General features: G+C 71.6%; 110 protein-coding genes and 1 tRNA gene (2 of these 111 running past the window's edge). 48 read left to right on the top strand and 63 right to left on the bottom strand.

Annotated features, from left to right (window positions below; genetic code table 11):
* The 3 genes in view from FK530_RS02115 to FK530_RS25735 are tightly spaced (at most 59 nt apart) and all read left to right on the top strand, a layout consistent with a single transcriptional unit that may run on beyond the window.
* A protein-coding gene (locus tag FK530_RS02115; protein ID WP_146485320.1) for an SDR family oxidoreductase crosses the window boundary here: on the top strand, positions 1-583 show its 3' portion. Its footprint begins 197 nt before the window's first position; only the last 583 of its 780 coding nucleotides appear in the window; the start codon falls outside the window, past its left edge; it ends in the stop codon at positions 581-583.
* Positions 576-1,745, top strand: coding sequence for a sulfotransferase family protein (locus FK530_RS02110; RefSeq protein ID WP_146485319.1), 1,170 nt, complete (start codon positions 576-578; stop codon positions 1,743-1,745). The genes FK530_RS02115 and FK530_RS02110 overlap by 8 nt, the downstream gene beginning before the upstream one ends.
* A gap of 59 nt (positions 1,746-1,804) precedes the next feature.
* On the top strand, positions 1,805-1,978 hold the full coding sequence (locus tag FK530_RS25735) for a hypothetical protein (RefSeq protein ID WP_158645007.1): 174 nt from the start codon (positions 1,805-1,807) through the stop codon (positions 1,976-1,978).
* A 38-nt stretch (positions 1,979-2,016) separates the two neighbouring features.
* Here FK530_RS25735 and FK530_RS02105 read toward each other — a convergent pair whose 3' ends face one another.
* Positions 2,017-3,357: a cation:dicarboxylate symporter family transporter gene (locus FK530_RS02105; RefSeq protein WP_316250478.1), complete on the bottom strand. Its 1,341-nt coding sequence runs from the start codon at positions 3,355-3,357 to the stop codon at positions 2,017-2,019.
* 98 nt (positions 3,358-3,455) lie between these two features.
* Between FK530_RS02105 and FK530_RS02100 the strand changes: the two genes are divergently transcribed.
* On the top strand, positions 3,456-5,009 hold the full coding sequence (locus FK530_RS02100; protein ID WP_231706459.1) for a sensor histidine kinase: 1,554 nt from the start codon (positions 3,456-3,458) through the stop codon (positions 5,007-5,009).
* A complete protein-coding gene (locus FK530_RS02095) occupies positions 5,006-5,692 on the top strand; it encodes a response regulator (RefSeq protein WP_146485316.1) in 687 nt (228 codons plus the stop codon). The genes FK530_RS02100 and FK530_RS02095 overlap by 4 nt, the downstream gene beginning before the upstream one ends.
* Here the strand turns inward: FK530_RS02095 and FK530_RS02090 are convergent, their stop codons facing one another.
* From FK530_RS02090 to FK530_RS02060, 7 genes are all read right to left on the bottom strand, one after another.
* Entirely contained in the window at positions 5,693-7,234 is a 1,542-nt protein-coding gene (locus tag FK530_RS02090) for an ABC transporter substrate-binding protein (protein WP_146485315.1), read from the bottom strand.
* Positions 7,231-8,784, bottom strand: a complete 1,554-nt coding sequence (locus FK530_RS02085; RefSeq protein ID WP_146485314.1) for an ATP-binding cassette domain-containing protein — start codon at positions 8,782-8,784, stop codon at positions 7,231-7,233. Before FK530_RS02085 ends, FK530_RS02090 begins: the two co-directional genes overlap by 4 nt.
* Positions 8,781-9,572, bottom strand: a complete 792-nt coding sequence (locus tag FK530_RS02080) for an ABC transporter permease (protein WP_146485313.1) — start codon at positions 9,570-9,572, stop codon at positions 8,781-8,783. The genes FK530_RS02085 and FK530_RS02080 overlap by 4 nt, the downstream gene beginning before the upstream one ends.
* Positions 9,569-10,507, bottom strand: coding sequence for an ABC transporter permease (locus FK530_RS02075; protein WP_231706458.1), 939 nt, complete (start codon positions 10,505-10,507; stop codon positions 9,569-9,571). Before FK530_RS02075 ends, FK530_RS02080 begins: the two co-directional genes overlap by 4 nt.
* Before the next feature lie 90 nt (positions 10,508-10,597).
* Positions 10,598-12,472, bottom strand: a complete 1,875-nt coding sequence (locus tag FK530_RS02070; RefSeq protein ID WP_146485312.1) for an SDR family oxidoreductase — start codon at positions 12,470-12,472, stop codon at positions 10,598-10,600.
* A gap of 80 nt (positions 12,473-12,552) precedes the next feature.
* Positions 12,553-13,590: a proline racemase family protein gene (locus FK530_RS02065; protein WP_231706457.1), complete on the bottom strand. Its 1,038-nt coding sequence runs from the start codon at positions 13,588-13,590 to the stop codon at positions 12,553-12,555.
* Entirely contained in the window at positions 13,577-14,671 is a 1,095-nt protein-coding gene (locus tag FK530_RS02060; protein ID WP_146485311.1) for an alcohol dehydrogenase family protein, read from the bottom strand. The genes FK530_RS02065 and FK530_RS02060 overlap by 14 nt, the downstream gene beginning before the upstream one ends.
* Before the next feature lie 206 nt (positions 14,672-14,877).
* Here FK530_RS02060 and dinB point away from each other — a divergent pair, with 206 nt between their 5' ends.
* Positions 14,878-16,089 carry a DNA polymerase IV gene (gene dinB, locus FK530_RS02055; protein ID WP_146485310.1) on the top strand — a complete coding sequence of 404 codons (1,212 nt, stop codon included), beginning with the start codon at positions 14,878-14,880 and terminating at the stop codon, positions 16,087-16,089.
* A gap of 3 nt (positions 16,090-16,092) precedes the next feature.
* Here dinB and FK530_RS02050 read toward each other — a convergent pair whose 3' ends face one another.
* Positions 16,093-17,565 (bottom strand): amino acid permease, encoded by a 1,473-nt coding sequence (locus FK530_RS02050; RefSeq protein ID WP_146485309.1) that lies wholly within the window; start codon positions 17,563-17,565, stop codon positions 16,093-16,095.
* Between the two features lie 189 nt (positions 17,566-17,754).
* Between FK530_RS02050 and FK530_RS02045 the strand changes: the two genes are divergently transcribed.
* The 3 genes from FK530_RS02045 to FK530_RS02035 are packed head-to-tail and all read left to right on the top strand — an operon-like array spanning position 17,755 to position 21,041.
* The gene (locus FK530_RS02045) at positions 17,755-19,218 is read left to right on the top strand and encodes an MFS transporter (RefSeq protein ID WP_146485308.1); all 1,464 of its coding nucleotides are present in this window, start codon (positions 17,755-17,757) and stop codon (positions 19,216-19,218) included.
* Positions 19,219-19,227: 9 nt separating this feature from the next.
* On the top strand, positions 19,228-19,998 hold the full coding sequence (locus tag FK530_RS02040) for an SDR family oxidoreductase (RefSeq protein ID WP_146485307.1): 771 nt from the start codon (positions 19,228-19,230) through the stop codon (positions 19,996-19,998).
* A gap of 11 nt (positions 19,999-20,009) precedes the next feature.
* A complete protein-coding gene (locus FK530_RS02035; RefSeq protein WP_231706456.1) occupies positions 20,010-21,041 on the top strand; it encodes a zinc-binding dehydrogenase in 1,032 nt (343 codons plus the stop codon).
* Here the strand turns inward: FK530_RS02035 and FK530_RS02030 are convergent, their stop codons facing one another.
* The 3 genes from FK530_RS02030 to purS are packed head-to-tail and all read right to left on the bottom strand — an operon-like array spanning position 21,042 to position 23,226.
* Positions 21,042-22,316, bottom strand: coding sequence for a M18 family aminopeptidase (locus FK530_RS02030; protein WP_146485305.1), 1,275 nt, complete (start codon positions 22,314-22,316; stop codon positions 21,042-21,044). It abuts the gene before it with no gap.
* Positions 22,316-22,990, bottom strand: coding sequence for a phosphoribosylformylglycinamidine synthase subunit PurQ (gene purQ / locus FK530_RS02025; protein WP_146485304.1), 675 nt, complete (start codon positions 22,988-22,990; stop codon positions 22,316-22,318). Before purQ ends, FK530_RS02030 begins: the two co-directional genes overlap by 1 nt.
* Positions 22,987-23,226 carry a phosphoribosylformylglycinamidine synthase subunit PurS gene (gene purS / locus FK530_RS02020; protein ID WP_146485303.1) on the bottom strand — a complete coding sequence of 80 codons (240 nt, stop codon included), beginning with the start codon at positions 23,224-23,226 and terminating at the stop codon, positions 22,987-22,989. The genes purQ and purS overlap by 4 nt, the downstream gene beginning before the upstream one ends.
* 81 nt (positions 23,227-23,307) lie before the next feature.
* On the opposite strand from purS, the gene FK530_RS02015 reads away from it, so the two are divergent.
* Entirely contained in the window at positions 23,308-23,952 is a 645-nt protein-coding gene (locus FK530_RS02015) for an MBL fold metallo-hydrolase (protein ID WP_146485302.1), read from the top strand.
* Between the two features lie 28 nt (positions 23,953-23,980).
* Here the strand turns inward: FK530_RS02015 and FK530_RS02010 are convergent, their stop codons facing one another.
* Together FK530_RS02010 and FK530_RS02005 are read right to left on the bottom strand one after the other, a co-directional pair.
* The gene (locus tag FK530_RS02010; protein WP_146485301.1) at positions 23,981-24,679 is read right to left on the bottom strand and encodes a DUF2334 domain-containing protein; all 699 of its coding nucleotides are present in this window, start codon (positions 24,677-24,679) and stop codon (positions 23,981-23,983) included.
* Between the two features lie 101 nt (positions 24,680-24,780).
* Positions 24,781-25,272, bottom strand: a complete 492-nt coding sequence (locus FK530_RS02005; protein WP_146485300.1) for a glutathione peroxidase — start codon at positions 25,270-25,272, stop codon at positions 24,781-24,783.
* An 81-nt stretch (positions 25,273-25,353) separates the two neighbouring features.
* Here FK530_RS02005 and FK530_RS02000 point away from each other — a divergent pair, with 81 nt between their 5' ends.
* Together FK530_RS02000 and FK530_RS01995 are read left to right on the top strand one after the other, a co-directional pair.
* Entirely contained in the window at positions 25,354-25,848 is a 495-nt protein-coding gene (locus FK530_RS02000) for a MarR family winged helix-turn-helix transcriptional regulator (RefSeq protein ID WP_146485299.1), read from the top strand.
* Entirely contained in the window at positions 25,845-27,452 is a 1,608-nt protein-coding gene (locus FK530_RS01995; protein ID WP_146485298.1) for a DHA2 family efflux MFS transporter permease subunit, read from the top strand. Before FK530_RS02000 ends, FK530_RS01995 begins: the two co-directional genes overlap by 4 nt.
* Positions 27,453-27,571: 119 nt before the next feature.
* On the opposite strand, the gene FK530_RS01990 is transcribed toward FK530_RS01995, so the two are convergent.
* Both FK530_RS01990 and FK530_RS01985 read right to left on the bottom strand, forming a co-directional pair.
* Positions 27,572-29,662 (bottom strand): S9 family peptidase, encoded by a 2,091-nt coding sequence (locus tag FK530_RS01990; RefSeq protein ID WP_146485297.1) that lies wholly within the window; start codon positions 29,660-29,662, stop codon positions 27,572-27,574.
* Complete coding sequence (locus FK530_RS01985) at positions 29,659-30,549, bottom strand: phosphoribosylaminoimidazolesuccinocarboxamide synthase (RefSeq protein WP_146485296.1); 891 nt, start codon at positions 30,547-30,549, stop codon at positions 29,659-29,661. Before FK530_RS01985 ends, FK530_RS01990 begins: the two co-directional genes overlap by 4 nt.
* A 245-nt stretch (positions 30,550-30,794) precedes the next feature.
* Here FK530_RS01985 and FK530_RS01980 point away from each other — a divergent pair, with 245 nt between their 5' ends.
* Positions 30,795-31,601, top strand: a complete 807-nt coding sequence (locus tag FK530_RS01980; protein WP_158645005.1) for a DUF559 domain-containing protein — start codon at positions 30,795-30,797, stop codon at positions 31,599-31,601.
* A gap of 57 nt (positions 31,602-31,658) precedes the next feature.
* On the opposite strand, the gene purB is transcribed toward FK530_RS01980, so the two are convergent.
* The 3 genes from purB to purD form a co-directional block, all read right to left on the bottom strand.
* Positions 31,659-33,086 carry an adenylosuccinate lyase gene (gene purB / locus FK530_RS01975; RefSeq protein WP_146485294.1) on the bottom strand — a complete coding sequence of 476 codons (1,428 nt, stop codon included), beginning with the start codon at positions 33,084-33,086 and terminating at the stop codon, positions 31,659-31,661.
* Positions 33,087-33,141: 55 nt separating this feature from the next.
* Positions 33,142-33,744 (bottom strand): TetR/AcrR family transcriptional regulator, encoded by a 603-nt coding sequence (locus tag FK530_RS01970; protein ID WP_146485293.1) that lies wholly within the window; start codon positions 33,742-33,744, stop codon positions 33,142-33,144.
* Between the two features lie 88 nt (positions 33,745-33,832).
* Complete coding sequence (gene purD / locus FK530_RS01965) at positions 33,833-35,071, bottom strand: phosphoribosylamine--glycine ligase (RefSeq protein WP_191834085.1); 1,239 nt, start codon at positions 35,069-35,071, stop codon at positions 33,833-33,835.
* A 93-nt stretch (positions 35,072-35,164) separates the two neighbouring features.
* Between purD and FK530_RS01960 the strand changes: the two genes are divergently transcribed.
* The 3 genes from FK530_RS01960 to FK530_RS01950 are packed head-to-tail and all read left to right on the top strand — an operon-like array spanning position 35,165 to position 37,051.
* Entirely contained in the window at positions 35,165-36,166 is a 1,002-nt protein-coding gene (locus tag FK530_RS01960) for a serine hydrolase (protein ID WP_231706455.1), read from the top strand.
* Positions 36,167-36,175: 9 nt separating this feature from the next.
* A complete protein-coding gene (locus tag FK530_RS01955; protein WP_146485291.1) occupies positions 36,176-36,640 on the top strand; it encodes an ArsR/SmtB family transcription factor in 465 nt (154 codons plus the stop codon).
* A gap of 9 nt (positions 36,641-36,649) precedes the next feature.
* Positions 36,650-37,051: an HIT family protein gene (locus FK530_RS01950; protein WP_146485290.1), complete on the top strand. Its 402-nt coding sequence runs from the start codon at positions 36,650-36,652 to the stop codon at positions 37,049-37,051.
* A 1-nt stretch (position 37,052) separates the two neighbouring features.
* Here FK530_RS01950 and FK530_RS01945 read toward each other — a convergent pair whose 3' ends face one another.
* The 4 genes from FK530_RS01945 to FK530_RS01930 form a co-directional block, all read right to left on the bottom strand.
* Complete coding sequence (locus FK530_RS01945; RefSeq protein WP_146485289.1) at positions 37,053-38,447, bottom strand: sensor histidine kinase; 1,395 nt, start codon at positions 38,445-38,447, stop codon at positions 37,053-37,055.
* Positions 38,448-38,453: 6 nt separating this feature from the next.
* Complete coding sequence (locus FK530_RS01940) at positions 38,454-39,137, bottom strand: response regulator transcription factor (RefSeq protein ID WP_166443248.1); 684 nt, start codon at positions 39,135-39,137, stop codon at positions 38,454-38,456.
* A 106-nt stretch (positions 39,138-39,243) separates the two neighbouring features.
* On the bottom strand, positions 39,244-39,570 hold the full coding sequence (locus FK530_RS01935) for a GNAT family N-acetyltransferase (protein WP_191834081.1): 327 nt from the start codon (positions 39,568-39,570) through the stop codon (positions 39,244-39,246).
* The gene (locus FK530_RS01930; RefSeq protein WP_146485286.1) at positions 39,567-40,571 is read right to left on the bottom strand and encodes a pirin family protein; all 1,005 of its coding nucleotides are present in this window, start codon (positions 40,569-40,571) and stop codon (positions 39,567-39,569) included. The genes FK530_RS01935 and FK530_RS01930 overlap by 4 nt, the downstream gene beginning before the upstream one ends.
* A gap of 18 nt (positions 40,572-40,589) precedes the next feature.
* Between FK530_RS01930 and FK530_RS01925 the strand changes: the two genes are divergently transcribed.
* Complete coding sequence (locus FK530_RS01925) at positions 40,590-41,054, top strand: carboxymuconolactone decarboxylase family protein (protein WP_146485285.1); 465 nt, start codon at positions 40,590-40,592, stop codon at positions 41,052-41,054.
* Positions 41,055-41,058: 4 nt separating this feature from the next.
* Here FK530_RS01925 and FK530_RS01920 read toward each other — a convergent pair whose 3' ends face one another.
* A complete protein-coding gene (locus tag FK530_RS01920; protein ID WP_146485284.1) occupies positions 41,059-41,607 on the bottom strand; it encodes a type 1 glutamine amidotransferase domain-containing protein in 549 nt (182 codons plus the stop codon).
* A 102-nt stretch (positions 41,608-41,709) separates the two neighbouring features.
* Entirely contained in the window at positions 41,710-42,075 is a 366-nt protein-coding gene (locus FK530_RS01915) for a hypothetical protein (RefSeq protein ID WP_146485283.1), read from the bottom strand.
* Between the two features lie 165 nt (positions 42,076-42,240).
* On the opposite strand from FK530_RS01915, the gene FK530_RS01910 reads away from it, so the two are divergent.
* Entirely contained in the window at positions 42,241-43,080 is an 840-nt protein-coding gene (locus FK530_RS01910; RefSeq protein WP_146485282.1) for an alpha/beta fold hydrolase, read from the top strand.
* On the opposite strand, the gene FK530_RS01905 is transcribed toward FK530_RS01910, so the two are convergent.
* Together FK530_RS01905 and FK530_RS01900 are read right to left on the bottom strand one after the other, a co-directional pair.
* Complete coding sequence (locus FK530_RS01905; RefSeq protein WP_146485281.1) at positions 43,081-43,569, bottom strand: GNAT family N-acetyltransferase; 489 nt, start codon at positions 43,567-43,569, stop codon at positions 43,081-43,083.
* Between the two features lie 9 nt (positions 43,570-43,578).
* A complete protein-coding gene (locus FK530_RS01900; protein ID WP_146485280.1) occupies positions 43,579-43,989 on the bottom strand; it encodes a VOC family protein in 411 nt (136 codons plus the stop codon).
* A 167-nt stretch (positions 43,990-44,156) separates the two neighbouring features.
* Here FK530_RS01900 and FK530_RS01895 point away from each other — a divergent pair, with 167 nt between their 5' ends.
* Positions 44,157-45,416: an SLC13 family permease gene (locus tag FK530_RS01895; protein ID WP_146485279.1), complete on the top strand. Its 1,260-nt coding sequence runs from the start codon at positions 44,157-44,159 to the stop codon at positions 45,414-45,416.
* A gap of 4 nt (positions 45,417-45,420) precedes the next feature.
* Here FK530_RS01895 and FK530_RS01890 read toward each other — a convergent pair whose 3' ends face one another.
* Positions 45,421-46,299 (bottom strand): crotonase/enoyl-CoA hydratase family protein, encoded by an 879-nt coding sequence (locus tag FK530_RS01890; RefSeq protein ID WP_146485278.1) that lies wholly within the window; start codon positions 46,297-46,299, stop codon positions 45,421-45,423.
* Positions 46,300-46,341: 42 nt separating this feature from the next.
* Between FK530_RS01890 and FK530_RS01885 the strand changes: the two genes are divergently transcribed.
* The 6 genes from FK530_RS01885 to otsB all read left to right on the top strand — a co-directional run bounded on the left by FK530_RS01885 (position 46,342) and on the right by otsB (position 50,646).
* A tRNA-Thr gene (locus FK530_RS01885) sits at positions 46,342-46,416 on the top strand.
* A 14-nt stretch (positions 46,417-46,430) separates the two neighbouring features.
* The gene (locus FK530_RS25730; protein WP_158645004.1) at positions 46,431-46,598 is read left to right on the top strand and encodes a hypothetical protein; all 168 of its coding nucleotides are present in this window, start codon (positions 46,431-46,433) and stop codon (positions 46,596-46,598) included.
* A 190-nt stretch (positions 46,599-46,788) separates the two neighbouring features.
* On the top strand, positions 46,789-48,216 hold the full coding sequence (locus FK530_RS01880; RefSeq protein ID WP_146485277.1) for a threonine/serine exporter family protein: 1,428 nt from the start codon (positions 46,789-46,791) through the stop codon (positions 48,214-48,216).
* A 54-nt stretch (positions 48,217-48,270) separates the two neighbouring features.
* Positions 48,271-48,432 carry a hypothetical protein gene (locus tag FK530_RS26245; protein ID WP_166443239.1) on the top strand — a complete coding sequence of 54 codons (162 nt, stop codon included), beginning with the start codon at positions 48,271-48,273 and terminating at the stop codon, positions 48,430-48,432.
* Between the two features lie 7 nt (positions 48,433-48,439).
* Positions 48,440-49,885, top strand: a complete 1,446-nt coding sequence (locus FK530_RS01875; protein WP_146485276.1) for an alpha,alpha-trehalose-phosphate synthase (UDP-forming) — start codon at positions 48,440-48,442, stop codon at positions 49,883-49,885.
* The gene (gene otsB / locus FK530_RS01870; protein WP_146485275.1) at positions 49,882-50,646 is read left to right on the top strand and encodes a trehalose-phosphatase; all 765 of its coding nucleotides are present in this window, start codon (positions 49,882-49,884) and stop codon (positions 50,644-50,646) included. The genes FK530_RS01875 and otsB overlap by 4 nt, the downstream gene beginning before the upstream one ends.
* 114 nt (positions 50,647-50,760) lie before the next feature.
* Here otsB and FK530_RS01865 read toward each other — a convergent pair whose 3' ends face one another.
* Genes FK530_RS01865 through FK530_RS01855 form a run of 3 tightly spaced genes read right to left on the bottom strand, consistent with a single transcriptional unit; the run spans position 50,761 to position 53,841 of the window.
* The gene (locus tag FK530_RS01865; protein WP_146485274.1) at positions 50,761-51,606 is read right to left on the bottom strand and encodes a transglutaminase-like domain-containing protein; all 846 of its coding nucleotides are present in this window, start codon (positions 51,604-51,606) and stop codon (positions 50,761-50,763) included.
* On the bottom strand, positions 51,573-52,748 hold the full coding sequence (locus FK530_RS01860; RefSeq protein ID WP_146485623.1) for a L,D-transpeptidase: 1,176 nt from the start codon (positions 52,746-52,748) through the stop codon (positions 51,573-51,575). The genes FK530_RS01865 and FK530_RS01860 overlap by 34 nt, the downstream gene beginning before the upstream one ends.
* 19 nt (positions 52,749-52,767) lie before the next feature.
* A complete protein-coding gene (locus tag FK530_RS01855) occupies positions 52,768-53,841 on the bottom strand; it encodes a UDP-N-acetylmuramate dehydrogenase (RefSeq protein WP_146485273.1) in 1,074 nt (357 codons plus the stop codon).
* Positions 53,842-53,865: 24 nt separating this feature from the next.
* Here FK530_RS01855 and FK530_RS01850 point away from each other — a divergent pair, with 24 nt between their 5' ends.
* From FK530_RS01850 to FK530_RS01825, 6 genes are all read left to right on the top strand, one after another.
* Positions 53,866-54,393, top strand: coding sequence for a DUF2505 domain-containing protein (locus FK530_RS01850; RefSeq protein WP_146485272.1), 528 nt, complete (start codon positions 53,866-53,868; stop codon positions 54,391-54,393).
* A gap of 19 nt (positions 54,394-54,412) precedes the next feature.
* Positions 54,413-54,919 (top strand): DUF2505 domain-containing protein, encoded by a 507-nt coding sequence (locus FK530_RS01845; RefSeq protein WP_146485271.1) that lies wholly within the window; start codon positions 54,413-54,415, stop codon positions 54,917-54,919.
* Between the two features lie 3 nt (positions 54,920-54,922).
* Entirely contained in the window at positions 54,923-55,711 is a 789-nt protein-coding gene (locus FK530_RS01840) for a class I SAM-dependent methyltransferase (protein WP_146485270.1), read from the top strand.
* Positions 55,712-55,837: 126 nt separating this feature from the next.
* Positions 55,838-56,644 (top strand): carbon-nitrogen hydrolase family protein, encoded by an 807-nt coding sequence (locus FK530_RS01835; RefSeq protein ID WP_146485622.1) that lies wholly within the window; start codon positions 55,838-55,840, stop codon positions 56,642-56,644.
* Positions 56,645-56,661: 17 nt separating this feature from the next.
* Positions 56,662-57,747, top strand: coding sequence for an LmeA family phospholipid-binding protein (locus FK530_RS01830; protein ID WP_158645003.1), 1,086 nt, complete (start codon positions 56,662-56,664; stop codon positions 57,745-57,747).
* Between the two features lies 1 nt (position 57,748).
* Positions 57,749-59,038 carry a cytochrome P450 gene (locus FK530_RS01825; RefSeq protein ID WP_146485268.1) on the top strand — a complete coding sequence of 430 codons (1,290 nt, stop codon included), beginning with the start codon at positions 57,749-57,751 and terminating at the stop codon, positions 59,036-59,038.
* 28 nt (positions 59,039-59,066) lie between these two features.
* Here the strand turns inward: FK530_RS01825 and deoC are convergent, their stop codons facing one another.
* Positions 59,067-59,783: a deoxyribose-phosphate aldolase gene (gene deoC, locus FK530_RS01820; RefSeq protein WP_146485267.1), complete on the bottom strand. Its 717-nt coding sequence runs from the start codon at positions 59,781-59,783 to the stop codon at positions 59,067-59,069.
* 7 nt (positions 59,784-59,790) lie between these two features.
* Here deoC and purU point away from each other — a divergent pair, with 7 nt between their 5' ends.
* Positions 59,791-60,666, top strand: a complete 876-nt coding sequence (gene purU / locus FK530_RS01815) for a formyltetrahydrofolate deformylase (protein WP_146485266.1) — start codon at positions 59,791-59,793, stop codon at positions 60,664-60,666.
* Positions 60,667-60,690: 24 nt separating this feature from the next.
* Here the strand turns inward: purU and FK530_RS01810 are convergent, their stop codons facing one another.
* The 5 genes from FK530_RS01810 to FK530_RS01790 form a co-directional block, all read right to left on the bottom strand.
* Complete coding sequence (locus FK530_RS01810) at positions 60,691-61,743, bottom strand: alpha/beta fold hydrolase (RefSeq protein WP_146485265.1); 1,053 nt, start codon at positions 61,741-61,743, stop codon at positions 60,691-60,693.
* Between the two features lie 24 nt (positions 61,744-61,767).
* Positions 61,768-62,067 (bottom strand): DUF2516 family protein, encoded by a 300-nt coding sequence (locus tag FK530_RS01805; RefSeq protein ID WP_146485264.1) that lies wholly within the window; start codon positions 62,065-62,067, stop codon positions 61,768-61,770.
* Between the two features lie 74 nt (positions 62,068-62,141).
* Positions 62,142-62,771 (bottom strand): heparin-binding hemagglutinin, encoded by a 630-nt coding sequence (locus tag FK530_RS01800; protein ID WP_146485263.1) that lies wholly within the window; start codon positions 62,769-62,771, stop codon positions 62,142-62,144.
* A complete protein-coding gene (locus FK530_RS01795; protein WP_068522853.1) occupies positions 62,768-63,148 on the bottom strand; it encodes a helix-turn-helix domain-containing protein in 381 nt (126 codons plus the stop codon). The genes FK530_RS01800 and FK530_RS01795 overlap by 4 nt, the downstream gene beginning before the upstream one ends.
* An 85-nt stretch (positions 63,149-63,233) precedes the next feature.
* Complete coding sequence (locus FK530_RS01790) at positions 63,234-64,457, bottom strand: DUF445 domain-containing protein (protein ID WP_146485621.1); 1,224 nt, start codon at positions 64,455-64,457, stop codon at positions 63,234-63,236.
* Positions 64,458-64,624: 167 nt separating this feature from the next.
* Between FK530_RS01790 and FK530_RS01785 the strand changes: the two genes are divergently transcribed.
* Positions 64,625-65,479, top strand: a complete 855-nt coding sequence (locus FK530_RS01785; RefSeq protein ID WP_146485262.1) for a polyphosphate kinase 2 family protein — start codon at positions 64,625-64,627, stop codon at positions 65,477-65,479.
* Positions 65,480-65,530: 51 nt separating this feature from the next.
* On the opposite strand, the gene FK530_RS01780 is transcribed toward FK530_RS01785, so the two are convergent.
* Entirely contained in the window at positions 65,531-66,760 is a 1,230-nt protein-coding gene (locus FK530_RS01780; protein WP_146485261.1) for a low temperature requirement protein A, read from the bottom strand.
* 99 nt (positions 66,761-66,859) lie between these two features.
* Positions 66,860-67,609 carry an SDR family oxidoreductase gene (locus FK530_RS01775; RefSeq protein ID WP_146485260.1) on the bottom strand — a complete coding sequence of 250 codons (750 nt, stop codon included), beginning with the start codon at positions 67,607-67,609 and terminating at the stop codon, positions 66,860-66,862.
* Positions 67,610-67,732: 123 nt separating this feature from the next.
* On the opposite strand from FK530_RS01775, the gene FK530_RS01770 reads away from it, so the two are divergent.
* Positions 67,733-68,617 carry a LysR family transcriptional regulator gene (locus tag FK530_RS01770; protein ID WP_146485259.1) on the top strand — a complete coding sequence of 295 codons (885 nt, stop codon included), beginning with the start codon at positions 67,733-67,735 and terminating at the stop codon, positions 68,615-68,617.
* 7 nt (positions 68,618-68,624) lie between these two features.
* Here the strand turns inward: FK530_RS01770 and FK530_RS01765 are convergent, their stop codons facing one another.
* From FK530_RS01765 to aceA, 4 genes are all read right to left on the bottom strand, one after another.
* Positions 68,625-69,377 (bottom strand): class I SAM-dependent methyltransferase, encoded by a 753-nt coding sequence (locus FK530_RS01765; protein ID WP_146485258.1) that lies wholly within the window; start codon positions 69,375-69,377, stop codon positions 68,625-68,627.
* Positions 69,378-69,395: 18 nt separating this feature from the next.
* Entirely contained in the window at positions 69,396-70,340 is a 945-nt protein-coding gene (locus FK530_RS01760) for an NAD(P)/FAD-dependent oxidoreductase (protein ID WP_146485257.1), read from the bottom strand.
* 73 nt (positions 70,341-70,413) lie between these two features.
* The gene (locus FK530_RS01755; protein WP_146485256.1) at positions 70,414-71,283 is read right to left on the bottom strand and encodes a 3-hydroxybutyryl-CoA dehydrogenase; all 870 of its coding nucleotides are present in this window, start codon (positions 71,281-71,283) and stop codon (positions 70,414-70,416) included.
* Between the two features lie 86 nt (positions 71,284-71,369).
* The gene (gene aceA, locus FK530_RS01750; protein WP_146434360.1) at positions 71,370-72,662 is read right to left on the bottom strand and encodes an isocitrate lyase; all 1,293 of its coding nucleotides are present in this window, start codon (positions 72,660-72,662) and stop codon (positions 71,370-71,372) included.
* 402 nt (positions 72,663-73,064) lie between these two features.
* Here aceA and ramB point away from each other — a divergent pair, with 402 nt between their 5' ends.
* From ramB to FK530_RS01735, 3 genes are read left to right on the top strand one after another with little or no spacing between them, the layout of a single operon-like run.
* On the top strand, positions 73,065-74,465 hold the full coding sequence (ramB, locus tag FK530_RS01745; RefSeq protein ID WP_146485255.1) for an acetate metabolism transcriptional regulator RamB: 1,401 nt from the start codon (positions 73,065-73,067) through the stop codon (positions 74,463-74,465).
* A gap of 52 nt (positions 74,466-74,517) precedes the next feature.
* A complete protein-coding gene (locus FK530_RS01740) occupies positions 74,518-75,042 on the top strand; it encodes a carboxymuconolactone decarboxylase family protein (protein ID WP_146485254.1) in 525 nt (174 codons plus the stop codon).
* 2 nt (positions 75,043-75,044) lie between these two features.
* Positions 75,045-75,395: a VOC family protein gene (locus FK530_RS01735; RefSeq protein ID WP_146485253.1), complete on the top strand. Its 351-nt coding sequence runs from the start codon at positions 75,045-75,047 to the stop codon at positions 75,393-75,395.
* Positions 75,396-75,489: 94 nt separating this feature from the next.
* On the opposite strand, the gene thpD is transcribed toward FK530_RS01735, so the two are convergent.
* The 3 genes from thpD to lpdA form a co-directional block, all read right to left on the bottom strand.
* Complete coding sequence (thpD, locus tag FK530_RS01730) at positions 75,490-76,362, bottom strand: ectoine hydroxylase (RefSeq protein ID WP_146485252.1); 873 nt, start codon at positions 76,360-76,362, stop codon at positions 75,490-75,492.
* 160 nt (positions 76,363-76,522) lie between these two features.
* Positions 76,523-77,287 (bottom strand): DUF4253 domain-containing protein, encoded by a 765-nt coding sequence (locus tag FK530_RS01725; RefSeq protein WP_146485251.1) that lies wholly within the window; start codon positions 77,285-77,287, stop codon positions 76,523-76,525.
* Between the two features lie 76 nt (positions 77,288-77,363).
* Positions 77,364-78,746 carry a dihydrolipoyl dehydrogenase gene (lpdA, locus tag FK530_RS01720; protein WP_146485250.1) on the bottom strand — a complete coding sequence of 461 codons (1,383 nt, stop codon included), beginning with the start codon at positions 78,744-78,746 and terminating at the stop codon, positions 77,364-77,366.
* Between lpdA and FK530_RS01715 the strand changes: the two genes are divergently transcribed.
* Genes FK530_RS01715 through FK530_RS01705 form a run of 3 tightly spaced genes read left to right on the top strand, consistent with a single transcriptional unit; the run spans position 78,735 to position 81,710 of the window.
* A complete protein-coding gene (locus tag FK530_RS01715; RefSeq protein ID WP_410468443.1) occupies positions 78,735-80,831 on the top strand; it encodes a prolyl oligopeptidase family serine peptidase in 2,097 nt (698 codons plus the stop codon). The genes lpdA and FK530_RS01715 overlap by 12 nt on opposite strands.
* Positions 80,831-81,385 carry a hypothetical protein gene (locus FK530_RS01710; RefSeq protein ID WP_146485248.1) on the top strand — a complete coding sequence of 185 codons (555 nt, stop codon included), beginning with the start codon at positions 80,831-80,833 and terminating at the stop codon, positions 81,383-81,385. Before FK530_RS01715 ends, FK530_RS01710 begins: the two co-directional genes overlap by 1 nt.
* A 10-nt stretch (positions 81,386-81,395) precedes the next feature.
* Entirely contained in the window at positions 81,396-81,710 is a 315-nt protein-coding gene (locus FK530_RS01705) for a thiamine-binding protein (protein ID WP_146485247.1), read from the top strand.
* Between the two features lie 31 nt (positions 81,711-81,741).
* On the opposite strand, the gene FK530_RS01700 is transcribed toward FK530_RS01705, so the two are convergent.
* Both FK530_RS01700 and FK530_RS01695 read right to left on the bottom strand, forming a co-directional pair.
* On the bottom strand, positions 81,742-82,179 hold the full coding sequence (locus tag FK530_RS01700) for a DoxX family protein (RefSeq protein ID WP_146485246.1): 438 nt from the start codon (positions 82,177-82,179) through the stop codon (positions 81,742-81,744).
* A 53-nt stretch (positions 82,180-82,232) separates the two neighbouring features.
* The gene (locus FK530_RS01695; protein ID WP_146485245.1) at positions 82,233-83,594 is read right to left on the bottom strand and encodes an MFS transporter; all 1,362 of its coding nucleotides are present in this window, start codon (positions 83,592-83,594) and stop codon (positions 82,233-82,235) included.
* 180 nt (positions 83,595-83,774) lie between these two features.
* Between FK530_RS01695 and FK530_RS01690 the strand changes: the two genes are divergently transcribed.
* Both FK530_RS01690 and FK530_RS01685 read left to right on the top strand, forming a co-directional pair.
* Positions 83,775-84,617, top strand: coding sequence for a helix-turn-helix transcriptional regulator (locus tag FK530_RS01690; protein WP_158645002.1), 843 nt, complete (start codon positions 83,775-83,777; stop codon positions 84,615-84,617).
* 28 nt (positions 84,618-84,645) lie between these two features.
* Complete coding sequence (locus FK530_RS01685; protein WP_166443238.1) at positions 84,646-85,338, top strand: L,D-transpeptidase family protein; 693 nt, start codon at positions 84,646-84,648, stop codon at positions 85,336-85,338.
* A 146-nt stretch (positions 85,339-85,484) separates the two neighbouring features.
* On the opposite strand, the gene FK530_RS01680 is transcribed toward FK530_RS01685, so the two are convergent.
* From FK530_RS01680 to ppk2, 3 genes are read right to left on the bottom strand one after another with little or no spacing between them, the layout of a single operon-like run.
* Complete coding sequence (locus tag FK530_RS01680) at positions 85,485-86,324, bottom strand: alpha/beta fold hydrolase (RefSeq protein ID WP_146485243.1); 840 nt, start codon at positions 86,322-86,324, stop codon at positions 85,485-85,487.
* Positions 86,321-87,187, bottom strand: a complete 867-nt coding sequence (locus FK530_RS01675; protein WP_146485242.1) for a hypothetical protein — start codon at positions 87,185-87,187, stop codon at positions 86,321-86,323. The genes FK530_RS01680 and FK530_RS01675 overlap by 4 nt, the downstream gene beginning before the upstream one ends.
* A gap of 52 nt (positions 87,188-87,239) precedes the next feature.
* Positions 87,240-88,178 (bottom strand): polyphosphate kinase 2, encoded by a 939-nt coding sequence (ppk2, locus tag FK530_RS01670; RefSeq protein WP_146485619.1) that lies wholly within the window; start codon positions 88,176-88,178, stop codon positions 87,240-87,242.
* Between the two features lie 121 nt (positions 88,179-88,299).
* Here ppk2 and FK530_RS01665 point away from each other — a divergent pair, with 121 nt between their 5' ends.
* Positions 88,300-88,950, top strand: coding sequence for a TetR/AcrR family transcriptional regulator (locus FK530_RS01665; RefSeq protein ID WP_146485241.1), 651 nt, complete (start codon positions 88,300-88,302; stop codon positions 88,948-88,950).
* A 27-nt stretch (positions 88,951-88,977) separates the two neighbouring features.
* Here the strand turns inward: FK530_RS01665 and FK530_RS01660 are convergent, their stop codons facing one another.
* Genes FK530_RS01660 through FK530_RS01620 form a run of 9 tightly spaced genes read right to left on the bottom strand, consistent with a single transcriptional unit; the run spans position 88,978 to position 99,294 of the window.
* On the bottom strand, positions 88,978-89,469 hold the full coding sequence (locus FK530_RS01660) for a GNAT family N-acetyltransferase (RefSeq protein ID WP_146485240.1): 492 nt from the start codon (positions 89,467-89,469) through the stop codon (positions 88,978-88,980).
* Entirely contained in the window at positions 89,451-91,244 is a 1,794-nt protein-coding gene (locus tag FK530_RS01655; RefSeq protein WP_146485239.1) for an ABC transporter ATP-binding protein, read from the bottom strand. Before FK530_RS01655 ends, FK530_RS01660 begins: the two co-directional genes overlap by 19 nt.
* Positions 91,241-92,950 (bottom strand): ABC transporter transmembrane domain-containing protein, encoded by a 1,710-nt coding sequence (locus FK530_RS01650; protein ID WP_231706453.1) that lies wholly within the window; start codon positions 92,948-92,950, stop codon positions 91,241-91,243. The genes FK530_RS01655 and FK530_RS01650 overlap by 4 nt, the downstream gene beginning before the upstream one ends.
* A 2-nt stretch (positions 92,951-92,952) precedes the next feature.
* Positions 92,953-94,032 carry an isochorismate synthase gene (locus FK530_RS01645; protein WP_146485238.1) on the bottom strand — a complete coding sequence of 360 codons (1,080 nt, stop codon included), beginning with the start codon at positions 94,030-94,032 and terminating at the stop codon, positions 92,953-92,955.
* On the bottom strand, positions 94,029-94,652 hold the full coding sequence (locus FK530_RS01640) for an isochorismatase family protein (RefSeq protein WP_146485237.1): 624 nt from the start codon (positions 94,650-94,652) through the stop codon (positions 94,029-94,031). The genes FK530_RS01645 and FK530_RS01640 overlap by 4 nt, the downstream gene beginning before the upstream one ends.
* Positions 94,649-96,304, bottom strand: coding sequence for a (2,3-dihydroxybenzoyl)adenylate synthase (locus FK530_RS01635; RefSeq protein ID WP_146485236.1), 1,656 nt, complete (start codon positions 96,302-96,304; stop codon positions 94,649-94,651). The genes FK530_RS01640 and FK530_RS01635 overlap by 4 nt, the downstream gene beginning before the upstream one ends.
* Positions 96,301-97,050, bottom strand: coding sequence for an SDR family oxidoreductase (locus FK530_RS01630; RefSeq protein ID WP_146485235.1), 750 nt, complete (start codon positions 97,048-97,050; stop codon positions 96,301-96,303). Before FK530_RS01630 ends, FK530_RS01635 begins: the two co-directional genes overlap by 4 nt.
* 16 nt (positions 97,051-97,066) lie before the next feature.
* The gene (locus FK530_RS01625; RefSeq protein ID WP_146485617.1) at positions 97,067-98,002 is read right to left on the bottom strand and encodes a methionyl-tRNA formyltransferase; all 936 of its coding nucleotides are present in this window, start codon (positions 98,000-98,002) and stop codon (positions 97,067-97,069) included.
* Positions 98,002-99,294, bottom strand: a complete 1,293-nt coding sequence (locus FK530_RS01620) for a lysine N(6)-hydroxylase/L-ornithine N(5)-oxygenase family protein (protein ID WP_146485234.1) — start codon at positions 99,292-99,294, stop codon at positions 98,002-98,004. The genes FK530_RS01625 and FK530_RS01620 overlap by 1 nt, the downstream gene beginning before the upstream one ends.
* Before the next feature lie 117 nt (positions 99,295-99,411).
* Here FK530_RS01620 and FK530_RS01615 point away from each other — a divergent pair, with 117 nt between their 5' ends.
* Positions 99,412-100,443 carry an iron-siderophore ABC transporter substrate-binding protein gene (locus FK530_RS01615; protein WP_231706452.1) on the top strand — a complete coding sequence of 344 codons (1,032 nt, stop codon included), beginning with the start codon at positions 99,412-99,414 and terminating at the stop codon, positions 100,441-100,443.
* A 46-nt stretch (positions 100,444-100,489) separates the two neighbouring features.
* Here FK530_RS01615 and FK530_RS01610 read toward each other — a convergent pair whose 3' ends face one another.
* Both FK530_RS01610 and FK530_RS01605 read right to left on the bottom strand, forming a co-directional pair.
* On the bottom strand, positions 100,490-101,386 hold the full coding sequence (locus tag FK530_RS01610; RefSeq protein WP_146485233.1) for a siderophore-interacting protein: 897 nt from the start codon (positions 101,384-101,386) through the stop codon (positions 100,490-100,492).
* On the bottom strand, positions 101,383-102,009 hold the full coding sequence (locus tag FK530_RS01605; protein ID WP_146485232.1) for a GNAT family N-acetyltransferase: 627 nt from the start codon (positions 102,007-102,009) through the stop codon (positions 101,383-101,385). Before FK530_RS01605 ends, FK530_RS01610 begins: the two co-directional genes overlap by 4 nt.
* Before the next feature lie 77 nt (positions 102,010-102,086).
* On the opposite strand from FK530_RS01605, the gene FK530_RS01600 reads away from it, so the two are divergent.
* The 3 genes from FK530_RS01600 to FK530_RS01590 are packed head-to-tail and all read left to right on the top strand — an operon-like array spanning position 102,087 to position 111,151.
* Entirely contained in the window at positions 102,087-102,323 is a 237-nt protein-coding gene (locus FK530_RS01600) for a phosphopantetheine-binding protein (protein ID WP_146485231.1), read from the top strand.
* On the top strand, positions 102,320-102,520 hold the full coding sequence (locus FK530_RS01595) for an MbtH family protein (RefSeq protein WP_146485230.1): 201 nt from the start codon (positions 102,320-102,322) through the stop codon (positions 102,518-102,520). The genes FK530_RS01600 and FK530_RS01595 overlap by 4 nt, the downstream gene beginning before the upstream one ends.
* Before the next feature lie 27 nt (positions 102,521-102,547).
* The gene (locus tag FK530_RS01590; protein ID WP_146485229.1) at positions 102,548-111,151 is read left to right on the top strand and encodes a non-ribosomal peptide synthetase; all 8,604 of its coding nucleotides are present in this window, start codon (positions 102,548-102,550) and stop codon (positions 111,149-111,151) included.
* 109 nt (positions 111,152-111,260) lie between these two features.
* Here the strand turns inward: FK530_RS01590 and FK530_RS01585 are convergent, their stop codons facing one another.
* Entirely contained in the window at positions 111,261-112,250 is a 990-nt protein-coding gene (locus FK530_RS01585) for a Fe2+-enterobactin ABC transporter substrate-binding protein (RefSeq protein WP_146485228.1), read from the bottom strand.
* Between the two features lie 124 nt (positions 112,251-112,374).
* On the opposite strand from FK530_RS01585, the gene FK530_RS01580 reads away from it, so the two are divergent.
* Positions 112,375-112,503, top strand: the start of a protein-coding gene (locus FK530_RS01580; protein ID WP_146485227.1) for a hypothetical protein. 1,155 nt of this gene lie beyond the right edge of the window; only the first 129 of its 1,284 coding nucleotides appear in the window; it begins with the start codon at positions 112,375-112,377; its stop codon lies beyond the right edge, outside the window.

Raw genomic sequence — 112,503 nt, 5'->3', positions numbered from 1 at the left:
GTCGCTCGCCTCGCTGGCGACACAGGTGCAGGAGCGATTCGGCCGGGTCGACGCGGTGATCAACAACGCCTTCACCTACCCGTCGATGCAGCGCTTGGCGAAGACCGACCCCGCCCACATCCTGCAGAGCGTCGACCTCATGGCCCTCGGCGCCCTGCGCACCGTGCTCGCCTTCCGCGAGGCGCTCGCGGCCGCGGACGGTGGCGGCGCCGTGGTCAACGTGAACTCGATGGTGATCCGCCACTCCGACCTGCGGTACGGCGGCTACAAGGCCGGTAAGACCGCGCAGCTCGCGCTGGCGCAATCACTCGCCACCGAGCTCGGACCGGAGGGTATCCGGATCAATTCCGTGGTGCCGGGCTGGATCTGGGGCGACACGCTCAAGGCCTACTTCGAGTACCGCGCGAGCACCAAGGGCGTCACGGTCGAGGAGGACTACGCCGATGCGGCGAAGAACTCGGACCTGCGGCGCCTGCCCACCGAGGACGAGGTGGCCTCGGCCGTCCTCTTCCTCGCCTCCCCCCGCGCGTCCGGCATCACCGGCCAGACGCTCGACGTCAACTGCGGAGAGTTCCATGTCTGAACGCGACACGGTCGCCGGCACCCGGGTCGGAACAGCCGACGACCTCCACGAATCGGCCATGCGGCGCACCGGCCTCAGCGACTTCGGCGACCCGTCGGACGGGTACCGCGAGGCCCTGCAGGTCCTGCTCGACTCCTACCGAGAGGAGGCGGCGCTCACCGAGCTCGGCTCGAAGCTCTCGCGCGTCTTCCTCCGCGGCGCCCTCTCGGCCCGGCTCATCAGCGAGGCCGCGTTCGCGGCGAACCCGGCCCACGCCGAGACCGCAATCGAGCGGCCGATGTTCGTCACGGGACTCCCCCGGTCCGGCACGACGGCGCTGCACCGCCTGCTCGACGCCGATCCCGGCAACCAGGGCCTGCAGATGTGGCTGGCGGAGGTCCCGCAGCCGCGGCCGCCCCGCGAGACCTGGGACGCGAACCCCGTCTACAAACTGCTCGATGAGCAGTACGCGCAGCACCACACCGAGCACCCGGAATTCATGGGGCTGCACTACATGTCGGCCTCCGAGGTGGAGGAGTGCTGGCAGCTGCTGCGCCAGTCCGTGCACTCGGTCTCGTACGAGTGCCTCGCGCACGTCCCGTCGTACGCCGCGTGGCTCGCCGAGCAGGACTGGACGCCCGCGTACCGCCGGCACAAGCGGAACCTGCAGCTGATCGGCATGAACGATCCCGGCAAACGCTGGGTGCTCAAGAACCCGAGCCACCTCTTCGCGCTCGACGCGGTACTCGAGGTGTACCCGGACGCACTGATCGTGCAGTGCCACCGCCCGGCGGAGACGATCATCGCCTCCGTGTGCTCGCTCGCGCAGCACGCCACGCAGGGCTGGTCGACGGCCTTCACCGGCGCGACGATCGGCGCGGACCAGCTGGACACGTGGTCGCGCGGCCTGGCCGCCTTCGACGAGGCCCGTGCCCGGCACACCGCCGCGGGCCGCGGCGCGCAGTTCGTGGACGTGGACTACCGGGACCTGGTGGCCGATCCGCTCGGCACCGTCGGAACGATCTACGACTCCTTCGGCCTGGAGCTGACCGACGATGCGCGGCGGTCGATGTCGGCGATGCACGACACCAGTCGCTCGGGAGCCCGGCGCCCCAACCACACCTACTCCCTCGAGGACTACGGACTGACGGAGGAATCCGTTCGCGCCGCGTTCGCCCGCTGACCGACGAGAGCTCCTACCCCGGGGCACGGCGCACCGAGGAGGGCTCCGGACCGCGGTCGATGCTCTACCGGCTCGGCCCGTCGGTGACGCGCTCGCCGGCGGTGGACGCGAGCGTCGCCCAGCAGTCCGGACAGTGGCTCGTCACGATCCAGTTCGACGACGCCGACACCCGGGCGGGCGGCTGCACCGAACAGCAGGCGCGCGACCTCGCACAGCAGCTGAAGCCGTCCTGACCGCGGACGGTCGGGACGGCTTCGGCTGCGGCAGAAGGTCAGTGCGCGGCGACCGACTTCGCGTCGGCGGGCTCCTCGGCGGCGTGGTCGTCGACCATCGTCGCCTCGTCGAACGGGTCCTGCTTGTCCAGCACGCGCTGCGTCTGCGCCAGGTCGACCGTCGAGGTCCACTTGCCGATGAGCAGCGTGGCGATCGCGTTGCCCGAGAAGTTGGTGAGCGCGCGGGCCTCGGACATGAACCGGTCGATGCCGACGATCACGCTGACGCCGCCGAGCAGCTCGGGGCGGTGGCTCTGCAGGCCGCCGGCCAGCGTCGCGAGGCCGGCGCCCGTGACGCCCGCGGCGCCCTTGGAGGCGATCATCATGAACAGCAGCAGGGAGAACTGCTCGGCGTAGCTGAGCGGCGAGCCCATGGCGTCGGCGATGAACAGCGAGGCCATGGTCAGGTAGATGGCGGTGCCGTCGAGGTTGAAGGAGTAGCCGGTGGGCACCACGATGCCGACCGTCGTCTTCTCCACGCCCGCGTGCTCCATCTTGGCGATGAGGCGCGGCAGGGCGGATTCGCTCGAGCTGGTGGCGACGATGAGCAGGTATTCGCGGCCCAGGTACCGGGCCAGCTTGAACACCGACAGGCCCGTGACGAAGCGGAGCAGCGATCCCAGGACGACGAAGACGAACAGCGCGCAGGTGATGTAGAAGGCGAGCATCAGCCAACCGAGCTGGATGACCGCGTCGAAGCCCGTCGCGCCGACGACGGCGGCCATGGCCCCGAAGGCGCCCACCGGCGCGAGCCAGAGCACCATCACCAGTACCCGGAAGACCAGCTTCTGCAGAACACCGATCGCCCGCACGACCGGCTCGCCCGCCGGCCCCATGGCCTGCAGCGCGAAGCCGACGAGCAGCGCCACGAAGAGGGCCTGCAGCACGCTGCCGGCGGTGAGCGCGGAGAACAGCGTCTCGGGCACGATGCCCTGGATGAAGCCCCAGGTGCCGCCCGCGGCGTGCGCCTGGTCGGCGTACTTCGCGCCGACGGTCGGGTCCGCGTGGATGCCGAGACCCGTGCCGGGCTTGAGCAGATTGCCCACCACGATGCCGATGCCGAGCGCGAACGTGGACATGCCGATGAAGTAGCCGAGCGCGAGGCCGCCGATCTTCCCGACCGACGCCGCGGCCCGCACCGACCCGATCCCGAGCACGATGGTGCAGAAGATCACCGGGCTGATCATCATCTTGATCAGGCTGACGAACAGGTCGCCGAGGGGCTTGAGCCCCTTGCCGAACTCGGGGGCCACCAGGCCCACGATCACACCGGCCACGACGGCGACGATCACCGCGATGTACAACCAGTGCGTCCGGTCGCGTTTTCCTTGAGCCGCCACGGGGTCCTCCTCGATCGATGGGGCTGAAAGCCTGGATCGATACTGCGAGAACTGTGACCTGCAGCACAGCTTGTGTTCATTGTGTAAACGTCTTCACTGTGAGGAACAGAGCACGCAGCGTCGCCGCCCAGTCCTTCCTGACCCAGGTCGCGATCCTGCTGACGATCGCCGTGGGCGCGTCGTGGCTGGTCGTGACGCAGGCCCGGGACGACGGTGACCGCACCGCCCGGGCGCAGACCCGCGCCGCCGCGGTGGCACTCGCCGCGTCGCCGTCGACGGTGGCGGCGCTCGCCGCCCCCGACGGGCCGGCGGTGATGCAACCCGTCGCGGAGCGGGTCGGCGCCCTCGGCGGCCTCGACTTCGTGGTGGTGATGCGGCCGGATCGCACGCGCCTGAGCCACGCCGATCCCGCGCTGATCGGAGGGAAGTTCACCGGGACCATCGACCGGGCGCTCGCGGGTGAGACCTTCACGGAGACCTACGCCGGCAGCCTGGGCCCGTCGATCCGCACCGTGACGCCCGTGCACGACGCCTCCGGTTCGCTCGTCGGGCTCGTCTCCGCGGGTGTCACGCGGGCCCGGCTCGGGGATCAGGTCCGCGACGCGCTGCCGCGCATCCTCACGGTGGTCGCGGCCGCGCTGCTGCTCCTGGTGGCGCTGTCCGCGCTCGCGCAGCGGCGGCTGCGGCGGCAGACCCTGGGGCTCTCGGCGCACGACCTGCGCGGCCTGTACGAGCATCACGACGCCGTCCTGCACACGCTCTCCGAGGGCCTCATCGTCTTCGACGCCGACGCCCCGGACGGCCCGGCCCGGGTGGTCAACGACGAGGCCCGCCGACTCCTCGCACTCCCGGACGGCGACGTCGGACAGGACGACCTCCCGGCGTCCCTGCGCGGCGCCACCGATGTCGAGGACGAACTGCACGTGACCGGCAACCGCGTACTGCTCGTGAACCGCCGCCCGGTCGCCGGGCCCACCGGTCCGCTCGGGACCGTCCTCACGGTGCGCGACCGCACCGAACTGCAGACGGTCCTCGGGGAGCTCGACACCGCCCGGTCCCTCGCCGACGCGCTCAGCGCCCAGGCGCACGAGCACGCCAACCGGCTGCACTCCGTGGTCACCATGATCGAGCTCGGCGAGGAGGCCGCCGCCGCGGACCTCGCCGTCGCCGACCGCTCCTCCTCCCAGGAGTTGATCGACCGCCTCGCGGGGGACCCCGCGCCGTCCGCCGTCGCGCTGCTCGTCGCGAAGACCGCAGCGGCGTCCGCGCTCGACGTCGAGCTCACCGTGGCGGAGGGCACGGACCTCGCCCGGGCGCCGCTCCCCGACGTCCAGTTGCTCACCCTCCTGGGCAACCTGGTGGACAACGCGATCGACGCCGCGGGTCCCGGCGGCTGGGTCGAACTCTCGGCGTCGAACCCCGGCCGGGCCTGGGAGTTGCGGGTCGCCGACAGCGGCCCGGGCATGTCCGCCGACGAGTTCGCCCGGGCCCGGGAACGCGGCTACTCGACGAAGGACCGCAGCGGCCGGCTGCACGGCGGCGGGCTCGGGCTCGCGCTGGTCGACCAGGTCGTCCGCCAGGCGGGTGGCACGATCGAGGCGGAGCGCGCGCCGTCGACGGTGACGGTGCGCCTCCCGGAAGGAGAGCGATGACGATCCGGGTGCTGGTGGTCGACGACGAGCCGCAGATCGCCCGCGCGCACGCCGAATACGTCCGGCGCGTGGACGGTTTCGAGCTGGTCGGCGTCGTGGGCACGGCGGGCGCAGCGCTGCAGGAGGTCCGACGGTCCGCCGTCGCCGGCCCGGCCGTCGACCTGGTGCTCGCGGACGTGGGGCTGCCGGACCGCAGCGGCCTCGACCTCGCCGCCGACCTCGCAGGCGTCCGCCCGCGGCCCGACGTCATGGTGATCACCTCGGCGCGGGACATGGAGACCGTGCGCGGCGCGATGGCGAGCGGCGCGATCCTGTACCTGATCAAGCCCTTCACCTTCGCCGCCTTCGCGGACCGGCTGCGCCGGTACCTGTCCTTCCGTGATGCGCTGGGCGGCGGCGACGTGGGGCAGCGCGAGGTGGACGCCGCCTTCGCGGCGCTGCGGGAGGCACCCGCGGCGACGACGGCGCCGAAGGGGCTGGCACCGTCGACCCTGGAGGCCGTCACCGGCGCACTGCGGCACGCGGACGGTCCGCTCGGCGCCGCCGACGTCGCCGCGCGGACCGGGATGTCGCGGGTGACCGCGTGGCGCTACCTCGAGCGCCTCGCGGACGACCGGCTGTGCGAGCGGGTCACCGAGTACGGCGGCCGCGGCCGCCCGGAGGTGCGCTACCGCTGGCTGTGATCAGCGGATCGTGACGCCGTGCAGATCCACGTACTTGTAGAGGTTCCAGTCCAGGCCCTTGACCCGCGCGGGCGCGACGTACGTGGCCGGTGAGACCACCAGGTCGATGATGAACTGCTGATCCAGCAGGTACTCGGTGTACTCGTGCAGGACCGCGGACCGGGCCGGGCCGGCTTCCCCCAGACGTCCGACCAGGGCGGTGTACTCCGCTGTCGAGAAGCCCGACAGGTTCCCCTTCGGCTTGAAGGGCGCGGCGCCGGCGGCGAGAGTGAGCGGATCGGACTGGCCGAAGCCGTGCGGGCCCACCCACAGCTGGTGCCGACCGGACTTGAGGAACGGCGAGAACGCCGCCTGCTCCCGGGGGTCGAGGTCGACTGCGATCCCCACCTGCGCGAGGTCGTTCTGCACGATCGCGGCGATCGACGGTGCGGCCGCAAGACCGGTCGGGTAGCTCAGGGTGAGCGGGCGCGGCCCGCCCGCCTCGGCGAGCAGAGCACGCGCGCGGCCGGTGTCCTTCCGGTAGCGCGCGGCGGCTGCGGCATCGTATGCGGGAGAGGTGTCCGCCCACGGCGCCGCACTCGCGACCGCCGTACCGGCGAACACCTCCGCCGCGATCCGGTCCCGGTCGACCGCGTACGAGATCGCCTGCCGCACGCGCTTGTCCGCCAGGTCAGGCGCGGCGACATTAGCGCCCACGTAGTAGGCGGCGTCCTCGACGTCACCGGTCGTGATGCGGTACAGCGATTCGTCGCGGAACTGCCGCAGCGCGCGGGGCGCGGCGTCGAGGACGAGGTCCGACTGGCCGGCGCGGATCGACGTGAGCAGCGCGCCGGGGTCGCGAACCACCCGCAGGGTGACGCCGTCGAGGCGCGCCGGGCCGCGCCAGTGGTCGTCGACGCGGCGGAACCGCACGCTCGTCCCGACCTCGCGGCCGTCGAACCGGAACGGACCCGTGCCGACGAGATTCGTTCCCGCGCGCAGCTCCGCGGCGGACTCGGCGTCCACGAGCAGCATGAACTCCAGCAGATCGAAGACGTTCGGCGGCGGGGCGGCGAAGCGCAGCACCGCGGTGTGGGGGTCCGGGGTGTCGACCACCGTCACCGCCTTCGCCGCCGCCTGCAGCTGCGAGCCCGCGGCGTCGGAGGCGTACACCGAGACCGCGTACGCGACGTCCTTCGACGTGAAGGGGCGGCCGGTGTGGAAGCGGACGTCGTCCCGCAGGCGCAGCGTCAGGCTCCTGCCGTCCGGCGCCGCCTCCCATGAGCGCGCCACCGCGGGCTCGGGCGTCCGCGTGCGCCGGTCGTAGCGGATCAACGTGTCCCACACCAGGAGGCCGATCGCCATCGTCGTGACGGACTGGCTGTGGATCGACTTCGGGTCGATGTCGGCCAGCGACCCGAGCACCAGGGTTCCTCCGCCCGTGCCGGGCGCGGCGTTCGCCTCGCGCGCCTGCTGCACCGCGGACGTGCAGCCCGACAGGGCCCCGGCCGCTCCGATCCCCAGCGCTCCCAACAGGACCGCGCGCCGCGATACCCCGCTCATCGGTCTCCCTCCCGCCGCGCCCGCTGCACCGCGGGGTCCGGGACCGGCACGGCGGCGACGAGGTCGCGCGTGTAGTCGGATCGCGGCGCCGTCAGCACGCCCCGCGCCGGTCCCTCCTCGACCACGCGGCCGCGGCGCAGCACCACCGCGCGGTCCGCGATCTCGCCCACCACCGCCAGATCGTGGGTGACGAACACGGCGGCGAATCCGAACTCGGCGTGCAGCTCCCGGAACAGGCTCAGGACGCCCGCCTGCACGGAGACGTCGAGGGCGCTCGTCGGCTCGTCCGCGACCAGGAGCTCCGGCGCCGACGCGAGTGCCCGCGCGAAGGCCACCCGCTGGCGTTGCCCACCGCTCAGCTCGGCGGGCCGGCGGCGCAGGACGTCGGCCGGTAGGCGTACGGCGTCGATCAGATCGGCGGCGCGCTCCCGCAGGATCCGGTTGTCGCGTTCGCCGGCGATGTGCATCGGCTCCACCACGATCCGTCCGACGTCCCAGCGCGGATCGAGCGAAGCGTAGGGGTCCTGGTGGATCAGCGCGAGCCGGGTCGCCCGCACATCGACGAGCCCCGCATCGGCGCGTTGGAGCCCGAGCAGCACCCGGCCCAGAGTCGTCTTGCCGGAACCTGATTCGCCGACCAGTCCCACGACTTCGCCACGTCCCACCGTGAGGTCGACACCGTCGAGCGCAGTGGTTCCGTCGAATTCGACGCGCAGGCCCTCGACACGGGCGACCGGCTCCGTCGCGGCCGGGACCGGTGCGGGTGCGGCCGCGGCCGGGAGGCGCGGGACGGCGGCGAGCAGTTCGCGGGTGTACGCGGCCCGCGGATGCGCGAACAGCTCGTCGACCGGCGCGGCCTCGACGGTCTCGCCCCGACGCACGACCGTGACGCTGTCGGCGAGGTCCGCCACGACGCCCAGGTTGTGCGAGATGAGCAGCACCGCGAGGCCCTTCCGGTCGCGCAGGTCGCGAAGGAGCGCGAGGATCTGCGCCTGGACCGTGACGTCCAGTGCCGTGGTGGGCTCGTCGGCGATGAGGAGCGCCGGTTCAGAAGCGAGCGCGAGAGCGATGACGACGCGCTGCTTCTGCCCGCCGGAGAGCTGGTGCGGGTACCAGTCGGCGCGATCGTCCGCATCGGGAATGCCGACGTCGGTGAGCAGCTCGACGGCGCGCCGCCTCCCCTCGGCGCGTCCCACCCGGCGGTGCGCGCGCAGCACCTGGAGGATCTGCCGCCAGATGCGCTGCGCCGGATTGAGTGCGGATTGCGGCTCCTGGAAGACGAGGGCCGCGCGGGTACCGCGCAGCTCCCTCAGGGCGTGCTCGCTGCGCCCGATCACCTGTTCACCGCCGAGGTCGATGCTGCCGGTGGCCGTCAGCGACTGCGGCAGGAGGCCCAGGACGGCGAGCCCGGTGAGCGTCTTCCCGGACCCGGACTCACCGACGAGGGCGGTGACCGAGCCCGCGGGGACGGTCAGGTCGAGGCGGTCGAGCAGGACTCGGCCGTCGGGACCGGTGATGGTGAGCGCGGTGACGGTCAGGGGCGCGGTCATCGACGGACCCCCGCGAAGCCCCGGGCGATGAGCAGCAGCGCGAGCGAGAGGGCGACGATCGCGACCAGCGGCCCCCAGGCGTAGGCCGCGTTGGCGTCCCAGTTGTTCACCGCGCCCGCCAGGACCGAACCCAGCGAGGGGGTGGGCGGCCGGACGCCGACCCCGACGAAGCTCAATCCGGATTCGACGAAGACACCGAGGGAGAGGGCGAGCGCCACCTGGACGGCGAGCGGTTCCAGGGCGTTGGGCAGCACGTGCTTGGTGAGGACGGTGCCGGGCGATGCCCCGGCGACGCGCGCGGCCTCCGCGTAGGCCGTGCCCCGCAGGCGCAGGACCTCCGCGCGCGTGAGCCGCAGGAAGACCGGCGCCTCGGCCACCGCGATGGCCAGCACGACGGTGACCGTGCCCGGGCCGCGCAGGGCGGTGAGCAGGATCGCGAGGATCAGCGCCGGGAAGGCCAGGACGACGTCGGAGACCCGGGCGAGGATCGTGTCGGCCGTCCGGTTCGCGGTGCTCGCGAGCCCCAGTGCGACGCCGACCACCGCGGCGATCGGGACGGCGCTGAAGATCACGATCAGGCTCGTGCGGATGCCGTACAGGACCCGGCTCAGGACGTCGCGATCGAGATCGTCGGTGCCCAGCGGGTGGGCGGTGCCGGGCGGCAGCAGGTTCGCGCCGGGGATCTGCCGGAGCGGGTCCTCGGGTGCGAGCAGTGGTGCCGCGATCCCGAGGACGACGAGGAGCGCGAGCAGCGCGGCTCCGGCGAGCAGTGAGCGCGACCGCGTCACGCCGACCTCCTCGTGGGATCCAGCAGGCGGTGCGCCGGGTCGGTGAGGAGCGCGATGACGATGAACACGGTGACGGCGAGCAGCAGCACCGCCTGCACCACGGGGTAGTCCCGCGCCGCGATGCCCTGCCCGAGGAGCTGCCCCAGCCCGGGCCACGCGAAGATCGCCTCCACGAGAACGGCGGAGCCGAGCAGCTGGCCCGCCTGGATGCCGAAAACCGTGACCACGGACGGGAGGGCGTTCCGGGCCGCACCGCGCACGAGGATCCGTCCGGCCGGTACGCCCGCGGCCCGGGCGGTGAGCACGTAGGGCCGCGCCCACTCCGTGCGGAGCGCCTCGGCGAAGAACCTGGTGAGCGTCGACGCGACGGGGACCGCGAGACAGACAGCGGGAAGGAGGAGGTACTGCAGGGTGATCGACGGATCGTCGGCGTAGCCGCGCGGCGGAGTGCCGCCGGCCGGGAGCACCGGCCACACCACGGCGAAGAACTCGACGAGCAGCACCCCGGTCACGAAGGGCGGAACCGCGATGCCGATGACCTCGAAGGCGGCGATCACGGCGCGCACCCAACGCGGGCGCGCCGCGACCGCCGTGAACGAGAGCAGTGCCGCCAGGATCACCGCGATGGCCAGGGCCGTCGCGCCGAGGGCCGCGGTGTTCCGCAGCCCGTCCGCCACGAGCGCATCGATCCGCCCGCCGATCACGTAGGACCGCCCGAGGTCGCCGGTGAGCGCTCCCCCCAGCCACTGCAGGTACTGCGTGAGCAGGGGCCGGTCGACGCCGAGCTCCTGCCGGAGAGCGGCGAGGGTGGCCGGGGACGCGTCGGCGCCCGCCAGCGCCACCGCGGGGTCGCCCGGGACGGCGTGCAGCACTGCGAAGATCACGATCGACGCGAGGAAGAGCGTGAGCACGGCGATACCCACACGTCTGCCCACGGCCACCCATCCCACCGGGCCAGTCAACACCGGCTTCGGTGCGCGCGCGAGCGTTCCGGTCGCGGTGAGCGGAAACGCAGGCGTTCCCCGCTAGACGGTGACGCCCTTGGCGGCGGCGGAGTCGCGCGTGGTCAGGTAGTCCTGGTGCAGCATCCGGCGGGTGATCCGCGGCGTGAACGAGCGGCCCAGCGCGCCGACGACGCCCAACGGGGTGTTCACCCGGGTGGGACGGTCGCGCAGGGCGCGGATGATCATCCGGGCCGCCTTCTCGGGGCTGATGGCGCGCGCATCGTCGTAGGCCTCGGTGGGGGCGATCATCTCGGTCCGCACGAGCGGCATGTGGATGTTGGTGAAGGTCACGTGGTCCGACAACAGCTCGGTCGCGGCGATGTCGGTGAAGGCGTCGAGCGCCGCCTTGCTCGCGACGTACGCCGCGAACCGCGGCCCCCGGGCGAGCACGCCGATGCTCGAGATGTTCACCACGTGCCCGAAACCGCGCTCCCGCATGTGCGGCAGCAGCGCGAGGATCATGCGGACGGCGCCGAAATAGTTGACGTCCATGGTGCGCTCGAAGTCGTGCATCCGGCCCGTCGAGGCCTTGACCGAGCGCCGGATGGACCTGCCGGCGTTGTTGACGAGGTAGTCCACGTGGCCGTGGTCGGCGAGGATCCGCGCGACGGTCGCATCGACCGCGTCGGCGTCGGTCACATCGCACACGTAGGCGGACGCCTCGCCGCCGCTCTCCCGGACCTGCTCGACGGCGCCCTCCAGCTCGGTGGCGTTGCGTGCCAGCAGGATCACTCGAGCACCCTGTGCGCCGAGGGCGATGGCGGTCTGCCGGCCGATGCCCGCCGACGCACCCGTGACCACGACGTGACGCCCCGCGATCGGGTCCCGGCGCCGGAGCCGGGCCGGGTCGAGCTGCTCGCGCCAGTAGCCGAACAGCCGGGGGCCGTACTCCCGCAGCGGCGGTACCTCGATCCCTGTTCCCTCCAGGGCGTGCTGCGTCGCCTGCGAGGTGTACGTGGCGGTGAAGCCGAGGTTCTCGAACGCCTTGGGCGGGATGCCGGCCTGCTTGAGGAAGGTGTCGCGCAGGACGCCGACCTTGCCCGCACCGCTGGCACGGAGGGCGGGGTCGACCACCCGGCGCGGAACGCGGCCCACCGCTCGGGGCGCGCCGGCGGGCCGGGCGATGGCGCGGTACAGCTCCAGGACGCTCTGCGGGGTCGGGTTCACCAGGTGGTACGTCCGTCCCGTCCCGTGGGGCCGGAGCAGCAGCTCGACGAGCGCCTCGGCGACGTAGTCGACCGGCACCACGTTGGTGTCGCCGGTGTCCGGCAGCACCATCGGGACCATCGAGGGCACCCGCCGCAGCGCGTCGAAGACGGGGAAGAAGTAGTACGGGCCGTCGACCTTGTCCATCTCACCGGTGCACGAGTCGCCGACCACGATGGCGGGCCGGTAGACACGCCAACGCAGGCCCTCCGCCTCGCGGACCAGCTTCTCGGACTCGAACTTGGTGCGGTGGTACGGCGACGGGAACCCCTGGCCGAGATCGAAGTCGTCCTCGCCGAAGCTCCCCCGATGATCGCCGGCGACGGCGACGGAGGAGACGTGATGCAGTTCGGCGCCCGCGGCCCGCGCGAGCTCGATCACGGCGCGGGTGCCCTCGACGTTGACGCGGTCGTTCGCCTCGTCGCCCGCGGACATGTCGTAGACCGCGCCGAGGTGCAGGACGGCGTCGACGGCCGCGGGGGCGGAGGCGATGCCCAGGCCCGGCGCGGCGAGGTCGCCCGGTAGGGGAACGACGCGGTCGCCGTACCGCGCGCGCCATTCGTCGAGCTTCGCCACGGACGACGGGCGCACCAGCAGGTGCACCGTCGCGGCGGGATCACGTTCCAGCAGCAGGGGGACGATGCGGCGGCCCAGGAATCCGGTGGCGCCGGTGATCAGGTACGTACTCATGGGTGCGACTCCTCTGGGAGGCTCAGAAGCAACTGACTTTGAAGTAACCTTACTCCAGAGTCAGTTCTCCGCCAGCCCCGTCACTCCACTGTGAGCAGGTTCTCCAGGTCGGAGGCGTCGACGAGCGGGTCCTCGAGGTCGACGACCAGTCGCGAGTGCGCTATCAGCCGCCCGCGGCCGGTGATGGCGGAGTGCAGCGCCGCGTACTCGCCCACCCGCCCGGCCGCGCGCACAGTACCGACGAACCGATTCCCCCGCGGGGAGATCGTCTCCAGCGACTGCCCCTCGGCGATCTCGCCACGGCGGTGCATCAGCGCGAGCCGCGCCGACGTCCCCGTCCCGGTCGGGCTGCGACACAGGACGCCCGGGTGGACGTAGGTCGCGGACCGCGACTCGAACCGGCCGTCGCCGATCCGGCGCACGTCACCGGTGAAGTGCGCGAACGACAGCGGCCCGACGTCACCCAGGTCGGGATGCTCCTGAAGCAGGTCCGGTCGCGCCGCCCGCACGAACGCGTCGCCGAACGCGGTCAGGGCGATCTGCTCCTCGGAGCCGAGCGTGAAATCGTGGGCCCGCGCGTCGATCACCGCGTAATAGGCGCCGCTCCACACCAGGTCGAAGCCGACGGTGCCGTAGTACGGGACGTCGACGGAGAGCCCCTCCCGCGCGACGTACGCCGGCTCCCCCTGCGTCGTGATCGATTCCACGCGCCCGTCCCGTACCTCGGCCCGGATCCTGGCCAGCCCGGCGGGCGATTCCAGGACCACGTCCTGGGCGCCCTCCCGCATCGGGATCGCGCCGCTCTGCAACAGCGCCGTCGCCGTGCAGATCGTGTTGGAACCCGAGTACATCGGATAGCCCATGGCCTCCATGATGATGTACCCGGCCTGCGCCTCGGCGTGGCCCGGTTCCACGATCAGGTCGACCGACATCGCCGGGTCGCCGTACGGTTCCGAGAGCAGCAGGCGCCGCAGCCCATCGCCCTCGTCCTGCAGGTACCGGGCCTTCTCGCGCACCGTCGCCCCGGGGATCGGACCGATCCCGGCGACGACGATCCGGCTGACGTCGCCGCCCGACTGGGTGTCGATCAGCTCGAGCGAGCACTCACGCCGCAGCATGGGGCGCCCCCACCCGGTCCCAATGCCGGTCGGGGACGACCACGAGGTTCCCCACGTACGACTTCGCCATGAACTCCCGCTGGGCCTCCCGCAGCCGCGACAGTCGGTACGTGCCGTGCAGCAGCGGGCGGATCGCGCCCGATTCGATGTACCCGAGCAGCCTGCGGAAGGCCGTGCGCGTGCCCTGCGACGAACCGTGCAACTCGAGCTGCTTCAGGTACATCGTCCGCAGATCGAGCTGCACCACGGCGCCGCCGATCGCGCCCGCGGTGGTGTAGCGCCCCTCGGGGCGCAGGATCCGCAGCAGGTCGTTGAACATCGGACCGGCGACGAGGTCGGCGACCACGTCGACGGGCCCGTCGACCGCGCGCGCGACCTCGTCGATCAGCTCGCCGCCGCCGTCGCGCGCGACGACCCGCTCGGCCCCGATGTCGAGCAGCGCCTGCTCCTTACCGCGGCTCGAGACCGCGTAGGGGACCGCGCCCCGGACCCTGGCGAGCTGCAGGATCGCCGATCCGACGCCGCCCGAGGCCCCGGTCACGAGGACGTTCTCGCCGCGCGCGAGCCGCGCCCGGTCGAGCATCTGTTCCGCCGTGAGGTACGCGCAGCAGAAGGTCGCGAGCTCGGCGTCGGTCATCGCGGAGTCGACGGGATGGGCGTTCTCCGTGGGGACCGTGACGAATTCGGCGTAGCCGCCGTCGCGGCCGTGGCCGATGTAGTCGATGTCGGCCAGGCTCTCGTCGCCCTCGGGCCGGTTGTAGATGCTGAAATCCACCAGGACGCGCTCGCCCACGCGCCCCGGGTCGACGCCCTCGCCGACGGCGGCGATCCGCCCGACGATGTCGGCGCCCTGGATCCGCGGGAAGCTGAGCGTCGATCGGCCGCGCCGCCACGTGGACACCGACCCGGGGTCGACCTCCGTGCCGTACGCGCCCTCGCGCACCCACACGTCCGTGTTGTTCATGCCGCAGGCGTGGACATCGATGAGCACCTCGCCGGGGGCGGGGCTGGGCCGGGGTACGTCCTCGCGGTAGACGAGGTTGTCCAACCCGCCGTGGGCGAGGAGTTGCACGGCCCTCATCGTCGCAGGAGCACCGGATCGATCTGATGACTCCATACTTCGATGCTGCCACGCCCGGCGGCCCCCGTCCGCCGTTCCGTGACCTCGGCTACGGATTCGCCGCGCCGCCGTCCGCCCGGGATGCGTCCCACCGAGTTGTGCACGGTCGTGCGCACATCTTGATGTGGATCGGGCCACTTGTCGGACCCGGGCGCGATACTGCGGCCATGCGGATGGACGTGCGGGCAGAGGCGTCGATCCTGCACGCCGATCTCGATTCCTTCTACGCCTCGGTCGAGCAGCGCGACCACCCGTGGCTGCGGGGCCGCCCGGTCCTCGTGGGCTCGGGCGTCGTGCTCGCCGCGAGCTACGAGGCGAAGGCGAAGGGCGTGCGCTCCCCCATGCCGCACCGCGAGGCCCTCGCGCTCGCCCCCTTCGCGATCACCCAGCCGCCCCGGTTCGACGCGTACATGGAGGCGAGCCGCCGCGTCTTCGAGATCTTCCGGGACACCACCCCGCTGGTGGAGGGGCTGTCGGTCGACGAGGCCTTCCTCGACGTGGGCGGCCTCCGCGCCATCCGCGGCACTCCCGTGCAGATCGCGGCACGGCTGCGCGAGCGGGTGCGCGCCGAGGTCGGGCTACCGATCACCGTCGGCGTCGCGCGCAGCAAGTTCCTGGCGAAGGTGGCGAGTGCCGTCGGCAAACCCGACGGGCTGCTGGAGGTCGCGCCCGGCACCGAGCTGCAGTTCCTGCACCCCCTCCCGGTGCGGCGCCTGTGGGGCGTGGGCCCTAAGACCGAGGCGCGCCTGCACGAAGTCGGGATCGTCACCGTCGGGCAGATCGCGGAGCTCGGAGAGCACCGCCTCGCCGCCTTCCTCGGGCGCGGTACCGCGCGCCACCTCTACGCGCTGGCGATGGCGCACGACCCGCGCCGCGTCGACACCGGGCGGCGGCGCAGGTCGATCGGCGCCCAGCGGGCGCTGGGGCGGCGGACGAAGTCGGAGGCCGAGATCGAGGGCACCGCGCTCGCGATAGTGGACCGCCTGGGCGAGCGGCTGCGGGCCGCCGGGCGCGTCACGCGGACCGTCGAACTGCGGCTGCGGTTCGACGATTTCACCGCGGTGACCCGGTCACGTTCGCTCCGCGAACCGACTGATCAGACGGAGATCGTGCTCGCGACGGCCCGCGCGCTGCTCGACGAGGCCATGCCGTTGGTCCGCGAGCGCGGCTGCACACTGGTCGGGCTGTCGCTGGCGAACCTGGAGAACCACGGGGCGGTGCAGCTCGCACTGCCCTTCGACGGCGGTGAGCACGACGCCGATCTCGACCAGGCCATGGACTCCCTGCGCCACCGGTTCGGTCGAGCCGCGGTCACCCGCGGCTCGCTCCTGCACCGCCCACTGGGACCGGACGCGCCGATGCTCGCCGAGCAGGACTGAGGATCAGCGCTGCGCGGCCCGCCACTGCGCGGCGGCCTTCTTCTCCTCCACGACGCGGGCGGCGAAAGCCCGACGCGCGGCGAGGTGCTCCGGGTTGCGGCGCAGCACGAGGTACGCGGCGCCGACGATGAGGAACCAGATCGGCGTGACCAGCATGGCCTGCAGCGTGTCGGTCTCGCGGGTGAAGGCCCAGAGCAGGAAGAGGAAGAACGCGAAGACGATCCACGGCATTACGGTGCCGAGGGGCATCTTGAAGGCGCTCTCCGCGTGCAGCTGCGGCCGGCGCCAGCGGTAGACGAGGTAGCTGACCAGGATGATGGTCCACACGAACATGAAGCACAGCGACGAGACCGTGGTGACCACGGTGAAGCCGGCCGACTTGTCGAGGCCGAAGCCGAGCAGCACCACCGACGACAGCATCATCACGCCCGTGAGGAAGAGGGCGTTCTGGGGCACCTTGCGGCCGGAGAGCTTCGCGAAGATCCTGGGGGCGTCGCCCTCGGTCGCCAGGCCGTAGACCATGCGCGAGGTGGAGTAGATGCCCGAGTTCGCGGACGACATGGCCGAGGTCAGCACGACCGCGTTCACCAGGTGCGCGGCGGCGCCGAGCCCGGCGAGCGTGAAGAGCATGACGAACGGGGACTCGTCCTTGCTGAACCGGTCCCACGGCACCACGGACATGAGGATCACGAGCGAGCCGACGTAGAACAGCAGAATCCGGATCGGGATGGCGTTGATCGCGCGGGGCAGGTTCTTCTCGGGATTCTTGGTCTCGGCCGCCGCGGTGCCCACGAGCTCGATGCCGACGAAGGCGAAGACCGCGATCTGGAAGCCCGCCACGAAACCCATGAAGCCCTGCGGGAAGACGCCGCCGTGCTCCCACAGGTTCGCGAGCGAGGCGCGGGCGCCGTCGTGCTCGAAGCCGGTGAGGATGAGCACCGCGCCGACGATGATGAGCGCGACGATGGCGACGATCTTGATCATGGCGAACCAGAACTCGGTCTCGCCGAAGGCCCGGACCGTCGGCAGGTTGAGGCCGATCAGCAGCACTATCACCGCGACCGCGGGGATCCACGGCGGAATGTCCTTGGCCCAGAAGGTGATGTAGACCGATGCGATGACCACCACGTCGGCCACCGCGGTCACGACCCAGCAGAACCAGTAGGTCCATCCGGTGAAGTGCGCGGCCCACGGGCCGAGGATGTCGCCGGCGAAGTCGGAGAAGTTGCGGTAGCCGGTGCGGCTGAGCAGCAGCTCGCCCATCGCGCGCATGACGAAGTACAGCATGAAGCCGATCACCATGTACACGAGGATCACCGACGGCCCGGCGACCGAGATCGTCTTGCCGGAGCCCATGAACAGTCCGGTGCCGATCGCGCCGCCGATGGCGATGAGCTGGATGTGGCGATTGCTCAGGGCTCGGGTGAGGTGCTCACCCTCCTCCGGGTCCGACGGTGCCGCAGGTGAGGTGGTCATGATTCGGGACACTAACCGATCCCGGTGAGTCCTGGTTCACTCGGGAGCCGCGGCGGCCCCGAAGGCCGCGGCGGGCGCACTCCTGCTCCACGAAATCGTTCAGCTGGTTGTACACCGTTCGATCTAGTGTTAGCTTCGAGACATCGGATGTGACGCCGGTCACGAGCCGATGGTTCGAAGGAGACGCCGTTGTCGACCACCACCACCTCGCCCGAACAGGACCCCGAGTACGCCGCGAACCTCACGCGCGCGACCCTGGCCTCCAGCATCGGCAGCGCCCTCGAGTACTTCGACTTCGCGCTGTACGGCCTCTCCACCGCCCTGATCTTCAACGTGCTGTTCTTCCCGCAGGGCGACCCGGCGATGGCGACGGTGGCGGCCTTCGCGACCTTCGGCGTCGGCTTCGCCGCCCGCCCGTTCGGCGGCCTGTTCTTCGGTCGCCTCGGCGACAAGGTGGGCCGCAAGGCGGTCCTGGTCATCACGATCATGCTGATGGGCGGCGCCTCGACCCTGATCGGCCTGCTGCCCACGTACGAGTCGATCGGGATCTGGGCGCCGATCATGCTGGTGGCGCTGCGCCTGCTCCAGGGCTTCGGCGCCGGCGCCGAGCAGGCCGGCTCGACGGTGCTCATGGCCGAGTACGCGCCGGTGAAACGCCGCGGATTCTTCTCGGCGCTGCCGTTCATCGGCATCCAGGCCGGCACGCTGCTCGCCGCGCTGGTGTTCACCCTCATCAGCATGCTGCCCGAGGAGGCCATGCTCAGTTGGGGCTGGCGCGTGCCGTTCCTCTCCTCCTTCCTGCTGATCCTGCTGGCTGTTGCGATCCGGATGAAGCTGCAGGAGACGCCGACCTTCGTCGAGTTGGAGAAGCAGGAGCAGGTCGCCGACAAGCCCGTGCGCGAGCTGTTCAAGCACGGATTCCCCGGCGTCCTCGTGGGCATCGGCCTGCGGATGGCGGAGAACGGCGGCTCGTACATGTTCCAGGCACTGGCATTGTCCTTCTTCGTGAGCGTGACCGGCCCCGGCGCCGACAAGGGCGTGCTCACTTGGGGCGTCACGATCGGCTCGCTCATCGGGGTCTTCTCCGTCCCGTTCACCGGGCACCTCTCGGACCGGTTCGGCCGCCGGATCGTCTACCGGGCCGGCGCCCTGTTCCTCCTCGTCTACGCGCTGCCCGCCTGGTGGGCACTGACCCTGCACAACCACGCCGTCGCGGTCGCCGTCATCGCGATCGGCATCGGCGTGGGCGTGAACTCGATGCTCGGTCCGCAGTGCGCACTGATCCCCGAGATGTTCGGCGCGCGCCACCGCTACCTGGGCGTGGCGATGGCCCGCGAGATCTCGGCCGTCCTCGCCGGCGGTGTGGCCGGGGTGCTCGGCGCCTACCTGATCAAGGTCACCCACGGGAATTGGCTGGTCCTCGGCCTGTACATGGTGGCGCTGTGCACCATCACCGCCGCGAGCACCTTCCTCCTCCCCGAGACGGTGGGCCGGGACCTCACGCGCACCGACGACGCGGTCAAGATCTCGGACGCCGAGGCCGGAACGGGATACGCCGTGCCGGGCACCGCCGCGCTGAGCACGCTCGACTTCCCCTCCCCCGCCGCCGTGTCCACGCCCACCGCGGCACCCGCACCGTCCGCAGCGCACTGAAAGGCCGCCATGCCCAGCGACACCTCCGCTTTCGACCTCACCGGCCGCACCGCGCTGGTCACCGGCAGCACCCGCGGCATCGGCCGGCGGCTCGCCGAGGGGCTCTCCGCCGCCGGCGCGACCGTGATCGTGCACGGCCGCGATCCGGAGGCCGCGCGGCGGGTCGCCGCGGAGATCACCACCGGGCACCCCGCGCACGCCACGGCCTTCGACGTGACCGACGAGGCCGCCGTCGACGCCGCGATCGGCGCGATCGAGGCCGCGCACGGTACTCCGGACATCCTGGTCAACAACGCGGGGATGCAGATCCGGCACCCGCTCACCGAGTTCCCCGCCGCCGACTGGAACGCGCTTCTCGCGACCAACCTCACGAGTGCCTTCCTCGTCGCCAAGCGCGTCGCGACAGGCATGATCGCGCGCGGCAGCGGCAGGATCGTCAACGTCGGCTCGGTGCAGTCGCAGCTCGCCCGGCCGAACATCACGCCCTACGCGGCGACCAAGGGCGGCATCGTCATGCTGACCAAGGGCCTGTGCGCCGAACTCGCGCCGCACGGCATCACGGCCAACGCGCTCGCCCCCGGCTACTTCGCGACCGAGCTGACGCAGGCCCTGGTCGACGACGCCGCGTTCTCGGCGTGGGTGGCCGACCGCACCCCGGCCGCCCGCTGGGGCGACGTCGCGGATCTGGTGGGGCCGTTGGTCTTCCTCGCCTCCGGGGCGTCCGCGTTCGTCAACGGGCAGATCCTGTACGTCGACGGCGGCATGACGGCCGTCGTATGAGGGGAGACGATGTGAACCTGGGTGTCGTCGCACACGCGGCCGGGGATCTGCGCGTCGAGGAGCTGCCCGAGCCGTCACCCTCCCTCGACGAGGCGGTGATCGCGATCGAGTACGGCGGGGTGTGCGGTTCCGACCTGCACTACTGGCAGCACGGCGCCGCCGGGACCTCGATCCTGCGCGCCCCGATGCTCCTCGGGCACGAGGTGGTCGGCGTCGTCGCACGGGCGGCGGCCGACGGCTCCGGCCCGGCCCCCGGGACGCCCGTCGCCGTGCACCCCGGCACGCCCCACGCGATCGACGGGGTGCCGTACCCGAAGGACCGCCCGAACCTCGCGCCGGCGGCGACGTATCTGGGCTCCGCCGCGCACGTCCCGCACTGCGACGGCGCTTTCGCCCGCCGGGTCGCGCTCCCCACGCGGATGCTGCGTGCCCTGCCCGCCGGGATCGGGGCGCGGGACGCGGCCCTCATCGAGCCCGCCGCGGTCGCCTGGCACGGGCTCGCGCGGGCCGGCGACGTCGCGGGCAAGCGGGTCGCGGTGATCGGCGCGGGTCCGATCGGGCTGCTCGCGATCGCAGTGGCCCTGCACCACGGCGCCACCGAGGTCGTGGCCACGGACGTCGCGGCCGGTCCCCGGGAGCGCGCGCTGACGCTGGGCGCCGCTGCGGCGCTCGACGCCCGGGAATCCGACGCGATCGCCGCGCTGCACGCGGACGTGGTGCTCGAGTCCTCCGGCACGGTGCCCGGCCTGCACGCCGCCGTCGATGCTGCGGCGCGCGGCGGCGTCGTCGTGCTGCTCGGTCTGCAGCGGGCGGGCGACATCGACTTCCCCGCGGCGCAGGCCATCACCCGCGAGCTGGACCTGCGCGGGGCGCTGCGGTTCAACGACGAGATCGACGAGGTCATCGCCGCGCTCGCCGACGGCTCGCTGGACGTGCGCGGCGTGGTGACCCACGTACTCCCGGCTGCGGACGCCGCGGCGGCCTTCGCGATCGCCCGCGACCCCGCGGCCTCGGGCAAGGTACTGCTGGACTTCCGCGCCTGATCAGGCCGGGGCGAGGAACGCGGCGAGCGCCGCGGAGTAGTACCCGATGTCGGCGGAGCCCATGAGCTCGCGGGCGCTGTGCATCGCGAGCTGCGGTGCCCCGACGTCGACGGTGGTCAGGCCCGTGCGGGCCGCGGTGATCGGACCGATCGTGGACCCGCAGGGCAGGTCGGCCCGGTGCACGTAGCGCTGCAGCGGCACGCCCGCCTGCTCCGCGGCGAGGGCGAAGAGCGCCTCGCCGTCGGAATCGGAGGCGTAGCGCAGATTCTGGTTCACCTTGAGGACCGGTCCGCCGTTCACCGCGATGTGGTGCGCGGGCTCGTGCCGGTCCGGGTAGTTCGGGTGCGTCGCGTGCGCCATGTCGCCGGATGCCACCGCGGACAGGCTCAGCGTGCGCAGGAAATCCTCGCGGCTGAGCCTGTGCGACAGGCCGATCCGCTCCAGCACGGTGATCAGGAAGTCGGACGCGGCTCCGCGATCGGAGCCCGAGCCCACTTCCTCGTGGTCGAACAGGGCGAGCACGGGCACGATCCCGTCGACCGGCGTGATCGCCAGCAGCGCCTCGGTGCCCGCGTAGCAGGTCCCCTGGTTGTCGAGCCGAGGCGCGGAGACCAGCGCACCGTCGGCCCCGACGGTGCGGGACGGCGCCAGGTCGTGCGTCATCAGCTCGAACCCGAGCACGTCGTCGGCGGCATAGCCCTCCGCGGCCGCCACGCGTGCCAGGAAGCCGCCCGCGCCGGCGGCGCCCCAGATCGCGTGCAGGTGACGCTGGGGATCGAGCTCGACACCCTTGCGGTTCTCCGAGAGGTGAATGGCCAGCTGTGGAACCCGCAGCAGGGGCTCGTCGATCCGCACCAGCGTGTGCACCACCCGGCCGCCCTCGCGCACGGCGAGGCGACCGGAGACGCCGAGGTCGCGGTCCAGCCAGGAGTTGAGCCAGGCGCCGCCGTAGGACTCCAGGAGCACCTGCGCGAGCCCCGCGGATTCCGCGTCGTGATGCTGCTTGACCCGCAGGTTCGGGCTGTCCGTGTGGCCGCCGACGATGCGGAACGCGGGCAGCTCGCCGTGCTCGCAGTGCGACGAGTCGAAGGCGATGATCGATCCGCCGCGCACCACGAAGTACCGGCCCGGCCCCGGCCAGACGTCGTGCTCGACCAGTTCCGTGTACCCGGCCTCACCGAGGCGGCGGGCCACCGTCCGGCAGACGTGGAAGGGCGACGGGGAGGCGTCGACGAAGGCGCACAATCCGTCCGCGGAGGCTCGGCCGGTAGCCATCAGGCCGACAGCACCGCGTCCAGCGCGGAGTAGAAGATGCCCAGGCCGTCGTCCGACGGGCCGGTGAGGGCCTCGGTGGCGTGCTCGGGGTGCGGCATGAGGCCGACGATGCGGCCGTTCGCCGAGGCGATGCCGGCGATGTCGCGCTGCGAGCCGTTGGGGTTGCCGCCCACGTAGCGGAAGGCGACGCGGCCCTCGCCCTCGAGCTCGTCGAGCACGGCCTCGGAGGCCTGGAAGCGGCCCTCCGCGTTCTTCACGGGGACCAGGATCTCGGCGCCCGCCTCGTAGCGGGAGGTCCACGCGGTGTTCGTGGCCTCGACGCGCAGCCACTGATCGCGGCACACGAAGTGCAGGCCCTCGTTGCGGGTCAGGGCGCCGGGGAGCAGGCCCGCCTCGCACAGGATCTGGAAGCCGTTGCAGATGCCGAGCACCGGCATGCCCTTGCCCGCCGCCTCGACGACCTCGGTCATCACGGGGGCGAGGGAGGCGATGGCGCCGGCGCGCAGGTAGTCGCCGTAGGAGAAGCCGCCGGGGACGACGACGGCGTCGACGCCCTGCAGATCGTGGTCCTTGTGCCAGAGCGCGACGGCCTCGCCGCCCGCGCGCTCCACCGCGCGCGCCGCGTCGACGTCATCGAGCGTGCCGGGGAAGGTGATGACGCCGACGCGCGTCATGCGGTCACCCGCGTGATGGTGAAGTCCTCGATCACGGTGTTCGTGAGAACGTCGGCCGCGATCTTCTCGAGCTGCTCGTCGCTCAGGTCGCCCTCGACCTCGAGCTCGAACCGCTTGCCCTGCCGCACGTCCGCGACACCGGCGAATCCGAGGCGGTCGAGCGCGCCCACGATCGCCTTCCCCTGGGGATCCAGGATCTCGGCCTTCGGCATCACATCCACCACAATCCGTGCCACGTAGCTTCCCTCTCGGTTCGAGCGCGTTCTGGAGGTGTCGATCGCGCTGTGACTGCCAGTTTACCGGCGCATACTGGGCGCATGCGACTCACCCACTACCGCCATTCCTGCGTCCTCGTGGAGATGTCCGAGACCCGGGTCCTCTTCGATCCCGGCACCTTCTCCACCGGCTTCGAGAACCTGACGGGGCTCGACGCGATCGTCGTCACCCATCAGCATCCGGACCACATCGATCCCGAGCGCATCGACGCCCTCGTCGACGCCAATCCCGAGGCGCAGCTGTTCGCCGACCCGACCACCGCGGCCACCCGCGGCGGCCGCTGGATCGCCGCGGTTCCCGGCCACGACTACGGGATCGGCAACCTCATCGCCCGCGCTGTCGGCGGGGTGCACGCCGTGATCCACCCGGACATCCCGACCATCGACAACACGTCGGTCCTGCTCGGTGACGAGGAGCGGATCGGCCGCTTCTACCACCCCGGCGACGCCCTGCACGTCCCCGACGTCGCCGTCGACGTCCTCGGCCTGCCCGTGAACGCGCCGTGGTGCCGGATCAGCGAGACCATCGATTTCTTCCGCGCCGTCCGCCCCGACACCGCGGTCCCGATCCACGACGCGCTGCTCACGCAGGAGGGTGCGGGGGTCTACCTCGGCCGGCTCGCCGAACTGCGTCCCGACGGTGCCGACTTCATCCGCTGGGACGCCGAGGGCTCGCTCGAGGTCTGACGGTGCGCCGTCCCGGGAGCGGCGAATCCTAGGCGGCGACGAGGACCCGCGCGCGGTGCTCGTAGACGACGGGCGAGGCGCCGTGATGCAGCGCGAGGTCGACGGCGTCGAGCATGGTGCGCGAGACCGTCGAGGAGGCGAGCCGTCGGGCGTCGACCGCGAGACGGAGCGTGCCGCCCCGTCGGGCGATGCGGTTGGCCTGCGCGAGCAGCGCCCGGCACCACCAGGGCTCGCTGAGGAATCCGTCGCCGATACCGAGGACGCGGGCCTTCTCCTCCGCGCCGGTGACGAGATCGGTGATAGCGGTGTAGCCGAGGTTCAGGCGGAAGCCGGCGTCGGGCAACGCGAGGACCGCCCCCGTGGAGGCGTTCCAGCGGGGCGCGGCGAAGACGCGGGTCCGCAGGCCCACCGTCTCCAGCACCCGGTCGGCGGCGGCGAGGCGCAACGCGGCCTCGTGCGCCCCGAGGGTGGAGAACTCGGCCCGGCGACGCTTCGTCGCGGCCTGGTCGTATCCGTTGAGCACGATCGCGTCACCGCCGACGCGGCGCTCCCGCAGGAAGGACTGGGTCGACGGGTCGTCGACCAGCTTGTACTTGCCCTTCAGGCGGGGCGCCACGAGCAGCGAGACGGGCACACCGCGTTCGTCCATCCGAGCCGTGAACCGCTCCGCGTCGGCGCGTGTGGCGTCGGAGAGGGCGGAGACCGAGACGTACAGCGGCGAGCTCATGTCCGCAGTGTGCGCGCCCCAGGTGTCCCGTTCGGGGACGACAGGTTGCGTGTCGCTGAACGAGTCCGCCGGCGGGTGCCGCGGCGCGCCGCCCGCGCCGATCAGGCGGGGAGGACGGCCTCGATCGCGCCGATGACCTCGGCGGACTCGGGCTCGGTGCGCGGGCGGAAGCGCTGCACCGCGACGTGGTCGGGCGCGACGAGGAACTTCTCGAAGTTCCACTGGACGTCGCCGGCCTCGCCCTCGGCGTCGGCGGTCTGGGTGAGCTCCACGTACAGCGGGTTCCGGTTCTCGCCGTTGACCTCGGTCTTCGCCAGCAGCGGGAAGGTGACGCCGTAGCTCGTGGAACAGAAGGTGGCGATCTCCTCCGCCGTGCCCGGCTCCTGCCCGGCGAACTGGTTGCAGGGCACGCCCAACACCGTCAGCCCGCGGTCCGCGTACCGGGTCGCGAGCGCCTCCAGGCCGGCGTACTGCGGGGTCAGCCCGCACTTGCTGGCGACGTTGACGACGAGCACGGCCCGGCCGGCGTATTCGGCGAGGGAGGTGGGGGCGCCGTCGAGGGTGGTCAGGGCGATGGAGTCGAGAGTGGTCATGCGCCCGAGCCTACGCGGGATGTAACGCAGGACACATCTATCTCGATTGCGCAATGGTTGCGTCAGAGTTATCGTTTTCGGGTGCAAGCAACTTCCAGGGACGTGACTCCCGAGGACCTCTCCGCGGTCTTCGGCGAGTTCATGGGCCGACTCATGTGCAACGTCACGCAGGAGAGCCTGGGCACGATGCTGTCGTCGGACATCACCGCGCACCAGTTCCACATCCTGCTGCAGCTCACGGCCGCTGAGGCCCCGCTCCCGATCAACCGGCTCGCCGACGATCTGGGACTGTCCGTCGCCGCCACGGGACGGAACGTGGAGAAGCTTGTCCAGCTCGAGATGGTGGATCGGCGTGAGGACGCCTCGGACCGCCGGATCAAGAACCTGACCATCACCGACCTCGGGCGAAAAACAGTTGCGTCCGCGGTCAGCGACAAGCACCGTGAGGTGCTGAGTTTCGCGGAGCGGCTGCCGCTCGAGCTCCGCACCCGGCTGCACGACGTGATGGTCGAGATCCTCGACGAGGGCCTGATCCCTCCGAACCCCTTCTTCACCGCAATGAAAGAGAACGCATGAGTACCGAGAACACGCTCGACAAGAGCGCGATCCCGCACGCGGGTGAGGGCCTCGACCGTCGTGTCCTGATGGTGGCCGGTGTGGTCGTCCTCGGGTCGATCATGGCCATCCTGGACATGACGATCGTGGCCGTCGCGCAGAACACCTTCCAGGCGCAGTGGGGCGCATCGCCCGCCACCGTCGCCTGGACCATGACCGGCTACACCCTGGCCCTGGCCGCCGTGATCCCCGTGACCGGCTGGGCCGCCGACCGGTTCGGCACCAAGCGGCTGTACATGGCAGCGACCGCGATGTTCGTGGCCGGCTCCGCTCTGTGTGCCACCGCGACCTCGATCGACCTGCTGATCCTGTACCGGGTGCTGCAGGGCCTCGGCGGCGGCATGCTGATGCCGCTGGGCATGATGATCCTGACCCGGGCCGCCGGCCCGGAGCGCATCGGCCGCGTCATGGCCGTGCTCGGCATCCCGATGCTGCTCGGCCCCATCGGCGGCCCGATCCTCGGCGGCTGGCTGATCGAGTCCTTCTCGTGGCACTGGATCTTCCTGATCAACGTCCCGATCGGCGCGCTCGCGATCGTCTACGCCTGGTTCGTGCTGGACAAGGACGAGCCCGTCAAGGGCCAGAAGTTCGACCTCGTCGGCTTCGTGCTGCTCTCCCCCGGCCTCGCGCTGTTCCTGTTCGGCGTCTCGTCGATCCCCGAGGCGCAGTCGGACTCGTCGATGTACACCGGCCGGGTCATCCCCGCCACCGTCGTCGGCCTGGTGCTGATCGTCGCCTTCGTCTTCTGGGCGCTGCGCGCCAAGCTGCCGCTGCTCGACCTGCGACTGTTCAAGAACCGCAACATGACGGTCGCCATGATCACCTTCGCGATGTTCGCGATGGCCTTCTTCGGCAGCTCGATCCTGTACGCGCAGTACTTCATCGGCATCCGCGGCGAGTCGACCCTGATGGCCGGCCTGCTGCTCGCCCCGCAGGGCCTCGGCGCCATGCTCACCATGCCGATCGCCGGCGTGCTCACCGACAAGATGGGCCCGGGCAAGTTCGTCATGACCGGCCTCGCGCTGATCACCGGCGGCATGATCGCCTTCACCCAGCTCTCGGCGGACACGCCCTACTGGATCCTGCTCGGCTCGCTGCTGATCCAGGGCCTCGGCATGGGTATGACGATGATGCCCACGATGTCGGCCGCGATCCGCACCCTCGCTCCGGAATCCATCTCCCGCGGCTCCACGCTGACGAACATCGTCCAGCAGATCGCCGCGTCGATGGGCACCGCGATCTTCTCGGTGCTGTTCACCAACTGGCTCACCAACGCCGGCCCGGCGATGCAGACGCCGCAGGGCGAGAAGCACACCGGCGCGCTCGCCTTCGGCCTGAACTCGAGCCCCGAGGCCCGCGAGGGCGGCATCGCGATGTTCCAGGGCGAGAGCGGTTTCTCGAAGTTCCTGCACGAGAACCTGCCGTTCGCGGCGGAGGCCTTCGGGAACACCTACTTCGTGGCCGCGATCCTGGTCGCGCTGTGCATCATCCCCGCGTTCTTCCTGCCGCGCACCCACGCGACGGACACCGAGGCCGCGGAACGCCAGATGGTCATGCCGCACTGATCATCACCGTCTGACAGGAAGTGCCCGGTCCCCCTGGGGGCCGGGCACTTCGTGCATCCGGGGTCGGGCGCTAGCCGGCGACGGTGCCGTGGCCCGACCTTCCCGGTGGGTGGCCGGAGCTACTGCGCGACGCCGAGCCTGTCGAGGACCCAGGCGTACTCGAACGCCGTCTCCCGCCATTTCGCGTAGCGCCCGCTGACCCCCGCGTGGCCGGCGACCATCTCGGTCTTGAGCAGGATCTGCTCCCCCGAGGTGGTGTGGTCGAGGAGCTTGGCCACCCACTTCGCGGGCTCGGTGGGCAGCACCCGGGTGTCGTTGAGGGAGGTCGTCGCGAGGATCGCAGGATAGGGCTTCGCGGCGACGTTCTCGTACGGCGAGTAGTCCCGCATGTACCGGTACACCTCGGCGCTCTCGAGCGGGTTGCCCCACTCGTCCCACTCCCCCACCGTGAGCGGCAGGCTCGGGTCGAGGATCGACGTGAGCGGGTCCACGAACGGAACGTCGGCGACGATGCCGGAGAACAGTTCCGGTGCCAGGTTCGCCACGGCGCCGACGAGGAGGCCGCCCGCGCTGCCGCCCATCGCCACCAGCCGCTGCGGCACCGACCGGCCGGTGTCCACGAGGTTCTGTGCGACGTCCACGAAGTCGGTGAAGGTATTCCGCTTCTCCAGCTGCTTGCCGTGGTCGTACCAGGCGCGCCCCATCTCGCCGCCGCCGCGCACGTGCGCCACCACGAAGGCCACGCCGCGGTCCATGAGCGAGAGCCGCGCGACCGAGAACCACGGGTCGAGCGTGGCCTCGTAGGAGCCGTAGCCGTACAGCAGGGTCGGCGCCGGACCATCCGGAACATCCTTGCGGCGCACCACCGAGACGGGCACCTCCGCGCCGTCGCGGGCGGTCACCCACAGCCGCTCCGCGGTGTAGAGCGCGGCGTCGTAGCCGGGGACGTTGGCGCGCTTGAGCACCGTCTGCTCGCCCGTCTCCGGGTCGAGCTCGAGGACGGTGCCAGGGGTCACGAAGGACTCGTAGGCCAGGCGCAGGCGCGGGGCGTCCCACTCGGGATTCGCTGCCGGACCGAGGTTCACGAGCTCCTCGCCCGGGTCCCACTCGGTGAACTCCGGTGCGGCCGTGGCCGCGGCGAGCGCGAGCCGCGGCAGGCCGCCCCGTCGGTACCCGAGGGCGAGACGTCGGGCGTAGGCGTCCACGTACTCCAGGCGCACGTCGTCGCGGTGCGGGACGAGGACCGTCCACGCCTCCGGCGCGTCGACGGGGGCCGACGCCAGCTCGAAGTTGATACCGGTGCGGTTGTGCAGGAACAGGAACCGGTCCTCGCCGTCGAGCACCGCGTGCTCGACCGAGTACTCGACGTCCTCCTCACGCCGCCGCAGTAGACGGAACTCGCCCGTGGGATCGGCCGCATCGAGGACCCAGGTCTCGGAGCTCAGCGTCGACGAGGCGGCGATCATCAGGTATTTCTCGCTGCGGGTGAGGCCGACGCCCACGCCGAAGCGCTGGTCCGCCTCGTGGAAGACCTTCACATCGTCCGCGGCGGAGCCGATCTCGTGCCGCCAGATGCTGTCGGCGCGCCAGGCCTCGTCGACGGTGGTGTAGAACAGGTGCCGCCCGTCGAGGGCCCAGGTGGCGCCGTAGAAGACGTCGCCGACCTCATCGGGCAGCAGCTCGCCCGTGTCGATGTTCTTGATGCGCAGCGTGAACCGCTCGTCGCCGGCGGTGTCGAGGGAGAAGGCGAGCAGCGTGCCGTCGGGCGAGACCGAGGCGGCGCCGACGGCGATGTATTCGTGCCCCTCGGCCTCCACGTTGAGGTCGAGCAGCACCTGCTCGCCGGGGAGCGGCTCGTCGGACAGGACCGGTGGAGTCCAGTCGTCGGGACCCGAGATCGGTGCCCGGCAGTGGATCCCGTACTGCTTGCCCTCGACGGTGCGCGCGTAGTACCAGTGATCCGCGCGACGCTGCGGCACCGACATGTCGGTCTCCTGCGTGTGCGCCTTGATCTCCCCGAAGATCGCCGCCCGCAGGGGCTCGTGGCCCGCCGTGGCGGCCTCGGTGAAGGCGTTGTGGGCGCGCAGGTAGTCGAGCACCTCGTCGTTCTTGGTATCGGCGAGCCAGGCGTAGTCGTCGATCACGGTGTCGCCGTGGAAGGTGCGTGAGGACGGGACCTTCTGCGCGACGGGCTGGGCCGGGGCGCTCATGCCGCTCCGCCCGGCCAGTCGGCGAAGCGCAGGCCCGAGATGCGTTCGTACGCCTCGATGTATCTGGCCCGGGTGCGCTCCACGACCTCGGCGGGCAGGGCCGGCGGCGGGGTGTCGGACGAGGTCGACCAGCCGGATTCCTTCGTGAGCCAGTCGCGGACGATCTGCTTGTCGAAGCTGGGAAGCGTCTTACCCGGCTCGTACAGCGCACCGTCCCAGTACCGGGAGGAATCGGGCGTGAGCACCTCGTCGGCGAGGAGGAGGTCACCGTCGGAACTGTGCCCGAACTCGAACTTGGTGTCCGCGAGGATGATCCCCCGCTCGCGCGCGATGTCGGCGCCACGGGTGTAGACGTCGAGCGTGAGGTCGCGCAGGCGCGTTGCCAACTCGATCCCGACGTCCTCGGCGACCCGCTCGAAGGAGACGTTCTCGTCGTGGTCGCCGACGGCGGCCTTGGTGGCGGGGGTGAAGATCGGCGGGTCGATGCGGCTGCCGTCGACCAGTCCGTCCGGCAGGGGGACGCCGCACACCTCGCCGCCCGCGCGGTACTCCTTGAGGCCGGAGCCGGTGAGGTAACCGCGGGCGACGCACTCCACCGGCACCATCTCCAGCCGGCGCGTGACGAGCGCGCGCCCGAGCACCGACTCGGGGATGCGCGGGTCGTCGGCGGGCCCGGCCAGGTGGTTCGGAACGCCGAGCGCGTCGAAGAAGAAGACCGACATCGCGGTGAGCACACGCCCCTTGTCCGGGATCGGCGTGTCCAGGATGTAGTCGTAGGCGCTGATCCGGTCGCTCGCGACCAGCAGCAGGTGCTCGTCGTCGATCTCGTACAGCTCGCGGACCTTGCCCGAGTAGATCGGCGTGTATTCGCTCAGTTCAGGACGCACACCGCCACCCTATCGCCTGACGGTTCCCTGCGGTTTCGGCGGGCGAATCGCAGGTCGCGGCCGCCGAAACCGCAGGGAATGCAGGGAGCGGGAACCGTGCGTGCGGGGTGGTGCGTCCAATTCATATGATCCGCCGAACGCGCGACCTCCTACGGACGGAGACCCCGCACGCGATGCGACTCGACTCGACATCCGTCATTCAGGGCGTCCGATGCCATGGCGCAACCGCCCCGACCGCCCGCGACGTGCGCGACGCGCTGGCCATCGCGTACCCCGATGCGGTGTTCACCGGGTGGACCGCCGCGGCCCTCCACGGCGCCCTCTACACCGAAGGGCATCCTCCGGAGATCTGGCTACCGCAGCAACGGACGCGGAAGGGGGTGATCATCCGGGTGGGTCAGATGCTCGACGAGGACATGGAGATCGTCCTGCGCCGGCGGGCCACGTGCGGCGCCCTCACGGCGGCGGACATCGCCCGTCACACCACCGATGACGAGGGCATCGCAGGCTTCGACCAGTGCCTTCGCGTCGATCGGTACGGCAGGTCGGTGACCACGAAAGGGGCCGTCCAGGCGTACCTCGACGCACATCCGCGGTTCTACGGCGCACGTCGGGTGCGGGCCGTGCTCGCCGAATCGAGCACCGGCACCGACTCGCATTGGGAGACGTACACCCGTCTCACCGTCCATCGCTCGGGGCTGACGTTCTTCACACCCCAGTCACCGGTCCCCGGTACCCAGTACCACGTGGACCTCGGAGACCAGGAGCACCGGATCGCGATCGAGTACGACGGCGGATATCACCGCTCAATCGCCCAGCAGCGAAAGGACATTCGGCGCTGGAACGCGATCACCGACCATAAGTGGGTGATCATCAGGGTCACGTCCACGACGTTGACCCGCGACCGTGCGGCGTTCATCGCGAGGATCGAATCCGAGCTGCGGCGGCGCGGCTGGAGCGGCCCGACGCCGACGGAGCCCCGCCTCGAGCTCCCAGCAGGCGCCATGACCAAGCCGGAGGACCCGGCGCCACCGGAATCACTCGGTTTCTAGCGGTTTCGGCGGGCGAATCGCAGGTCGCGGCCGCCGGAACCGCAGGGAACCGGTGGGTCAGAGGATGGGGGCGGGAGTGTAGGAGGCGGCGGTGGGGTACTTCGCGGTCAGCGCCTCGACGTCGGCGACGACCTGGGCGACCTGCGCCTCGGCGGCGCCGGTGAAGGCGGCGCGGTCGGCCAGCGCCTCGTCGAGCTGGGCGCGGGTGAGGCCGAGGCGGGAGTCGCCCGCGAGGCGGTCGAGCAGATCGGGCTCGCGGCCCTCCTCACGCATCGCGAGGGCCACGGCGACGGCGTGCTCCTTGATCGCCTCGTGCGCGACCTCGCGGCCGACACCGGCGCGCACCGCGGCCATGAGCACGCGGGTGGTGGCGAGGAAGGGCAGGTAGCGGTTCAGCTCGTTCTCGATCACCGCGGGGTAGGCGCCGAACTCGTCGAGAACGGTCAGGAAGGTCTCGAAGAGTCCGTCGATCGCGAAGAACGAATCCGGAAGGGCCACGCGGCGGATCACGGAACAGAAGACGTCGCCCTCGTTCCACTGCGAACCCGCCATCTCGGCCGCCATCGAGCCGTATCCGCGCAGGATCACGGTGAGGCCGTTGACGCGCTCGCAGGAGCGGGTGTTCATCTTGTGCGGCATCGCGGAGCTGCCCACCTGGCCCGGCTGGAAGCCCTCGGTGACCAGCTCGTGCCCGGCCATCAGCCGGATCGTCGTGGCCATCGACGACGGTCCCGCAGCCACCTGCACCAGCGCGCTCACCACGTCGTGATCGAGCGATCGGGGGTATACCTGCCCCACCGAGACGAAGGACTGCGAGAATCCGAGGTGCTCCGCCACCCGCTCCTCCAGCGAAGCGAGCTTGGCGGCGTCGCCGCCCAGCAGGTCGAGCATGTCCTGCGACGTGCCCATCGGGCCCTTGATGCCGCGCAGCGGGTAGCGGCCGATCAGGTCCTCGATGCGGGCGATCGCCACGAGCAGTTCGTTCGCGGCGCTCGCGAAGCGCTTGCCGAGGGTGGTGGCCTGCGCCGCGACGTTGTGCGAGCGGCCGGCCATGACGACGGAGGAGTACTGCGCCGCCCGCTCGGCGAGCCGGGCCGCCACCGCGACGGCGTGATCGCGGACGTACTCCAGCGAGCGCAGGACCTGCAGCTGCTCGACGTTCTCCGTCAGGTCGCGCGAGGTCATGCCCTTGTGGATCTGCTCGAAGCCCGCGAGGTCGCTGAACTCCTCGATCCGTGCCTTCACGTCGTGCCGCGTGATCCGCTCGCGCTCGGCGATGGACGCCAGATCCACCTGGTCGACGACCTTCTCGTAGGCCTCGACGGCTCCGTCGGGCACGTCGATCCCGAGGTCGCGCTGCGCCTTGAGCACCGCGATCCAGAGCTGACGCTCCAGCACGATCTTGTGCTCCGGCGACCACAGCTCGCGCATGCGGGGGCTGGCGTACCGGTTGGCGAGGACGTCGGGGATGCGGGAGGTGCTCACGCCCCGATTCTCTCACGGACCCGTTCCCTCTCGTCCGTCCCGGGCGCGGGGCCCATCACTCCAGGGCGGGCGCCAGATCGTCGATCACCGTGGCGAGCGCGTCGCGGACCGCGCGGGGCACGTCGGAACCGTGGTCGGTGAACGCGGCGAGCGCGGCACCGTCCTCGATGGCCATCAGCCGCTCGACGCACGGCCCCGACACCCGGCGCCCCGATCGGGTGAGCACCTCCACGTGCAGGTCCGCGAAGACGTTCCGCAGCTGCGCCTGCAGCCGCGTGAGCTCGGGATCGCGGGCGCACAGCACCATCCGCTCGTAGCGCGAGACGAGAGCGCCGCGCTCGGCGGCGGTGTCACAGGCGAAGAAGACCGAGGAGAGGAGCTTCGCGAGGGCGGAATCACCGCGCTTGCGCCGGCTCACCGCCTCCGCGCGGGCGCGGACGGCGGCGACGTCCAGCTCGCCCGCGTAGGCGACGGCGTGGGAGAGCAGATCGCCGAGCGACTCGAAATAGTAGGTGGTCGCGGCCAGGGGGATGTGCGCGCGGTGCGCGACGGCGCGGTGCCGGACCGATTCGAAGCCGCCCTCGACGAGGAGCTCTCCGGCCGCCGCCACGAGGGCCGCGCGCCGGCGCTCACCCTTGGGCGTGGTCGCGGCTGTCATCTGAGACATGCTGCCAGCACGTCCCGCTCGGCCTGAGGGTTTCGACCAAATCGTCGGCGTCCAGTTCGGCCGACGTGGGCGAACCGCGCTACTGCAAGGCCTGATGTCCGATATCAGTGCGGAAATGGCTGCCCGGCAGCTTGATCCGCTCCAGCTTCGCGTAGGCGTCCGCGCGGGCCGCGGCCAGGTCATCGCCCACGCCGACCACGTTGAGCACCCGGCCGCCGTTCGAGACGAGGCGTCCGTCGGCGTCGACGGCCGTGCCGGCGTGGTAGATCCCCGCGCCCTCGGCGCCCGTGATGACGTCGCCCTTGCGCGGCGCGGCGGGGTAGTTCTCGGCGGCCAGCACCACGGTGATGGCGGCACCGTCGCGCCACCGCAGCGGCGGCAGGGAACCCAGACCGCCCGTCGCGGTCGCGTGCAGCGCCTCGCCCAGCGGCGACTCGAGCAGGCTCAGCACCGCCTGGGTCTCGGGGTCGCCGAAGCGGCAGTTGAACTCGACGACGGCGGGCCCCTCGGCACCCATCGCGAGGCCCGCGTACAGCAGCCCGGAGAAGGGCACGCCCCGGCGCACCATCTCGCGGGCGACGGGACGCACGACGGTCTCGACGATGTCGTCGACCGCACCGTCGGCGAGCCAGGGCAGCGGCGAGTACGCGCCCATGCCGCCCGTGTTGGGCCCGGTGTCACCGTCGCCGACCCGCTTGTGGTCCTGCGCGGGCAGCAGCGGCACCACGTCCTCGCCGTCGACGAGGCAGAAGAGCGAGACCTCGGGACCGTCCAGGAAGGACTCCAGCAGCGCGGGGCGGCCCGATTCGATCAGGTCCGCGGCGTGCGCGCGGGCCGCGGCGCGATCCGCCGTCACGACGACGCCCTTGCCCGCGGCCAGGCCGTCGTCCTTGACGACCCAGGTGGGGCCGAAGCGGTCGAGCGCGGCGTCGATGTCGGCGGGGCTGTCGACGATCTCGCTGCGCGCGGTGCGCACGCCGGCGGCGTCCATGACGTCTTTGGCGAAGGCCTTGGAGCCCTCGATCTGCGCGGCCGCGGCGGAGGGCCCGAAGACGGCGATGCCGCGGGCCCGGACCGCGTCGGCGACGCCGAGGACGAGCGGGACCTCGGGGCCGATCACCACGAGGTCCGCTCCGAGCCGCTCGGCGAGCGCCGCCACCTCGTCACCGGAGGAGGCGTCCACCGCGTGATTGGTCGCGATCGCGGCCGTACCCGGATTGCCCGGGGCGGCATGCAGCTCGGTGACCTGGGGGTCGCGGGTCAGCGCGTCGATGAGGGCGTGTTCGCGGCCGCCGGTGCCGATGACGAGTACTCGCACGTCGCCGACCTTACCGGGGCGGCCCTGTACATCCGACGTCAGCATCGGTATCGTAATTCCGGAATTACGATTCATCGTACCGAGGAGAACGCGATGCGCCGCACCCTGATCACCGCCGTCACCGCCGTACTCGTGGCCACGGGGCCGGCCCCGTCCACGACCGCCGCTCCGTGCGCGCCCGCGCCCGCGGTCGATACCGGCACCGCGGCGGGCTGGACCGGGTACCTCGCGCAGCACCGCGGCGACGTCGCACTCGTGGTCGACGACGGCCGCGGCGGCACCGTCCGGCACCGTCCGGACGCGGCGATGCCCACCGCCTCGATGCTCAAGCTGATCCACCTCGCCGCGCTCACCGGCCGGGCCGGCGCCGGGCGCATCGACCTCAACGAGCGGATCCCCGTCGCCGACTGGCAGAAGTGGTACGTCGCCTACCGGGGCACCCCGCTCGACGGCGGTGCCCACATCAAGGCCCTGGAGTACCTGGGGATACCCGCGACGAACGGCGTCCCGAACGACCCGTCCGGCACCGTCTCTCTGCACCAGCTCGCCGATGTGATGATCCGCTTCTCCGACAGCGCCGCACCCGACGCGATCCGCGCCCGCCTCGGCGACGAGGCGCTGCAGGACGTGATGACGCGGTACGGGATGCCCGGCCCCGCCCCGTCGCTCAAGGGCCTCTACGACGGGCTCGTCGCCAGCGGGGCGGGCACACCGGAGCAGGTACAGCGTGCCGCGGACCAGACCTACGCGGCGCCGGCCTCGTCGTTCGCGCGGCTCATCGGCGATATCGCCACCGGCCGCTCCGGCCCGGGCGCGGACCTCGCCCGCGGCTTCCTCGAGTTCCAGGGCGGCGCCCCGGCGGGCCTCGCGGCGCTCGGCTTCAAGGGCGGCTCACTGCCGGCCGTGCTCACCGAGGCCTTCGAGGGACGCAGGCCCGACGGTTCCGTCACCGTCGGGGTGCTCATGGTGCGCCGGATCTCCCCGGCGGACGCCCGCAAGGACACCGAGGCCGGCATGCCGCACCAGGAGCTCCTGCTGCGGGCCATGACCGACGCCGACACCCGCGGGCGCGTGGCGTGCGCGCTGCGCTCGTAGACTCCCGCCATGACCGACGACGACCGCCTCGCCGACCTCGAAACACGGGTCGCCGCACTGGAGGCGGCGGTGGGAACCGCACCGGCGGAGCAGCCGCCGACGGCCGGCGGCACCGTCGGATACACCGGAACGGTGAGCCTCGACGGCGACGTGGGCTGGCGCATCGACTACTCCGCCGGGGCGGTGGCCGCGATGCCGCCCGAGCGGCTCGCGACGGTCCTCGCGGCGCTCGGCCATCCCGCGCGACTCGCCCTCGTGCAGGACCTGCTGCTCGGCCCCCGCACGGCCGCGGAGCTGATGGAACGCGCCGACGGCGGGTCCAAGGGGCAGCTGTACCACCACCTGGGGACCCTCACCGGAGCCGGCGTGGTCGACAAGGGCGCGCGCGGCCAGTACGCGGTGGCGCCGCAGCGGGTGGTGCCGATCCTGGTGGCGATGCTGGCGTCCGCGGACATCGGTGGACTGCTCCGATAGCCTGGCCGCATGGCATCCGTCTTCTCGAAGATCATCGCCGGCGAGCTCCCGGGCCGGTTCGTGTACCAGGACGATTCGGTGGTGGCGTTCCTGACCATCGCCCCGCTCACACAGGGCCACGTGCTGGTGGTGCCGCGCGAGGAGGTCGACCATTGGGAGTCGGTCGACGACGAGCTCTGGAATCACATCAGCACCGTCTCGCGGAAGCTGGGCCGCGCCGTCAAGCGCGCCTTCGACGCGCCGCGCGCCGGCGTGGTGATCGCGGGCCTCGAGGTGCCGCACCTGCACGTGCACGTCTTCCCGGCCTACGCGCTCACCGACTTCGACTTCGGCCAGGCCGACCCCAATCCCTCGCCCGAGTCGCTCGACGACGCGCAGACCAGGATCGTGGAGGCGCTCGCGGCGGAGTGAGCTACCCGGGCAGGCGCACCGTGAAGGTCGCGCCCGCGCCCGGCGCCGTATCGACGGTGACGGTGCCGCCGTGCCGCTCGACGATGCTGTGCACGATCGACAGCCCGAGCCCGGCGCCGCCGCTGCCGCGGCTGCGCGAGGTGTCGGTGCGATAGAAGCGCTCGAAGACCCGCGCCGCCTCGTCGGGCTCCATGCCCGGCCCGGTGTCGGCGACGGCGAGCACCACCGCGCCCGGTTCCTCGCTGAGCCGCACACGCACCGTCGCCTCGTCGGGGGTGTGGCGCAGGGCGTTCGAGACCAGGTTGGTGACCACCTGATGCAGGCGGTCCCGGTCGCCGGTCAGCGCGACGGTGCCGGTCTCCGCCTCCAGCGCGATGTCCCGGCCCGGCTCGCGGGCCTGCGCGGCGTGCACCACGTCGTCGGCCACCGCGACCAGGTCGACGGTGTCCGCCGCGAGCGGCCGGCGCGCATCGAGCCGCGCGAGCAGCAGCAGGTCCTCCACGAGCAGCCCCATCCGCTCCGCCTCGGACTCGATCCGGGACATGACGAAGCCGGTGTCATCGGTGGCGCCCTGCCGGTACAGCTCGGCGAAGCCGCGGATCGAGGTCAGCGGGGTGCGCAGCTCGTGCGAGGCGTCGCCCACGAAGCGTCGCATCCGCTCCTCGCCGGCGCGGGCCTGCTCCTCCGAGGACGCGACGCGGTCGAAGGAGTCCTGCACCTGGTGCAGCATCGTGTTGATCGACGTCGACAGCCGGCCGACCTCGGTGTGGGCGGGTGCCTCGGGCACCCGGCGCGTGAGGTCCCCCGCGGCGATCGCCTCGGCGGTGGCCTCCACCTCCTCGAGCGGACGGAGCGACCGGCGCACCACGAGGTAGCCGAGGCCGCCGGCGATGACGAGCACGCCGCCGCCGATGAGCAGCTCCAGCGCGACCATGGCCCGGAGCGTCGAGTCGACGTCCGTGAGCGTGACCGCGACGAAGGCGACGCCGTACTCCGACGAGGACTGCACCACGCGCCACTCCGGTCCCCCGCCGCCGGCGGAATGCACCGTGACGGCGTCGCCGTCCAGGTCGCCGAGACCCGAGAGGTCGGGCCGCTGCGTGAAATCGGGATTGCTGATCTGCAGCTGTCGCCCGTCGGGGAGGAAGACGGCCTGGTAGAAGCGAGTGGGCGGACGGCCTCCGCGGGAGGGCTCCGGCAGGATCGGCGGCTTGGGCCGGGCCCACGTCTCGGCCGCCTGGCGCAGCGCCTGGTCCTCGCGCGAGAGGAGCTGGTCCTTCATCGCCGCGGTCAGCGCGGTCCCGGAGGCCAGCAGGCCCAGGAAGACGAGGCCGACGACGACCGCGACCAGGGACAGGCGCAGGGGGACGCGGGAGGCCAGGGAGGTCGAACCCATGCGCGCCTACCGCGGTTCGCGGAGCACGTAGCCGACGCCGCGGAGGGTGTGGATGAGCCGCTTCTCGCCCGTGTCGACCTTGCGGCGGAGGTAGGAGACGTAGGACTCGACGACGTTGACGTCGCCGCCGAAGTCGTAGTGCCAGACGTGGTCGAGGATCCGCGGCTTCGACAGCACGACGCCGGCGTTGACCATGAAGTACCGCAGCAGCGTGAACTCCGTGGGCGAGAGGGAGACCAGCTCGCCCGCCTTCCACACCTCGTGCGTCTCGTCGTCCAGCTCGAGGTCGGCGAAGGTCAGGCGGGTGGTGGCCTCGTCCTCACCGAAGCCGTGGCGCCGCAGCAGGACGTTGATGCGGGCCACGACCTCCTCGAGGCTGAACGGCTTGGTGACGTAGTCGTCGCCGCCGAGGGTGAGGCCGGCGACCTTGTCCTCGACCGAGTCGCGGGCCGTGAGGAACAGGGCGGGCGCGTCGATCCCGTCCTGGCGGAGCCGTTTGAGCAGCCCGAGCCCGTCCATGCCCGGCATCATGATGTCGAGCACCATCACGTCCGGCCGGAAGGCGCGGACGCGGTCGAGGGCCGCGGGCCCGTCGTGGGCGACGGCCACGTCGAAGCCCTGGAACTTGAGGCTGACCTGCAGCAACTCCCGGATGCTCTGCTCGTCGTCGACCACGAGTACGCGGGGCATGGCTTCGTCATTCGCACTGGACACACCGCCATAGTGCACGGCGCGGCGCCCACCTTTCTGACGACTCGCTGTCAGTTCGCTGTGAACGTGACGGCGCGATGCTCGATCAGCGAAGGGAGGCGAGGATCTCCGGGGTCACGGGGTCGACGATGTCCTGCACCTCGGGATGCTTGGAGACGTACCGCTTGACCAGCGGGCAGACCGGGACGACGCGCTTGCCCGCGGCGCGGGTGTCGGTCAGCGCGTCGTGCACCAGGATGCCGCTGAGGCCGCGGCCGGAGAACTTCTCGTCGAGCTCGGTGTGCGGGAAGATGCGCTGGTCCCCACGGTCCAGGAAGACGGTGAAGCCGGCGAGCTCCCCGTCCACGGTGATGTCGTAGCGGCCCTCGGCGTCGTTGCGGGTGACGGCGACGTTCTCGGTGTTCTCGGTCACTGCGGGTTCCTCCTGCGGGGCTTGAGCCGGGTCGTGGGGAGCGGCGGCGCCGGCAGGTACTGATCGTCGCGCCATCCGCTCACACTGCCGAAACGTACGGAGCGCTGCTCCCATTCCTCGCGGTACTCCACGATCTCCTCGTGCGTGCGGCCCACGAAGTTCCACCACATCACGATGTCCTCATCGAACGGGACGCCGCCGAGCAGGACCACCCGGGCGTCCTCCTCGGCGGGGTTGTGCAGGCGCAGCCCGCCGAGTCCCGGGCCGACGTACCCGAGATCTCCCCGGGCGAGCGCGACACCGTCGACGAGAAGACGCTCGGTGTCGAGCAGGACCCCGTGCTCGAACGCGGCGTCGACCGCGAGGCTCACCCGCGCGCCGGGCCGCAGGATCAGCTCGGCGCCGAGGAGCGGGGTGGCGGTGACGACCGGGGAGACACTGCCCGCGAGCTCGCCGATGAAGACGCGGGCGCTGCCACCCGGCCCGCCGGACCGCACGTCGGGAAGGTCGACGGCGGCCGGCGCGTGGTGCTGGAAGCCGTTGGGCGCGTTGCGCGCCCGGTCCGGCAGGGCGAGCCACAACTGGACCCCGTGCAGCCGGCGGGTCTGCGGGGTGGAGACCTCCGAATGGCTGATTCCGTAGCCCGCGGACATGAGGTTGATCTCGCCCGGCAGGACCGGCGCCTCGACGCCGGCGCTGTCGCGGTGCTCGATCTCGCCCTCGAACAGCCAACTCACGGTCTGCAGACCGGTGTGCGGGTGCGGCGGAACGTTCATGCCGCCGGAGCGGTCCACCTCGTCGGGGCCGTAGTGGTCGGCGAAGCACCACGCCCCGACCATCGAGCGTTCGTGCGTGGGGAGGGTGCGGCGCACCGTCATCGCGCGGGGGCCACCGAGCGGCACCTCCCGCGGAGAGATCACCTCGACGCCGGCGCCGGGGGCCGTTGCGTCCACCGTGGCCCCGCACTCGACCTCTTCGGGCTGTCGGTCGACGTTGCTCATGACCGCTAGCCTAGTGCCATGCCAGCCCAGCGCGTGCGGATCGACAAGGCGTCTCCCCGCATCTACAAGCAGTTGATCGCCGTCTCGACGGAGGTGGCGGCCGCCGCCGAGGCCGCCGGGATCGGCCGGGACGTGGTCGAATTGGTGAACCTGCGGTGCTCGCAGCTCAACGGCTGCGCCTACTGCCTCGACCTGCACGCCCGCGCGGGGCGCGCGGCCGGACTCACCGACCAGCAGCTCGACGTCGTGGCGGCCTGGCGCGAGGCGCCCGCGCTGTTCGACGACATGCAGCGCGCCGCCCTCGAGATCGCCGAACTGGTCACCGAGCTGCCGCCGCACCACGCCGCGGACATCGCCTACGACCGCGCGACCGACGTGCTCGACGAGGCGCAGACCTCGGTGCTGATCTGGGCGGCGGTGACCATCAACGCCTTCAACCGCGTGTCCGTGGTGAGCGGGTACGAGGTGCGGCACCGGGTGTGAGGCACTAGGCGAACGCGGCCACCAGCGCGCTGCAGAACGCGGGCAGATCGTCGGGCCGCCGACTGGAGACGATCGGTCCCGCGCCGTCCCGGCAGACCACCACCTCCTGATCCACCCAGGTGGCGCCCGCGTTGACCAGGTCGGTCCGCACGCTCGGGTAGGAGGTCAGGGTGCGGCCCCGCACCACTCCGGCTTCGATGAGCGTCCACGGCCCGTGGCAGATCACGCCGATCGGGGTCCCCGTCTCCGCGCACCGTCGCACGAAGTCCACTGCGGCCTCGTCGGTGCGCAGGGCATCGGGGTTCGCGACCCCACCGGGGAGCACGAGGGCGTCGAACGCGGAGGGGTCGGCCTCGCCCACGACGCCGTCGACGGCGAAGGTGTCGGCGCGGTCGAGGTGGTCGAAGGCCTGAATCGTGCCCGCCTCCGTCGAGAGGAGCCGATTCGTGGCACCCGCTTCCCGGAGCGCCCGCCACGGTTCCGTGAGTTCCACCTGCTCGGTCCCCTCGGGCGCCGCGAGGAACGCGATCGTCCTGCCGTCGAGTCCGCCCATGTCCACTCCTTCCGTCGCTGTCGGTGACGCCCGGGAATACCCCGTGGGCCGCGCACCGAAACCCCGGCGGGCGCGCCGCCGGGGTCGCGATCGAGCCGCCTCCTACAGCGCGGGCTCGTAGGAGATCTGGTACCCGTTCGGCGCGATGACGGCGAGCCCGCGGCCCACGTCGAGGCGGTAGGTGTAGCCGTTGTTGACGGCGCTGTACGACGCGCCGTTCGACCACACGACCGGCGCGGTCACGGCCAGGCCGTTGCCCTTGCCGAAGCCGCGGTACTCGGTGCGGCCGTCTCCCTGCCATCGGCAGATGGAGGCGCTGGAACTGGGCGTCTCGATGTGCGCGATCGTGCTCTGATGCACGTCGCAGCCGTTGGGCGCGGCGTTCGCGGCCCCGGGCGCGACGGCGGCGATCCCTGCAGCTGCCGCCAGGGCGGCGGTGGCGGCGACGATCTTCGTGCGGATGATCATGACTGCTCCTTCTCCGTGGACGTTCTGCTGACCTCCACAGCATCGCGGCGGGCTCTTGAGCGCCGCTCAAGAGCCGCTTAAGAACCAGGTCGGGTGACGCCGACGCCGGCCCACCTCCTCCCCCAGGCGGATGTGGCGGGCCGGCGCGCGTGGTTGGGTGAGGCCATGACGGAACGGATCACGGAGTTCACCCGGTCGGGCCTCACCTTCCCGGTGGTCGACAGCGGGCCGATCGACGGTGAGATCGTCGTGCTGCTGCACGGCTTCCCGCAGACGCCCACCTCCTGGGAGGCGACGGCCGAGCACCTGCACGCGCAGGGGTACCGCACCGTCGTGCCGTGGCAGCGGGGGTACGCGCGCACCGCGAGCCCGGCGCGGCGCTGGCAGTACCGCAGTTCCGAGCTGGCCGCCGACGTGGCGGCGCTGCTGCAGCGGACGGGGCCGGCGCACCTCGTCGGACACGACTGGGGTTCGTCGACGGCGTGGCTCACCGCGGCCACCTACCCGGAGTCGGTGCGCACGCTCACCGCCGTCTCGGTGCCGCACCCGCTCGCCTTCCTGCGCGCCTTCCTCCGCTCGAATCAGGCGCTGAAGTCGTACTACATGTTCCTGTTCCAGATCCCGGCCGTCCCGGAGCTGCTGGCCCGGAGGTTCCCGGGCCGGTTCGAGGCCTTCCTCCGCGCGAGCGGGATGCCCGACGGCGCAGTGCGCACCGTCGTCGATGAAGTGCTGACGCCCGGCCTCCTGACCGGCGGCCTGAACTACTACCGGGGCATGCCCTTCACCGCGGTGAAGCCCGGCGAGGGCACCCGCATCGGCTGCCCGGTGACGTACGTGTGGAGCACGGACGACATCGCGCTCACGCGGGCCGGAGCGGAGCTCGCGGGCGAGTACGTCGACGGGCCGTACCGGTTCGTCGTGCTGGACGGGGTGAGCCATTGGATCCCCGACGAGCGGCCCGAGCAGCTCGCGGCCGAGATCGTCGCGACCGCGGCGCGGGTGTGACTACAGGATGCGCTGCATGAGCACCAGGTCCAGCCAGCGGCCGAACTTGATGCCGACCTGCGGCATCTGCCCGGTGACCCGGAAGCCGAGCTTGCGGTGCAGCGCCACCGAGGCGTGGTTGGACTCCTCGATCGCAGCCACTACGACGTGCACGTCGGACTGCTGCGCGCGCTCGATCAGCGCGACCATCAGCGCCTCGGCGATCCCGCGCCGGTAGTAGCCGTCCGCGACGTACACCGAGTTCTCGACGGTGTGCCGGTACCCCGACTTGGCGCGGAAGGGCCCGTACGTCGCGTACCCGCCGAGCGCACCGTCGACGATGGCGACGAGGACCGGGAAGCCCCCGGCCCGGCGCTCCGCCAGCCATGCCTCGCGCTCGGCGAGGTCGGCCTTCTCCTCGGACCAGATGGCGGTCGAGTTCTCCACGGCATCGTTGTGGATGACGAGGATCGCCGGCAGGTCGGCCGGCTGCGCGTCGCGGATCTCCATGCGGCCAGCTTATTGCTCGGCCACGAAGATGCAGAACGGGTGCCCGTCCAGGTCGGCGTAGACGCGCAGCGCTTCCTCCGGGTCGTCGATCCGGTCGTCGACCAGGCTGCCGCCGAGCGCGAGCACCCGGTCGTGCTGCTCCGCCATCTCCGCGAGGTCGCGGGCCGCGAAGTCGAGGTGCAGTTGCTGCGGCACGTCCATCGACGGCCAGGTGGAGCGGGCGAACGCCGGCACCGTCTGGAAGGCGAGCAGGCGACGGCCGTCCGCATCGGTGAGCACGATGAAGTCGGGGTCGCCGACCCCGGCGCGCGGCTCGTCGCCGGGGAGGTAGTCGAGCCCGAGGAACGCGCGGTAGAACTCCGCGGACCTGCGCGCGTCCGCGGCGTCGAGGACCACTTGCCGGAAACGGGGAGGGGCCATGGCTCCACGATAGGCCGCCGCGGCGGCATATCACCCGAACGGGGACGAACCGCGCGGCACGACCGCGCGGACGGGATCGGCGGACCCACGAAAGAGTAGTTTCGCAACGCAACGTTCTGCTCCGCGGCGGCCCGACGGGCGCGGCGGACCGTCGGAGGGAGTCGTCGATGACCGCACCGCAGGTCCTCTCGCTCGTCCTGCTGGGCGGAATCCTGGTCCTCGCGATCCTGCGCCGCATGAACATCGGGGTCCTCGCGCTCGCCGCCGCCCTACCCGTGCTCGTCGTCGCCGGCGTCGACGCGAAGGCCATGTACACGGCCTTCCCCGGGGACATCGTCGTGCTCATCGCGGGCGTCTCCCTGCTCTTCGCGCACCTGGAACGCAGCCGCGCCCTGGAGCTGTTCGTCGATCGGGTGTACGCGGCGATCGGCGACCGCCACGGGCTGATCCCGTGGGCGGGCTTCGCGATCGGCGCGGCACTGTCCACCGCGGGGGCGTTCTCGACGGCACCGATCGCCTTCCTGGTGCCGATGGTCGCGCACGTCGGGGTGCGCTCGCGCCGGACCTTCCTGATCAGCGAGCTGGCGGTGATCATCGGCGCCAACTCGGCGGGCCTGTCGCCGCTCAACCCCACCGGCGCGGTGGTGCGGGCGGCCGCGAACAAGGTCGGCGTGACCTACTCCGGGTGGGGCCTGTGGGCGGTCTCGATGACGGTGGCGGTGATCGTCGTCGCGGTCCTGCAGGCGCTCACCGTCCTCGCGCGCAGGCGGGGGCACCCCGTCGAGGCCACGCCGGCGCCGGCTGCGGCGGAGCAGCACGAGGCACCGTCGAACCCCTGGTACATGGCCGCCTCCGGCGCCGCGCTGGTGGCCTTCGTGCTGCTGGTGGTGCTCGCCACGACGGACGTCGGCCTCACCGCGATGTGCCTCGCGGCGCTGCTGCAGATCGCCTTCCACGCGCAGGCCGACGAACGGTCGCTGCTCGCGCGCATCCCGTGGAACTCGATCCTGCTGCTCTGCGGACTGCTCACCTACCTCGGGCTGATGCAGCGGATCGGGACGATGGACTCGATCGCGCACATCCTGCAGCACCTCGGGACCGGGGCACTGCTGATCCTGGTGCTCGCCTACCTGACGGCGCTGCTGTGCAACATCGAGAGCTCGACGCTCGGCGTGCTCGGCCTGATGATGCCGATCGCCTTCGGCTCCTTCGGGCACACCGGCGCCGTCTTCTGGGTGACGGCCGCGGTGTGCGTCCCGTCCGCGCTGATGGTGATGAACCCGATCCACGTCGCCGGGACGCTGATCATCGGCAACACCGTGCACGAGGAGCAGGACGCGCTGTTCCGGCGCCTGCTGATCCTGGCCGCCACGCTCGCCGTCGTCGTCCCTGGCGTGCTGAGCCTGATCCCGATCGCGCTGCTCTGACCGCTCAGTCGGCGACGATCCGCGGCACCTCGGACGCCTTCGACGTGAACTCGGGGGCGCGCTTGTCGAGGAAGGCGGCCACGCCCTCCTTACCGTCGCCGATCGACGTGTAGTACATGCCGAGCGAGTCCATCAGGTGCTGATCCAGCGGCTTCGCGGCGCCCAGGCCGCGGTAGATCAGCTGCTTGTTGATCGCGACGCCGGCGGCGGAGCGGCCCTTGACCCAGGACCGGGCGAGCTCCTGCGCGGCGGGAACGAGATCCTCGGGCTCGTGGATGCTGCGGACCAGGCGGCCCTCGCGGGCCTGCTCGGCGGTGAGGATGTCGGCGGAGTAGACCCATTCGAGGGCTTGGGCGGGGCCGACGATGCGCGGCAGGAACCAGCTGGAGCACGCCTCCATGACGATGCCCAGGCGGCCGAAGACGAAGCCGATGCGGGCCTTCGTCGACGCGAGGCGGGTGTCCATCGCGAGGGTCATCGTCGCGCCGATACCGACCGCGGGTCCGTTGATCGCGGCGATCACCGGCTTGGGCAGCGCGTGGATCGCCAGCGTGAGCTTGCCGCCCGTGTCGCGCACGCCGGTCTCGTAGGGCTCCTGATCGTAGGCGGCGGCGAACTCCTCGGGCGTGGGCCGCACCGACTCGTCGAGGCCGAAGACGTTGCCCTCGCCGGTGAGGTCCATGCCGGCGCAGAAGGCGCGTCCGGCGCCGGTGACGACGACGGCGCGGATGTCGTCGCTGTGGGCGTCCACCTGGAAGAACTCGGTGAGCTCGCGCGCCATCGTCACGCTGAAGGCGTTGAGCTGATCCGGCCGGTCGAGCACGAGGGTCGCGATGCCGTCGTCGTCGACGGTCCAGCTGATGGTCTCGAAGGAATCAGTCATGCAGGTCACGATATGCTGTGCTCCGGCGGCCGCAGGGCCCACGCCTCCCTAGCTCAGTGGTAGAGCACCGCTCTTGTAAAGCGAAGGTCGTCGGTTCAATCCCGACGGGGGGCTCCACGGAAGGGGCGGCGATGTCGACGACGATGCAGGTCCTCCTGATCACCGCGCTCGTCCTCGGCCTCGTCGCCGTGGTCTTCGGGCTGGTCCACCTCTGGAACTCGAAGGTCGAGGGCACCGATCGCGAGAAGCGGATCGACGGCTTCTTCGACCGCCTCAACGATCGGTTCTTCGACCGCTGACGACCCCGCCGCGGACGATCCGGACGGGGCGGCCGCGGAGGTGTCCGCCGCGGCGGATGACGCGCCCCGAGCGCGGGCCGCGGATGACGGGGTGGCGCGGGAGCCTTGACCCGGAGCCGTCTGGCACAGTAACGAAAGAAGGTCCGTGCCACGACGACCCGAGGTGAACCGACAAGGAGGCGCCCCCACGATGAAGCCCCCGTTCCGCGATCGCCTCGCGCACGCGGTCCAGGCCGTCACCGGCCGGAACGCCGCGACCGTCGACACCGCGGGCATGCCCGTCCTCACCCCGCTGCAGCCCGTCGACCTCCGCGACAACGAGACCGTCGGCGAGGTCCTCGAGGTCGCGATGAAGGTCGGCGAGGTGCTGCTGGACTCCGGCACCGGCGCCGTCGACACCGAGGCGCAGGTGCGCTACGTCGCCGCGACCTACGGCATCGACGACGTCACGGTCACCGTGACCTACAACGCGATCACGGTGAGCGTGCAGCGCGGGCGGGGCCTGCCCCCGTCGACCTACACGCGGACGGTGAGCCACCGGTCCCTCGACTACACCCGGCTCTCCCAGGTCGATACCCTGGTGCGGCGCATCGGGCGCGGGCGGATCCGGCCGGACCAGGCGCTCGCCGCGCTCGAGTCGATCATGAACGCCGGGCACCCGTACCCGCGCGCCGTCGCGACCTTCGGGTGGGCGCTCATGGCCGCGGCGCTGACCCTGCTGCTCGGCGGCAAGCTCTCGCTCGCGGGGGTCGCCTTCGTGACGACGGCGCTGATCTACGCGGTCAACGTCCGGCTGAGCCAGTGGGGCCTGCCGTACTTCTTCCAGCAGGTCGTGGGCGGTTTCCTCGCGACCCTGCCGGCGGCGGTGATCTATCGGGTCTCGCTCGAGTTCGGCTGGGACGTGCAGCCCTACCGGGTGATCGTCGCGGGCATCATCGTGCTCATGGCCGGGCTCTCGCTGGTCGGTTCGGTCCAGGACGCCATCACCGGGGCACCGGTCACCGGCGCGGCCCGCTTCTTCGAGGTCGTGGTCTTCACGGGCGGCGTGGTGGCCGGCGTCGGCATGGCGCTGCGCGTGACCAGCGAGCTGGGCGCGACCCTGCCGCCCCTGCAGCAGCAGCCCTTCGACTACGCGCCGCTGCCGATCCTCGTCGTCACGGGCGGCGTGGCCGCCGCGGCCTTCGCGCTCGCCGGGTACGCGCAGATCCGGGCCCTCACGGCGTCCTTCCTCGCGGGGTGCTTCGGCGCACTCGTCGCCGGGTCGACCCTGAACCTCGGCCTCGGCCCCATCGTCTCCTCGACGGTGGCCGCCACCGTCGTCGGCCTGGCCGGTGGTCTCCTCGCTCGCCGGGCCGTCGTGCCCCCGCTCATCGTGGCCGTCGCGGGCATCACCCCGCTGGTCCCCGGTCTGGCCGTCTACCGCGGCCTGTCGGAGCTGATGGAGGGCCAGACGACCTCCGCGCTGACCAACATGGCGACGGCGCTGACCGTCGGTTGCGCGCTGGCGGCGGGGGTCACGCTGGGCGAATGGCTGGCGCGGACGCTCCGCCGACCGCAGCTCCCGCCGAACCTGCGGCCCCATATCGGGGGCATCACCTTCCGCCGGGTCCGCGACTGAAACGTTTCGCAGGTAAACTGACCTTGCTCGTCATTCCCGAACGAAGGTGCGTTCATGCCCCCGAAGACCACGCAGGACATCAGCGAAGACGAACTCGAGCCGGTAGCGGACGAGACCGCACGCCAGGCCCAGCGCGTCGTCGCGGCGTACGCCGAGGACACCGACGAGTGCCGGATGCTGCTGTCGATGCTCGGCATCGGCCCCAAGGAGGCGTAGCCCACCCATGGCCGCTGCGGCGTTCGGAACATCTGATTTCATCGTCGTGGCGAACCGGCTTCCGGTCGACGTCGAGAAGGCGCCCGACGGGACGCTGACCTGGAAGGAATCGCCCGGCGGTCTCGTCACCGCGCTCAAGCCGATCCTCAGCGCCCGCAACGGCGCATGGGTCGGCTGGCCCGGCGCCCCCGATGTGGGCGGCGAGCCGATCCCCGGCGAGGACATGCTCCTCGTCCCGGTCAAGCTCAGCGCCCAGGAGGTGGAGGAGCACTACGAGGGCTTCTCCAACGGCAGCCTGTGGCCGCTGTACCACGACGTCATCGTCAAGCCCGAGTACCACCGCGAGTGGTGGAACACCTACGTCGAGGTCAACCGCCGCTTCGCGGAGGAGACCGCCAAGGTCGCCGCCGAGGGCGCGACCGTCTGGGTGCAGGACTACCAGCTGCAGCTGGTGCCCAAGATGCTGCGGATGCTGCGGCCCGACGTGAAGATCGGCTTCTTCCTGCACATCCCCTTCCCGCCCGTCGAGCTGTTCATGCAGATGCCGTGGCGGCGAGAGATCGTCGAGGGCATCCTCGGCGCCGACCTCGTCGGCTTCCACCTGCCCGGCGGCGCCCAGAACTTCCTGTACCTCGCCAGCAAGCTGGCCGGATACGCGACGAGCAAGAACTCGATCGGCGTGCGGTCGAAGTTCGGCGTGGTCACCGTGGGCTTCCGCTCGGTGCGCGTGGGCGCCTTCCCCATCTCGATCGAGTCCGCCGAGCTCGCGGCCACCGCGAAGCTCCCGGAGACCAAGCAGCGGGCCCGCGCGCTGCGCAAGGAGCTCGGCAACCCGGAGAAGATCCTGCTCGGCGTGGACCGCCTGGACTACACCAAGGGCATCGACGTGCGGCTGCGCGCGATCGGCGAGTTGTACCAGGAGGGGCGCCTCGATCCGGAGCGGCACGTCTTCGTGCAGCTGGCGACCCCGTCGCGCGAGCGCGTGGAGTCCTACAAGGCCATGCGCGACGACATCGAGCGGCAGGTCGGCCGCATCAACGGCGACTTCGGCCGCGTCGGCCGCCCCGCGATCCACTACGTGCACCGGCCGGTGCCGCGGCGCGAGTTGCTGGCCTTCTTCGCGGCCGCCGACGTCATGCTCGTGACCCCGCTGCGCGACGGCATGAACCTCGTCGCCAAGGAGTACATCGCCTGCCGCAACGATTCGTCGGGCGCGCTGGTGCTCAGCGAGTTCACCGGGGCCGCAGCCGAACTCCGCCAGGCCTATCAGTGCAACCCGCACGACCTCGAGGGCGTCAAGAACGCCATCGACGAGGCCGTGCACCAGGACCCCGAGGACGGCAAGCGCCGCGTGCGCACGATGCGCCGGCAGGTCCTGCAGTACGACGTCGACCGCTGGGCGCGCTCCTTCCTGCAGACGCTCGCCGGCACCGTCGACGAGACGCCGGCATGACCCTGCCCGACGGTCTCGCCGCGGCGCTGGCCCGGTTCGCCCGGCTCGGCACCGTGCTCGTGTCCACCGATTACGACGGCGTGGTCGCCCCGATCGTCTCCGACCCCGCCGCGGCCTTCCCGCTGCCGGGAACCGTTGCGGCGCTGGAGGCGCTCGCCGCGCTGCCCGGCGTGACGGTCGCGCTCGTCTCCGGCCGCGACCGCGCGACCCTGGGCCGGCTGTCGGGCGTCGCCGACCCGATCGTGACCGTCGGGAGCCACGGGGCCGAGTGGGCGGAGGGCTTCGAGGGCGCCCTCTCCCCCGGCCTGGCGGAGCTCCGCGCGACGGTGCTGTCGGACCTCGCCGCGATCGCCGGCAGGTTCCCCGGCGCGGCCGTGGAACCGAAGCCGCTGGGCGGCGCGCTGCACGTCCGCAACGTCGTGGATCCGTCGCACGCCGCCCCCGCGCTGGAGGAGGCCCGACGGGGCCCCGCCGCCCTGCCCGGCGTGCACGCCACGGACGGCAAGGCCGTGCTGGAGCTGGCGGTGCTGGAGACCTCCAAGGGCCGGGCGCTCACCGCGCTCCGCGAGCGGTGCGCCGCCCGGGCCGTGCTGTACCTCGGCGACGACGTGACCGACGAGAAGGCCTTCGCCGTGCTCACCGACGCCGAGGACGTCTCCGTCAAGGTGGGCGACGGTGCCACCGCCGCCCGCTTCCGCATCGACGGCCCTGCGGATGCGCGGGCGGTCTTCGAGGAGCTGCTGGCGCTGCGTCGCGCCTGAGTCGCGGCGCGGCCGGGCGGCGCATGCCGTCGCACGGTGGCATCGCACCGTCGTACCCCCGCGCGGAGCCGTCCCCCGCGCGGCACGACTCCCCCAGCCCGCGCCGGGCCCTGCTCAGGCGATGGGGATCAGGGCGCGCGGGTCGTCGGCGGGGAGCGGCGCGGCGGACTCGGCGGTCACCGTCAGGCGCTCGAACCGGATGGAGCCGCCGTGATTGTCGAGGAAGGCGATGTCGGCGGCGTCGCGGCCGGTGGCGATCCGCACCATGGCGGCGCGCGGGGCGAGCCCGGTCGCGTCGAGCACCCACCAGCGCCCGTCGACCATGACCTCGGCGACGGCGTGGAAGTCCATCGGATCGCAGCCGGGCGCGAAGACCGCGCTCATCCGCGCGGGCAGCTTCAGCGCGCGGAGCAGCGCGATCGTCAGGTGCGCGTAGTCACGGCAGACGCCGGCGGAGGCGAGCAGGGTGTCGGAGGCGCCGTCGACGGAACGGCTGGCGCCGGGGAGGTAATCGAGCCGCCCCGCGACGAACTCCCGCACCGCCACAGCACGTTGTGCATCGCCGGCCACGCCGGCGAACTGCTTCGCGGCGAAGCCGTAGAACCGGTCGACCTCGCAGTACCGCGAGGGCCGCAGGTACAGCGACCGCAGGTACTCGTCGACGGGCTCCGGCGCTGCGAACCCCGCGACCTGCGCGTGGTACTCGAGCAGCACCTTCCCAGGACCGGCGTCGACGCGATGGATGCGGCCGCCGTGCGGCCCGACGACCTCATGGACGGGCAGCGGCGCACCGTCGAGCGTGACGCCCAGCGACTCCTGCACCTGCAGGCCTGGCACCCGCGCCACGGTCGCCTGGTACTCGAGGACCGTGGGCGCGAGGACCGTGCACGCCACCCGGGCGGACATCCTCCGCGCGCCGGGGACCACTAGTTCTTCGACAGCGCCGACTTCGATTGCCACGTCGGCCAGTCTAGGGTCCAGTCGTAGATGTCCCCGTCGGCCTCCGACAGCTCGATCGACGTGCCCGTGACCTCGACCGGGTCACCGAACAGCGCGCTCTGGAAGTAGCGCTGCGCATCCTCGAGCGAGAGGTTGATGCAGCCGTTGGTGACGTTGGTGCTGCCCTGGTTCCCGACGGTCTGCGGGTTGGCGTGGATGAACTCGCCGTTGTTGGAGATCCGCACCGCGAAGCGCTCGTGCACGTTGAAGTACCCGGCCGCGGGGTTGGACATGTAGAAGTCCTCGTGCTTCTCGCTCACCACGTGGATGCCGGAGCGCGTGACGTTGCGCGGCAGGTCGCCCTCGCCGTACGAGCAGGGCAGGTCCAGGAAGACCTGGTCGCCACGCATCACCAGGATGCGGTGCGACGGCGCCGAGGCCTTGACGATCTGCGAGCGGCCCACGACGAACGAACTGGTCACGTCGCTGGCGCCGTACTTGCCGTCGCCGTGGTCGAGGCCGTAGAGCTTGCCGTTCATCGTCACCCTGGTGTTCGGCTTGTAGTACTCGCGAGGGCGCCAGTGCGCGCGGGAGCCGTTGTCCTCGGGCAGCCAGGCCCACGCGCCCTCGGTGTGCGGGGTCGTGGTGACCTCGAGCGCCTTCTCGACCGCGGCCTTGTCCTCGACGGTGCCGGCGAACTTGAGGATCAGCGGCGCCGCGATACCGACCTCGGCGTCGTCGGCGATGTTGATCTGGACGGACATGGTCGCGTCGGGCGAGACGACGGAGACCTCGCCGTCGAGGCTCGCCCAGGTGCCGGCCACGCCGTCGGCCGCGCCGGACCACCGGTAGGTGGCGCCGAAGCCGAGGGGCTCGGCCGTCGAATAGGTCACACCGTCGGGCGACGCGGTCAGTTCGACCCTTTTGCCCGACTGGGTGTTGATCAGTGCGACGCCGGGACGGAAGCTGCCGCCCCGCACGCGCACCGAGACGGTGTCGCGGGGACCGATCTTCTTCCCGTCCGCCGGCGAGTACTCGAACGTGGGGCCATCCGCCCTGGTCTCGGCGGTGCCGCCGTCCCGGGTGCAGGCGGTCGCGACGACGGCGACCGTCGCCGCGGCACCGCCGAGGAAGGCGCGCCGACCCAACGGCGCGCGAAACATGTCGAACACCGTATGAATTCTACGGGCGCAGCGGAGGAAGCTCCGCACCCACGAGGACGGGCTCGGGCCGCAGCTCGACGCCGAACCGGGCGAACACCCCATCCCGGACCTCGGCCGCCAGGGCGAGCAGCTCCGCCGTCGTGCCCGTGCCGCGGTTGGTCAGCGCGAGCGTGTGCTTCGTCGACAGCGAGACGCCCGCCCGGCCGCCGTCGTAGCCCTTGTGGAAGCCCGCGCGCTCGATCAGCCAGCCCGCCGAGAGCTTCGTCCCGTCCGGCGCGGGGTACTGCGGCGTGCTCTCGCCCGTCGCCTCCTCGATCCCGGCGACGGTCGCCTCCGCCGCCGCGGCGGGCACCACCGGGTTGGTGAAGAAGGAGCCGACGCTCCAGGTGTCGTGATCGGCCGGGTCGAGGACCATGCCCTTGCCGCGGCGCAGCGTCAGCACGTGCTCGCGCGCGTGGGCGGGGTCGACGGTGGCGCCGGGCTCCGCGCCCAGCGCGCGGGCGAGCTCGCCGTAGCGGATCGGCGCGGAGGCACCGTCGGTCAGCGCGAACCGCACGCGGAGTACGACGTCGGCGGGGCCGGAGCCGGCCGCGCCGGGTGCCTCGTGCTGCTTGAGGCGCGACGTGCGGTACGCCAGGCCCAGCGTCTCGGGCGCGACCCACGCCGTCTCGCCGGTGGCGCGGTGGTAGAGCTCGACGGCGTCCAGCCACGCGGACACCTCGACGCCGTACGCGCCGACGTTCTGCACCGGCGTCGCGCCCGCGGACCCGGGGATGCCGGAGAGGCACTCGAGGCCGCCGAGACCCGCCGCGACGGACGCGGCGACGACGTCGTCCCAGACGGCGCCCGCGTCGGCGGTGAGGACGGTGCCGTCGATCGCGACCTCGTCGTGCGCCAGGTGCACGACGGTGCCGGCGAAGCCCTCGTCGGCGATCACCAGGTTCGATCCGCCGCCGACCAGCATCACCGGCTCACCGGCGGCGTCGCAGCGGGCGACGGCCTCGGCGACCGCGGCGGCGGAATCGCAACGCAGATAGGCGCGGGCGGGACCGCCCAGACGCAGCGTGGTCAACTCCGATAGCAGTTCAGGCACCCCGCAACGGTAACGTGTCTCCTCATGACCACCCGCCTCGAGCGCTCGCTCGATTACGCCACCAGTCCGGCCGCGCTGCACGCCGCGTTCACCGACGACGCGTACTGGCCCGCCCGCGTGGCCGAGGTCGGCGGCGAGGGTGCGCGCGTCGCGGAGCTGAACATCACCGGCGAGGGCGCGGGCCGGTCGGTCCGCGTGCTCGTCGTGCACGTGATCGGCGAGGACAAGTTGCCGCCCGTCGTGACCGCGGTCCGGCCCGGCGGCCTGGAGATCCACCGCGTCGAGGAGTGGGGCCCGTTCGACGGAACCCGCTGCGAGGGCCGCTTCTCCGCCGACATCCAGGGCGTCCCGGCGCAGCTGTCCGGTACGGCCGTCCTGGAGGCGAGCCCCGGCTCCGACGGCGCCGCCGCGCGCATCACCGCCGACGGCGAGGCCAGCGTCTCGATCCCCTTCGTGGCGAAGAAGGTCGAGTCCCTGGTGGTCGAGAACCTGCAGGAACTGATGGAGTCGGAGCGCGATTTCACGTTGGCCTGGATCGCCGAGCGGTCCTGACGCGATAGGCTCAGCCCTCATGGCACGACGTCTCAGCTATTCGGCGCGCTTCCCGTTCCCCGCCGAGGTCTTCTACAACGCGTACTCCACCAAGGAGTACTGGACCGAGAAGATGACCGACTTCCGCAACCTCACGCCGCTGTCCGAGCTCTCCGAGTTCGACGTCGACGACGAGGGCATCACGGTCGTCCAGAAGCAGAACCTGCCGCACGAGTACCTGCCGCCGATCGCGCAGGGCGTCGTGAAGAAAGACATGATCATCACGCGCGAGGAGTTCTACGGCGCGTGGGACGGCGAGAACTCCGTCGGCGACTACAAGGCGTCGATCCCCGCCGGCCCCGGCTCGCTCAAAGGCGAGGCCTCGCTGTTCAACACCGAGACCGGCTGCACCATGCGCTACACCACCGTGGTGAAGGTCTTCGTGCCGTTCGTGGGCACCAAGCTCGAGCAGCTCATCCTCATCAACCTCGTGGACCTCTTCCGCGCCGAGGCCGAGTACCTCAAGTACTGGGTCGACAAGAACTGACCCGTGCCTCCTGAGGGGCGCATCACCCGCGGCACCACGGGCCTGAATCGCCTGCGCCGCAGCGACCGTTGGTCGGTGCAGTCCCCCGCGGTGCTGGCCGCGCTCCGGGGGCCGTCGCCACTCGCGGTCGACGTGGGCTACGGCGCGCGCCCGAACACGACGCTCGAGTGGGCGGGCTGGCTGCGTCGCGTCAACCCGTCCGTGCGGGTAACCGGCCTGGAGATCGACCCCGCCCGCGTGGTCCCCGGCCGCGACGGCGTGGACTTCGCCCGCGGCGGCTTCGAGCTCGCGGGCCTGCGTCCGAACCTCGTCCGGGCGTTCAACGTGCTGCGCCAGTACGACGAGTCCGAGGTGCGCGACGCCTGGGCGATGGTGACCGAGCGGCTCGCGCCCGGCGGGGTCTTCATCGAGGGCACGTGCGACGAGCTGGGCCGACGGTGCTGCTGGCTCACGTTGGGCGCGCCCGGCGCTGGTACATCCGGGCTGCCGGTGCCGCGCTCGCTGACCCTCGCCTGGCACCCCGGGTACAGCGAGCACCCGTCGGACCTGGCCGAGCGGCTGCCGAAGGCTCTCATCCACCACAACGTCCCCGGCGAGCGCATCCACGCCCTGCTGACGCTCGCGGACCGCTGCTGGGACGAGGCCGCCGGCTACGCGACGTACGGCAACCGGGTGCGCTGGCGCGCCGCCGCGGCGCTGCTGGAGGAGCGGACCGACGGGGCCGCCCGCGCGCCCCGTCGCCCGGTGCGCGACAGCCTGCTCACCGTCGACTGGGAGCTCGTCGCGCCGTAGCCGCTCACGATGTCGACTTCTGGAGCGTCGGAGGTGTCGTGACGCACGTCCACGTGCCCAGAAGCCGACATCGTGAGCGCGGAGCCTTATCGAGCACGAGTCAGTAGTGTGGTGCGCATGACATCGCTGACCGTCGCGCTGGCCCAGATCGAGGCCACCACGGACCCGGCGGCCAATGCCGCGCTGGTCGAGGACGGTCTGCGCCGCGCCGCGGAGGCCGGTGCGCGGCTCGCGGTCTTCCCCGAGGCCACGATGTGCCGGTTCGGGGTGTCGCTGACGCCGGTCGCCGAGCCGCTCGACGGGCCGTGGGCGACGCGCATCGCGGAGCTCGCGCACGCCACGGGCGTGCACGTCGTCGCGGGCATGTTCACCCCCGCCGCCGACGGCCGCGTCCGCAACACGCTGCTGTCGGTCTCCCCCGACGGCACCCGCACCGCCTACGACAAGATCCACCTCTACGACGCCTTCGGCTTCGCCGAGTCGCGCACCGTCGAGGCGGGTGAGCACGCGGCGCTCATCGACGTCGACGGTGTGACCGTGGGTCTGAGCACCTGCTACGACCTGCGGTTCCCCGCCCTCTACCAGGCGCTCGCCGACGCCGGCGCCCAGGTGATCGTCGCGCCCGCGTCGTGGGGCGACGGCCCCGGCAAGCTCGACGCCTTCACCACGCTGGCCCGCGCGCGGGCGCTCGACTCCACGACCTACGTCGTCGCCGTCGACCAGGCGCGACCGTCCGACCCGGACCCCGGGGCCGCGCCGCGCGGCGTGGGCGGCTCGCTCGCCGTCGGACCCGACGGTGCCGTGCTCGCCTCCGCCGGCACCGGGCCGGAACAGCTCGTCGTCGACCTGCCGCTCGGGCGGGTCGACGAGGTGCGGGCGGCGCTGCCCGTGCTCGCCAACCGCAGGGACTTCACCGTCGCCACCCAGGGATGAGGAACAATCTAACGCCGATGGATACGAACCCGAACACCCCGCAGAACCCCGGCCCGCAGAACTCCGGCCCGCAGGACCCGAACCTGACGCGACCGATCGCCCCGGCCGACCGGCAGCAGCAGTCGCAGCAGCAGCCCCCGCAGGTGGGCGCTCCGCAGCAGCCCGGCCCGCAGGACGGCCTGACCCGGCCGATCGAGTCCGCGCAGCGCCCGTCGGGCGCGCACGCGCGGCCTGAGGGCGCGATGCCCGGCGCGGCACAGCAGGGCCGGCCGCCGCAGCAGGCAGGTCCGCAGGGGCAGCCCGGTCAGCCGCCGGTCCCGCCCACGCAGATCCCGCCCACCGGCCCCGGCGGCCAGGGTGGGGGCGGCGGCACGCCGCCGAAGAAGCGCTCCACGGGCAAGCTCATCGGCCTCACCGCCGCCGGCGTCGTGGCGCTGCTGGTGATCGTGCTCGTCGGCTCCGAGCTGTACATCCGCAATCACGTGCAGAACTGCCTCGCCGACAACATCAAGAGCGGCACCAAGGCGAACGACGTCAAGGTCAGCTTCGAGAAGACCCCGATGCTGATCCAGAACGCGAGCGGCAAGATCCCGTCGATCGACATCCAGGTCGACGGCATGCAGGGCACGCCGGGCCTCAATGCCCACATCCTGCTCAAGGGGGTCGAGCCCAGCGGCGACAACAAGGTCGACGACGCGACGATCCTCGGCACCTTCACGGCCGACGGCATCAAGAACAAGGTCGTGGCCTCGCAGGTGATCACCGACCCCAAGGTCGTGCTGAACTCCTCCGCGAACCAGATCGAGGTCAGCGGCACCGCCGTGATCCTCCCGGTCACGGTGAACCTCAAGCCCACCATCAAGGACAACAAGGTGGTGCTCACGGCGAGCAAGGCTTCGGTCTTCGGCATCGGCGTGCCCGACGATCTGGCGCAGCAGCTCATCAGCGCCGTCGCGGACATCCCCACCCCGAAGGGCCTGACCGCCAGCGACTTGAAGATGACCGACGAGGGCATCTCGCTGCGCTACTCCGGCCAGAACGTCCTCCCGAAGGACATCGAGAGCGGCGGCGACGTGGGCGCCACGAACTGCTCGGTGCTCTGACATGCTGCCGGCGGCGCTCGCCACCCGCGTGCGCTGGGGGATCCTGCACGGGCTCCCCCGGCGCGCGCTGCCGCGGCGCGCCGCGCGCGGCGACCGCATGGCGCAGATGCTGCTCGGTTACGGGGAGCCGGGCTCGCAGTACGCGACCTTCGACGCCCTGCGCGCCGAGGGGCCGCTCGTGCGCAGCGAGGTGGGCGCCACCACCGCCGACCACGCGGTGTGCCGCGAGGTGCTGCGCGACCAGCGCTTCGGCACCGTGCAGCCGGCCGACTTCGGTTTCCCACGGCCGCTGCTGCGCGTCCTGGAACGGACCGACCTGGAGCTGCCCAATCCCGTCGAGCCGCCGTCGATGCTGGTGAGCGAGCCGCCGGCGCACACCGCATATCGGCATCCCATCGCGCGGACCTTCACGCCCCGCTCCATCGAGCAGCTCACCGACCGGGCCCGCACGGTGACCGCCGCGCTCCTGGACGCGATGGCCGACGAGCCCTCGCCCGACCTCGTCCGCGACTTCGCGGCGAAGCTGCCCGTCACCATGATCGGGCGGCTCCTGGGCCTGCCCGAGGAGGACGACGAGTACATGCTCGAGTGGGGCGAGGCGGCGGCGCCGCTGCTCGACCCGGGGCTGTCGTGGCCGGTCTACCGGCGCTCTCAGGTCGCGCTGACCGGCCTGCGCGCGTACCTCACGGACCATTTCGCGCGCGTGCGCGCCGATCCCGGCGCCGACCATCCGTTCGCGCTCCTGGCCTCCAGCGGCGAGCTGACCGACCGCGAGCTCATCGCCAATGCCGCGCTGCTCATCGGCGCGGGCTTCGAGACCACGGTGAACCTGATCGGCAACGGCATCGTCGAGCTGCTGGCGCACCCGGAACAGCTGGCGATCCTGCGGGAGCGCCCCGAGCTGTGGCCGAACGCCGTCGAGGAGATCCTGCGCTTCTCCAGCCCCGTCCAGCGCACCGCCCGCGTCGCGCGGGAGGACGTGGAGCTCGCCGGGTTCGCGATCCCGCGCGGCACGATGGTCTCGCTGCAGCTCGCCGGGGCGAACCGGGACCCGAAGGTCTTCGACCGGCCGCACGAGTTCGACGTCACGCGCGCCGAGGCGAAGAAGAACGTGAGCTTCGGCTACGGCATCCACGCCTGCATCGGCGCCGCGCTCGCGCGGATGGAGGCCGCCGTCGCCCTGTCCGCGCTGTTCGAGCGGTACCCCTCGGTCACGCTGTCCGACGGTGCGCGGCACCGCGGGCTCTCCACGCTGTACGGCTACGCCACGCTCCCGGCGCGCCTGGGCTGAGCGCGGCGCACCGTCGGGCCGGACGGAGTTACTCCGGGAAGCCGGCGAGCACGGCCCGCGAGCCGGAGAGGCCGAGCCGGCTGGCGCCTGCGTCGATCATCTCCTGCGCGGCCTCGGCGGTGCGGATGCCGCCCGAGGCCTTCACGCCGACGTCGGGCCCGACAGCCGCGCGCATGATGCCGACCGCCTCGGCGGACGCGCCGCCCGACGGGTGGAAGCCGGTGGAGGTCTTGACGAAGGTGGCGCCGCCCTTGACGGCGCGCTTGCACACCTCGGTGAGCAGGTCGGCGTCGCCGAACTCCAGCAGCGCGGCGGACTCGACGATGACCTTGAGCACCGGGTCGGCGCCGATGGCCTCGCGGACGGTGAGCACGTCGGAGAAGACGCGGTCCAGCTCCCCGGCCAGCGCGAGCCCGACGTCGATCACCATGTCGACCTCGTGCGCGCCCTCCTCGATCGCCATCCGCGACTCGGCGGCCTTGATGAGCGTGTGGTGCTTGCCCGAGGGGAATCCGGAGACCACGCAGGTCCGCGGTGCCCAGCGACCGGCGGCGAGGGCGGCCTCCTGGGCGTCGATCGCGGCGCGCAACGGCAGCATCGACGGCGACAGGCAGACCGCGTAGACGCCCAGGTCCAGGCCCTCCTGGTAGGCGGCGGCCGCGGCCGCCTCGGTGGCCTCGGGCTTGAGCAGCGTGTGATCGACGAGGGCGGCGACTTCGGAGCGTGTGAGCACGTTTGAGACGATACCGGTCGTGACCCGCGATACACGCTACGTCCTCACGCTCGGCTGCCCGGACACCACGGGCATCGTCGCGCGCATCTCGACCTTCCTCGCCGACGTGGGCGGATGGATCGTCGAGGCCGGTTACCACTCAGACCAGGATTCCGGCTGGTTCTTCACGCGCCAGGCCGTGCGGGCGGATTCGGTGTCGCTGCCGCTGGAGGAGCTGCGGGAGCGGTTCGCGGCCGAGGTCGCCGCCGAGTTGGGCCCCGAGACCGAGTGGCGGCTGACCTCGAGCACGGAGCCCAAGGACATCGTCGTGCTGGTGAGCAAGGAGGGGCACTGCCTGCACGACCTCGTCGGGCGGGTGGCGACGGGGGAACTGAACGCGCGCATCGCGGCAGTGATCGGCAATCACGAGGACCTGCGCGACTTCGTGGAGCGCCTCGACATCCCGTTCCACCACGTGCCCTTCCCGGGCGCGGGCGAGGACAAGTCGGCGGCCTTCGCTCGCGTCGCGGAACTCACCGATGCCCTGAATCCGGACGCGGTCGTGCTCGCCCGGTTCATGCAGGTGCTGCCCGCCGAGCTGTGCGAGGCGTGGGCGGGGCGGGCGATCAACATCCACCACAGCTTCCTGCCGAGCTTCATCGGCGCGCGGCCGTACCACCAGGCCTTCGCGCGCGGCGTGAAGCTGATCGGGGCGACCTGCCATTACGTGACGGCGGACCTCGACGCGGGGCCGATCATCGAGCAGGACGTCGCGCGCGTGGACCACGCCGACGCCGCGGCCGACATGGTGCTGCGCGGCCGCGACATCGAGAAGGTCGTGCTCGCGCGCGGCCTGCGCTGGCACCTGGAGAACCGGGTGCTGGTGCACGGCCGCAAGACGGTCGTCTTCTCCTGACGCCCGCCCGCGTCCGACGGCGCGCTACTCCGGCGCCCCGGAGGCGACGGGGCGGCCGTCGAGGATGGAGTCCAGCAGGGCGTTGAGCTTCTCCGGCTGCTCGAGCGGCAGCATGTGGCCGGAGTCGCGGATCACGGCGAAGCGATCGAGCGTGCCGGCGACGCGGAGCTCACCGGCGATGATGTCGGCATCGGCGGGCGGGGTCAGGTGGTCGAACTGGCCCACCACGACCGACGTCGGGATCGTGATCTTGCGCAGGCCCTCGGTGACGTCGACCGTCGCCAGGATGTGGCCCCACTCGCCGCGCACGTCCGGCGGGCACGCGGCGATCATGTCCTCGGTGTAGCGCACCGCACCGTAGGAGGCGTAGCCGCACAGCGCGGTGTACCGGATGATGGCGGTGTGCAGGCGGTTGTGCCGGACGGCGACGTTCGCGCCGAGGATCGCATCGCCCAGTTTCAGGGTGGTACGGGGCGCGATCCTGGTGAGACCGGCGAGCGGCGTGGCGCCCGCGAAGCCGACGACGGCGTCCTTGGCGTAGGTGGAGATCAGCACCGCGTGATGGGCTCGCTCGGCCACCTCGTCGGTGTACTTGTCCGCCCAGGCCATGATGGTGATCGCGCCCATGCTGTGCCCGACGAGCAGCGCCTTGCGCCCCTCCGGCACGTGCGCCGCGAGGACGGCGTGCAGATCGTCCGCGAGGACGGGGGCGGCGTAGGCGAAGGCACCCGGCTCGGACTCGCCGTGACCGCGCTGGTCGTAGGCGACGACGCGGAAGCCCCGGCCGACGAGGTGCTCGACCTGGCGCGGGAAGTTGGTGAGGTTGCACGTCCAGCCGTGGATGAGCACGGCGATCGGGCCGTCCTCCGGTCCCCACACCCGGGTGTGCAGGCGGGTGCCGTCGCCGGAGACGACGACGCCGTCCTCGTGCGGGCCGTCGTAATCCTCGATCAGCTTGGCGTTCGCCGGCTCCGCCGGGGACGACAGCGCGTAGGCGGCGACGCTCGCGGCGATGGCGGCGGCACCGGCGCCGAGGGCACCGGCGGCGCCGACGACGAGCTTCCTGGAGATCTTCATGCTGGCAACCTTACTAACTAAAGCTCAATAGCGCGGGCGGCGGACCTCATCGAGCTTCGGCTTCACATCGAGGAGGTACACCAGGATGCCGATGGCCCCGAGGACGGTGCCCATGTAGTTCAGACCGGCCAGCACGAGGAGCAGGCACAGGAGCAGGACCAGCATCCAGCCCTTCTTCTGCCACTTCCCCGCGGCCGTGAAGGCGTCGGCGGGGGCGCGCAGCGCGTGGATGATCGAGAACACCGCCGCCGCGAGCAGCGCGAGCGTGATCACGAGGTAGGCGAGCGCACTCGCGGTGTTCAATCCGGTCAGGAAGACGTCCATGACACCAGCCTAAAGGTCGGGCGCCCGGCGGCAGTGCCGCCGGGCGCCCGGGGTGGAGCTGTGGGTGACGCGGATTACGCGTCGGCCTTCTTGGCGGCCGGCTTCGGGGCGGCCTTCTTCACGGCGGCGGTGGCCTTCTCGGTGGTCTCCTTGACGGCGGCCTCGGCCTTGTCGGCGGCGGCCTCGGCCTCGTCGCCCGCGCGGCCGACCAGCTTGGCGGCGCGCTCGCCGACCTGCTTGGTGGCGGTGGCGACCTGGCCCAGCGAGGACTCGGTCAGCTCGACGGCCGAGTTGTAGGCCTTGGTGGCCTGCTCGGTGGCGTCCTCGATCACGGAGCCGGACGTGAGCCGCTCGAAGGCGGTCTCACCGCGCTCGGCGAGCGACTCGTAGATGTCGGTGGCGACCTGGATGTACGCGGCGGCGACCTTGCGGAGCTCGTCGGCGGTGAACTTGGCGCGCAGCTCGTCGACGTCCTTGGGCAGGCCGTCCTTGGCCTCGGTCAGCTTGGTCTGCGCGGAGCCGGCGGCCTCCTCGACCTTGGCCTGGGCCTCCTCGACCTTGGTCTGGAAGTCCTTCGACGCGTCGGTGGCGGCGGCGCGCAGCTTCTCGACGACCTCGGAGACGGCCTCGTAGGCGTAGTCACCGGCGCCGAGAGCGGCGAACAGGGGGGTCTTCAGGTCGTCGAGGGTGTTCTGCTCGGTCATGGGGTGATCTCCTTCAATGCAGTCTCGTTCTCGCGGCGGAAGCTCTCGTAGATCTCGAGGAGTGCCTGCTTCTGCCGCTCGGTGATGGTCGTGTCCGCGATCAACGCGTCGCGCACCGGCGATTCCGGACGCTCCTCGAGGATCCCGGCCTGTACGTAGAGCACCTCCGCCGAGAGCCGCAACGCTTTGGCGATCTGCCCGAGCACGTCGGCCGACGGTCGTCGGAGCCCCCGCTCGATCTGGCTCAGGTACGGGTTGGAAACCCCCGCCCGTTCGGCCAGCTGCCGGATGGACACCTCCGCCGCGAGACGCTGCGCCCGAATGAACGCTCCGATGTCAGATCCCGAATTCTCAACGGTCTCTTCGTCGCTCGTCATATCCGGTCTCCCGTCTGCGCGGCTGACACCACGCTAACAGCTAGTGCTAGCTCTTGCAAGCAGTTTGCTAGCAGAGTGATTTCAATCAGAAGAAGATCTGGGTGATCGAGTAGATCACCAGGCCCGCGATCGAGCCCACGACGGTGCCGTTGATCCGGATGAACTGCAGGTCACGTCCCACGGCGAGCTCGATCTTGTCCGAGGCCTCGTCGGCGTCCCACCGCGCGACGGTGTCCGTGATGATCGATGTGATCTGGCTCGCATAGTTCTCGACGAGGTGCCGCACCGAGCGGTCGACCCAGAAGTCGACCTTGTCGCGCAGCGCCTGATCGTCGCGCAGCCGCACACCGAACCGGGCCGCGGACTCGCTGAACTTCTCCCGCAGCGTGGAATCCGGATCCTCGACGGAGGCCTCGATCATCCGTTTCGCCGCGCGCCACGCCGCCTGCGCTGCGGTGCGCACCTCCTCGCGGCCCATGAGCTCGGCCTTGACGTCCTCGACCTTGGCGATCGTGCGCGGGTCGTGCTGCAGATCGGAGGCGAAGTCCCACAGGAAGGTGCTCATCGCCTGCCGCACCTCGTGGTCCGGGTCGCTGCGCACCTTCCACGTGAACTCGACCAGCTCGCGGTAGATCCGCTCCCCCAGCAGTGAGTTGACGAACTTGGGCGACCACTGCGGACCGTCGGTGTCCACGATCTTGTCGATCACGCCCTGACTGCCCAGGGCCCAGTGGTGCGCGCGCTCGGCGAGCAGGTTGATCAGCGGCAGCTGGCGCTGCTCCTGCAGCAGCGTCTCGACGAGCCGCCCGACGGGCGGCCCCCACTCCGGCTCCGCCAGGCGCTTGATGATCGTCGAGTTGAGCACCGCCTCGACGTCCTCGTCGCGCAGCACCTCGCTCATCACCTTGACCAGCTTCGCCGCCTCGGCACCCAGCTTCTGCGAGTTCTCCGGGTCGGCCATCCAGTTCGCGACGCGGCCGCTCAGGTCGAGCGAGCCCACCTTCTCGGCGATCACCTCGGGCGTGAGGAAGTTGCTCTCCACGAAGCCGCCGAGCGCGTCGCCCAGCTGGTCCTTCTTGCGCTTGATGATGGCCGTGTGCGGGATCGGCAGGCCCAGGGGGTGCCGGAACAGGGCCGTCACCGCGAACCAGTCCGCGAGGCCGCCGACCATGCCCGCCTCGGCCGCGGCCTTGACGTAGCCGACCCACGGCCCAGCGATCGGGAGGTTCGCGCCCTTCGTATCGAGGTACTCGCAGAACAGGTAGATGATCGCCGCGCCGATGAGGAAGGAGAGGGCGAGCGCCTTCATCTTGCGCAGGTCGCGCTTCTTCTGCTCGTCGGGCGTGCCGCCGAACGGACTCGCCGGAACGCGGGACGAACCCGTCCCGGACGACTGCGGGGATCCCGCGGGAGATGACACCGTCACGAGTCGATCTTGCACGAAGATCACCCCGGTGCGCCGGATAGGGTGACTCCATGGCGAACGACAACGGTTGGTCCGGTTCCGCATCCGCAGCTCTGCGCTGGCACCCGGGCTCCCTGGTCCAGGACATCGACACCTCCGGCAAGCCCGGTTTCGACGGTGACAAGGCCCTCGGCGAGAAGCTCCTCGCGGAGCGCGGAGCCCGGCTCTCGGAGCTGCAGGAGCTGTTGTACGCGAACGGCCGGTCGGGCGATCACCGCTCCGTGCTCCTGGTGCTGCAGGGCATGGACACCGCCGGCAAGGGCGGCATCGTCCGGCACGTGATCGGGATGGTCGACCCGCAGGGCGTGAAGACGGCGTCGTTCGGCAAGCCGACCGAGGAGGAGCTGGCGCACGACTTCCTGTGGCGCATCCACAAGCAGACGCCCAAGGGCGGGCAGATCGGCGTCTTCGACCGCTCGCACTACGAGGACGTGCTGGTGGTCCGCGTGCACGACCTCGTCCCGCAGACCGTCTGGGAGCCGCGCTACGAGATCATCAACAGCTTCGAGGAGGATCTGGCGGCGTCGGGTGTCACCGTCGTCAAGTGCGCGATGTTCGTCTCGCTCGACGAGCAGAAGAAGCGCCTCGCGGAGCGGCTCGACCGGCCCGACAAGTTCTGGAAGTACAACCCGGCAGACATCGACGAGCGCGGCTACTGGCCGAAGTACCAGGAGGCCTACCAGGCCATGCTGGACCGCACCAGCACCGACGGTGCGCCGTGGCACGTCATCCCGGCCGACCGGAAGTGGTTCAGTCGGCTCGCGATCACCGAGCTGCTCATCGAGGCGCTCGAGGGCCTGAACCTCGACTGGCCGCCCGCCGACTTCGACGTCGAGCACGAGAAGGCGCGCCTCGCGCAGGCCTGATCCGGGCCGCAGGCCGACGGTGCCGGGCCGCGCGGGTCCGGCACCGTCGGGCTAGGCCAGGCGCTCGGCCCGGCGCTTGCCGGACCACAGCTCCTCGACGACGACCTGCACCAGCAGCGCGATCGCGCTCCACACCAGCGCGGCCAGCGGCGTGGCCCCCGCGGCGACGGCCGCGACGCCGGCGCCGAGCAGCGCGAGGGTGATCGCCACGGTGACCGCGCGGTGGCCGTCGAACCCGCACAGGTAGGCGTCCATGATCTCGATCCCCAGCACGGCGACGGCCAGCGGAAGGACGAACGCGGAGGCGACCACCACGTTGCTCACGTGCGCCTCGTGCGAGATGCCCAGCGCCTCGACGTGCAGCCCGGCACCGAAGGCCGCGATCGCCATGAAGATCACGATGTGGCCGTAGCCCCAGGCGAAGCACTTGTTGGTGTTGCGCACCAGCGCCTCCCCGACGGGGATCGAGAAGTAGATCCACCAGATCGACAGGTTGAGCACCATCGCCGCGACGCCGAGGACGGCGACGTCGATGCTCCAGCCCTGCGCCTTGAGCAGCGCCTGCAACGCCACGACCGTGCCCACCACGCCCTCGCCGAGCGTGATGATGGTGAGCAGCCCGTAGCGCTCGGCGATGTGGTGCGGATTCCACGGGGTGCGCTCGCGCCGCTCGGCGATGTACGGCCCGCCGAGCTCGACGACGAACAGGACGACGCCGATGCCGACGAACTGCGCAAGCGTCAGCGGCGCGAAAGCGCTGAAGATCCAACCGATCTGGGCGACGGTGATCGCGATGATGTACGTGACGGCGGCCTTGCGGTACTGCGGCGAGGAGATAGCCACGCGGGCCCACTGCGAGAGCAGCGCGACGCGCATCACCACGTAGCCGATCACCAGCACCGTGTTGTTCGGCTGTTCGTGCGCGACGATCGAGGCGAAGAAGGGCTCGACGCCGAGGCCCATGATGCAGACACCGAGCATCTGCAGCATGGTCACCGCGCGGAAGAGCCAGTCATCGGTGTCGAAGGCCGACGCCATCCAAGTGAAGTTGATCCACGCCCAGACCGCCGCGAAGGCGCACAGCCCGAAGCCCAGGAAGGCCGCCAGGTAGTGCGCCTCCGCGATCGCGTCCGCCAGCTGCACCCCGGCGAGCGAGAAGACCACCACGAAGGTGAGGTCGAAGAACAACTCCAGCGTGGTGGCCGTCCGGCCCTCCTCGTGGGGGTCGCGTCCCGCCATCCGGGTCAAGCGGCGGCGCAAAGCCGACGGTCCATCAGTCACGGAAGATCTCCTGCTCGTCGCCCAAGTTCGTGATCGCGTTCGTGATCGCACGAAACGTCGATCATCGTAGGCCGCGTGGATCGGCGGCGCGCGCCGATGTCAGCGCGTGGTGTAGCCGCCGTTCGCGAACAGCGTCTGACCGGTGATCCAGTGGCCGTCGGTCGAGAGGAAGTCGACGATCGGCGCGATGTCCTCGATGAACGTGAGGCGGTTGCCCATTCCCTGCGACTTGTGGAACTCGACGCGCTCGGGCGTCTCCTGGCCGTAGAAGAAGGGCGTGTCCATCGGGCCGGGGGCGATGGCGTTGACGCTGATCCCGCGCGTGCCGAACTCCTTGGCCGCGGCGCGGTTGAAGTGCTCCACCGGCGACTTACCGCCCGCGTAGGTGGAGTAGCCGTCGGTGAAGGCGCCGAGCAGCGCGGTCACGATGGTGATCAGCGTGCCGTCGTCGTTGAGGGTGCGGCCCGCCTCCTTGATGAAGAAGTACGCCGCCTTGGCGTTGATGTCGAGCATCGAGTCGTACTCCTCCTCGCTGGTCTCGAGGATGGGCTTGCGCAGCACCTTGCCGACGGTGTTCACGGCCACGTCCACGCCGCCGAACTCGGCGACGGCCGCGTCGAACAGCTCGGTGACCTTGGCGGGCGCGGTGAGGTCGCCCTGAAACAGGAGCGCCTTGCCGCCCGCGGCCTCGACGGCGGCCGCGGTCTCGCGCGCCTCCGCCTCCGACGACGGGCTGTTGTAGTGCACCGCGACGTTCGCGCCCAGGCCGGCCAGGTGGCGGCTGACCAGGCCACCGAGGTTCTTGCCGCCACCGGCGACGACCGCGGTCTTCCCTGCGAGCTTCGTCATGAATGTCTCTCCTTCGTCGGGTTGGTGAAACCTTTGCAATACCCAACATACGAGCCCGACCATCAACTGACAATCGAAACTTTCCGGTCTATTCACCAATCCTATTTGTGAGATGCTGGTCGGGTGACCACCCCCGACCTCCGACGTCTCGAGCAGTTCGTGGCCGCGATGGAGGAGCCCTCGCTCGCCGCCGCGGCCGCCCGCCTGCACCTGAGCCAGCAGGCACTCTCGGCCGCGCTGCGCCAGCTGGAGCGCGAGCTCGGCACGCCGCTGTTCACGCGGTCCGGGCGTCGCCTCGCACCCACCGCCGCCGCCCGCTCGCTATACGACGGTGCGCCGTCCGTCCTGTCCGGCGCCCGGCTGCTCGCGGCGCGAGCGCGGGACGCGGGCGCGGAGAAGCCGCGGGGCTTCGTCGTGGGGCGCAGCCCCGCCGTCACCGCCGACGAGGCCTACGAGCTGCTGGAACCCCTCATCGTGCAGGAGGATTCACCGTCGATCACGGTGCGGGAGCTGTTCCCGTCGGCAATGACCTCCGAGCTGGAGGAGGGCACCGTCGACCTGGTGCTCCGGCGGGGCGTCGCGCTGCCCGAGCGGCTGGCCGGGGTGACGATCGGCTACCACCGGATGCGCGTCGCGCTGCATCGCGACCATCCGCTCGCGGGCCGCGAGTCGCTCGCGCTGGCGGACCTCGCCGCGTCGCCCATCGTGGTGTGGGCGCCGCCGCACGCCTCGTTCTACACGGATTTCCTCGTCGCGCAGTGCCGGCGCGCGGGCTTCGAACCGGACCTGCTGGTGAACCGCGTGCAGGGCACGCCGCCCGCGACGGCCGTGCTGACCTCGCCGCACGCCGCGGCCTTCGTGACCGACGACACCGGGCCCCGGTTCGGGGGCCGGGCCGTCGTCGTCGAACTCGACGACGCCCCGCAGGTCCCGGTCCAGGCGCTGTGGCTGCCCCACACGACCGACCCGCTCCGGACCGCGTTGTTGGCGGCCTATCCCCCGGCCTGAGGTCCGATCACTGCGGCTTGCGGGCCGTCACGAACTGCCCCTGCCCGCTGACCGTCTGCTGCACGTCGGCGAGGCCGTAGTCGCGCAGCCAGCCGGTGATCTCGTCCTTGCCGAACCAGCGGAAGCCCGAGACCCGCTCCGCGGTCGACGAGCCGAGGACGGAGGTGAGCGGCGTCTGCAGCGAGGTGAACAGCGCCACCCGGCCGCCCGGCCTCGTCACCCGGCAGATCTCCCGCACGGCGAGGCGCGGCGCCGGGATCAGGTACAGCGCGGCCAGGCAGACCACCGTGTCGAAGGTGTCGTCCGGAAAGGGCAGCTCGAGAGCGCTGCCGCGCACGTAGGCGACGCGATCGCCCGCGTTATCGCGGACGGCGCGCTGCAGCATGGCGTCGGAGACATCGAGCCCCACCACCACGCCCTCGCCGCTGAGCTTGCGGGCCAACGGTCTCGTGTACAGCCCGGGCCCGCACGCGACGTCGAGGAGCTTCTGATCGCCGCGGCCCGTGAGCTCGTCGAGCAGCACGTCGGTCCGGCTCAGCGTGCCCGAGCCGCCGAGGCTGAACAGCCGGGTGAACGCGGGCCGCCACGCCTTCTCGTAGACCGCGGCCAGCGCGGGGTTGTGCATGAGCGCGTTGCTCAGCCCCGTCGGCTTCGCGCTGTCGGGCGCGAGCACGTCGAGGTAGCCGTGGCTGCGGTCGGGCTCGCGGCCGAGCCGCTCGGGGTCGAGCAGGGCCTGCACCCGGTCCAGTGCGCTGGTCATGGGGATGACGCTAGCGCCCTACTGCGCGCCCCGGGCCAGGTCGGTCGCGATGTCGCGCTCGAGCAGGTGCGCGCTGATCGCCGTGGCCGCGACGGAACCGGCTCCGGCCGCGACGATCACCTGCGCCATCGGATTCACGACGTTGCCCGCCGCCCACACGCCCGACTGCCCGGCGACCGCACCCATCGGGTCGACGGGGACCGTCGGGAACGGCCCGGCGGCCACGCGCTCGGCGCCGAGCGCCCGCAGCAGCTCGTCCTGCGGCTCCAGCCGCGGGCCGACGAAGACGGCCTCCCGCTCGATCTCGGTGCCATCGGCGAGCCGGACCGCGCGCAGCGCGTCGTCCTCGACGACCAGGCCGGCGACGGCACCGTCGACGATGCGGGTGCCGCGCGCGGAGATCTTCGCGCGGTCGGCGTCGTCGACCTCGAGGCCGTTGGTGAAGAAGATCAGGTCGCGCGACCACTGCGGGATGAGCAGCGCCTGGTGCACCGACATCGCAGCGATCTCCCCGCCGATCACCGCGAGCGGCCGGTCGCGCACCTCGTAGCCGTGGCAGAAGGGGCAGTGCAGCGCGTCGCGGCCGAAGCGCTCGACGACACCGTCGATCGCGGGCAGCACGTCGCGCAGGCCGGTCGCGACCAGCAGGGTGCGGGCGCGCAGTTCCTCGTCGCCGACGGTGACCACGAGGACCTCGCCCTCCCGGCGCACCCCCGTCGCGGCGCCCGCCAGGATGCGCACGCCGTAGGCCTGCGCCTCGCGGCGGCCGATCGCCAGCAGCTCGGCGGGATCGAGGCCGTCGTGGCCGAGGTAGCCGTGCATGTGCTCAGCGGGGGCGTTGCGGGGCGCGCCCGCGTCGACGACGGTGACGGTACGTCGCGCCCGGCCGAGGACCTGCGCGGCGGTGAGCCCGGCGGCCCCGCCGCCGACGATGACGGTGTCCAGGATCTGCGTTTCGTTCATGGATCCACCGTGCTCCAGAAACGGCTGAACCGGCAAGTTTCCTTGCCGGTTCAGCAAACGTTGCGAGCGGAGGCTACTTCGCGGGGTACTCGTAGATGCCGCGGCCCGACTTCTTGCCGACGTAGCCGGCCTCCACCAGGCGCAGCAGCAGCGGCGGCGCGGCGTAGGTGGGCTCCTTGTACTCGGCGTACATCGCATCGGCGATGAACTTCACCGTGTCGAGGCCCACGAGGTCGGCCAGCTTGAGCGGACCCATCGGGTGCGCGCAGCCCAGCATCATGCCCTTGTCGATGTCCTCGGCGGTCGCGAAACCCGACTCGTACATGCGGATCGCCGAGAGCAGGTACGGCACCAAGAGGGCGTTGACGATGAATCCGGAACGGTCCGTCGCGCGCACGACCTGCTTGCCCAGCACCTCGGACGCGAACTGCTCGGCCCGGGCGGCGGCCGCCTCGGACGTCGACAGCGAGCTGATGACCTCGACCAGCGGCAGCACGGGCACCGGGTTGAAGAAGTGCAGGCCCAGCACGCGGCCCGGGTTCTTCGTGGCGGTGGCGATGCGCTGGATCGGCAGCGAGCTGGTGTTGGACGCGAGCACGGCCTCGGGGTCGGTGACGACCTCGTCGAGCTTGCCGAAGATCTCCGCCTTCACGGCCTCGTTCTCGACGATCGCCTCGACCACCAGCTGACGGTCGGCGAAGTCGGCGAGGTCGGTGGTGAAGCGCAGCCGCTCGGCGGCCTGATCGCGCTCACGCTCGGTGATCTTGCCGCTGGACACGGCACGGTCCAGCGACTTGAGGATGCGCGCGCGACCGCCGGCCGCGAGCTCCTCGGTGGCCTCCCAGACCAGCACGTCGGCGCCGGCGCGGGCCGACACCTCGGCGATGCCGCCGCCCATCTGACCGGCGCCCACGACGCCGACCCGCGAAACGGTTTCAGTCATAGCATTGTCCTTCGATATGCGGCAGGCGGCCCGCAACGAGGAATCGTTGCGAGCCGCCTGCCGAGAGTTCTAGACCCAGTCCACGCTTAGTGGAACTGGCCCTCCTCGGTGGAGCCCTTCAGGGCGGCCGTCGAGGTGTTGGGGTCGACGGTGGTGGCGATGCGGTCGAAGTAGCCGGCGCCGACCTCACGCTGGTGCTTGGTGGCGGTGTAGCCACGAGCCTCCGACGCGAACTCGCGCTCCTGCAGGTCGACGTAGGCCGTCATGCCCTCGCGGGCGTAGCCGTAGGCCAGGTCGAACATCGAGTGGTTGAGGGCGTGGAAGCCGGCCAGCGTGATGAACTGGAAGGTGAAGCCCATCGCGCCGAGCTCCTTCTGGAACTTGGCGATGGTCGCGTCGTCCAGCGCCTGCTTCCAGTTGAAGGACGGCGAGCAGTTGTAGGAGAGCAGCTGGTCCGGGAACTCGGCCTTGACGCCCTCGGCGAACTTCTTGGCGACCTCGAGGTCCGGAACGCCGGTCTCCATCCAGATCATGTCCGCGTACGGCGCGTAGGCCTTGGCGCGGGCGATGCAGGGCTCGATGCCGTTCTTGATGTTGTAGAAGCCCTCGGCGGTGCGCTCACCGGTCACGAACGGCTTGTCGCGATCGTCGACGTCCGAGGTGATCAGGGTGGCGGCCTCGGCGTCGGTGCGCGCGATGACGACGGTGGGCGTGTTCGCCACGTCGGCGGCCAGGCGGGCCGAGGTCAGCGTGCGGATGTGCTGCTGGGTGGGGATGAGCACCTTGCCACCGAGGTGGCCGCACTTCTTCTCCGAGGCGAGCTGATCCTCCCAGTGGGTACCGGCGGCACCCGCGGCGATCATGGCCTTCTGCAGCTCGTAGACGTTCAGCGCGCCACCGAAGCCGGCCTCGCCGTCGGCCACGATCGGCACGACCCAGTTGTCGACGGACTTGTCACCCTCGACCCGGGCGATCTCGTCGGCGCGGAGCATGGCGTTGTTGATGCGACGCACGACCGACGGCACCGAGTTGGCCGGGTACAGCGACTGGTCGGGGTAGGTGTGGCCCGAGAGGTTCGCGTCACCGGCGACCTGCCAGCCGGAGAGGTAGATCGCCTTGAGGCCGGCGCGCACCTGCTGCACGGCCATGTTGCCGGTGAGGGCACCCAGGGCGTTGATGTAGGAGCCGTCACCCTTGGTGACGCCGTCCCACAGGATCTCCGCGCCACGGCGAGCGAGGGTGTTCTCCTCGACGACGCTGCCCTGCAGCTCAGCGACCTGCTCGGCGGTGTACTCGCGCGTGATGCCCTTCCAGCGCGGGTTGGTGTCCCAATCCTGCTGGATCTCGGCGGCGGTCCTCGGCTGTCCGACGGTGCTCATTGGCTCCCCGTTCTTCTCTGCGTCGATGTGGATCTGATCGGCTGCCGGGCGGCTGAGCGAGGGTTATCGCTAACCCGATTCGCAGTCCCGGCGTTGCGCCTTCACCTACTGTGCCACACCTAAAGCTGCAGGCCAAGGCGGTCGATGATGCCAAAGCAAGCCATGAAATCACCCTGAAGTTGCTAATCCTGCGAAGACCGAGGGCGAAGTCCGCAGGAAAAAGTACGCCCGTACTGGGAGTTTGCCGAGCCCGGCCGCCGGGCCCCTCCGTCCGGTTCCGACGGTCCGCCGCCGCCGCGCCGCGCGTCGCCGCCGCACTCCTGTGACACACCTCACTGCTAAGGCGCCCGTGAACGCCCGGAACCCGACGGTAGCTGGGCTTCCGCGGCTAATATTCGCTGCATGTCCAAGACCTTCGTGGGGGCACGACTGCGCGGCCTGCGCAAAGAGCGCGGGCTGTCGCAGGCGTCCCTGGCGGAGGCGCTGGAGATCTCGCCGTCGTACCTGAACCAGATCGAGCACGACGTCCGCCCGCTCAGCGTGCCGGTCCTGCTCAAGATCACCGACGTCTTCGGCGTCGACACCTCGTTCTTCAACTCCCAGGACCAGACGCGCCTCATCGCGGAGCTGCGCGAGGTCACGATGGACGTCGACGCACCCACCAGCACCGACGAGCTGTCCGAGCTCGCCCGCGACCACCCCGGCTTCGCCCGCGCGATGGTCGCGCTGCACCGCCGCTACCTCGGCGCCGCGGACCAGCTGGCCCAGGTGACCGACGGCCGCAACGATCCGGGGGCGCGCGGAGCCATCCCCAATCCGCACGAGGAGGTGCGGGACTTCTTCTACCAGCGGCAGAACTACTTCCACGAGCTCGACGTCGCGGCCGAGGAGCTCACCGCGCGGATGCGCATGCACAACGCCGACGTGCGCACCGAGATCGTCACCCGGCTCGAGGCCGTGCACAACGTCTCCATCCGCCGCCGCGTCGACCTCGGCGAGACGGTGCTGCATCGCTACGACCCGCGAACCCGCGTGCTCGAGATCAACCGCCACCTCTCCGGCGGGCAGCAGGTCTTCAAGATGGCGGCCGAACTCGCCTACCTGGAATGCGGCCGGGAGATCGACGCCCTGGTCGACGGTGCCGGGTTCGGCTCCGAGGAGGCCGGCCGGCTCGCCCGCCTGGGGCTGGCCAACTACTACGCCGCCGCCGTCGTGCTGCCGTACACGCAGTTCCACGGCGCCGCGGAGGAGTTCGAGTACGACATCGAGCGGCTGTCCGCGTTCTTCTCGGTGAGTTACGAGACCATCGCGCACCGGCTGTCCACGCTGCAGCGTCCCAACCTGCGCGGCGTGCCGCTGTCCTTCGTGCGCGTGGACCGCGCGGGCAACATGAGCAAGCGGCAGAGCTCCACCGGCTTCCACTTCTCCGCGTCCGGCGGCACCTGTCCGCTGTGGAACGTCTACGAGACCTTCGCCTGGCCGGGCAAGATCATCACGCAGATCGTCGAGATGCCCGACGGCCGCAACTACCTGTGGGTCGCGCGCACCGTCGAGCGACGTGCGGCACGGTACGGGCAGCCCGGCAAGACCTTCGCCATCGGCATCGGCTGCGAGCTGCGGCACGCGCACCGCCTGGTCTACGCCCGCGGCATGGATCTCCACGACGTCACCGCCACCCCCATCGGCGCCGGCTGCCGCGTCTGCGAGCGCGCCGGCTGCCCGCAGCGCGCCTTCCCCGCCATCGGCAAGGCACTCGACATCGACGAACACCGCTCCACCATCTCCCCCTACCTCGTCCGGTAGCCGGGCCCGGCGGTGCCGCTCCGCCGCACCCGCCAGGCGGTAGCGTCGGGGCATGACACCGCGCGTGACGCCCGGCGGACTCCGCCAGCTCGGACCGATCAACTACGCCATCGCCCGGATCGGTGCGAAGGCCATCCGCGCCGACGACATGCATCTGTTCTCCACGCTCGGCCGCACCAAGCGGCTCTTCGTCGGGTGGCTCGGCTACTCGGGAATGCTCATGCCCTTCGGTGCGCTCAAGCGGTCGGAGTCGGAGACGGTGATCGTACGCGTGGCGTACCTGCGGGGAAGCGATTACGAGCTGGGCCACCACCGGCGGATCGGCGCGCGGGCCGGCCTGACGGAGACGCAGTTCGAGCGCATCTTCGACGGCTCCGGCTGGGACGAGCGCAGCGCCGCGCTGCTCGACGTCGTCACCGAGCTCGTCGAGGACAAGGCGGTCACCGACGACGCCTGGGCCCGCCTCTCCGAGTTCTACGACGACCGCAAGCTGGTGGAGATCGTCATGCTGGCGACCAACTACGACGGCCTCGCCACCGCGATCGACGTCCTCGGCATCCAGCCGGAACGGCCGTGACCATGAAGGTGCACAAGGTGATCACCAACATCGCGGTCGACGACATCGACTCGGCCCGCGGCTTCTACGCCGACTTCCTGGGCCTGTCCGATGAGGAGTTCAACCTCGGCTGGGTGGCCCGATTCTCCTCCCCCGACCACGGCGCCAGCGTGCAGCTCGTCACCGGTGACCGGACCGCGGAGATCGACTCCGACATCTCCGTCATGACCGAGGACGTCGACGCCGCGTACGCCGAGGCGCAGCGGTCCGGCTACGAGATCGTGCACCCGCTCACCAGCGAGGAGTGGGGCCCGCGCCGATTCTTCGTCCGCGCTCCGGACGGCACGGTCGTCAACGTGGTCGGCCACCACTGACCTCCACCACCGACCGTCTCGAACGTCAGGTTCTGCGGCGGTGCGAGGCAGGATTCGGCCTCGCCCGTCCGCAGAACCCGACGTTCGGAACGCGTCAGCGGGTCGCCAGGTACTCCGGGCGACGGGCGTCGGCGGCGAAGGGCTCCTGCAGCGCGTTGGAGACGGCGTTGAACACCACGAACAGGTTCGACCGCGGGTACGGCGAGATGTTCCCCGCCGAGGCGTGCAGGCAGTTGCAGTCGAAGTACAGCGCGCTGCCCGCACCACCGGTGACCTGCTCGATGCCGTACTCGTCGGCCATCGACGCGATGTCGCTCTCCTCCGGCGTGCCGAAGGGCGGCCGGTAGGACTTCAGCGACTCCCGGTGGTACTCGCCGGGTGTGCGGCCCACGCAGGAGACGAACTTGCGGTGCGAGCCCGGCATGATCATCAGTGAGCCGTTGAACGGCGTGTTCGGCGTGAGCGCCAGCGAGACGCTCACCGCGCGCGGCGTGGGCATGCCGTCCTCGGCGTGCCAGGTCTCGAAGTCGCTGTGCCAGTAGAAGGGTCCGCCGGCGAAGCCGGGCTTGAGATTGACCCGGCTCTGATGCACGTAGACGTCGTCGCCGAGCAGCTGCCGGGCGACACCGGCGATCTCGTCACGCGCGATGATCGACGCGATGCGGTCGCTGAGCTCGTGCACCGCGAACAGCGATCGCACGCTGCCGTCCGAGGTCTCACGGATCAGCCGCTCGTCCTCCCCGAGCAGCTCGGCGAGCCGGTCGATCTCGGAGCGGATCCCGGTGACGTCCCCCTTGTCGAGCACGCCCTCCACGCTGCGGAATCCGTTCGTCGCGAAGTGATCCACGGCGGCGTCCGACCACGGACCGGAGCGACCGGGCCAGACGACGGGGTCGGGCCGGTCGGTGACGGTGCTGGAGTCGACGCGCGTGGGGTAGGGGTCGGTAAGCGTCGCAGAATGATTCATCGATACCCTCCGTCCGGGCAGTGCCTCTGTTGCGCACTGCACACCTGACGGCGTGGATGTTCCTACTTCACCGATGCCTCGTCTCGACCCGGCGCCGTGGGGGCTCCACGCCGCGTACCCGACCATGCCAGGGTCCGCGACGAGTGTCCAACTCCGCCGATCAGTCCCACCAGAAGTTCCAGTGCCTCCACTCGCTCAGCCCGGTGCGATAGCTGTCGAAGACCTCGTGACTGTAGTTGTCCGAGCAGAAGGCGTAGTGCTCGTACGCCAGCGCGTCCAGCTGGGCGCCGCTCTCCGGGCGACGGGTCACCTGCAGCGTCATCGTGTCGAGACCGAGGCTCACGAGGACTGCCCCGAACCTGTCCTCCCAGGAACGGACGAGGGCGGTCACGTCGCCCGCGTCGAGATCGGCGTTGACGGCGCCGTCCCATCCGAGCGCGGCGGGAACGTCTGCCGGACGGGCCACGGGGACCAGGAGCAGCGCTCCTTCCTCGGGGGCGTCGAGCTCGCCGGGCTGCGGGTCCGGCCCGGGTTGCGCGGGCGCGAGGTCCTCCACCGGCGGCGGGAAGCTGGGGTCGTCATCGTCCTCGTCGAACTCCGCCGCGTCCTCAGCCGCGTTGCGGAGCACGATGCCGAGCGCGTCGGGGATCGCGGTGACCGGCGGCTCGATGCGACCCGAGCGCCACGGAACGTCGGGGTCGGATCCCATGTACTGCTTCGGGACCCGGACCGGCCACAGCCCGGTCTGCGGGAAGGCCGCGGCGAGGGCACGGACCAGTTCCCCGAGCCGGTCCGCGGGGAGAATCTCGGTGCTGACCCAGGCGCGCGCGACCGCGTGATCGTCCAGCGCGATGCGCCCGGGCGGAAGCGCCACGCCGGCGATCTCGTCGGCCTCGGGCAGCGGGCCGGGGGTGGCACGGAACATGGTCGGTCTCCTTCGGGGGAAACGACGCGGCCCGGCACCGTCGCAGGACGATGCCGGGCCGCGGGGCGAACGATTCCTACAGGTTGATCATGTGGCCGGCGAGGCCGTGGATCGACTCCTGCAGCGCCTCGGACAGAGTCGGGTGCGTGTGCACGTTGCGCGCGAGCTCGTTGACGGTGAGGTCCCACTTCTGAGCGAGGGTCAGCTCGGGCAGCAGCTCGGAGACGTCGGGGCCGATGAGGTGACCGCCGAGCAGCTCGCCGTACTTGGCGTCGGAGACCAGCTTGACGAAGCCGACGGCGTCGCCGAGGCCCTGAGCCTTGCCGTTCGCCGTGTACGGGAAGGTCGCGGTCTTGACGTCGTAGCCCTCGTCCTTCGCCTGCTGTTCGGTGAGGCCGAACGAGGCGACCTGCGGCTGGCAGAAGGTGGCGCGCGGCATCATGCGGTAGTCGCCCAGTGCCTGGGTCTCCGCGCCGGCGATGGTCTCGGCGGCGACGACGCCCTGCGCCTCGGCGACGTGCGCCAACTGCAGCTTCGCGGTGACATCGCCGATGGCGTAGACGCCCGGGACGTTGGTGCGCATGTAGTCGTCGATGGCGATGGCGCCGCGCTCGGTGAGGGCGACACCGGTCTTCTCGAGGCCGAAGCCCTCGACGCGGGGCGCGAAGCCGATGCTCATGAGCACCTTGGAGACGGTGATCTCGCCCGGCCCCTTGGGGCCGGTGTACTTCACGACGACCTGCGAGCCCTGATCGTCGACCGACTCGACCTTGGTGGAGGTCAGGATGTTCACGCCCAGCTTCTTGTACTGCTTGGCGATCTCCTTGGAGACGTCGGCGTCCTCATTGGGCAGCGCGCGGTCGAGGAACTCGATGATGGTGACGTCCACGCCGTAGTTCTTCAGGACGTAGGCGAACTCCATGCCGATCGCGCCGGCGCCGACGATGGCGATCGACTCGGGGAGGTCGCGGGTGAGGATCTGCTCCTCGTAGGTGACCACGTTGTCGGACAGCGTGACGCCCGGGAGCAGGCGCACCGTCGAACCCGTGTCGATGATGATGTTGTCGCCCGTCACCGTCTGATCGCCCACCTGGATGGTGTGGGCGTCGACGAAGGTGCCGTAGCCGTTGATCTCGGTGATCTTGTTCTTCTTCATCAGGAAGTGAACGCCCTTGACGATCCCCTCCGACACCTTGCGGCTGCGGTCGAAGGCGGCGCCGAAGTCGAACGAGACGTCGCCGGAGATGCCGAACAGCTGGGCCTTGTGCGTGAAGGTGTGCGCCAGCTCGGCGTTCTTCAGGAGCGCCTTCGACGGGATGCAGCCCACGTTCAGGCACACACCGCCCCAGTACTTCTCCTCGATGACCGCGACCTTCTGCCCGAGTTGGGCGGCGCGAATAGCGGCGACGTAGCCTCCTGGGCCGGCGCCGAGTACAACAGTGTCAAAGTGATCAGCCACGGCTTTCAGCCTAGCCCTAGTGTGGAGTCCATGGACCAGTACGCATGGCTCGAAGAAGTGGAATCCGCCACTGCGCTCGATTGGGCGCGGGAACGCAATGCCGCGAGCACCGCGCGCCTGACCGGGCCGCGGTTCGAGGAGATCCAGTCGGGCGTGCTCGCCATTCTGGACACCGACCAGCGCATCCCCTACCCCGTGCGGCGCGGCGAGTACCTGTGGAACTTCTGGCGCGACGCCGAACACCCGTACGGGCTGTGGCGCCGCACCACCCTCGAGTCCTTCCGCACCGACAGCCCCGAGTGGGACGTCGTCATCGACGTCGACGCCCTCCGCGAGGCCGAGGGCGAGAACTGGGTGTGGGGCGGGGCCGCCGTCCTCCGCGCCGAGTCGCCCGACGGTGCGCGGTACGACCGCGCCCTCGTCTCCCTCTCCCGTGGCGGCGCCGACGCGACGGTGGTGCGGGAGTTCTCCATCTCCCGCCGCGAGTTCGTCGACGGTGGCTTCTCCCTCCCGGAGGCGAAGAGCCGGATCTCCTGGATCGACAAGGACACCGTGTACGTGGGCACCGACTTCGGGCCGGGCTCGCTCACCGACTCGGGCTATCCCCGCGTGGTGAAGCGGTGGCGCCGCGACACCCCACTCGGCCACGCCGACCTGGTCTACGAGGGCCACCACTCGGACGTCTCCATCGGCGCCGGCTACGACGACACCCCCGGGTACGAGCGGCACTTCGTCACGCGCGCCATCGACTTCTACAACAGCGAGATCTACCTGCTCGAGCCGGAGACGCTGACGCTGGAGCGGATCGACGTCCCGACCGATTCCGACGCGGACGTGCACGAGTCGCGGCTGCTGGTGCGGCCGAAGTCCGCATGGGAGCTGCCCACCGCGGCGGGCCGCGAATCCGACACTGTGACGGTCCCCCCGGGCGCCTTGGTGGCCTTCGACTTCGACGCCTATCGGGCGGGCTCGCGCGAGCACAGCACCGTCTTCACCCCCGACGCACACACGGCCCTGGCGGGGTACGCGTGGACCAAGTCGTACCTGCTGTTGTCGACGATGCGGGACGTCCGCTCGGAGCTGCACACCCTCGAGCCCGGCACGTGGGAGAAGCGGCAGACGCGCGGCTTCCCGGAGCTGGCCGAGATCGGCGTCTACTACACCGATCCTCGCGAGGGCGACGAGATCTTCGCCACCGCCAGCGGTTTCACGCTGCCGCCCACGCTGCTGCACGGGACGGCAGGCGGCGCGGTGGAGCCGCTGAAGTCGGCGCCCGCGTTCTACGACGCCACGGGCGTCACGGCCGAGCAGTTCTTCGCCACGAGCGACGACGGCACGCGGATCCCCTACTTCGTGGTGCGTAGGCCCGCGGATGGGCCGCAGCCGACCCTGCTCTACGGCTACGGCGGCTTCGAGGTCTCGCTGACCCCGGACTACACCGCGGTGTCCGGGGCTTCGTGGATCGCGCGCGGCGGCGTGTACGTGCTGGCGAACATCCGCGGTGGCGGCGAGTACGGACCCGATTGGCACACCGCCGCTCTCAAGGAGAATCGCCTGCGCGCATACGAGGACTTCGCCGCGGTCGCGAAGGATCTGGTGGCTCGCGGCATCACGACGCGGGCGCAGCTGGGCGCGCAGGGCGGGTCGAACGGCGGGCTGCTCATGGGCGTGATGTACACGCGTTACCCGGAGCTGTTCGGCGCCATCGTCTGTCAGGTGCCACTGCTCGACATGCGGCGTTACCACCAGCTCCTCGCCGGGGCCTCGTGGATGGCGGAGTACGGCGATCCGGACGATCCCGCGCAGTGGGCGTACATCAGCGAGTACTCGCCGTACCAGAACCTGCCGGACGGCCCGGGAGACCTGCCCGCACTCCTGGTCACCACGTCGACCCGCGACGACCGCGTGCACCCCGGCCACGCCCGCAAGTTCGTCGCCGCGCTGCAGGCCCGCGGCATCGACGTGGACTACTACGAGAACATCGAGGGCGGCCACGGCGGCGCGGCGGACAACAAGCAGGCCGCCTTCAAATCCGCTCTGGCCTACGAATTCCTGTGGCGCGAGCTGGGACCCGCGGAGTCCTGATGCCGGTCCGCACCGCCCGGTCGCTCGCGGTCTTCATGGGCTTGATGACGGTGCTGTGGTCCGCGATGGGCCTTCGCCCGTATCCGGTGGCCGCTCTGATCGGCGCGGCGCTGGGCGCGGCGATCGTCGTCGGGGCACTTCTGACCGCCCGCCGGGGATCCCCGGCGCCGTCGGAGCCGGCGCCGCGCGAACGCAGGTCCCGCACCGTGTTCCGGGTCGCCGTCGCGGTGGAGGTCGCGGGCGCACTCGTCGCGATCATCGTGCTCAGCCGGTCCGGGCACCAGGAGTACGTCATGCCCGCGATCGCGTTGGTGGTGGCGCTGCACTTCTTCGTCTTCCTGATCGATCAGCCGGGTTCCACCCTGCACATCGCCACCGGCACGGTCGGCGGTGCGGGTGCTGCCGCGGCGATCGCACTGATGGCGACCGGCACCGTCGGGCGGGACGGCGGGCACGCCCTCGCCGCGACGGCGCTCGCCGCCTGCACGTTCACCTACGGCGCGGCCTTCCTCCGCGTCATCACATCGATCACATCCGGTCCGAGCAGGGCCTGAAAGGAGCATGATGCTCGCAGCATTCTCGATCAGCCCCATGGGCGGCGACCAGAGCGCCGACGGAGGCGTCGCAGCGGCGGTCGCGGAGGCCGTCGCCATCGTCCGCGCATCCGGTCTGCCCAACGAGACGACGTCGATGTTCACCACGATCGAGGGCGAGTGGGACGAGGTGATGGCGGTGATCAAGGCGTGCGTCGATCGCCTCGCCGAGTCCGCACCGCGCGTCTCCCTCGTGGTCAAGTGCGACATCAGGCCTGGCCATACCGGCCAGCTCACCGCCAAACTCGAACGCGTCGAGCAGCACCTGCGGGAGTCCGAGCGGTAGCTCTCTGCCCCCGCGGGCACCGTCGGGCTGATCAGCGGCGCTGCAGGCGGGCCTCCACGCCGAACGGCTCGTCGAGGGCGAACCGGCCCGGGCCGGCTCCCGCGAGGGCGAGCAGCACCAGGAGCAGTAACCACTCGGGGCTGTAGAAGAATTGGCTGAGGAAGCCGGTCGCCGTGGTGGACGCTTCCGTCGCCGCGGGCCACACCGAGTAGTAGATCGCCCCGACCATGGTCACCGCGAGACCGGCGGCGGCGAGGCGGGTGAGCAGCCCCAGCACCAGGAGCGCGCCGAGGATCAGCTCCGCCCACGCCGTGGCGGTGGACGCGAGATCGGGTTCCGGGATGCCCCACGCCGCGAAGTCCGCCGCGAACTTCTTCGGGTTCGCGGCCTTGCCCCACCCGCTGATGAAGAACATCACCCCGACGCTCGCGCGCGCCACCACCAGCCAGAGATCCCTCGACGTGTCCACGCCCTCGAAGGTACGGAAGGCGGATACCCGCCGCAGTCGCGGCGCGCCGCCTGCTATCGCGAGCCGTCTCCGGCGTCGGACCGGCTACGCATCGTCGTGACGACGACCAGGACGCCGGCGATTCCGGCGAGGACCGCGCACCACAGGGCGGCCGTCGCCAGGCCACCTGCCGCGAAGTACAGCGACCCGATCACCGCAACCCCCACGGCGCTGCCGACCTGGAACATCGTCGTGACGACCCCGCTCGCCGCTGGGGCCAGGGCGGGCGCGACCGAGCGCAGCGCGAGCGTGAGGATGGGACCGAACATCGCGCCGGTGCCCGCCCCCAGGATCAGCAGGGCGAGCGCGAACACCACTCCCACCGAAGGTGATTGCGCAGCCCACCACAGCAGCAGGTCGCCGGCGACGACCAGGGCGGCACCGACGGCGACGAGCGGGCCGAGCAGCCGGGGCGGGAGCCGCTTCCATCCGACGGTGACCGCCAGGAAGCCCGGCGTGAAGACCAGGAACCACAGCCCCGAACCCAGCGGTCCGTAGCCGTGTTCGTTCTGGAGGAACAGCGTGGTGGCGAAGAGGAATCCGGCGTAGTTCGCGAAGACCAGTAGGACCACGCCGATCGCGGCCAGAAATCCCGGCGAGCGCACCAGGTCCGACGGGACCAGCGGGTTGCCACCGCGGCGCGCCACCGCTCGTTCCACCCAGGCGAAGGCGCCGAGAGCGGGAACGGCGAGCACGAGGAGCCCGATCACCCACGGCGCCCAGCCGACGTCGCGACCGAAGGTCAGCGGCGCGATGAGGAGGAGCAGCGCCGCGGCGCCGACGACGACTCCTCCGAGGTCCATCCGCGTCTGCGGATCCCCGTCGTCCGCGGCGAAGTACCGCCGCAGGGCGATCAGGAGGGCCGCTCCGATGGGCAGATTCACCAGGAAGACGAGCCGCCAGCCGAGGCCCGCGACGTCGAGCGCCACGAGCAGGCCGCCGCCGACCTGCCCGAGGATGAAGCCCGCGGCGGTCGTGAGACTGAACATCGACAGTGCGCGCGCCAATGCGGGACCGGCGTAGTCGCGCTGGATCAGGCTCATCACCTGCGGCATGATCGCGGCCGCGGTCACACCCTGCGCGATCCGCGCGGCGATGAGAACGACCGCGTTCGGTGCGAGTCCGCACACGACGGACGCGAGCACGAACGCGGCGGTCGCCCACCCCAGAGTCCGGACGTGGCCGTACCGAGCACCCAGCCGCGAGCCGGTGATGATGAGCGATCCGTAGGCGAGCAGGTAGCCGCCCACGACGAACTGCAACTGTGTCGGCGTCGCGGGGAGGTCCCGCGCGATGGACGGCGCAGCCACGTTGACGATCGTCGCGTCGATCATCGGCATCATGGAGAAGCCCAGCAACGCAAGGAGCTTCGTCATGCCACTCCGCGGAGTTCCGGGAGCGACGGCGGTTGGGTGGGCGACGGTGCGATTCACGATGACCACTCTCCGCACCGCGCCGGGACGGCACTAGGAGGCGGATCATCCTGGTACCGCCACCACCACCCACGCGCGAGCGCGCGCCATGACAATCGCGCCGATCCGGGGAATGCTGTCGGAGTGAACGGCGAACGGAGCAGCGAGTTGGGCGCCTTCCTGCGTGCCCGGCGCGACGCGCTGACGCCGGAGGACGTCGGGCTTCCCCGCACCGGGCCGCGCCGGGTTCCCGGCCTGCGCCGTGAGGAGGTCGCGGCCCTCGCCGGTGTGGGCCTGACCTGGTACACCTGGCTCGAGCAGGGGCGACGGATCTCCGTCTCGACGCAGGTCCTCGACGCGCTCGCCCGGCTGTTCCGCCTCACCGGCGACGAGCACGACTACCTCTACCTCGTGGCCGGCGTGCCCGCGGCCCGGCGCACGAACAGCGCGCCCGCCGCCGCGGAGATCGACACCGTCACCCGCCGCGTCCTCGACCGCTTCGGCACCACGCCCGCCGCCGTCTTCAGCGAGCGCTACGACCTGATCGCGGGGAGCGCCGGCTTCCACCTGTTGTTCCAGGGGATCGCGAACAACACCGGCCTGGATCGCAACGCGCTCTACAAGATGGGCCGCGCCGCGGACACCCGGCACCCCGTCGCCGATCCGGAGTACCTCGCGGCGATGGTCACGCAGGTCCGCCACGCCTACGGCGGGCACGTCGGCGACCCGGACTGGGAGCGCTTCATCGCCGAGATCACGGGCAGCAGTCCGGTGATCGCGGCCGCGTGGGCATCGCAGGAGGTCGGCCTGTCCCCCGCCGAGCACCGCTTCCGCTGCCCGCCGGTCGGGTGGATCCGGTTCAGTAGCGCGCGCTACCTCCTCGACCGGTTCGACGGTGCCTTCCTCACCGTCTACCTGCCCCTCGACGACGAGGCGCAGCAGCAGTTCGACGAGGTGGTCCGCCGCGGCGGCGTCAGCTTCACGTGAAACCCCAGCTCGTGCCATACTGTGACGCATGTTGTTGAAGAGGCGCCAGGTGCTTGTGGGACTTGCTGCGTTGCCCGCCGCCGCGGTCGCCTCATCGCTGGCGGTGCCGTACGCCGCCGCGGCCGATGCCGACAAGGCGCTCCTCGACGCCGCGATCGCGGCCGCGCCGGCGGCGCGGGAGATCATCACCGTGGCGGCACCGTCGTTCTCCTCCACCGACGTGCAGGTTTCCGCGTGGGCGCTGCTCGCGCAGGGCTGGACGAAGGTCTACGGCCCGGTCCCGGGCAAGGTCGGGCAGCAGGGCATCGGCGAGGGCAAGGACGGCGTGCCCCGCACCCCGTTCGGCGTCTTCAACCTCGATCTGGCGTTCGGCCGGCAGGACAACCCCGGGACCACGCTGCCGTACACGAAGGTGACGAATCAACACTGGTGGGACGGCAACGTCGCCTCGCCGACCTACGACCGGATGGTGACGCAGGCCGCCAGCCCGGGCCCGGAGAGCGAGAACCTCTACGACGCGGGCCCCGTCTACGACTACGCCGTGCATTTCGACAACAACCCGAGCCACACGCCGGGCAAGGGTGGCGCGATGTTCCTGCACGTCACCGACGGCCAGCCGACGCTCGGCTGCGTCGCGATCAGCCGCGAGGGCATGGTCACGCTGCTGAAGTGGCTGGCACCCGCGCACAATCCGGTCCTGGTCACCGGCCTCGCGGGCTAGCCCCCGGCCTGCGGATCGGCGTCGCGCAGGGGACGAACACGGGTACCCGACTGTCGATGACGACTGCGCCGGTCACGCCGACGAGGAAGCGATGCGCCGCACGCATCACTGTCGCGACCGACTACCCCACCCGGCGACGACCGCCCTCAGCCGCGCGGCACGGACTGCGCTATCCACCCCGACAACGCGGGGATCACCGCCCCCGGCGACAGGATCCACTGGTTGTGCCCCAGCGGCTCCTCGATCCGACGGTGATCGGCCGACGGGAACTTCTCCCCCACGAACCGCGACTGCTTCTCCGAGACGAGCTCGTCACCCGCGATCGCCACCGTCAGCACCGGCGTGCGGGTACCCGCCAGGCGCGCCTCGTAGTCCACATCCGCCCCGTCGACGTTGAAGTCGCCCGTCTGCACCAGATGGTCGAAGTCGCGAACGATGCCCTTCGGCACCTCGCCCAGTCCGTCCGGGCCGGACCAGTGACCCCGTCGGGCTGCGGCACGTGCGGCGACGGACGTCCCGATCCGACGGGCCGCGCCCGACAGCCCGTCGAGCTTGTAATAGCCCGTGCCGCAGGCGATCAGAATCACCCCGGCGAGGTTCCGCCGGGCCCGCGCCGCATACATCGCGCCCATCAGTCCGCCGAGGCTGTGCCCCAGCAGGATCCGGGGCGCGCCGGGGAACTTCTGCCGGGCCAGCGCCGAGACCGCGGGGTAGTCCTCGACCACCACGTCCTGGAACCCGTGGGTACCGGCGGCGCCGCGCGGCCGCGAATCCCCCTGCCCCCGATGCTCGGCGACGACGGCGTTGAAGCCCGCGTCGATGAGCCCTCGCCCGAAATCGTCGAAGTAGCCGGCGGGCACGTTCACGCCGGGCCAGATCATCAGCACGGGCGCCGTCGGGTCGGGGCCGCGGAAGATCCGCACGGGATTGGTGGTGCCGTCCTTGTAGGTCAGGGTCGCGACGGTGGGCCGGGCGGTGGAGGTCACCAGGCGCGCCGTTCCGCGCGCCGGGCGGCGACCGCCCCCAGCCCGCCGAAGATCAGCCCCAATAGCGCGAGCGCGCCACCGATCGCGGCCTCGGTCATGATCCACGGCGTCAGGCTCTTCGTCACCTGCTCGAGCGCCGCGTCGACCACGGGGCTCAGCCCGCCGGTGCCGCTGCGGCTCGAGACGTACGACGGTGCGGCCACGCACAGCATCCAGGTGACGCCGGCGGCGACGGCCACGCCGAGCCCCAGGTAGAAGAGCATGAACCCACGGCGGTGGGCGGCGAGCAGTGCGAGGAGCGCCGCGGCGAGCGCCGTCAGCGGCGCGATCCACGCCGCCGACCGGATCGTGTCGGCGACGGACGCGTACCGTCCGGCCCGGAACAGGTCGCGGTTCGCGCCGGTCCCGGACAGGTCGATGGTGACCCGCTCCGGGACGGACACCTTCACGTTGTTCGCGGCGGCGACGTCCCGGATCATCGGCGCGAGGTCGATCTCGGCGGTGGTGGCGCCGCGCAGCCGCTGCTCGGCGGTGGGCCGGACCAGCAACCAGGTGTGCACCTGGCCGACGGCCTCGGTGAACGCCGCCGGGAACTGCGGGCCGTGCACGTAGGTCGAGACGTAGGGCGTGATCGCATCGAGCGGCGGACGGGCGTCGCCCTGCTCGGTGAGCAGCCGCTGCACCTGCTGGGCGATCTCCTGCGCCATCGCGTCCTGCACGGCGGGGTCACGACCCAGAGGCTCCATGAGCGTCGTGAACTCGGCGCGGTCGAGCACCGTGGACTTCGCCCAGGCGGCGGGGACCGCCACGAACGTGGCCGCGATCGCCACGAGAACGAGGAGGAAAGCCGTCAGAGAACGCACGGCGACAACGGTACTCGACGGTCCCCGCGCACCCGCTCCGCTCCGCTCCCGATCAGTCGCTGATGAGGTCGCGGCCGCGGCCGACGATGAGCGGGTCGGGCCCGTTCGCGAGGACGTCCATGTCCTTGTTGTCGTAGTCGAACTTGTCGAGGATGTAGCGCATGGCGTTGAGCCGGGCGCGCTTCTTGTCGTTGCTCTTCACGACGGTCCAGGGCGCGTAGTCGGTGTCCGTCGCGTTGAACATCTCCTCCTTCGCCGCGGTGTAGCCGTCCCACTTGTCGAGCGAGGCGAGGTCCATCGGCGAGAGCTTCCACTGCCGGACGGGATCGATCTGGCGGATCGCGAAGCGGGTGCGCTGCTCGAGCTGGGTCACCGAGAACCAGAACTTGGTGACGTCGATGCCGTCCTCGACCAGCATCTTCTCGAACAGCGGCACCTGGTGGGTCCAGCGCTCGTGCTGCTCGTCGGAGCAGAATCCCATGACCCGCTCGACGCCGCCGCGGTTGTACCAGGAGCGGTCGAACAGGACGATCTCGCCCTTGGTCGGGAAGTGATCGATGTAGCGCTGAAAGTACCACTCGCCGGCCTCGCGCTCGGTGGGCTTGACCAGCGCCACCACGCGCGCGCCACGCGGGTTGAGGTGCTCCATGAACCGCTTGATCGTGCCGCCCTTGCCCGCGGCGTCGCGGCCCTCGAAGACGATGACCAGCCGCTGCCCGGTGTCCTTGACCCAGCGCTGCAGCTTGAGCAGCTCGATCTGCAGCAGCCGCTTGTCCCGCTCGTACTCGGACCGCGCGAGCCGCTCCGAGTACGGGTAGCCCTCGCGCCAGGTGTCGACGACGTGCCGCTCGGGGGTGAGCAGCACCGGATCGTCGTCATCGTCGTCGTTCACCGAGAAGCCCTCGGTCGCTCGGAGGTCGACGATCCTCTGCAGCGCCTCGCGGCCGCTGACCGCGCTCAAGTCGATGCCCACGGGCAGATCGAGATCCATCACGGGGCGAAGGCTACGGGCCGGCTCGGACCGGATGGTGAACGTCGCGTGAACGGGCGGTGCGGGCCTCCGCAGCGCCGGGACGGCCTGCGGGTCGCACGCACTGCGTAAAATGTGTGGAATGCCTACCACCGCGAACCGCGGACGCCGTCGTGCCGAACACCTCGGGCCCGAGCGCCGCCGCCCCCAGGTCCTCGACGCCGCGCTGGAGATCGCGGCGCGCGACGGCCTGGCGGCCGTGACCATCGGCACCGTCGCCGATCGCCTGCAGGTCACGCGCCCCGTCATCTACTCGTGCTTCCCGGACCGCGTCGCGCTCATCACCGCGCTGCTCGACCGGGAGACCGAGACGATGATGACCTACGTCCTCACCTCGCTGCACAGCGCGCACGGCGAGGACCCCGAGACCGCCTTCATCATCGGCATGCGCGGCCTCCTCGACGCGGTCAACGAACGCGCCGACACCTGGCAGCTGCTGTTCTCGGGCGTCACCGACCCGGAGGTCGTGCACCGGGTGCGCGGCGCCCGCGCGACGCTGGCGAAGCAGGCCGAGGAGTGGATCCGCCCCGCGCTCATCCGCTGGTGGGACATGCAGGACCTCGACGAGAAGCTGCCCATGCTGATGGAGCTCTTCGTCTCGGCGTGCGAGGCCGCGGTGCGGTCCATGCTCGACGGTCGGCCGGACGACGCCGGGCCGCAGTGGCGCGGCGATTCCGAGCGGATCGGCGCGTTCTACGGATCAGCGGTCTACCGCGCCTTCCACGGCGCCTGACGCCCGGACGAGTTCACCCGGGCGGAGCTACGGAAGGTCGCGCAGATCGCCCTCGAGCACCGCGTACTCGACCTCCGCGCCGCCCTGCTCCACGACGACGACGCCGGTCCGCTCCAGGCCGAGCCCTGTCGACAGCCGGAGACTGCGGGCGTTCCACGCCTGGACCACCACGCGCACGCGGGTGGCACCGTCGGCGCGCAGGTGGGCGATGACGGCGCGCGCGAAACCCGCGCCGCGCCCGGCCCCGGTGCGATCCGGAGCCATGCCGACCCCGAGGTCGACGACTCCGTCGACCGCGGCGAGGCCGGGGACGCGGGCCTCCTCCCCGGTGCAGAAGAAGCCGAGCAGGACGTCGCCGTCGTAGACGCCGAGGTAGCCCTCGTCCGCGGTCGGGGCCTCGTCGGGCGCGAGGTCGTAGACATCCCAGGGCGGTTCGTACCGCCAGGCCGCGATCGCCTCTCCGTCACCGGGGCGGAGGGGGCCGATCGCGTACTCCACGCTCACCGGTGCCGGCTCCACGCGGACCACAGTGCGGCGTAGCGCCCGCCGGCCGAACGCAACTCGTCGTGCGTGCCCTGTTCGACGATGGCGCCGCGCTCCATGACGAGGATCCGGTCGGCGCGGGCGGCCTGGCTGAGCCGGTGCGCCACGACGAGCGCGGTGCGTCCGGCGAGCGCGGCCTGCGCGGCCTCCTCCAGCACGTCGGCGTCGGCGCTGTCGGCGTCGGCGGTGGCCTCGTCGAGGATCGCGACGGGCGGGTCGAGCAGCACCAGGCGGGCCAGCGCGAGCTGCTGCTCGCGCTGCGGCGTGAGCGCGTGGCCGCCGGCGCCGACGACGGTCTCCAATCCGTCGTCGAGGAGCGCCACCCACTCGCCCGCGCCCACCCGCTCCAGCGCCGCACGCAGCTCCTCGTCGGAGGCCGACGGTGCCGCCATCCGCAGGTCCTCGGCGAGGGTGCCCGCGAAGACGTGCACGTCCTGGGTGAGCAGGACCGGCGCCGCGGCGTCCGGCAGCGTCGCGAGGTCCACACCGCCGATCCGGACGACGCCCGCGTCGGGCCTGTGCACGCCGGCGATGAGCGCGGCGAGGGTGGTCTTGCCCGCGCCGGAGGTGCCGACCACGGCGACCGTCTCTCCCGGCGCGATGCGGACGCTGACGCCGTCGAGCACGCGGCGCCCGGTGCCGTAGCCGAAGGCGACGGCGCCGACCTCGACCGCGGGCGGCCCGTCGAGCACCGGCACCTCGCCCGACGGTGCGTCGGTCGCGTCGTCGTCGGCGAGCGTGATGACGCCGACGATGCGGGCCAGCGAGGCGCCGGCCGACTGGATGTCGTCCATCACCATGAGCAGCGCGCCGATCGGCCCGAACAGGCGCAGGAAGAGCAGCATCGCGGTGGTGACGGCGCCGACGGTGACGAGGTCCCCGTCGACCAGGGCGAAGCCGAGCACGAGGATCGCGGCCATGCCGACGAACTCGGCCAGGTTGACGCGGCCGAAGAGCCGGTTCTGCACGATACGGGCGCGCATCGTCCACCGGACCACGCGCCAGGATCCGTCGCTGACGCGCAGGCTGGCACGGTCCATCAGGTCGTAGGCGTGCACGGTGGGCAGTCCCCGGATGGAGCCGAGCATGTGGTGCGCCCGATCGGCCATGGCGACCCGCTCGGCGCGGTAGACGGGCGGCGCGGCGCGGACGTACATCCGCGCGCCGAGCACGTAGACGGGCAGCACCACGACCACGACCAGCAGGAACCGCCAGTCCAGCGCCGCGAAGCCCGCGATGGTCACCGCGACGGCGAATCCCGATCGGGCGAGGGCGGGCACGCCGCGGGAGATGGCCTGGCTGACCACGCCGACGTCGTCGGTGGCGCGGGAGACGAGGTCGCCGGAACCGGCCTCCTCGACCCGTGCCTGGGAGAGGCGGAGCGCGGCGCCGACCATCGATTCGCGCAGGCGCGCGAGGGCGGTCTCGAAGAGCTGCGCGGTGAGCGCGATGCCGAGGCCGGTGAAGGCCGCGGAGGCGATCGCCGCGGCGGCCATGAGCCCGCCGATGCGCAGCACGTCGCGGTAGCCGCGGTTCTCGATCGCCACGTCGACCATGGCGCCGAAGCCCCAGGGCACGGCGAGGCCGAGCGCGGCGCCCACGAGCAGCACCGCGAAGACCACGGCGAGCGCGCCGCGCTTGCCCGCGAGCAGCCCGCGGGCGTACCGGAAGGTGGCGGCACCTGTCGCGATCGGCAGCTTGCCGCCGTCGGCGATGGGCAGCGTTCCCGTGGTCGTGGTGGGGGCGGTCATGCGCGGACCTCCGCTCCGGTGGGGGTCACGGTGAGCACCGTGTCGGCCGCGGCGATGAGGGTGGGGGACGCGGTGAAGACGACGGTGGCGAGGCCCTCGCGGGCCGCGCCCAGCCGGTCGGCGATCGCGGCCTCGGTGACGGAGTCGACCGCGCTGGTGGGGTCGACGAGCACGAGCGTGCGGGTGTCGGTGGCGAGCGCGCGGGCGAGCGCGACGCGCTGCCGCTGGCCGCCGGAGAGCAGCCGCCCGGCCTCGCCGACGGAGGTCTGCAGCCCGTCGGGCAGGACGTCGAGGACGTCGTCGCAGGCGGCGGCGAGGAGCGCGGCGGCGACGCGGTCGGGCGCTCCGCCCGCGGCGACGTTCTCCTCGACGGTGCCCTCGAACAGCGTGGTGGCGTGCGGCGCGACGCGGACCGTCCGCAGCGCGGCGGGCTGGGTGAGCTCGTACAGATCGGTGCCGCCGACGGTGACCGACGCACCGTCCCGGGGCGCACCGGTCCTGGCCAGCAGCGCGGTCGCGGCGGCGGTGGTCTCGGCCCCGCAGACGACGGCGGTGACGCCGGTGGACGGGAACTCCAGGTCGACGACGCCGTCGCCCGCGGGGATCCCGGTGACGCGCACGGGCACCTCGTCCCCGTCGTGCGCGTGCAGCGCGCCCTCGTCGCGCGCGAAGGGCGCCTGCAGCACCATGAGCACGCGCGTGGCAGAGGCGTTCCCTGCGACCCAGAACTTGCCGAAGTTGGTGCCCATCGCCTGCAGCGGCGCCATGACGACCTGGGTCAGGCCCACGACGGTGATGAGCTGCCCGACGGTGAGGTCGCCGTGCACCGTCTTCACGCCGGCCAGCACGCCCACGAGCACGACGAAGACGGCGGCGACGGCCTCCATCGCGCCCACGTAGACGCCCTCGGAGCGACGCGCCTTGATGACGGCGGCGAGGGCGCGGGCGCTCGCGGACCGGTAGCGACGGTCCGCCTCGGCCTCGGCGTGCATGCCCTTGACCACGCGGAAGCCGGCGACGAGATCGGCCGCGGCCCCGGCGGCCTCGCCGGCGGCGCGCTGTTCGGCCTCGCTGCGGGCGCGCAGCGCCCCGCCCGCCTTGTCGAGGCACCACAGCATCGCGGGCGCACCGAGCAGGACCAGCAGGCCCAGCTGCCAGGAGATGGACAGCAGCACCACACCGCAGAAGACGATAGCCGCGAGCTCACCCACGGGGTAGAGCCCGAGCGCGACCGACATCGCGAGCCGCTGCACGTCGGAGGTGGCGATGGAGAGCAGCATCCCGGGCGGATGACCGCCGCCGAGCCCGCGCGGATCGAGGATCCGGTCGGTCACCTGGGTGCGCAGCCGGTGCTGCACCGTGTTCATGCCGAGGAAGCCGATACGCGAGCCGAACCGGAAGCTGAACGAGAGGAAGGCGAACAGCACCGCCAGCACCAGCACCCAGCGGATCGTGGCCGCCCAATCGCCGGTCTGGACGGCCCGGTCGATCGCGAGGCCCATCACCACCGGCACGAGCGCCTCGCCGACCTGGTGGCCGATGATGAGCAGGCCCGCGGGCAGCGTGCGCGACGGGTTGCCGAACATCGTGCGCAGCACCAGCTGCCGCGGCGTGGTCGTCTCGTCGACCGCGATCGGCCGGTGGTCGGGCTGCTGTTCGGGCGCCTCGAAGAACACCGGCAGCCGGCTGCCGGTCCAGTCCGCCACCCTCAGCTCCGCGCGGTCTCGGTGAGCCGGAACGGGCCCAGCACGGTGCGCAGCTTGTTGCGGGTCTCCGCCAGCTCGGCCTGCGGGTCCGAGGCGCCGACGATGCCGCCGCCCGCGTAGGCGCGCAGCCGCGCACCGTCGAGCTCGGCGCACCGGATGCTGACGCGCCAGTTCCCGTCGCCGTTCGCGGTCGTCCAGCCGACGGCCCCGGCGTAGAAGCCCCGCTCGCCCTCGATGTCGGCGATGGCGCCCGCGGCGGTGCGCCGCGGGAAGCCGCAGACCGCGGGCGTCGGGTGCAGCGCCAGGGCGAGGTCGAGCGCGGTGGTCGACGGATCGGCCAGGCGGCCCTCGATCTTCGTGCCGAGGTGCCACACGGGCCCGGCCCGGGTGACCGACGGTGCGGCGGGCACGTCGAGTTCCGCGCACAGCGGCGCGAGCGCGGACGCGATCTCGTCGACGACGTAGGCGTGCTCCTCGCGGTCCTTCGGCGAGTCCAGCAGCCCGTCGGGCGAGGTCGCGGTGCCCGCGAAGGGATGACAGAAGACGGTGCCGCCCATGCGGCCGACGAGGATCTCGGGGCTCGAACCGACCAGCCAGCGGCCGCGGTAGTCCTCCCCCGCGGCGCCGAGATCCACGGCGAAGGCGTTGCCCTCGAGGTCGCGCTGCTCCAGCGCGGCGGCCACGGCGATCGGGTCGAGCGGCGCGTCGGCCTCGAAGTCGACGGCGCGCGCCAGCACGACCTTAAGCAGCTCGGAGTCGTCGATGAGCGCGATGGCGCGGCGCACCCGGTCGACGTGCTCGGCCGGCGCGGGGTGCTGCGCGGTCTGGGTCAGCGTCGGCAGCTCGGCGTCGGTGCCGGCGGCCCGGGCATCGGCCACGTCACCGAAGTGCTCGGGCACCGTCAACGCGGCGGGATCGGCCAGGTCGAAGGGCAGCGCACCCACCACGGCGGGCGCGGTACCGGCGCGCAGCGCGGCCGCCGCGGCGTGCGGATCGGTGAAGGTCGCGGCGGTGCCGCGCGCCGCCAGGCGCTGTCCGGCCGCGGTCAGCAGGAAGTGCTGATGGTCGCTCTCCTGATTCATCGCAATGCCTCCAGAACCTTGGCTGTGGTCTCCACTCTGCCGCATCGGCCCGACACGTAGGTGAGAGCGCCCGCGTGATCCTCGGCGGAGAAGTCGGCGACGGCGTCGCGCACCACGTAGGGCTGCACGTCGCGCATGAAGGCGTCGAGCGCCGTGGTCATGATCCCGATGTGCGCGTAGATGCCCACGATCACGAGCTGATCGCGGCCCCAGGCCCGCATCCGCTCGGCGAGGTCCGACTTGGCGAAGGCGCTGTAGCGCCACTTGGTGAGCAGGATGTCGTCGTCGGCGGGGGTCAGCTCGCCGATGATGTCCTGGTTCGCCGTCTTCAGGCCCGGCCCCCAGAAATCTGTGAGCAGGGCCCGCTCCTCCGGGTCCTGATCGCCCGGCTGCGCCGTGTAGACGACGGGGACGCCGGCGGCGCGGGCCTCGGCGCGCAGCGCCACGATGTTCGGCACGACGGTGCGCAGCGGCTCCGCGTCGCGCTCGAAAGGCCCCACGAAGTGCTCCTGCATGTCGTGGATCAGGAGCACCGAGCGCGACGGCTCGACCGTCCAGTCGACGGTGTCGACGCACTCGATCTCGGGCAGGTCGTAGACGACCGTCTTCGGCAGGCTCACAGCTTCTCCTCGTTCGTGCGCGCCTCGTCCTCGTGCCGGAGGCGATCCGCCAGCGCGCGCCGCAGTTCGCGGCGACTGATCTTGCCGACGCCCGTCGTGGGGAATTCGTCGACGAACTCCACCCTGTCGGGCACCTTGTACTCGGCCACCCCGCGCGAGCGGACGAACTTCTTCAGCTCGGGCACGGTGGGCCGCTCGCCCTCGCCCGTGAGGACGACGGCGCAGGTCCGCTCCCCCAGGAAGTCGTCGGCCACGGCCACGACGGCCGCGTCGAGGACGAGCGGGTGGGCGATGAGGTGGTTCTCCACCTCCTCGGCGGCGATCTTCTCGCCGCCGCGGTTGATCTGGTCCTTGGCGCGGCCCTCGACCACCAGGTGGCCGCTCGGCAGCCGCCGCACGATGTCGCCGGTACGGTAGAAGCCCTCCGCGTCGAAGGACTCGGCGTCCACGCCGCCCAGGTAGCCGCGAATGGTGTACGGCCCGCGGGTCCACAGCAGCCCCGGCTCACCGGGCGCGACGGGCGTGCCGTCCTCGTCGAGGACGCGCACCTCGTCGTCGGGCGAGATCGCGCGGCCCTGCGTGCCGAGCACGAGCTCCTCGGGGTCGTCGTCGCGCGTGTAGTTGACCAGGCCCTCGGCCATCCCGAAGACCTGCTGCAGGCGGCAGCCGAGTTCGGGCGTCACGCGGCGCGCGGCCTCGGGCGGGAACTTGGCGCCGCCCACCTGCAGGACGTCCAGGCTGGACAGGTCGGCGGTCGTGCCCGGCACCGCCTGCAGCCAGAGCATCGCGAGCGGCGGCACGAGCGAGGTCATGGTCACCCGCTCGGCCTCGATCAGGGGAAAGGCCTTCGACGGTGCGGGGTCCGTCCCGAGCACGACGGTGCCGCCCGCCCACAGCACCCCGAGGATGCCGGGGCTGCTCATCGGGAAGTTGTGCGCCACGGGCAGGACCACCAGGAAGCGCGTGCCGGGTCCGAGGCCGCAGATCTTCGCGGACTCGCGCACCGAGTACAGGTAGTCCGCGTGCGTCCGCGGGATCAGCTTCGGCACACCCGTGGTGCCGCCGGAGAGCTGCAGGAAGGCCAGGGATTCCGGGTCGACGGTGACGGGCGTCCCGTTCGCGGCGTCGTCTTCGCCGACGCCGAACGGATCGTCGTCGACGACGAGCGCCTCGACGCCGGTCTCCGCGGCGACCTCGGCGGCGAGGCCGCGGTGGTCGAAGCGGCTGATGGTCGCCGCCGTGATCAGGGCTTTCGCCCCGGACGTCTTCACGAAGTGCACGAGCTCGCTGCGCCGGTGCGCGGGCAGCGCGAAGACGGGCACCGCGCCGATCCGGAACAGCCCGAACAGCACGGTGACGAAGTCGGCGGTGTTCGGCAGCTGCAGCACGACGCGATCGCCCTCGGCGATGCCGCGGGCGCGGAGCCCGGCGGCCACGTCCGCGGCTGCGGCGTCGAGACCGCGGTAGCTCAGCCGGACGACCGCGCCGGCGCGGTCCTCGGCGACGAGCGCCTCGGCGTCGCCGAAGCGGGCCGCCGCGTCGGGCAGGAAGTCCGCGAAGGTCTCTGAAGTCCAGTAACCCGCCGCGCGGTACCGCGCGGCGAACTCGGGCGGAAAGAACCGGGGAAGGAATCCGGTCTGCGTGCTGGTCATACGGTGGCGCCTCCGTCGACGGTGAGTACCTGCGCGGTCACGTGCCGCGCGTCGGGCGAGAGCAGGTAGTCGATCGCCCCGGCGATGTCCTCGGGATCGGCGATGCGCCCCAACGGGATCGCGAGCCGGTGCCGCGACAGATCGCCCGCGATCGCCGCCTCGGCGGCGGCCGCGCCGCCGAAGGCCGTCTGCATGGGGGTGGCGGTGGAACCGGGGGCGACCACGTTGATCCGCACGCCGCTGCCGGCCAGTTCCAGGGCGAGCGTCAGGGTCGCGTTGTGCGCGGCGGCTTTCGACGCCCCGTAGGCGCCCAGGCCCACCCGTGGGCCGTTGCCCGCGTTGGAGCCGACGACCACCGCAGCGCCCGCGCTCCGGTCCGCCATGCGGCGGGCGGCGGCGGTGAGCACGTTCACCGTGCCCGTCAGGTTCACGGCCAGCGCCGCGGCCCAGTCCGCCGAGGCGGTCTCGAGGATCGGCCCGGCCACCAGGACGCCCGCGCAGTGCGCGAGCGCATCGACCGGCCCGCCCGCCGTCTCCGCGGCGTCGAGGGCGGCCTCGACGGCGCCGGCGTCGGTCACGTCGACGACGTGCGAGGTGACCGTGCCGCCCGCGGCGGTGACGGCCCGCGCGGTGGCGACCAGGCCGTCCGCGTCGCGGTCGGCGAGTGCGACGGGCCCGCGGCGCGCGAGCCGCAGGGCCGTCGCGGCGCCGATCCCGGAGGCGGCGCCGGTGATGAATGCGTGCATGTCCCGAATCCCCGGTTCAGCCGAGGTAGGCGCCGGAGTCGCCCAAGATCTTCGCGGCGGGGTGCTCGGCGCCGTCCTCCGTGCGGACGGTCTCGACGATCAGCGCCGGGTTCCCGGCGCGCCACGCGTCGGGGCCGGCGACGACGGCGATGCCGTCACCGTCGGGAACGCAGACGCGACCGGGCGTGCCCCCGTAGCGCTTGGTGGAGACGGAAGCCGCGGTGATCGCCAGGCGCTGGCCGCGGAAGATCGTGTGTGCGTTGGGGTACGGATCCGACTGCGCGCGGATGAGCCGCTCGATCGCGTCGGCGGGCCAGGACCAGTCGATGCGACTGTCGGCGTCGGAGCGCTTGTGGAAGTATGTCGCGGCTGCGGGATCCTGCGGGATCGGCTGGGCCGTACCGGCTTCCAGCTCGCCGAGCGAGCGCGCCACCAGCGGGCCGATCAGATCGACGGTGCGGTGGAATAGGTCGACGGTGCGGTCGGTCGGGCCGACGGCGACGGACTCCTGCGCGATGATCGGGCCGGTGTCCAGCCCCTCGTCCATCAGGTGCGCGGTGACGCCCACGTGGGTCTCACCGTTGATGAGCGCCCAGATCAGCGGCGAGAACCCGGCGTACTTCGGGAGCAGCGAGTCGTGGATGTTGAGGGTGCCGAGGCGGGGCATCGAATAGATCGACTTCGGCAACCAGGTGCGCCAGTTGTTGGCGACGATGATGTCCGGCTCGGCAGCCGAAACCGCCTCGAAGAGGGCCTCGTCGGGCTTCTTCGCGAGATGCACCGGCACACCGCGGGACGCGGCGAGCTCCTCGACGGAGTCGTTCCACATCATCTCGTACGGATTGTTCGAGACGGGGTGGGTCACAGCGAGTGCGACCTCGTGGCCGGCATCGAGGACGGCGGACAGTGTGCGGTGGCCCCAGGTCTGGAAGCCGAAGGTGACGACGCGCATCATGCTCCCTTCGCGACGGTGGTCAAGGTGGTGTCGGCGACGATCCCGTCGAGGATCTCGCCGGCGCGGACGGCGACGTTCGACAGCAGCGTCGAGCCGAGGCCGTGGGTGGATTCGGTGGCGCCCTGGACGTACAGGCCGTCGAGCCGCTCGTCATCGAGGGACAGTACGTAGTCGCGTCCGACGCGCAGCCTTTCGGGCGCGACGTCCCACCCGGAGAGCACGTCGGTGACGCCGATCGAACGGAAGCCGGTGGCGCACACCACGGCGGAGTAGTCCTGGCCGCTCGTCGCATCGGCGATACGGTCGCGCAGGGTGACCCGCACGCCCGTCTCGGACGCCACTGCCGAGGTGACGACGGTGGCGGGGCGCATCAGCAGGCGGCGATGGCCGGAGACCTTCTCCTGGTACTCGACGGCGTAGAGCTCGTTGATCAGCTCGAGGTCGACGCAGCCGTAGTTGGTGGTGGCGTGCCGCGTCATCAGTTCGCTCCGCACCTCGGCGGGAGCATCGTAGAAGTCGTCGACGGCATCCGGATCGAAGACCTTGTTGGCGTACGGACTGTCGTCGGCGGGTTGGAAGCCGTACGAGTTGAAGACGCTCTCCACCACCGCGTTCGGGTAGGTGCGGTGCAGGTACTGCGCGACCTCGGCGGCACTCTGCCCGCCGCCCACGACCAGGAAGCGGTGCGGTGCAGCGGGATCCAGGTCCGCCGACGCGAGGTGCTCGAGCAGCCGGTGATTGTGGAACAGGCGGGGACCTGCGTGGGCCCACTCGGGCAGCCGCTCACGCAGGCCGGTCGCCACGACGACGGACCGGGCGCGCAGGGTGCCGTCCCCGTCGGGCCCGGTGTACCGGACGAGCCACCGCGCACCGTCGACGACGGGGTCCACGCGCTCGATCGCCGTGACGGTGGTGCCGTAGTCGATCCGCGCGGAGACGCTCTCGGCGACCCAGGAGAGGTAGTCGGTGAACTCGACGCGCGTCGGGAAGAAGGTCTGGTGGTTGATGAAGTCGACGAGCCTGCCGCGCGCCTCGAGGTAGCTCAGGAACGTGAACGGGCTGCGCGGGTTGCGGAGCGTCACCAGGTCCTTGAGGAAGGCGATCTGCATGGTGGCGCCGTCGAGGAGCATGCCCGGATGCCAGGCGAACGACGGCTTGCGTTCGAGGATCGCCATCGAGAGCGGCGGCAGACCCGTCCGGTTCCGCTCATCGAGGGCCGCGGCCAGCCCCAGATTCGACGGTCCGGCCCCGATCCCGACCACATCGGCGATCGCGTGCTGCTGTCCCATGTATCTCCCTCGTCGATAATCTGGATAGGATAGGCATACCTGAAACAAGCGACTGTTCGCCAGTCGTGCGAACGTCTGTGTCCATCGACACAGGCCGCTCACCGAAGAGGAGAAACCGTGTTCGGGTCTTCCCGCATCACTCGCACCGCCCTTGCCCTCGCCACCGCCGCCGCCCTGGTCACGGGCGCCGCAGCGTGCGGGTCGGGCTCGTCGAACAACGAGCACGCGCAGCACGACGCGGGCTTCCCCGTGTCGATCACCTCCGCGCTCGGCACGACCGAGATCACGGCGCGACCCGAGCGCGTGGTCACCCTGGGCTGGGGCAGCACCGAGGCGGCGATCGCGCTGGGCGTGACTCCGGTGGGCATGCGCGACATGAAGTCGGAGCTCGGCAAGGACGGCGGCGGCATCATGCCGTGGGTGCAGGAGAAGCTCGGCGACGCCAAGCCGGTCCTGCTGCCCGAGTCGAGCCAGTCGCTGCCGCTCGAGCAGATCGCCGCCCTCAAGCCCGACGTGATCCTCTCGGTGCAGGCGGGCCTCACCGCCGACCAGTACGCACAGTTGAGCAAGATCGCGCCCACCGTCGCGCAGCCGGGCCGCAACTGGCAGACCTCGTGGCAGGACCAGACCACGCTGGTCGGGAAGGCCCTGGGCCGCGAGGCCGAGGCGAAGACGCTGATCGCGGAGACCGACAAGCGGATCGCCGAGGTCAAGGCCGCACACCCGGAGTTCGCCGGCAAGACCGTCGCTGCCGCCAGCGGCACCATGACGGAGAGCCTCAACTTCTACTTCGACACCGATCCGCGGGTGCAGCTCCTGCAGGGCTTCGGCTTCACCGTCCTGCCCGAGCTGGCGGCCCTGCGCGAGGCCACCCCTCCCGGCAAGTTCGCGGCGCCGGTGAGCTGGGAGAACGTGCCGAAGTACAACGCCGACGTGCTCACCTCGTGGTACCTCGACGCCGCGAAGCGCGAGGCGACGGAGGCCAACCCGTCGTTCACGAGCCTGAAGGCCGTGCAGCGCAAGGCCTATGTGCCGCTGACCGATCCGCCGCTCGTCTACGCAGTCAGCTCGCCCAACGTGCTCGACCTGCCGTGGCTGCTGGATCGATACGTGCCCCTGCTCTCGGCCGCCGCGAAGAACGCGGGCTGAGCCCGCGCGGCGCCGCCGGACCGCACGGCCCGGCGGCGCCACCGCGCTACAGGCCCGCAGCCTCGAGGGCCTGCTCGTAGAGGTCGGTGGCCTCGTCGCGGGACTTGCCCGCGGCGAGGGCATCGGCGAAGACCGCGCGCAGACGCTCCTCGCCCGCGGCTTCGAAACGTTTGGTCCAGGCCTCGGCGTCGTGCCGCCAGTAGCCCACCACGTCGGCGCGGTCGCGCGCCCACCCGAGGCCACGCACGTGCTTCTTCGCGGCGCGGGTGTCCGCCGCCTCCCCCGCGAGCCACAGGTACCCGTCGGTCGGCAGGTCGACGGTGCGCAGCACCTCCGGCAGGCGGCTGGGCGCCGCACCGTTCCCCGTGCCGAGGACCTCGATCACCTCCGTGCCGGGCCGCTCGGGCAGATAGGCGATCTCGCTGCGGTCGAGGACCTCCGCGATCACCGTCACGTCCACGCCCTCCGGCGTCTCCTCCAGGATGCGGGCGAGCGCGGGCAGGGCCGCGAGATCGCCGGCGAGGACGTGGCGCGAGGCGTCGGCGGACGGCGCGTACCAGGAGCGCGGGCCGGCGGCGAGCAGCCGCCAGCCGGGGCGGGCGGCGCGGAACCAGTCGATGGCCGGCCCGTGGCCGTGCTCGGCCACGTCGACGAGCATGCGTCGGGTCGCCGGGTCGTAGGCGCGCACCGAGTAGTTGCGGTGGCCGAGGCTGCGCTCCGGATCGGCGATCTCCCACCCACCGAGCGCGCCCGGATCGTCCGAGGGCCTGGCGTGGAGTTCCTCGCCGTCGGGCGAGAAGTAGAAGGCGATCGACTCGTCACCGGGCGCGATGGGGACGTAGCCCCCGGCGGTGCCGCCGCCCACCTCGAACTCGAGGCGCAGCAGGTTCTCCGCGACCTGCGAGGTCGCGGTGAGGGTGAGGACGAAATCGTTCCACTTCATGATTCACTCCGAAGGTCGGGCCGCGGCGCGAACTTCTCGCGCTCCGCGGCGAACAGGACGGCGGTCTTGTGCGGCAACTCGACGACACCGAGGCGGGTCATGCCCAGCGACGCACCCACGCCGACGGCGGCCGCGTTCCGGACGTCGGGTTCGGTGAGCATCCGTCGGCACGCGGGGTCCGCGCGGAAGCCGGCGGTCATGAGTGCGGCGCCGATGCGGGCGCCCCATCCGCCGCCCCGGTGGGCCGGAGAGCCGATCGCGAGGTGCACGCCCACGTCGTGCGGGTCCGAGTCGTAGCACCGGGCCACCACGTCGGCGTGGGCGCGGTAGAGCTCGGCGTAGGCGATGTCCGCACCGCCGCGGCCGACGAGGACGGGCACCGAGTACGTTCCCGCGAGTTGCTCGATCAGGTGGCGGCGCCATTGCTCGCGGGGCCACGCCTGCCCCCATCCGGCGGCGACCTCCGGGGTGTTCATCCACCCGTGCACGACGTCGAGGTCGGACGAGTCCGGATCGACGACCCGCAGGTCGAAGCCCGGCAGATCGAGCCCGGCGAGGAAGTCGCCGATCGGCGGGTGCTCACGGCCCTCGAGCCGCCGGCCGACCGTCGCGTGGTCCAGCATGCGTGACCCCCAATAGCGAAGTGTAGGCTTACCTACCTGATCGCACCGCAGATTACCCCAAGGAGACGGTTTCCGATATGTCCACCTCACCGCTGACCGCAGACCGCGTGCGCGCCGACGTCGCCGAGCTGCTGCAGGTGCCCGCAGAGTCGATCGCGGACGACGACAACCTCTTCGACCTGGGCCTCGACTCGGTGCGGGTGATGACGCTGATCCAGCGCTGGCGCGACGCGGGTGCCGCCGACCTCGAGTTCCCGGACCTCGCGGAGCAGCCGGAACTGGCGCACTGGCAGCAGCTCGTGGTGGGCGGATGAACCCGTTCGACGAGCCGGACGCCGGCTTCCTCGTGCTCCGCAACGACCTCGCACAGCGCTCGCTGTGGCCGCGCTTCGCCGAGGTGCCCGCGGGCTGGACCGTCGAGTTCGGTCCCGCCTCCCGCGAGGACTGCCGCGACCACATCGAGGCCGTGTGGACGGACCTCCGTCCGCAGCGCGCCGAACTTTCCCGCTAGCCGAACCACCGCCCAGGAGCCCCCGACGTGACCCTCGCAGAGGCCGCCCCTTCGCCTGCTCCGGCCGGCACCGACGCACCTGACCTGCTGCCGCTCACGGCGGCTCAGCTCGGGATCTGGAACGCCCAACGGCTGGAACCGGATTCGCCCTACTACGTGGTGGGCGACGTGCTGGAGATCGCGGGCGACGGCCCGATCGACGTCGACGCGCTGCGTGCGGCGATCGCGCGCACCGTCGCCGAGGCGGGCAGCCTGCGCCTGCGGGTGGTCGAGACCCCGGACGGGCCGCGGCAGTGGATCGATGGTGCCGCCGAGCTCGAGCCGGACGTCGTCGACCTGCGGGGCGAGGCCGATCCGCATGCGGCGGCGGAGGAGGCGATCACCGCCGAACGCGCCCGCCTGGCGGCGCACTGCGCGGCGATGACCGACCGGGACCTCTTCGCCTTCCGCATCCTGCGCCTGTCGGACACCGAGGTCTGGTACACCCAGCTCGGTCACCACCTGGTCTTCGACGGCTACTCCGCCGCGATGCTCTCGCGGCGCGTCGCGGCCCACTACACGGCACTGCTGTCCGGCGCCGAGCCGCCGAAGTCGCCGTTCGGCTCCTTCGCCGATTTCGTGGCGGCCGATCGCGAGTACCGGGAGAGCGAGCGGCACGAGACCGACCGCGCCTACTGGCGCGACGAGCTGACTCCCCTGCCGGAGCTGCCGGAGCGCCCCGGCTTCGACGGTCCGGCGGGCGCGGTGCACGTGGCCCGTACCGAGTTGTCCCCCGAGGTCTTCGACGCCCTGCGCCGCGTGGCGGACGAGTCCGGAACCACGTGGGGCGAAGCGCTGATCGGCTGCTACGCCGCCTTCCTGCACCGCGCGCTCGGCGAGTCCGACGTGGTCTTCGCGATGCCGCTCATGTGCCGCAGCGGCGGTGTCGCCCTGCGCACCCCCGCCATGGCGGTGAACGTGCTCCCACTGCGCATCGCGGTGCGGGCCGAGGATCGCCTGGCGGACCTGAGCACCCGGGTGGCGGAGGCGATGCGCCGCATGCGGAAGCATCAGCGCTACCGCGGCGAGGACCTGCCCCGCGATCTGGGCGCCCCGAACGTGGGCGCGCTGCTGCACGGTCGCGGCATCAACCTCAAGGCGTTCGACCTGACGCTGGACTTCGCGGGCTCCGCGGGCACCATGCGCAATGTGGCGGGCGGACCGCCGGAGGACTACGGGCTCAGCGTGATCCCCACGGCCGGCGCCGGGAGCGGAGCGAGCGGGCCGAATCATCACGGTGGCGGGCTCCTCGTGGGCTTCGAGGTGGACGCGCGGTCCGCATCGGCCGAGCAGGTGCAGGGCCGCCTGGACACCGTGACTGCGCTCATCACCGCGCTGACCTCCACCGAGGCACCCGCGCTCGGCGAGGTCGAGCTGCTTCCCGCCGACCTGCGGGACGCGCTCATCGACCGGGCCCGCACCCCGGAATCGCCGCATTCCGCCCAGGTCGTCCCGGACGCGCTCGACGCGCAGGCCCGACGCGATCCCGCGGCGATCGCCCTGGTTCACAGCGACGAGCGGCTCACCTTCGGGGAGCTGGCCGATCGCGTGCACCGCACCGCGCGGCTGCTACGCGCGGAGGGCATCGGCGCCGAGGACGTGGTGGCACTCGCGCTACCGCGGAGCGTCGACCTGGTCGTCGCGCTGCTGGCGGTGCTCGACGCGGGTGCCGCGTACCAGTACCTGGACCCCGCGCACCCCGCCGCGCGGCACGCGGAACTCGTCGAGGATTCGCGGCCCGCGCTTCTCCTCACCGTGTCCGGTTCCGTTGCGCCCGAGGGTGCTCCGTCGCTGCAGCTCGACGACGCGGGAGTCCGCGCGCGTCTCGACGCCCTGTCGGGCGACCCGCTCGCCGAGTCCGAGCTCGCCGCGCCGCGGCACCCGGACCACCTCGCGTACGTCATCCACACCTCCGGCTCCACCGGTCGTCCGAAGGGCGTCGCGGCCCGCGTCGGCGGCCTCACCAGCCTGCTGCGGCACCATCGCGCGACACTGGCGGACCTCGCGACCGCGGGCGAGCCAGGTCGGCGCCTGCAATGCGCGCACACCTACTCCTTCTCCTTCGACGCCTCCCTCGACCAGCTGCTGTGGCTGCTGAGCGGCCACGCACTGCACCTCTACGACACCGACACGGCCCGGGACGCGGACGCGCTCCTGGCCGCCTACCGCGCCGACCGGATCGACGTGGTGGACACGACCCCGTCGATGGCGGCCCCGCTGATCGACGCCGGGCTGCTCGACGGCGATCACCGTCCGGCGCTGCTCATCCTGGGCGGCGAGGCGACCGGGCCCGCGCTGTGGCGGCGGATCGCGGACACCGGCGTGCCCGCGGTGAACGTCTACGGCCCCACCGAGGCCGCGGTGGACGCCACCGCCGCGATCGTGACCGGCGAGACGCCCGTCATCGGCCGAGCGGTTCCCGGCACCGCGGCCTACGCGCTCGACGCTGCGCTGCAACCGGTCCGGGACGGCGAGATCGGCGAGCTGTACCTCGCCGGGCCGCACCTGGCTCGCGGCTACCTGAATCTGCCCGCCGCGACCGCCGAGCGGTTCGTCGCGGATCCCTTCGGCGAGCCCGGTTCCCGCATGTACCGCACCGGCGACCGCGTGCGCTGGCACGGCGGCGGTACCGACGGCAGCGGCTACGAGTACCTCGGCCGCGGCGACGGCCAGGTCAAGATCCGCGGCTACCGGATCGAGCTGGCGGAGGTCGAGACCGCGTTGGCCGCCGTCGCGGGCGTCACGAGCGCCGCGGCCCTGGTCCGCACCGACGCCGGCCGGGACCGCCTGGTGGGCTACGTGACCGGCGCCGTGACCGCCGACGGCGTGCGGGAGGCGCTGGCCGCCGCCGTGCCCGACCACATGGTGCCGTCCGCGGTGATGGTGCTCGACGAGCTGCCGGTGACGATCAACGGCAAGCTCGACCGCGCCGCCCTCCCGGCGCCCGCCGCCGCGTCCGGCGGTCGCGCCCCGCGCACCGACCGCGAACGCACCCTGTGCGCGGTGGTCGCGGCCGCCTTCGCCGTCGCCGAGGTGAGCGTCGACGACGACTTCTTCAGCCTGGGCGGCGACAGCATCAGCGCCATCACCGTCTGTAGCGAGTTGCGGGCCCAGGGCCTGGAGATCCGGCCCCGGGACTTCCTCTCCGGCAGCAGTTTCGCGACGCTCGCGGCCATTGCGACGGAGACCGAGGAGCAGGAGGCGGGCCCCGTCGTTCCGGCCGAGGGAGAGTTCCCCGCGCCGCCGATCGTGGCCGCGCTCCTGGAGCTCAACCCCGACCCGCGCGACCTCGCGGGCTACGCACAGTGGATCGCCCCCGAGCTGCCCGCCGGCGCGACTCCCTCCTCTGTGCGGACCGCACTCGAGTCCGTCGTCGCGGCGCATCCCGCACTGCGGCTGCGCCTCTCGGGCTCGCGGACACTCACGATCGACGAGGCGGCCCCGCCGCTCGAGGTAGGCGAGAGCACCGGCACCGTCGACGCCGCGGCCGCCGAGCTGGCCGCCGAACTCGACCCCGCGACCGGCGTCGTGCTGCGCTCCCGGATCGTGCACGGCGAGGGCGGCCCGGACCGGCTGGTCCTGGTGATCCATCACCTCGCGGTCGACGGGGTCTCCTGGCGCGTCCTGCTCGACGACCTGCCGCAGGCGCACCGCGACGCGGCGGAGGGCCGCACCCCCGCCGTCCGCGCCGAGGCCACGCCCTGGCGCGCCCACGCGCTCGCGCTGGCGGAACAGGGCGAGAGCGGTGTGTACCGCGGCGAACTCGAACACTGGCGGACCGCGCTCGCCGATGCCGAGCGGCTCGGCGACCGTCTGATCGATCCCACCGTCGATCGGGTCGGCACTGCCGTGACCACGCACACCCGCACCGCGGCGCCCGTCGCGGCGGCGGTCACGACGACCTTGGCGAGCGCGTATCGCGCCAACGCGGAGGAGACGCTCCTCGCCGCGCTCGCGCTGGCGCTGCGCCTGCGCCGACGACGCGCGGGAACCGCGGGACCGTCGGCCGCGACGGTCACCGTCGAGGGCCACGGGCGCGAGCAGGTGCTCCGCTCCGCCGATCTCGCGCGCACCGTCGGCTGGTTCACCGTGGAACACCCGGTCCGCCTGCCGCTCCCGGCGGGGGACGCGGACCTCGACGAGGCCCTCGCCGGCGGCGGCGCCGCCGGCCGGCTCGTCCGCGCCGTCAAGGAGGCCCGCCGGGGCGTGCCCGGCCAAGGCGTCGGCTACGGCGTCCTCCGGCACCTCGACCCCGGAGCCGGGCCCCTCGGGGACGCGCCGGACGTGGTCTTCAACTACCTCGGCCGCTTCACCGCGCCCGACCGCGGCTGGCGGCTGCCGGGCGAGACGCCCTTCTCCGTCGTCGATCCCGCGGGCAAGGCGCTCGAGCAGGTGCTCGCCATCAACTGCTTCGACGGCGACGACGGGCTCACCGTCGAGTGGACGGCCGCGGGCGGGGTCCTCGGCGCCGCCGCGGTCGCCGAGCTGCAGGAGTGCTGGTCGCAGGCACTGGGGGCGCTCGCCGCGCACGCGGAGCGCATCGGGCCCGACGGTGGCGGTCTCACCCCGTCGGACCTGCCCCTGGTGACGCTGGACCAGGCGGACATCGACCTGCTGGAGCAGGACGGTCCGATCGCCGACGTGCTGCCCGCCACCGCGCTCCAGGTGGGCCTCGCGTACCACTCGCAGGTGCTCGCCGACGGCGAGCCCGACGTCTACGTGGTGCAGGCCGCGACGTACCTCGACGGCCCCGTCGACCCGGACCGGATGGCGGCGGCCGCCGCGGAGCTGCTGCGCCGCGTGCCCTCCTTGCGGACCCGCCTCGGCTACACCACCTCCTCCGATGTGGTGCAGGTGGTTCCGGAGACCGTCGCCCCCGATTTCACCTTCGTCGACCTCTCCGACCGTCCCGACCCGGCGGCGGAGTTCGCCGCGATCGCCGCGGCTGAGCAGGCGCGCCGCTTCGATCCGTCGAAGGCCCCGCTGATCCGGTTCCTGCTGTGCCGCACGGGCCCGCGGAGCCATCGCCTGGCCCTGACCAATCACCACTCGCTGCTCGACGGCTGGTCCATGCCGATCGCGGGCCGCACCCTGCTCGCGATCTACGCCGAGTTGGGCGGCGGCCCAGCGGCGCCCGGCTCGGCACCGCTCGACGGCTACTACCGCTGGCGCGCGGAGCGGGACGTCCCCGCGGCCCGCTCCGCCTGGGCCGAGGAGCTCGCCGGGCTCGAGGCGCCGACGCTCCTCGCCTCCACCGGTTCCGGCGCCGCGGACGCGGCGCCCGAGCGGATCCTGGTCGAGCTCGACGAGGGCCTGACCGATGGACTCACCGAGCTCGCGCGCAGCCGCGGCGTGACGCTCACGAGCGTGCTGCACACCGCGTGGGGCCTGCTGCTGGGCCGCCTGACCGGCCGCCGCGACGTGGTCTTCGGGTGCCCCGTCTCCGGCCGTCCGGTGGAGGTGCCCGAGGTGGGCACCATGGTCGGGCAGCTCGGCGAGTCCATCGCGATCCGCGTGCGGGCGACCCCTGAGCAGCCGGTCGGCGAGGTGCTGGCCGACGTCCATCACCGTGCCCTGGCCCTCTCCGATCACCACCACCTGGGCCTGGTCGAGATCACCCGCGCCGCGGGCCTCGGGGAGCTCTTCGACACCATGGTGGTCACGGAGAACTTCCCGCTCTCCGACCGGCAGGTGCAGCCCGTCGAGCCCGGTCTCGACCTCACCGGCGTCGACATCACCGACGCCACTCACTACCCCCTCACCGTGGTGGTCCTGCCCGGCGAGCGCCTGACGCTGGGCCTCGGTTACCGCGCCGACGTGCTCTCCGCGGACACGATGCGGGCGTACGGCCGGTGGCTCACCGAGGTGCTGCGCGCCGTCGTCTCCGCGCCCGACACCCCGGTCGGGGCGATCGGGACGCTGCCCGCCGAGGAGCGAGCGGCGATGCTGGCGCTGGGTGACGTACCGCTGCGCGGCCGGTACGGGCCGCTGCTCGAGGTCTTCGGCGGGCACGTCGCCGCGAACCCCGACCATCCGGCGGTGGTGTGCGAGGACCGGCAGCTGACCTACCGGGAACTGGACGAGGCCGCGAACCGTCTCGCGCACCGCCTGCTCGCCGGCGGCGTGCGGCCGCAGGACGTCGTCGCGGTCTTCGCCGAGCGCGGGCTGCCCTGGTACGTCGGGGTCTTCGGCGTGCTCAAGGCCGGGGCTGTCTACCTTCCGCTCGACCCGTCGTACCCCGCGGCGCGCTTGCAGTTCCTCCTGGAGGACGCGGCACCGTCGGCCGTGCTGACCTGCGGCGAGGTGCCGGAGGCCAGCACCGCCTCCGTGCCCGACGGGGTGCCGGTGCACGCCGTGGACCCGTGGGACACGACCGGCGAGGCGACCGACCCGGCGCACGCCCGGGAGGGGCTCACGCCGGACGCCCTGGCGTACATCATCTACACTTCCGGGACCACCGGCCGGCCGAAGGGCGTCGCGGTGAGTCACCGCGGCCTCCCCGACCTCATGGCCTTCGTGATGGAGGCCTTGGGCTTCCGCGCGGACGAGCGCGTGCTGCAGACCGGCTCGCCCAGCTTCGACATCTCGGTGCTGCAGGTGCTGGGGCCGCTGATGGCGGGCGCCACCTCGGTGATCGCCCCCGACGCGGTGCGCGTGCCCGGCGACGAGCTGCTGGAGTACATCGAGCAGCAGCGCGTCTCGGTGATCAACCTGCTGCCGTCGTTCCTCGCGGCGATGCCCGATCACGCCGAGGTCGACCCGTCGGTGATCTTCATGGTGGGCGCCGAGCGCCTCGACCCGGAGCTCGCCGACCATTGGGGACGGGGCCGCCGTGCCCTGTTCAACTGCTACGGTCCGACCGAGGCGACGATCAACGCCGTCACCTGGCACTACGTACCCGACGATCCGGGACCGCTGCCGATCGGCCGGCCCGATCCGAATCTGCCCTGCTACGTGCTCGACGAGGGCCTCAACCCGGTGGGGACGGGCGTGCTCGGTGAGCTGTACCTGGCGGGCGATTCGTTGGCGCAGGGCTACCTGCACCGCCCCGATCTCACTGCCGCGACCTTCGTCGCGAATCCCTTCGGCGCGCCGGGTTCCCGGATGTACCGCACGGGTGACCTGGTCGCGTGGCGCGAGGACGGGAACCTCTCCTTCCACGGCCGCGCCGATCACCAGGTGAAGATCCGCGGCCTGCGGATCGAGCTGGGCGAGATCGAGACCGCGCTGGCGCGGCAGCCCGGCGTCCGCGCCGCATCGGTCCTCGTGCGCGACGACCGGCTCGTCGGCTACCTGGTGCGCAACGACGGTGCCGAGCCCGACCCCGAGGCGATCCGCACCGCCCTCGGCGCGGAGCTGCCCGCGCACATGGTGCCCGCGGCGTACGTCGTCCTGGACCGGCTTCCGCTGGGCCCCACCGGGAAGCTGGACCGGGACGCGCTGCCCGCCCCCGCCGCCCGCGCCGACGCCGGCCCGGATCGCGCGCCCGAGACGCCGGCCGAGGACGCGCTCCTCACGGTGTTCCGCGAGCTGCTCGGCACGGACGAGGTGCGCCTGTCCGACGACTTCGCGGAGCTGGGCGGCGACTCGCTGGTCTCGCTGCAGGTGGTCTCCCGCGCCCGCCGGCGGGGCTTCGAGCTCAGCGCCCGCGACGTCCTGGAGGGTCGTTCGATCGCCGGGATCGCCGCGCGGGCGGTTGCGTCGGCGATCCCGGAGGGGCCGTCGGGCAGCGACTTCGAGCAGTTCCTCGACGTTCTCCGGCTCGGCGGGACCGACGCTCCCGATGTCTTCACCGGCCGGCATCCGGCGAAGGTCGGCGTGCACACCTTCGGCGGCCAGATCCTGGCGCAGGCGATCGTGGCCTCGGCCGCGACGCTGCCCGAGACCGGCGAATCCCTGCCGCTGCACGCCGCGCACACGCACTTCGTCGAGCTCGGCGCCGTGACGCAGGACCTCACCTACCGGGTGACGCGCCTGCGGGACGGCCGGACCGCGGCGAACCGTCAGGTCACCGTCGAACAGGACGGACGGATCCTCGCCGTCATGACGCTCGCCTATCAGGCCGACGCACCGAACCCGCTGGAGCACGACGACACCGCACCGGAGGCGGGCGACCCACTGGCCCTGCCGACGATGGCGGAGCGGTTCGCCGGCCACGAGTCGCGCCTGCGCGCCCTCGTGGACGCCTCGCACCCGATCGAGATGCGCTTCGCCTCGGCCCCGGTGTGGGAGAAGCGTGGGGCCGAGGGTGCGACGAGCCGGAACCTGGTGTGGATGCGCACCGACGGATCGCTCCCCGCCGATCAGGTGCTCCACGACGCCGCGCTGGCGTGGGCGTCCGACCTGACCGTGCAGGATCCGATCATCGCGCGGCACGGCCTCGCCTGGGGCTACGACCGGGTGGGCGCGGCGACGCTGAACCAGTCGCTGTGGTTCCATCGGCACACGCGGTTCGACGAGTTCCACCTGCTGGCTGTGGATTCCCCCGTCGCGCGCGGTGGGCGCGGCCTGTCCACCGGTCACTTCTACGCCGGCGGCGAGTTGGTCGCGACGGTGACGCAGGAGGCCATGGTGCAGGTCCACCCGGACTGAATCCTCCTGGGGCGCGGGCTACAGAGCGCGCGCCCCGGAGATGCCCAGGAGAAGGCGAACAGCCGCGGCCGGATGATCCGGGCCGCGGCTGTTCGCGTGATGGAGCTGGTTACTTCTTGAACATCTTCTCGACGACGTCGAGCGTGGCCATGGCCTTGTCGAAGTCGGGGCGCTGCACCCAGTAGGGCAGGTCGAAGGCCCGGTTCGCGGCGAAGGCCGGGAGCGAGGCGTAGACCGGCTGCGAGCGCAGCGAGTTCGCGTCGAAGGTCTGGCCGCTGAAGCCGACGATGAAGACCGAGGGCTGCGTCACCGTGCTCGGCAGCGCCTCCTGGGTGATCTCGTAGGAATCGCCACCGGCGGTGTACGGCTTGAACTTGCCGCTCGCGAAGATCGGCGCCGGCTCGATGCCGAGCTTGGCGAACTCCGCGGGCACGCCGCGGTTCTCGATCAGGCCGTAGGCCTTGCCCTGGGCGGTCATCGAAAGGAAGGCCACGGGGCCCGGGGGCGGCGTGATGGCCGCCTTCACCTGCGCGACGCGGTCGTCGTACTTCTTCACGGCGTCCTGGTACACCTGCGGCTGGTCGAAGGCCTTCGCCAGGAACTCGAACTGCTGGTTCCAGCTCTCCAGCTTGTTGTCGACCACGAGGGTCGGTGCGATCTCCTTGAGCCGGTCGTAGGCGTCGTTGGTCTGCTTGAACGGGAAGCCCAGGCCGCCACCGACGATCAGATCCGGCTTCTCGGCGGCGATCGCCTCGATGTTGTAGCCCCCGGCGGGCCAGTGCATGAATTTCGTGCCCGCCTTGGTGAAGTCGTCCTTCCACGCATCGAAGGGCTGCGCCTTCGCGGGATCGCGGTCGGTGTACTCGGTGACCATCGAGACCACGGGCAGGCCGAGGTCGTAGAGGTAGCCCGCGAGGTTGTAGTTCAGCAGCACGACCCGCTTCGGCTTCGCGGGGATCGTCACGTCACCCTTGACGGTGCTGACGGTGCGCGTCGCGTTCGCGTCCGCGGTGGAGTCGGACGAGCCGCCTCCGCCGCAGCCGGCGACCAGACCGACGGCACACAGGATGGCGACGAGGTATCGCACATGCTTGGCCATGGAGTAGCCCTTTCTCCGTATATTTAGGACAGGCTTATCAAATCATATGAACCCACCCACATGGCATCCACCCCGCTCGTTTGTGAGGTTAGGGTAGCCAAAGTCACTCGGTTACGGTGGGAGCATGACCCGCGCAGAGATTCCCCCTTCCGCCCGCATCGTCGCGCGTACCGTCGCGCTCACCGTCGCCGGCCTGGTCCTGATCCTGTTCACCGCCGCCGTGCTGCTCTCGCAGATCTTCGCCGCACTCTCC

It is taken from the genome of Tsukamurella conjunctivitidis, assembly GCF_007858475.1.
Classification (GTDB): domain Bacteria; phylum Actinomycetota; class Actinomycetes; order Mycobacteriales; family Mycobacteriaceae; genus Tsukamurella; species Tsukamurella conjunctivitidis.
The sequence above is the reverse complement of the archived record's forward strand: the minus strand, read 5'-3'. Positions and strand labels throughout refer to the sequence as shown.

Coding starts and splice junctions, on each gene's coding strand:
- FK530_RS02110 (WP_146485319.1), top strand. CDS start 576: ATGTCTGAACGCGACACGGTCGCCGGCACCCGGGTCGGAACAGCCGAC.
- FK530_RS25735 (WP_158645007.1), top strand. CDS start 1,805: ATGCTCTACCGGCTCGGCCCGTCGGTGACGCGCTCGCCGGCGGTGGAC.
- FK530_RS02095 (WP_146485316.1), top strand. CDS start 5,006: ATGACGATCCGGGTGCTGGTGGTCGACGACGAGCCGCAGATCGCCCGC.
- FK530_RS02090 (WP_146485315.1), bottom strand. CDS start 7,234: ATGAGCGGGGTATCGCGGCGCGCGGTCCTGTTGGGAGCGCTGGGGATC.
- FK530_RS02085 (WP_146485314.1), bottom strand. CDS start 8,784: ATGACCGCGCCCCTGACCGTCACCGCGCTCACCATCACCGGTCCCGAC.
- FK530_RS02070 (WP_146485312.1), bottom strand. CDS start 12,472: ATGAGTACGTACCTGATCACCGGCGCCACCGGATTCCTGGGCCGCCGC.
- FK530_RS02065 (WP_231706457.1), bottom strand. CDS start 13,590: ATGCTGCGGCGTGAGTGCTCGCTCGAGCTGATCGACACCCAGTCGGGC.
- FK530_RS02060 (WP_146485311.1), bottom strand. CDS start 14,671: ATGAGGGCCGTGCAACTCCTCGCCCACGGCGGGTTGGACAACCTCGTC.
- dinB (WP_146485310.1), top strand. CDS start 14,878: ATGCGGATGGACGTGCGGGCAGAGGCGTCGATCCTGCACGCCGATCTC.
- FK530_RS02050 (WP_146485309.1), bottom strand. CDS start 17,565: ATGACCACCTCACCTGCGGCACCGTCGGACCCGGAGGAGGGTGAGCAC.
- FK530_RS02040 (WP_146485307.1), top strand. CDS start 19,228: ATGCCCAGCGACACCTCCGCTTTCGACCTCACCGGCCGCACCGCGCTG.
- FK530_RS02030 (WP_146485305.1), bottom strand. CDS start 22,316: ATGGCTACCGGCCGAGCCTCCGCGGACGGATTGTGCGCCTTCGTCGAC.
- purQ (WP_146485304.1), bottom strand. CDS start 22,990: ATGACGCGCGTCGGCGTCATCACCTTCCCCGGCACGCTCGATGACGTC.
- FK530_RS02015 (WP_146485302.1), top strand. CDS start 23,308: ATGCGACTCACCCACTACCGCCATTCCTGCGTCCTCGTGGAGATGTCC.
- FK530_RS02010 (WP_146485301.1), bottom strand. CDS start 24,679: ATGAGCTCGCCGCTGTACGTCTCGGTCTCCGCCCTCTCCGACGCCACA.
- FK530_RS02005 (WP_146485300.1), bottom strand. CDS start 25,272: ATGACCACTCTCGACTCCATCGCCCTGACCACCCTCGACGGCGCCCCC.
- FK530_RS01995 (WP_146485298.1), top strand. CDS start 25,845: ATGAGTACCGAGAACACGCTCGACAAGAGCGCGATCCCGCACGCGGGT.
- FK530_RS01990 (WP_146485297.1), bottom strand. CDS start 29,662: ATGAGCGCCCCGGCCCAGCCCGTCGCGCAGAAGGTCCCGTCCTCACGC.
- FK530_RS01970 (WP_146485293.1), bottom strand. CDS start 33,744: ATGACAGCCGCGACCACGCCCAAGGGTGAGCGCCGGCGCGCGGCCCTC.
- FK530_RS01960 (WP_231706455.1), top strand. CDS start 35,165: ATGCGCCGCACCCTGATCACCGCCGTCACCGCCGTACTCGTGGCCACG.
- FK530_RS01955 (WP_146485291.1), top strand. CDS start 36,176: ATGACCGACGACGACCGCCTCGCCGACCTCGAAACACGGGTCGCCGCA.
- FK530_RS01950 (WP_146485290.1), top strand. CDS start 36,650: ATGGCATCCGTCTTCTCGAAGATCATCGCCGGCGAGCTCCCGGGCCGG.
- FK530_RS01945 (WP_146485289.1), bottom strand. CDS start 38,447: ATGGGTTCGACCTCCCTGGCCTCCCGCGTCCCCCTGCGCCTGTCCCTG.
- FK530_RS01940 (WP_166443248.1), bottom strand. CDS start 39,137: ATGCCCCGCGTACTCGTGGTCGACGACGAGCAGAGCATCCGGGAGTTG.
- FK530_RS01930 (WP_146485286.1), bottom strand. CDS start 40,571: ATGAGCAACGTCGACCGACAGCCCGAAGAGGTCGAGTGCGGGGCCACG.
- FK530_RS01925 (WP_146485285.1), top strand. CDS start 40,590: ATGCCAGCCCAGCGCGTGCGGATCGACAAGGCGTCTCCCCGCATCTAC.
- FK530_RS01920 (WP_146485284.1), bottom strand. CDS start 41,607: ATGGGCGGACTCGACGGCAGGACGATCGCGTTCCTCGCGGCGCCCGAG.
- FK530_RS01915 (WP_146485283.1), bottom strand. CDS start 42,075: ATGATCATCCGCACGAAGATCGTCGCCGCCACCGCCGCCCTGGCGGCA.
- FK530_RS01910 (WP_146485282.1), top strand. CDS start 42,241: ATGACGGAACGGATCACGGAGTTCACCCGGTCGGGCCTCACCTTCCCG.
- FK530_RS01905 (WP_146485281.1), bottom strand. CDS start 43,569: ATGGAGATCCGCGACGCGCAGCCGGCCGACCTGCCGGCGATCCTCGTC.
- FK530_RS01900 (WP_146485280.1), bottom strand. CDS start 43,989: ATGGCCCCTCCCCGTTTCCGGCAAGTGGTCCTCGACGCCGCGGACGCG.
- FK530_RS01895 (WP_146485279.1), top strand. CDS start 44,157: ATGACCGCACCGCAGGTCCTCTCGCTCGTCCTGCTGGGCGGAATCCTG.
- FK530_RS01890 (WP_146485278.1), bottom strand. CDS start 46,299: ATGACTGATTCCTTCGAGACCATCAGCTGGACCGTCGACGACGACGGC.
- FK530_RS25730 (WP_158645004.1), top strand. CDS start 46,431: ATGTCGACGACGATGCAGGTCCTCCTGATCACCGCGCTCGTCCTCGGC.
- FK530_RS01880 (WP_146485277.1), top strand. CDS start 46,789: ATGAAGCCCCCGTTCCGCGATCGCCTCGCGCACGCGGTCCAGGCCGTC.
- FK530_RS26245 (WP_166443239.1), top strand. CDS start 48,271: ATGCCCCCGAAGACCACGCAGGACATCAGCGAAGACGAACTCGAGCCG.
- FK530_RS01875 (WP_146485276.1), top strand. CDS start 48,440: ATGGCCGCTGCGGCGTTCGGAACATCTGATTTCATCGTCGTGGCGAAC.
- otsB (WP_146485275.1), top strand. CDS start 49,882: ATGACCCTGCCCGACGGTCTCGCCGCGGCGCTGGCCCGGTTCGCCCGG.
- FK530_RS01860 (WP_146485623.1), bottom strand. CDS start 52,748: ATGTTTCGCGCGCCGTTGGGTCGGCGCGCCTTCCTCGGCGGTGCCGCG.
- FK530_RS01850 (WP_146485272.1), top strand. CDS start 53,866: ATGACCACCCGCCTCGAGCGCTCGCTCGATTACGCCACCAGTCCGGCC.
- FK530_RS01845 (WP_146485271.1), top strand. CDS start 54,413: ATGGCACGACGTCTCAGCTATTCGGCGCGCTTCCCGTTCCCCGCCGAG.
- FK530_RS01830 (WP_158645003.1), top strand. CDS start 56,662: ATGGATACGAACCCGAACACCCCGCAGAACCCCGGCCCGCAGAACTCC.
- FK530_RS01825 (WP_146485268.1), top strand. CDS start 57,749: ATGCTGCCGGCGGCGCTCGCCACCCGCGTGCGCTGGGGGATCCTGCAC.
- FK530_RS01810 (WP_146485265.1), bottom strand. CDS start 61,743: ATGAAGATCTCCAGGAAGCTCGTCGTCGGCGCCGCCGGTGCCCTCGGC.
- FK530_RS01805 (WP_146485264.1), bottom strand. CDS start 62,067: ATGGACGTCTTCCTGACCGGATTGAACACCGCGAGTGCGCTCGCCTAC.
- FK530_RS01800 (WP_146485263.1), bottom strand. CDS start 62,771: ATGACCGAGCAGAACACCCTCGACGACCTGAAGACCCCCCTGTTCGCC.
- FK530_RS01795 (WP_068522853.1), bottom strand. CDS start 63,148: ATGACGAGCGACGAAGAGACCGTTGAGAATTCGGGATCTGACATCGGA.
- FK530_RS01790 (WP_146485621.1), bottom strand. CDS start 64,457: ATGAAGGCGCTCGCCCTCTCCTTCCTCATCGGCGCGGCGATCATCTAC.
- FK530_RS01785 (WP_146485262.1), top strand. CDS start 64,625: ATGGCGAACGACAACGGTTGGTCCGGTTCCGCATCCGCAGCTCTGCGC.
- FK530_RS01775 (WP_146485260.1), bottom strand. CDS start 67,609: ATGACGAAGCTCGCAGGGAAGACCGCGGTCGTCGCCGGTGGCGGCAAG.
- FK530_RS01765 (WP_146485258.1), bottom strand. CDS start 69,377: ATGACCAGCGCACTGGACCGGGTGCAGGCCCTGCTCGACCCCGAGCGG.
- FK530_RS01760 (WP_146485257.1), bottom strand. CDS start 70,340: ATGAACGAAACGCAGATCCTGGACACCGTCATCGTCGGCGGCGGGGCC.
- FK530_RS01755 (WP_146485256.1), bottom strand. CDS start 71,283: ATGACTGAAACCGTTTCGCGGGTCGGCGTCGTGGGCGCCGGTCAGATG.
- aceA (WP_146434360.1), bottom strand. CDS start 72,662: ATGAGCACCGTCGGACAGCCGAGGACCGCCGCCGAGATCCAGCAGGAT.
- ramB (WP_146485255.1), top strand. CDS start 73,065: ATGTCCAAGACCTTCGTGGGGGCACGACTGCGCGGCCTGCGCAAAGAG.
- FK530_RS01740 (WP_146485254.1), top strand. CDS start 74,518: ATGACACCGCGCGTGACGCCCGGCGGACTCCGCCAGCTCGGACCGATC.
- FK530_RS01735 (WP_146485253.1), top strand. CDS start 75,045: ATGAAGGTGCACAAGGTGATCACCAACATCGCGGTCGACGACATCGAC.
- thpD (WP_146485252.1), bottom strand. CDS start 76,362: ATGAATCATTCTGCGACGCTTACCGACCCCTACCCCACGCGCGTCGAC.
- FK530_RS01725 (WP_146485251.1), bottom strand. CDS start 77,287: ATGTTCCGTGCCACCCCCGGCCCGCTGCCCGAGGCCGACGAGATCGCC.
- FK530_RS01710 (WP_146485248.1), top strand. CDS start 80,831: ATGCCGGTCCGCACCGCCCGGTCGCTCGCGGTCTTCATGGGCTTGATG.
- FK530_RS01705 (WP_146485247.1), top strand. CDS start 81,396: ATGCTCGCAGCATTCTCGATCAGCCCCATGGGCGGCGACCAGAGCGCC.
- FK530_RS01695 (WP_146485245.1), bottom strand. CDS start 83,594: ATGACGAAGCTCCTTGCGTTGCTGGGCTTCTCCATGATGCCGATGATC.
- FK530_RS01685 (WP_166443238.1), top strand. CDS start 84,646: ATGTTGTTGAAGAGGCGCCAGGTGCTTGTGGGACTTGCTGCGTTGCCC.
- ppk2 (WP_146485619.1), bottom strand. CDS start 88,178: ATGGATCTCGATCTGCCCGTGGGCATCGACTTGAGCGCGGTCAGCGGC.
- FK530_RS01665 (WP_146485241.1), top strand. CDS start 88,300: ATGCCTACCACCGCGAACCGCGGACGCCGTCGTGCCGAACACCTCGGG.
- FK530_RS01655 (WP_146485239.1), bottom strand. CDS start 91,244: ATGACCGCCCCCACCACGACCACGGGAACGCTGCCCATCGCCGACGGC.
- FK530_RS01645 (WP_146485238.1), bottom strand. CDS start 94,032: ATGAATCAGGAGAGCGACCATCAGCACTTCCTGCTGACCGCGGCCGGA.
- FK530_RS01635 (WP_146485236.1), bottom strand. CDS start 96,304: ATGACCAGCACGCAGACCGGATTCCTTCCCCGGTTCTTTCCGCCCGAG.
- FK530_RS01630 (WP_146485235.1), bottom strand. CDS start 97,050: ATGCACGCATTCATCACCGGCGCCGCCTCCGGGATCGGCGCCGCGACG.
- FK530_RS01625 (WP_146485617.1), bottom strand. CDS start 98,002: ATGCGCGTCGTCACCTTCGGCTTCCAGACCTGGGGCCACCGCACACTG.
- FK530_RS01620 (WP_146485234.1), bottom strand. CDS start 99,294: ATGGGACAGCAGCACGCGATCGCCGATGTGGTCGGGATCGGGGCCGGA.
- FK530_RS01610 (WP_146485233.1), bottom strand. CDS start 101,386: ATGAAGTGGAACGATTTCGTCCTCACCCTCACCGCGACCTCGCAGGTC.
- FK530_RS01605 (WP_146485232.1), bottom strand. CDS start 102,009: ATGCTGGACCACGCGACGGTCGGCCGGCGGCTCGAGGGCCGTGAGCAC.
- FK530_RS01600 (WP_146485231.1), top strand. CDS start 102,087: ATGTCCACCTCACCGCTGACCGCAGACCGCGTGCGCGCCGACGTCGCC.
- FK530_RS01595 (WP_146485230.1), top strand. CDS start 102,320: ATGAACCCGTTCGACGAGCCGGACGCCGGCTTCCTCGTGCTCCGCAAC.
- FK530_RS01585 (WP_146485228.1), bottom strand. CDS start 112,250: ATGGCCAAGCATGTGCGATACCTCGTCGCCATCCTGTGTGCCGTCGGT.